The 115,343-nt window shown below is 58.3% G+C and carries 85 protein-coding genes and 1 pseudogene (2 of these 86 only partly in view); 18 read left to right on the forward strand and 68 right to left on the reverse strand.

Annotated elements, in window-relative coordinates; all coding sequences use genetic code 11:
* On the reverse strand, nucleotides 1–434 hold the start of the coding sequence (locus DHV10_RS02590) for an alpha-L-fucosidase (protein ID WP_109484744.1). It extends 976 nt beyond the left edge of the window; 434 of the gene's 1,410 nt are visible here — the first part of the coding sequence; the start codon lies at nucleotides 432–434; its stop codon lies beyond the left edge, outside the window.
* 188 nt (nucleotides 435–622) lie between these two features.
* On the opposite strand from DHV10_RS02590, the gene DHV10_RS02595 reads away from it, so the two are divergent.
* Nucleotides 623–1,027, forward strand: coding sequence for a hypothetical protein (locus DHV10_RS02595; RefSeq protein ID WP_204101300.1), 405 nt, complete (start codon nucleotides 623–625; stop codon nucleotides 1,025–1,027).
* 71 nt (nucleotides 1,028–1,098) lie between these two features.
* Nucleotides 1,099–1,752: an MOSC domain-containing protein gene (locus DHV10_RS02600; protein ID WP_109484745.1), complete on the forward strand. Its 654-nt coding sequence runs from the start codon at nucleotides 1,099–1,101 to the stop codon at nucleotides 1,750–1,752.
* A gap of 67 nt (nucleotides 1,753–1,819) precedes the next feature.
* Here the strand turns inward: DHV10_RS02600 and DHV10_RS02605 are convergent, their stop codons facing one another.
* The 3 genes from DHV10_RS02605 to DHV10_RS02615 all read right to left on the reverse strand — a co-directional run bounded on the left by DHV10_RS02605 (nucleotide 1,820) and on the right by DHV10_RS02615 (nucleotide 7,894).
* Nucleotides 1,820–2,836, reverse strand: coding sequence for a dihydroorotate dehydrogenase-like protein (locus DHV10_RS02605; protein ID WP_109484746.1), 1,017 nt, complete (start codon nucleotides 2,834–2,836; stop codon nucleotides 1,820–1,822).
* A complete protein-coding gene (nifJ, locus tag DHV10_RS02610; protein WP_109484747.1) occupies nucleotides 2,833–6,459 on the reverse strand; it encodes a pyruvate:ferredoxin (flavodoxin) oxidoreductase in 3,627 nt (1,208 codons plus the stop codon). The genes DHV10_RS02605 and nifJ overlap by 4 nt, the downstream gene beginning before the upstream one ends.
* A 550-nt stretch (nucleotides 6,460–7,009) precedes the next feature.
* The gene (locus DHV10_RS02615; protein WP_109484748.1) at nucleotides 7,010–7,894 is read right to left on the reverse strand and encodes a 5'-3' exonuclease; all 885 of its coding nucleotides are present in this window, start codon (nucleotides 7,892–7,894) and stop codon (nucleotides 7,010–7,012) included.
* Nucleotides 7,895–8,010: 116 nt separating this feature from the next.
* On the opposite strand from DHV10_RS02615, the gene DHV10_RS02620 reads away from it, so the two are divergent.
* Entirely contained in the window at nucleotides 8,011–8,985 is a 975-nt protein-coding gene (locus DHV10_RS02620; RefSeq protein ID WP_109484749.1) for an oxygenase MpaB family protein, read from the forward strand.
* Between the two features lie 14 nt (nucleotides 8,986–8,999).
* On the opposite strand, the gene DHV10_RS02625 is transcribed toward DHV10_RS02620, so the two are convergent.
* From DHV10_RS02625 to DHV10_RS02655, 7 genes are all read right to left on the reverse strand, one after another.
* Entirely contained in the window at nucleotides 9,000–9,680 is a 681-nt protein-coding gene (locus tag DHV10_RS02625) for a class I SAM-dependent methyltransferase (RefSeq protein ID WP_109484750.1), read from the reverse strand.
* 20 nt (nucleotides 9,681–9,700) lie between these two features.
* Entirely contained in the window at nucleotides 9,701–10,687 is a 987-nt protein-coding gene (gene nadE / locus DHV10_RS02630; RefSeq protein WP_109484751.1) for an NAD(+) synthase, read from the reverse strand.
* A complete protein-coding gene (locus DHV10_RS02635; protein WP_109484752.1) occupies nucleotides 10,688–12,286 on the reverse strand; it encodes an AMP-binding protein in 1,599 nt (532 codons plus the stop codon).
* Between the two features lie 8 nt (nucleotides 12,287–12,294).
* A complete protein-coding gene (locus tag DHV10_RS02640; protein ID WP_109484753.1) occupies nucleotides 12,295–12,549 on the reverse strand; it encodes an acyl carrier protein in 255 nt (84 codons plus the stop codon).
* Nucleotides 12,504–14,474, reverse strand: coding sequence for an asparagine synthase (glutamine-hydrolyzing) (gene asnB, locus DHV10_RS02645; protein WP_109484754.1), 1,971 nt, complete (start codon nucleotides 14,472–14,474; stop codon nucleotides 12,504–12,506). The genes DHV10_RS02640 and asnB (DHV10_RS02645) overlap by 46 nt, the downstream gene beginning before the upstream one ends.
* Nucleotides 14,475–14,552: 78 nt before the next feature.
* A complete protein-coding gene (locus DHV10_RS02650) occupies nucleotides 14,553–15,077 on the reverse strand; it encodes an acyltransferase (protein ID WP_109484755.1) in 525 nt (174 codons plus the stop codon).
* A 176-nt stretch (nucleotides 15,078–15,253) separates the two neighbouring features.
* Nucleotides 15,254–15,736 carry a DUF2127 domain-containing protein gene (locus DHV10_RS02655; RefSeq protein ID WP_109485673.1) on the reverse strand — a complete coding sequence of 161 codons (483 nt, stop codon included), beginning with the start codon at nucleotides 15,734–15,736 and terminating at the stop codon, nucleotides 15,254–15,256.
* A gap of 118 nt (nucleotides 15,737–15,854) precedes the next feature.
* Between DHV10_RS02655 and DHV10_RS02660 the strand changes: the two genes are divergently transcribed.
* Together DHV10_RS02660 and DHV10_RS02665 are read left to right on the forward strand one after the other, a co-directional pair.
* Entirely contained in the window at nucleotides 15,855–18,302 is a 2,448-nt protein-coding gene (locus DHV10_RS02660) for a TonB-dependent receptor (RefSeq protein ID WP_109484756.1), read from the forward strand.
* 172 nt (nucleotides 18,303–18,474) lie between these two features.
* Nucleotides 18,475–21,324, forward strand: coding sequence for an ABC transporter permease (locus DHV10_RS02665; RefSeq protein WP_109484757.1), 2,850 nt, complete (start codon nucleotides 18,475–18,477; stop codon nucleotides 21,322–21,324).
* A 428-nt stretch (nucleotides 21,325–21,752) separates the two neighbouring features.
* On the opposite strand, the gene uvrA is transcribed toward DHV10_RS02665, so the two are convergent.
* From uvrA to DHV10_RS02680, 3 genes are all read right to left on the reverse strand, one after another.
* Entirely contained in the window at nucleotides 21,753–24,674 is a 2,922-nt protein-coding gene (gene uvrA / locus DHV10_RS02670) for an excinuclease ABC subunit UvrA (protein ID WP_109484758.1), read from the reverse strand.
* A gap of 275 nt (nucleotides 24,675–24,949) precedes the next feature.
* Nucleotides 24,950–25,222 carry a hypothetical protein gene (locus DHV10_RS02675; RefSeq protein WP_162601136.1) on the reverse strand — a complete coding sequence of 91 codons (273 nt, stop codon included), beginning with the start codon at nucleotides 25,220–25,222 and terminating at the stop codon, nucleotides 24,950–24,952.
* A gap of 317 nt (nucleotides 25,223–25,539) precedes the next feature.
* Complete coding sequence (locus DHV10_RS02680; protein ID WP_109484760.1) at nucleotides 25,540–25,725, reverse strand: hypothetical protein; 186 nt, start codon at nucleotides 25,723–25,725, stop codon at nucleotides 25,540–25,542.
* Nucleotides 25,726–26,246: 521 nt separating this feature from the next.
* Between DHV10_RS02680 and DHV10_RS02685 the strand changes: the two genes are divergently transcribed.
* From DHV10_RS02685 to DHV10_RS27660, 5 genes and pseudogenes are all read left to right on the forward strand, one after another.
* The gene (locus DHV10_RS02685; RefSeq protein ID WP_109484761.1) at nucleotides 26,247–27,191 is read left to right on the forward strand and encodes a choice-of-anchor D domain-containing protein; all 945 of its coding nucleotides are present in this window, start codon (nucleotides 26,247–26,249) and stop codon (nucleotides 27,189–27,191) included.
* Nucleotides 27,192–27,364: 173 nt separating this feature from the next.
* Nucleotides 27,365–28,402 carry a glycosyltransferase family 2 protein gene (locus tag DHV10_RS02690; protein WP_109485674.1) on the forward strand — a complete coding sequence of 346 codons (1,038 nt, stop codon included), beginning with the start codon at nucleotides 27,365–27,367 and terminating at the stop codon, nucleotides 28,400–28,402.
* Nucleotides 28,362–30,542 carry a tetratricopeptide repeat protein gene (locus DHV10_RS02695; RefSeq protein WP_162601137.1) on the forward strand — a complete coding sequence of 727 codons (2,181 nt, stop codon included), beginning with the start codon at nucleotides 28,362–28,364 and terminating at the stop codon, nucleotides 30,540–30,542. The genes DHV10_RS02690 and DHV10_RS02695 overlap by 41 nt, the downstream gene beginning before the upstream one ends.
* A 532-nt stretch (nucleotides 30,543–31,074) precedes the next feature.
* Nucleotides 31,075–32,733: pseudogene (locus DHV10_RS28145) on the forward strand (beta strand repeat-containing protein); the annotation flags it as partial.
* A 36-nt stretch (nucleotides 32,734–32,769) separates the two neighbouring features.
* Nucleotides 32,770–33,045: a fibronectin type III domain-containing protein gene (locus DHV10_RS27660; protein ID WP_239461262.1), complete on the forward strand. Its 276-nt coding sequence runs from the start codon at nucleotides 32,770–32,772 to the stop codon at nucleotides 33,043–33,045.
* A gap of 42 nt (nucleotides 33,046–33,087) precedes the next feature.
* Here DHV10_RS27660 and DHV10_RS02705 read toward each other — a convergent pair whose 3' ends face one another.
* Nucleotides 33,088–33,885 carry a hypothetical protein gene (locus tag DHV10_RS02705; protein WP_109484764.1) on the reverse strand — a complete coding sequence of 266 codons (798 nt, stop codon included), beginning with the start codon at nucleotides 33,883–33,885 and terminating at the stop codon, nucleotides 33,088–33,090.
* Between the two features lie 184 nt (nucleotides 33,886–34,069).
* A complete protein-coding gene (locus DHV10_RS02710) occupies nucleotides 34,070–34,513 on the reverse strand; it encodes a PqqD family peptide modification chaperone (protein ID WP_109484765.1) in 444 nt (147 codons plus the stop codon).
* A gap of 270 nt (nucleotides 34,514–34,783) precedes the next feature.
* Between DHV10_RS02710 and DHV10_RS02715 the strand changes: the two genes are divergently transcribed.
* Both DHV10_RS02715 and DHV10_RS02720 read left to right on the forward strand, forming a co-directional pair.
* On the forward strand, nucleotides 34,784–35,929 hold the full coding sequence (locus DHV10_RS02715; protein ID WP_109484766.1) for a nucleotidyltransferase domain-containing protein: 1,146 nt from the start codon (nucleotides 34,784–34,786) through the stop codon (nucleotides 35,927–35,929).
* Nucleotides 35,930–36,951: 1,022 nt separating this feature from the next.
* Nucleotides 36,952–38,010: a fibronectin type III domain-containing protein gene (locus DHV10_RS02720; RefSeq protein ID WP_109484767.1), complete on the forward strand. Its 1,059-nt coding sequence runs from the start codon at nucleotides 36,952–36,954 to the stop codon at nucleotides 38,008–38,010.
* A gap of 42 nt (nucleotides 38,011–38,052) precedes the next feature.
* Here the strand turns inward: DHV10_RS02720 and lhgO are convergent, their stop codons facing one another.
* The 26 genes from lhgO to DHV10_RS02850 form a co-directional block, all read right to left on the reverse strand.
* Nucleotides 38,053–39,246, reverse strand: a complete 1,194-nt coding sequence (gene lhgO / locus DHV10_RS02725) for an L-2-hydroxyglutarate oxidase (protein ID WP_109484768.1) — start codon at nucleotides 39,244–39,246, stop codon at nucleotides 38,053–38,055.
* Nucleotides 39,243–40,250, reverse strand: coding sequence for a glycosyltransferase (locus tag DHV10_RS02730; protein ID WP_109484769.1), 1,008 nt, complete (start codon nucleotides 40,248–40,250; stop codon nucleotides 39,243–39,245). The genes lhgO and DHV10_RS02730 overlap by 4 nt, the downstream gene beginning before the upstream one ends.
* A 1-nt stretch (nucleotide 40,251) precedes the next feature.
* On the reverse strand, nucleotides 40,252–41,244 hold the full coding sequence (locus DHV10_RS02735) for a glycosyltransferase family 2 protein (protein WP_109484770.1): 993 nt from the start codon (nucleotides 41,242–41,244) through the stop codon (nucleotides 40,252–40,254).
* Nucleotides 41,245–41,265: 21 nt separating this feature from the next.
* The gene (locus DHV10_RS02740) at nucleotides 41,266–42,882 is read right to left on the reverse strand and encodes a glycosyltransferase family 39 protein (RefSeq protein WP_109484771.1); all 1,617 of its coding nucleotides are present in this window, start codon (nucleotides 42,880–42,882) and stop codon (nucleotides 41,266–41,268) included.
* Entirely contained in the window at nucleotides 42,879–44,663 is a 1,785-nt protein-coding gene (locus tag DHV10_RS02745) for a hypothetical protein (RefSeq protein WP_109484772.1), read from the reverse strand. The genes DHV10_RS02740 and DHV10_RS02745 overlap by 4 nt, the downstream gene beginning before the upstream one ends.
* A 59-nt stretch (nucleotides 44,664–44,722) precedes the next feature.
* Complete coding sequence (locus DHV10_RS02750; protein ID WP_109484773.1) at nucleotides 44,723–46,039, reverse strand: polysaccharide pyruvyl transferase family protein; 1,317 nt, start codon at nucleotides 46,037–46,039, stop codon at nucleotides 44,723–44,725.
* Nucleotides 46,040–46,054: 15 nt separating this feature from the next.
* Entirely contained in the window at nucleotides 46,055–48,172 is a 2,118-nt protein-coding gene (locus DHV10_RS02755; protein WP_109484774.1) for a DUF4910 domain-containing protein, read from the reverse strand.
* A gap of 59 nt (nucleotides 48,173–48,231) precedes the next feature.
* On the reverse strand, nucleotides 48,232–49,440 hold the full coding sequence (locus tag DHV10_RS02760; RefSeq protein WP_109484775.1) for a LegC family aminotransferase: 1,209 nt from the start codon (nucleotides 49,438–49,440) through the stop codon (nucleotides 48,232–48,234).
* Nucleotides 49,441–49,458: 18 nt separating this feature from the next.
* Entirely contained in the window at nucleotides 49,459–50,427 is a 969-nt protein-coding gene (locus DHV10_RS02765) for an NAD-dependent epimerase/dehydratase family protein (protein ID WP_204101301.1), read from the reverse strand.
* Nucleotides 50,427–51,884 (reverse strand): nucleotidyltransferase family protein, encoded by a 1,458-nt coding sequence (locus DHV10_RS02770; protein WP_204101302.1) that lies wholly within the window; start codon nucleotides 51,882–51,884, stop codon nucleotides 50,427–50,429. The genes DHV10_RS02765 and DHV10_RS02770 overlap by 1 nt, the downstream gene beginning before the upstream one ends.
* Nucleotides 51,881–53,284 carry a Rho GTPase-activating protein gene (locus tag DHV10_RS02775; protein ID WP_204101303.1) on the reverse strand — a complete coding sequence of 468 codons (1,404 nt, stop codon included), beginning with the start codon at nucleotides 53,282–53,284 and terminating at the stop codon, nucleotides 51,881–51,883. The genes DHV10_RS02770 and DHV10_RS02775 overlap by 4 nt, the downstream gene beginning before the upstream one ends.
* 10 nt (nucleotides 53,285–53,294) lie before the next feature.
* The gene (locus DHV10_RS02780; RefSeq protein WP_109485676.1) at nucleotides 53,295–53,942 is read right to left on the reverse strand and encodes an acetyltransferase; all 648 of its coding nucleotides are present in this window, start codon (nucleotides 53,940–53,942) and stop codon (nucleotides 53,295–53,297) included.
* A 5-nt stretch (nucleotides 53,943–53,947) separates the two neighbouring features.
* Nucleotides 53,948–55,000 carry an N-acetylneuraminate synthase family protein gene (locus tag DHV10_RS02785; RefSeq protein ID WP_109484777.1) on the reverse strand — a complete coding sequence of 351 codons (1,053 nt, stop codon included), beginning with the start codon at nucleotides 54,998–55,000 and terminating at the stop codon, nucleotides 53,948–53,950.
* Entirely contained in the window at nucleotides 54,988–55,926 is a 939-nt protein-coding gene (locus tag DHV10_RS02790) for a glycosyltransferase family protein (RefSeq protein WP_109484778.1), read from the reverse strand. The genes DHV10_RS02785 and DHV10_RS02790 overlap by 13 nt, the downstream gene beginning before the upstream one ends.
* Before the next feature lie 12 nt (nucleotides 55,927–55,938).
* Nucleotides 55,939–56,652 (reverse strand): acylneuraminate cytidylyltransferase family protein, encoded by a 714-nt coding sequence (locus DHV10_RS02795; protein ID WP_109484779.1) that lies wholly within the window; start codon nucleotides 56,650–56,652, stop codon nucleotides 55,939–55,941.
* Nucleotides 56,649–57,977, reverse strand: coding sequence for an ABC transporter ATP-binding protein (locus tag DHV10_RS02800; protein ID WP_109484780.1), 1,329 nt, complete (start codon nucleotides 57,975–57,977; stop codon nucleotides 56,649–56,651). The genes DHV10_RS02795 and DHV10_RS02800 overlap by 4 nt, the downstream gene beginning before the upstream one ends.
* A 26-nt stretch (nucleotides 57,978–58,003) precedes the next feature.
* Nucleotides 58,004–58,819 carry an ABC transporter permease gene (locus DHV10_RS02805; protein ID WP_109484781.1) on the reverse strand — a complete coding sequence of 272 codons (816 nt, stop codon included), beginning with the start codon at nucleotides 58,817–58,819 and terminating at the stop codon, nucleotides 58,004–58,006.
* Nucleotides 58,820–58,842: 23 nt separating this feature from the next.
* Complete coding sequence (locus DHV10_RS02810; RefSeq protein WP_109484782.1) at nucleotides 58,843–60,075, reverse strand: carboxylate--amine ligase; 1,233 nt, start codon at nucleotides 60,073–60,075, stop codon at nucleotides 58,843–58,845.
* Between the two features lie 15 nt (nucleotides 60,076–60,090).
* Entirely contained in the window at nucleotides 60,091–61,458 is a 1,368-nt protein-coding gene (locus tag DHV10_RS02815) for a polysaccharide deacetylase family protein (protein ID WP_109484783.1), read from the reverse strand.
* A gap of 158 nt (nucleotides 61,459–61,616) precedes the next feature.
* Nucleotides 61,617–62,849 carry a glycosyltransferase family 4 protein gene (locus DHV10_RS02820; RefSeq protein WP_109484784.1) on the reverse strand — a complete coding sequence of 411 codons (1,233 nt, stop codon included), beginning with the start codon at nucleotides 62,847–62,849 and terminating at the stop codon, nucleotides 61,617–61,619.
* A gap of 74 nt (nucleotides 62,850–62,923) precedes the next feature.
* Nucleotides 62,924–64,243 carry a nucleotide sugar dehydrogenase gene (locus DHV10_RS02825; RefSeq protein ID WP_109484785.1) on the reverse strand — a complete coding sequence of 440 codons (1,320 nt, stop codon included), beginning with the start codon at nucleotides 64,241–64,243 and terminating at the stop codon, nucleotides 62,924–62,926.
* Nucleotides 64,244–64,283: 40 nt separating this feature from the next.
* Nucleotides 64,284–66,170 (reverse strand): asparagine synthase (glutamine-hydrolyzing), encoded by a 1,887-nt coding sequence (asnB, locus tag DHV10_RS02830; protein WP_109484786.1) that lies wholly within the window; start codon nucleotides 66,168–66,170, stop codon nucleotides 64,284–64,286.
* A 15-nt stretch (nucleotides 66,171–66,185) separates the two neighbouring features.
* Nucleotides 66,186–67,460: an AGE family epimerase/isomerase gene (locus tag DHV10_RS02835; RefSeq protein WP_109484787.1), complete on the reverse strand. Its 1,275-nt coding sequence runs from the start codon at nucleotides 67,458–67,460 to the stop codon at nucleotides 66,186–66,188.
* 37 nt (nucleotides 67,461–67,497) lie between these two features.
* Nucleotides 67,498–68,472 carry a glycosyltransferase family 2 protein gene (locus DHV10_RS02840; protein WP_109484788.1) on the reverse strand — a complete coding sequence of 325 codons (975 nt, stop codon included), beginning with the start codon at nucleotides 68,470–68,472 and terminating at the stop codon, nucleotides 67,498–67,500.
* A gap of 16 nt (nucleotides 68,473–68,488) precedes the next feature.
* A complete protein-coding gene (locus DHV10_RS02845; RefSeq protein ID WP_109484789.1) occupies nucleotides 68,489–70,294 on the reverse strand; it encodes an asparagine synthase-related protein in 1,806 nt (601 codons plus the stop codon).
* Between the two features lie 78 nt (nucleotides 70,295–70,372).
* Nucleotides 70,373–71,590 carry a glycosyltransferase family 4 protein gene (locus DHV10_RS02850; RefSeq protein ID WP_109484790.1) on the reverse strand — a complete coding sequence of 406 codons (1,218 nt, stop codon included), beginning with the start codon at nucleotides 71,588–71,590 and terminating at the stop codon, nucleotides 70,373–70,375.
* A 480-nt stretch (nucleotides 71,591–72,070) separates the two neighbouring features.
* Here DHV10_RS02850 and DHV10_RS02855 point away from each other — a divergent pair, with 480 nt between their 5' ends.
* The gene (locus DHV10_RS02855) at nucleotides 72,071–73,759 is read left to right on the forward strand and encodes a hypothetical protein (RefSeq protein WP_109484791.1); all 1,689 of its coding nucleotides are present in this window, start codon (nucleotides 72,071–72,073) and stop codon (nucleotides 73,757–73,759) included.
* Between the two features lie 12 nt (nucleotides 73,760–73,771).
* Here DHV10_RS02855 and DHV10_RS02860 read toward each other — a convergent pair whose 3' ends face one another.
* From DHV10_RS02860 to DHV10_RS02960, 21 genes are all read right to left on the reverse strand, one after another.
* On the reverse strand, nucleotides 73,772–74,851 hold the full coding sequence (locus DHV10_RS02860; RefSeq protein ID WP_109484792.1) for a glycosyltransferase family 2 protein: 1,080 nt from the start codon (nucleotides 74,849–74,851) through the stop codon (nucleotides 73,772–73,774).
* A 180-nt stretch (nucleotides 74,852–75,031) separates the two neighbouring features.
* Entirely contained in the window at nucleotides 75,032–76,339 is a 1,308-nt protein-coding gene (locus DHV10_RS02865) for a glycosyltransferase family 4 protein (RefSeq protein WP_162601139.1), read from the reverse strand.
* Nucleotides 76,336–77,211 carry an FkbM family methyltransferase gene (locus tag DHV10_RS02870; protein ID WP_109484794.1) on the reverse strand — a complete coding sequence of 292 codons (876 nt, stop codon included), beginning with the start codon at nucleotides 77,209–77,211 and terminating at the stop codon, nucleotides 76,336–76,338. The genes DHV10_RS02865 and DHV10_RS02870 overlap by 4 nt, the downstream gene beginning before the upstream one ends.
* Before the next feature lie 91 nt (nucleotides 77,212–77,302).
* Nucleotides 77,303–78,883 (reverse strand): lipopolysaccharide biosynthesis protein, encoded by a 1,581-nt coding sequence (locus DHV10_RS02875; protein ID WP_109484795.1) that lies wholly within the window; start codon nucleotides 78,881–78,883, stop codon nucleotides 77,303–77,305.
* 19 nt (nucleotides 78,884–78,902) lie between these two features.
* Nucleotides 78,903–80,858: an acyltransferase family protein gene (locus DHV10_RS02880; protein ID WP_109484796.1), complete on the reverse strand. Its 1,956-nt coding sequence runs from the start codon at nucleotides 80,856–80,858 to the stop codon at nucleotides 78,903–78,905.
* Nucleotides 80,859–80,925: 67 nt separating this feature from the next.
* Nucleotides 80,926–82,371, reverse strand: coding sequence for an O-antigen ligase family protein (locus tag DHV10_RS02885; RefSeq protein WP_109484797.1), 1,446 nt, complete (start codon nucleotides 82,369–82,371; stop codon nucleotides 80,926–80,928).
* Between the two features lie 61 nt (nucleotides 82,372–82,432).
* Nucleotides 82,433–83,452 (reverse strand): acyltransferase family protein, encoded by a 1,020-nt coding sequence (locus DHV10_RS02890; protein ID WP_109484798.1) that lies wholly within the window; start codon nucleotides 83,450–83,452, stop codon nucleotides 82,433–82,435.
* A 54-nt stretch (nucleotides 83,453–83,506) separates the two neighbouring features.
* Nucleotides 83,507–84,412 (reverse strand): hypothetical protein, encoded by a 906-nt coding sequence (locus DHV10_RS02895; RefSeq protein ID WP_162601141.1) that lies wholly within the window; start codon nucleotides 84,410–84,412, stop codon nucleotides 83,507–83,509.
* A 33-nt stretch (nucleotides 84,413–84,445) separates the two neighbouring features.
* Nucleotides 84,446–85,693: a DegT/DnrJ/EryC1/StrS family aminotransferase gene (locus tag DHV10_RS02900; protein WP_109484800.1), complete on the reverse strand. Its 1,248-nt coding sequence runs from the start codon at nucleotides 85,691–85,693 to the stop codon at nucleotides 84,446–84,448.
* A gap of 96 nt (nucleotides 85,694–85,789) precedes the next feature.
* Nucleotides 85,790–86,299, reverse strand: a complete 510-nt coding sequence (locus DHV10_RS02905; RefSeq protein WP_109484801.1) for an acyltransferase — start codon at nucleotides 86,297–86,299, stop codon at nucleotides 85,790–85,792.
* Entirely contained in the window at nucleotides 86,296–87,294 is a 999-nt protein-coding gene (locus DHV10_RS02910) for a Gfo/Idh/MocA family protein (protein WP_204101304.1), read from the reverse strand. The genes DHV10_RS02905 and DHV10_RS02910 overlap by 4 nt, the downstream gene beginning before the upstream one ends.
* Before the next feature lie 121 nt (nucleotides 87,295–87,415).
* On the reverse strand, nucleotides 87,416–88,552 hold the full coding sequence (locus tag DHV10_RS02915) for a sugar transferase (protein ID WP_162601142.1): 1,137 nt from the start codon (nucleotides 88,550–88,552) through the stop codon (nucleotides 87,416–87,418).
* A gap of 174 nt (nucleotides 88,553–88,726) precedes the next feature.
* Complete coding sequence (locus DHV10_RS02920) at nucleotides 88,727–89,713, reverse strand: tyrosine-protein kinase family protein (RefSeq protein ID WP_162601143.1); 987 nt, start codon at nucleotides 89,711–89,713, stop codon at nucleotides 88,727–88,729.
* The gene (locus DHV10_RS02925; RefSeq protein WP_109484805.1) at nucleotides 89,697–90,692 is read right to left on the reverse strand and encodes an ExeA family protein; all 996 of its coding nucleotides are present in this window, start codon (nucleotides 90,690–90,692) and stop codon (nucleotides 89,697–89,699) included. The genes DHV10_RS02920 and DHV10_RS02925 overlap by 17 nt, the downstream gene beginning before the upstream one ends.
* Nucleotides 90,693–90,705: 13 nt before the next feature.
* Nucleotides 90,706–92,283 carry an XrtA system polysaccharide chain length determinant gene (locus tag DHV10_RS02930; protein ID WP_109484806.1) on the reverse strand — a complete coding sequence of 526 codons (1,578 nt, stop codon included), beginning with the start codon at nucleotides 92,281–92,283 and terminating at the stop codon, nucleotides 90,706–90,708.
* 2 nt (nucleotides 92,284–92,285) lie between these two features.
* Nucleotides 92,286–93,611, reverse strand: a complete 1,326-nt coding sequence (locus tag DHV10_RS02935) for a porin family protein (RefSeq protein WP_109484807.1) — start codon at nucleotides 93,609–93,611, stop codon at nucleotides 92,286–92,288.
* Nucleotides 93,612–93,625: 14 nt separating this feature from the next.
* Nucleotides 93,626–94,261, reverse strand: coding sequence for a polysaccharide biosynthesis/export family protein (locus DHV10_RS02940; RefSeq protein ID WP_109484808.1), 636 nt, complete (start codon nucleotides 94,259–94,261; stop codon nucleotides 93,626–93,628).
* Nucleotides 94,262–94,332: 71 nt separating this feature from the next.
* Entirely contained in the window at nucleotides 94,333–94,938 is a 606-nt protein-coding gene (locus DHV10_RS02945; RefSeq protein WP_109484809.1) for a UpxY family transcription antiterminator, read from the reverse strand.
* Nucleotides 94,939–95,322: 384 nt separating this feature from the next.
* Nucleotides 95,323–96,171, reverse strand: a complete 849-nt coding sequence (locus DHV10_RS02950) for a sigma 54-interacting transcriptional regulator (RefSeq protein WP_109484810.1) — start codon at nucleotides 96,169–96,171, stop codon at nucleotides 95,323–95,325.
* Between the two features lie 315 nt (nucleotides 96,172–96,486).
* On the reverse strand, nucleotides 96,487–97,932 hold the full coding sequence (locus tag DHV10_RS02955) for a sigma-54 interaction domain-containing protein (RefSeq protein ID WP_109484811.1): 1,446 nt from the start codon (nucleotides 97,930–97,932) through the stop codon (nucleotides 96,487–96,489).
* Between the two features lie 466 nt (nucleotides 97,933–98,398).
* A complete protein-coding gene (locus DHV10_RS02960; RefSeq protein ID WP_162601144.1) occupies nucleotides 98,399–99,307 on the reverse strand; it encodes a D-hexose-6-phosphate mutarotase in 909 nt (302 codons plus the stop codon).
* A gap of 103 nt (nucleotides 99,308–99,410) precedes the next feature.
* Here DHV10_RS02960 and DHV10_RS02965 point away from each other — a divergent pair, with 103 nt between their 5' ends.
* A complete protein-coding gene (locus tag DHV10_RS02965; RefSeq protein WP_109485677.1) occupies nucleotides 99,411–100,496 on the forward strand; it encodes an ATP-dependent DNA ligase in 1,086 nt (361 codons plus the stop codon).
* A gap of 40 nt (nucleotides 100,497–100,536) precedes the next feature.
* On the opposite strand, the gene DHV10_RS02970 is transcribed toward DHV10_RS02965, so the two are convergent.
* The 4 genes from DHV10_RS02970 to DHV10_RS02985 all read right to left on the reverse strand — a co-directional run bounded on the left by DHV10_RS02970 (nucleotide 100,537) and on the right by DHV10_RS02985 (nucleotide 105,017).
* Nucleotides 100,537–100,758 carry a carboxypeptidase-like regulatory domain-containing protein gene (locus DHV10_RS02970; RefSeq protein ID WP_109484813.1) on the reverse strand — a complete coding sequence of 74 codons (222 nt, stop codon included), beginning with the start codon at nucleotides 100,756–100,758 and terminating at the stop codon, nucleotides 100,537–100,539.
* A 199-nt stretch (nucleotides 100,759–100,957) separates the two neighbouring features.
* Nucleotides 100,958–101,446 carry a hypothetical protein gene (locus DHV10_RS02975; RefSeq protein ID WP_162601145.1) on the reverse strand — a complete coding sequence of 163 codons (489 nt, stop codon included), beginning with the start codon at nucleotides 101,444–101,446 and terminating at the stop codon, nucleotides 100,958–100,960.
* Between the two features lie 159 nt (nucleotides 101,447–101,605).
* Nucleotides 101,606–103,816, reverse strand: coding sequence for a glycoside hydrolase family 3 C-terminal domain-containing protein (locus tag DHV10_RS02980; RefSeq protein WP_109484815.1), 2,211 nt, complete (start codon nucleotides 103,814–103,816; stop codon nucleotides 101,606–101,608).
* Nucleotides 103,817–104,012: 196 nt separating this feature from the next.
* Nucleotides 104,013–105,017: an energy transducer TonB gene (locus DHV10_RS02985; protein WP_162601146.1), complete on the reverse strand. Its 1,005-nt coding sequence runs from the start codon at nucleotides 105,015–105,017 to the stop codon at nucleotides 104,013–104,015.
* A 401-nt stretch (nucleotides 105,018–105,418) separates the two neighbouring features.
* Here DHV10_RS02985 and DHV10_RS02990 point away from each other — a divergent pair, with 401 nt between their 5' ends.
* The 4 genes from DHV10_RS02990 (at nucleotide 105,419) to DHV10_RS03005 (ending at nucleotide 113,724) form a co-directional block, all read left to right on the forward strand.
* The gene (locus tag DHV10_RS02990; protein WP_109484817.1) at nucleotides 105,419–108,544 is read left to right on the forward strand and encodes an isoleucine--tRNA ligase; all 3,126 of its coding nucleotides are present in this window, start codon (nucleotides 105,419–105,421) and stop codon (nucleotides 108,542–108,544) included.
* Nucleotides 108,541–109,062: a signal peptidase II gene (gene lspA / locus DHV10_RS02995; protein WP_109484818.1), complete on the forward strand. Its 522-nt coding sequence runs from the start codon at nucleotides 108,541–108,543 to the stop codon at nucleotides 109,060–109,062. Before DHV10_RS02990 ends, lspA begins: the two co-directional genes overlap by 4 nt.
* A 453-nt stretch (nucleotides 109,063–109,515) precedes the next feature.
* The gene (locus tag DHV10_RS03000) at nucleotides 109,516–112,149 is read left to right on the forward strand and encodes a M1 family metallopeptidase (protein ID WP_239461263.1); all 2,634 of its coding nucleotides are present in this window, start codon (nucleotides 109,516–109,518) and stop codon (nucleotides 112,147–112,149) included.
* 243 nt (nucleotides 112,150–112,392) lie between these two features.
* Nucleotides 112,393–113,724: a metal-dependent hydrolase family protein gene (locus DHV10_RS03005; protein ID WP_109484820.1), complete on the forward strand. Its 1,332-nt coding sequence runs from the start codon at nucleotides 112,393–112,395 to the stop codon at nucleotides 113,722–113,724.
* A gap of 352 nt (nucleotides 113,725–114,076) precedes the next feature.
* Here DHV10_RS03005 and hutH read toward each other — a convergent pair whose 3' ends face one another.
* Nucleotides 114,077–115,343, reverse strand: the 3' portion of a protein-coding gene (gene hutH / locus DHV10_RS03010; protein ID WP_109484821.1) for a histidine ammonia-lyase. It continues 251 nt past the right edge of the window; the window shows 1,267 of its 1,518 coding nt (coding positions 252–1,518); the start codon falls outside the window, past its right edge; the stop codon is at nucleotides 114,077–114,079.

Consider the following 115,343-nt stretch of genomic DNA (forward strand, 5'->3'; position numbering starts at 1 on the left):
AGAACCACATACCGCGCACCGGCCTCCTTGAACACCGCCGCCATCTTGTCCGCATTCCACTTCTTCGACTCGCGATTGAATGCCGGCGCGAAGTCGTAATAGCCCGCGTCTCCGAAGTGCTCCTTGTGGTACTGCGCCGTCGGCGACCCCGGAATCCGCAGCACGTTCAGATACCACTCCGCATACGGGTTGTACTTGATGTAGTCGGCAGACGAGAAATCATGATCCGGGTGGTTCACCGGCGCCCACCCCGGCACGGAGTAGAGCCCCCAGTGGATGAATATCCCCAGCTTCGCCCCGGCATACCACTGCGGCAGCGGATGGTGATCGAGCGATTCAAGCGTGGGCTCGTAGTGCGTTGGTGCCTGCGAGGGAGAAACAGTGCCCACGGTAAGGGCGGCAGCAAAGAGTGCAGCAATCGATTTCAGTCTCATTCGTAGCCTCAGTTGAGAGTCATACGAATCATACGGCAGCCATCCGCCCCCGCAGCTGGCGCCCCATTCATCCGCAGTCTCACCGCGGATCAGTGGGCAGAGGGTCGATAAATCCCAATCCAGCATCTAAAACCGATGTCAGCGGCGGCAGCTGCGAAACCCCGCCGTCAGAACCGGAGTCCGTCCACTTGCACCCAGAGATCCTTGACCAGCCACTCTCCCATCAATTCAGCACTCTCCTGCTGCTTGGTTTTGCCATTGCGTGTGTCTCATGGACCATCACGCACGAAGAGATCTTTCGCGAGCCCCGCGAATTCTGCAAAGATCGCAGCCAGAACTGCAGGCGACTCTACCAGCGAAAGTTCTTTTATCTGTTCACTTGCGAGTACTGCTTCAGCCATTACGTGACTGCGCTCTTTCTGCTCCTCACTCAGTTCCAGATGCTCTACACCGGATGGCGCGGATTCGTGATCTCGGAATTCGCCCTCGTCTGGGTCGCCAACATCTACATGAGTGCCTACAATCGCCTGCGCCTCGAGATCAAAGCCGAAAACCTCACCATCGCCGAGCAAACCAAGTCCGCTGGCCGCTAACGCGCTTCCTTCCCTGAAACGCCGTGTCGACACACCCGGCTCCTCGGCTACCATCGCTGTGAGGGCGCTCCATGAAGCTGATCTCCGTAAACTGCGGACTGCCACGCGAAGTCGACTGGCACGGACGTCCCGTCACGACCTCCATCTACAAGGAGCCAGTGGAAGGCCGAGTCGCACTCCGCAAACTGAACCTCGACGGCGACCGGCAATCGGACCTGACCGTACACGGCGGCGCATACAAAGCCGTCTACTGCTATCCCATCGCGCACTACGATCACTGGCGAGCGGAGCTGCCTGGCCACTCCTTGCCAACCGCGATCTTCGGAGAAAACTTCACGCTCGAAGGCCTCGACGAGTCCATACACATCGGAGATCGATTTGCCATCGGCTCCGCTGAGGTCGTCGTCACCCAGCCGCGCCTTCCCTGCTACAAACTCGGCATCCGGGTTGGAATGGACGACATGGTCAAGCGATTCCTTGCCAGCGGTCGCACCGGCTTTTACCTGGCAGTCACGCGCGAAGGCGAAGTCGGTGCCGGCGACGAAATCTTACCGCTCGGCCGCCAGCCTGACTCCATTCCCATTTCAGCCATCACCCGGCTCTACATCGCAAAGAGCTACGACGACGATGATCTCGCCTTGGTCAGCCTCGCGCTAAAGTTGGACGCACTTCCCGATAGCTGGAAGCAGTGGCTCGCTGAGAAGGCCCAGCGCGGCCACTCATGATCCAGAAACACCGAAGGCAACTGCAGAAATCAGCAGTCGCCCTCGGCTACCCAGGAAACTTTTCAGATCAGAACGCGGCCACCGTCTGGCGAAGGCTGTAGGAACTCAGCGTCTTGATATAGTTGCCGCGATCGAACGGCGAAACATCGGGCACCGACCGGCGGCTCAGGCACCCGCGGGTCTGTGCGAGTCCCGAGAACTCACGCTTCTCCAGCCAGTACTGCAGATCCGAGAGAACGCGGCCGATGTGATCGATGCCGTGGATGTGCAGAGCCGAGCACATCATCGCAACGCATCCGCCCGCCATAACACTCTTGATCACGTCTTCGGCTGAATGAACGCCGCCTGTGATCGCGATATCTGCATTCAGGTGCCCGAAGAGAATCGCCGCCCAGTGCAGTCGAGGCAACAATTCTGAGGGCGTGGAGAAGTGCAGAGTCGGCCGCACTTCCAGCCCTTCAATGTCGAAGTCCGGCTGGTAGAAGCGATTGAACAGTACAAGCCCGGCCGCTCCCGCATCTTCAAGCTTTGCAGCTAGATGCGGCAAACTCGTGAAGTTTTGCGACAACTTCACAGATACAGGTATGTCTACGGCGTCGCATACGCTCGTCACCAGTTCCAGAAGCTGCGACTCCAGTTCGACCGAAGTCTGGCTGCGATCGGTCGCCAGCGCGAAGGTATTGAGCTCAATCGCATCTGCGCCCGCCTGTTCCGACTCCTGCGCGAACCGGACCCATCCACCGGTTGTGACCCCATTCAGGCTCGCAAGGATCGGAATGTTGACGGCCTCTTTGCACCGCCGGACGTGGTCGAGATAGATCTCGTGCGACATCCGGTAGTCGTTCAGATCGGGCAGATACCCAAGCGATTCCGCGAACGACTCGGTGCCGCGCGAAAGGTCCTCGTCCAACGCGCGCGACTCGAGCGCGAGCTGTTCTTCAAACAGCGAGGTCAGCACGATCGCCGATGCGCCGGCATCTTCCATCCGGCGCACGTTCTCAATCGACTCCGACAGCGGAGTAGAAGAAACAACTATGGGTCCATTGAGTTTCAGTCCCAGGTACTTCGTCGATACATCGATCATTTCGATCCTCCGGCAGGCGGTGCTGCCAGTTTCTCCTCAGGCTTCTCTTCAGGCGCAATGTGGGGCGTCTCGCCGCGACCCGGCATCCCGGCACGCGCTGAGTAGACGCGCCACTGGCGCTCAACATCGTCCTGCGCTTCTTTCAAAAGTTGTGCCGCCAGCTCCGGATTGCTGCGCGCGAGCATCGTATACCGCGCTTCGCGATATGTGTAGTCCTTCAGCCGAATCGACGGCGCACGCGAATCAAGTTGGAACGGATTCTTGCCCTCATTCCGGAGCGCCGGGTTATAGCGCATCAGCGGCCAGTAGCCCGACTGCACCGCGAGCTTCTGCTGCTCTAGACCGTGGACGAGATCGTAGCCATGGGCGATGCAGCTTGCGTACGCGATGATGATCGACGGGCCCTCATGCGCTTCAGCCTCCTGGAAGGCCTTGATCACATGGCTGTCGTTGCCGCCCAGCGCAACCTGCGCCACGTAGACATAGCCGTAGCTCACCGCTTCCATGGCGAGGTCTTTCCGGCTCACCATCTTTCCGCTTGCTGCAAACTTCGCCACAGCACCGCGCGGAGTAGCCTTCGAAGACTGCCCGCCGGTGTTCGAATAGACCTCGGTATCCAGCACCAGCACGTTGACGTTCTTGCCCGAGCCGAGCACGTGGTCCAGTCCGCCGAAGCCGATGTCGAACGCCCATCCATCCCCGCCCAGGATCCACACACTCTTGCGGACCAAAGTATCGGCAATGGCCAGAAGGTTGCGCGCGTCCGACGAGTCGATCCCGGCAAGTTTCGCCTTCAGTACCCTCACGCGCTCCCGCTGCGCATCGATCTCGGGTTCTGTCTTCTGCTCGGCATGGACGATCTCCGCCGCAAACTCGGGCCCAATCGCCGAGGCCAGCCGTGTCACCAGCGTCTCCGCAAAATCCTTCTGCTGATCCAGCGCCGTTCGCATGCCAAAGCCAAACTCCGCGTTGTCCTCGAACAGCGAGTTCGCCCACGTCGGCCCGCGTCCCGCGCCATTCTGGCTATAGGGCGTCGTCGGCAGATTGCCGCCATAGATCGACGAGCAGCCTGTGGCATTGGCGACGTAGAGCCGGTCCCCGAAGAGCTGCGTGAGCAGCTTGATGTACGGGGTCTCACCGCAGCCCGCGCACGCACCAGAGAACTCAAACAGCGGCTGCAGCAGTTGCAGATCCTTTACCTGCGAGTGCGACAGCCTGGTGCGATCGACCTCGGGCAGATTCAGGAAATACTCCCAGTTCTCGCGCTCGGCCTCGCGAATCGGAGGCTGCGCCACCATATTGATAGCTTTGTGGCTGGCATCGCTCTTGCTCTTCACCGGGCACACATCCACGCATACAGCGCAGCCGGTGCAGTCTTCAGGAGCAACCTGCAGCGTATACCGCTCGTTCTCCATCCCCTTCCACTTCGGCTTCGCCCACTTGAAGGTCGCAGGAGCCTTGTCGCCGAGCTCAGGCGAGTACACCTTTGCACGAATCACCGCGTGAGGGCACACCATCACGCACTTGCCGCACTGGATGCATAGGTCCTTATCCCACTCCGGAACGAACTGCGCAATGTTCCGCTTCTCCCACTGCGCCGTGCCCGTCGGGAAGGTCCCGCCTGCCGGAATCGCGCTGACCGGAAGCTGATCGCCGCGCCCCGCTGCGATCTCGCCCAGCACGTTGCGCACAAACTCCGGTGCCGCGGGCGAAATCGACGGAATCAGATCGAATTCGGACGACGGTGCCCCCGGAAGCTCGATCTTGTGCAAATGCGCAAGTGCCGCATCCACCGCCGCGAAGTTCTTGTTGACCACCGCCTCACCGCGCTTGCCGTACGTCTTCTTGATCGCTTTCTTGATCTGCTCGATCGCTTCTTCGCGCGGAAGCACGCCGCTAATCGCGAAGAAGCAGGTCTGCATGATCGTGTTGATCCGCGTCCCCATCCCGGCCTCGCGCGCAACCGTGTAGCCGTCGATCACGTAGAACTCGATCTTCTTGCGAATCATCTCCTGCTGCGTCGACTTCGGCAGCTTGGCCCAAACCTCATCGGCCGAGTAAGGCGAGTTAAGCAGGAAGACCGCGCCTGGCATCGCAGCCTCAAGAACGTTCATCTTCTCGAGAAAGCTGAAGTTGTGGCATGCGATAAAGCTGGCCCGCGTAATCAGGTAGGTCGACCGGATCGGATTCGGCCCAAACCGCAGATGCGATGTCGTCATTGAACCCGACTTTTTCGAGTCATAGACGAAGTAGCCCTGCGCGTAGTTGTCCGTTTGATCTCCAATGATCTTGATGGAGTTCTTGTTCGCGCCGACCGTACCATCTGAACCCAGCCCATAGAAGAGCGCGCGAACGGTGTGCGGATCTTCGGTCGAGAAGTTCGGATCGTACGTGAGGCTCGTGTGCGAGATGTCGTCTTCAATACCGATCGTGAAGTGATTCTTTGGTGCCGTCTTCGTCAGTTCGTCGAAGATGCCCTTCACCATCGCCGGCGTGAATTCCTTCGACGACAACCCATACCGCCCGCCGATCACGGTCGGCATCGCCGCAAACGGGAGTTTGTCCGCATGCTCGGCCAGAACAGTCACGACATCCTGATACAGCGGCTCGCCTGCGGCACCCGGTTCCTTGCAGCGATCCAGCACCGCAATCGACTTCACCGTCGCCGGCAGCGCCGCGATAAATGCCGAAGCATCGAACGGCCGATACAGCCGAACCTTCAGCAATCCAATCTTTTCGCCCTGCTTTGTAAGCAGCTCAACCGCCTCTTCAGCAGCCTCCGCGCCCGAGCCCATCATGATGATCACGCGCTCGGCATCAGCAGCGCCGTAGTAGTCGAAGAGGTGATATGTGCGCCCAGTCTCGGCCGCAAAGCGGTTCATCACTGCCTGCACAATCCCCGGAACGGCAGCGTGGAAGGGGCTGCACGCCTCGCGTGCCTGGAAGAACACGTCGGGATTCTGCGCCGAACCGCGCAGCACCGGCCGATCCGGGCTCAGCGCGTTCTGACGGAACTGAATGATGTACTTGTCATCGAGCAGCGCCCGAATCGTCTCGTCGCCAATCGGATAGATCTTATCGACTTCATGCGAAGTCCGGAACCCGTCAAAGAAATGAATGAAAGGAATGCGGGATTCAAGCGTTGCGATCTGCGCCACTAGAGCCAGATCGTGCGCTTCCTGCACGGAGTTCGACGAGAGCATCGCCCACCCCGTCGACCGGCAGGCCATTACATCTGAGTGATCGCCAAAAATGGAGAGCGCATGAGTCGCAAGCGTCCGCGCCGTAACATGCATCGTCGCAGGCGTAAGCTCGCCCGCGATCTTGTACATGTTCGGGATCATCAACAGCAGGCCCTGCGAAGCAGTAAACGTCGTGCTGAATGCGCCCGCCTGCAGCGCTCCATGCAGCGCGCCTGCCGCACCGCCCTCGCTCTGCAGCTCTTCAACGATAGGCAGCGCGCCCCATATGTTCTTCTTCCCTTCCGACCGCCACTGATCGGCCCACTCCGCCATCGGCGACGAGGGAGTAATCGGGTAGATCGCGACAACTTCGGAGAGACGATAGGCAACGGAGGCCGCAGCCTCGTTCCCATCCAGGATGATCATCTGCTTATCACTCATTCGCTATGCCTCTTGCGTCGGAACCGCATTGGTTGTGCTCCGCGCGATTGTGAAAAGACTCGCCAATCCGCAGGCGTCCCAAGGGCATAAGAACTAGTTCATGGCTAACCACTTAGGTGGCGTCGCGAGGGAGCGATCCGCGGAAGAATAACCGCTATGAGGAGTCTCCGCTCTGGCCCGTTTAGGGGCTGTGATGCGAGACACAATGAGCCGCGTCGATACCATATTGTGAAAACAATTTCCGTTACGCGCGATGATCTGTCGACCGTGCTGTTCGCCAATGGCTCACCGAATCGACTGTGTCAAATCGGTACTCCCCAGCAACAACCCTCGGGTGCCCCATGTCTCCCGCCTCTGGAGACATGGGAAGCCAGGAAACCCACCGAAGAGAAGCTGTGCCTCGTTCATCACACAGTTTGCGATGAGCGGGCGTTTCCCTCACCCTTCGGGTGCCCCCGGGCCGGCCCAGAGCTTGTCGAAGGGTCCCTCGCACTTGCAGACCGGGGAGTAATCTCTTGACCCGATGTGCCCCACAACGGGATCGTTCAACTCAACCTCGCCGTCGCGCCTTCGACTTGTCCGAAGGCTTCTTCTCGATCTTCGCCTCATCCAGCAACCGCCCCACCGCATCGAATTCCGGCGTCGGACCCTTCCACTCAAGCTCATCCACCTTCTTGAACAGCGGAATGTCCGCCTTGAGCGTCGCCAGCGTCCTGAATAGCAGCGCCCTCTCGCGCTCCCGCTCCAGCGTATCGGCCAGCGTTGCCGCATTCGCCACATTCACATGCCAGTCGCCACAAGACGCCGGAATCCGCTCAATGTGCTCGAACTTCGCCAGCACCGTAGCACTCGACTTCGCGCCCCACCCCGGCAGCCCCGGATACCCATCAGCCGCATCGCCCATCAGCGCCAGGTAATCCGGAATCGACGCCGGCGGCACTCCAAACTTCGCAGTCACTCCAGCCTCATCCAGAATCGCGCCAGTCCGCCGGTTCAACTGCACCACGCGGCTTCCAGTCACCGCTTGCCCCAGATCCTTATCCGGCGTGCAGATCACCACCTGCTCCACACGCTTGTCCCTGGCCGCAAGCGCAGCTCCCGACGCCAGCGCATCGTCCGCTTCGTACTCCACCATCGGCCACACCACCAGCCCCGCAGCAGCAAGCACTTCCTCCAGAATCGGAAACTGCTCCAGCAGATCCGGCTCAACGCCCTCGCCGGTCTTGTACCCCGCCCAGAGATCGTTCCGGAACGACTCGACCACGTGATCCGTAGCCACCGCGATATGCGTCACCCCGTCACGCATCATCGCCAGCATTGACGCCAGCACTCCGCGCACCGCGCCGACTTCCCTGCCCTTGGCGTCCCGCGCCTTCGGCATGGCGAAATAGTGCCGGAACAACTCGTACGTGCCATCCACCAGATAGACTTTCAAGCAGACCTCTCCACGTCTGAACGTTATCGGAGCCGTCGCACCGCGATCAACACTGGAAACAGCTTGTCGCCTGTGCCGCGCATCTGCCGAAGTGAAGAGAGGGCTCGCAACTTCCGATGGAACAGCCCCACAGAGTCAACGCCGCCACCGAAGCGACCAGACCTGATCTGGAACGCCACATCGCCTCCGTTGCTGCCCTCGTGCAACGACCCATCGAAGGCATCTTCGGCTCCGACTCAGTCAGTTGGCGCATCAACCGCGAATCCGCCCTCTTCCTCGGTGCCGGACGTGCCGCGCTCCTGCAACTCGCTCATCCGTGGGTCGCCGCCGCGCTCGATCAGCACGCCTCCCTGCTCGCCAAGCCCATCGCGCGATTTCACAACACCTTCCGCGTCGTCTTCACGATGATCTTTGGCACTGCCGACCAGGCCTTCTCCTCCGCACGATCGCTCTATCAGATGCACACCCGGATCACAGGCGAGATACCCGACGCTGTTGCCGGTTACGAAAAGGGCTCCCGCTACGAGGCCCTCCACATCCCTGCGCTCAAATGGGTCTACGCCACTCTGATCGAAAGCGCCGTCATCGCCTACGAATGCGTGCTGCCGCCTCTGACCCCCGACGAGCTCGCACACTACTACGGCGAGTCGAAGATCCTCGCCGGCCTCTTCGGCCTCCCCCCGGCCGCCCTTCCCGAAACCTGGACCGACTTCAAAGCCTACATCGCCGACATGTTCGCCTCCGAGGCCCTCGGCGTCAGCGATCGCTCTCGCTACATGGCTAACCGCATCATGACGGGCTCCGGCTCGTGGATCCACATCCCGCTCTGGTATCAGTCCCTCACCGCCGAGTGGCTCCCACCGCGTTTCCGCGATGAGTTCCAACTACGCTTCGGACCCCACGAGCGGTCCTCGGCAACACGCGCGCACAGCTGGCTTCCGCGAGTCTATTCGAGACTTCCTGACGCTCTCCGCTATGTCGGCCCTTACCAGGAAGCGCACGACCGCCTCCGCGGGCGCGCCGCCAACTTCCTTGCACGTCGCAGCAACACCTTCTGGATCGGACAGCCGACGATGCCCTCCGCGAGATAAGTGCCCGTCCATTGCTACTGCGCTTCCCGCGTGATCTTGAGCAGAAGATTATGGCTCAGATTCAGCCGCCTCGGATAACCGAATCCGTGCAGGTGTCCCACACTTCGCGCCCGCATTCCATGCACCCGCGCCACCCCATCGACAGACTCAGGCGTGTGATCAGCAGCATTCAGTCCCCTGCCCATCAGAAAGCTGCGGTCGCTCTTCGGTCCAAGAATGTCCCCCGCCAGCACGCCTCCCGGCCTCAACCTCCGGCTGGCCATCTCGAATAGACGATGCAGCGTGTCATGATCGAAGTAGTAGAGAATCTGCGACAGCCACATAAAGTCAAACTGCTCGTCCCCAAGCTCCTCGTCCCCAAAGGATCGTGAATAGAACAGCCGCGGCTGCTTGCGCCACAGTCCCTGCCGCGATAGCTCGTCACACCCCGCTCGCAGCGCCGCTGGTTTCTGATCAACGCCGTAGTAGCTCGACGGAGGCAAATATCTGATAAACGCCACCCCGCCCTGCAGAGGACCGCACCCAATATCCAGCAGCGTGTCCGAAGGCTGCAGCCCCAGCTCCGTCACTGCGCGAAACTGATACTTCTGGAGTTCGTCCCAGCAACCCAGTGGGCCCACCAGCGCCTCCAGTCGATGCCGGTGCCGCATCCCCGGTATGTACGTGCGCAATCCGTAAAGCTGCCGCCGCAGCATCCTGAGTCTCCGCGCGGGCGTCAAGACGAGGTCTCCCCAAAGCACACGGGCGACCTATGCAGATAGCGCGCATGAGCACGCTTGCGATCGATCATCGAGTACGCTCGCTGCACCTGGTCGGCAGTCAGCTCAACCATCGGCGCAAGCTCCGAAGCCGCAGTCCCGTGATCCCGCCCATACAGACAGACGTCCATCTTGCTCAGCGGCATTGAAAAGTAAAACTCCTCCTGCGACTGCTCCAGCGGATACGTATCCGTTGTCGGCGGGCGCTCTTGAATCTCCTTCGGGATCTCCAGATACTCCGCGAGCTGATAAACCTGCGTCTTGTACAGGTGCGCAATCGGCTTGAAATCCGCTGCCCCGTCTCCGCACTTCACAAAGAATCCAAGCTCGTACTCCAGCCGGTTCGGGGTTCCCGCTACTGCAAAGTTCAGCCGATCCGCGTGGTAGTACTCCACCATCTTGCGCGTACGCTGCTTCATGTTGCTCGCCGCAACCATCCCCAGATAAGCCTCGAGCGTCAGCCGCACTTTTCTTCTCTCTCCGGCAGGCGACTGCACCACGACGGAAAACAAAGCAATCTGATCCGCTGCAATTAGGTCGGGAAGCGTGATCTTGCACTTCCAGCCCGCGCCGTACTCGGGAACCACCAGTCGAATCGCATCGTCCCGCCGCCGATAACACCGTGACGCATCGAGCATCGGCGTGATGTCCACCATCTCCGATCGAATCCCCAGCGATTCAGCGAGCTGCCGCCCCAGCACAACACTGTCCGGGGACGATTCTCCCTCCGGCATCAGCAGCCCTAGCACACGATCCGGGCCCAGAGCCCGTGCGCACAGCGCCGCAACCACGCTGCTGTCGATGCCGCCCGAAACTCCCACCACCGCACCCTTTCGTTTGAACTGGTAAAACACGACCTGCCGAATCGCCTCCACGATTCGCTCCGTCTCGCGCTCGGCATCGATCGCGAGAACGTCCCGGGCTTCCCTCACATGTGTTCCCATCTACATCACCCTCGCTGTAGAGTTGAAAAGCGACTCCGTCCTCATTTCACTTTCCTCCTCCGCAAGCATCCGCCTGTTCACTTTTCCCGACTCGGTCCGCGGCAGCGATGCCCGCACCTCCACAACCTTCGGGACCATGAAATCCTCGAGCTTCGTAGCGCAGTGCCGCAGCACCTGTTGCGCCGTAACGCTGGTTCCCGGCTTTGCTACGACGAGAGCCTTGATCGCACTCCCGAGAATCGGGTCCGGGATCGCAATCACCGCCGCTTCGGCGATCGAATCCAGGGAGTAGATCGCATCCTCAATCTCCCGCGGGCTCACCTTCTCCCCCCGAGTCTTGATGATGTCGTCGCGCCGTCCAACGAAGTACAGATACCCGTCCTGGTCCGCGTAAAACAGGTCCCCGCTGTGCAGCACCCGCTCTCCCGGCAGCGGCCCCGGCCGCAGGCACCTCTCCGTCTCCTCGGGAAGCTCCCAATATCCCTTCATCACGTTCGAACCGCGAATCACAAGCTCTCCCACCGCGCCCGGTCCGACCCGATTCCCCTCAGGGTCGACGATGTACACCTCCTCATTCGGCATTCCGCGTCCCACCGAGCCAGGCCGTACATCAATCTCTTCCGGAGGCAGATACGACACCCGCTTGCATTCCGTCAGCCCGTACATCGAGTAGATCTTTACCTGCGGAAACAACGCCCGCAGCTTGCGAATGTGTTCAATCGGCAGTGCCGCCGCCGTGTTCGTGATGTAGCGCAGCTTCGGAAATGCATAGCGCGAGAGGTTCATCTGCAGCAGCGTGGCAGAGATCGTCGGCACAATCGGAAACCCGGTCACGCCCTCCTCCGCAATCCGCTGCAGCACCGGATGCGCATAGGCGAACGAATTCAGCAGCACCAGCGTTCCGCCTACCTTGAACATCATCAGCAGCTGGTACAGCCCGTAGTCGAACGAGAGTGGCAGCACGTTGAGTACAACGTCATCAGCGCGATTCTCGAGATACGTCGTGATCGAATTCGCCGCTGAAACGATGTTCAGGTGCGTCATCATCACACCCTTCGGCCTGCCCGTCGATCCCGAGGTATAGATCAGCGCTGCCAGATCGATGTCGATGCTCCGGCGCTCCGCACGAGCACCACCTGTCCACCGAAGACTTTCAAGCGAGCCGTAGCGTTTCCCTGCCCTGCAAATTGCCTCCGAAGCTTCTTTATCCCCGCCGCGCACGAACACCGACCTGAGATACGGAGTTTCGCCTAGCCATTGCGGCTCCGTCTCAAACTTCGCCGAGTCCACAACGATCGCGGTCGCCCTGCAATTGTTCAGAACGTACGCCAGCTTCTCGCTCTTCATTGTTGCGTGCAGCACCACAAACACTGCATCGGCCTTCAGCGCTGCAAAGATCGCCACCACCGCCTCCACCGAGTTCGGCAGCACAATCACCACTCGATCGCCGCGGCTCACCCCCGCCGCAGCCATCGCATCAGCCAGCGCGCTCGCCCGCTCCTCGATTTCTCTGTAGGTGAAGCGCTCGCGCTCCGTGATTAGCGCCGTTTTCTCCGGGAACCGCCTCGCGCTCTCTTCCAGGAACTCCGCGACCAGCATGGTTGCGCTTACCTCCCGATCTTCCGGCCCACAAACTCCACTAGGTTCCGTATCGAATCGAGATTGGCCGGCACAATCTCATCGTCCTCAACCCGCATTTCGAATCGCTCCTGCAGATAGCTGACCAGTTCCAGAACTCCGGTCGAGTCGATGACGCCGTTGTCCAGCAGCGACTCCTCGTCGCTCAGGTCATCGCCTTTTCCAAACAGAAAATTCGTCACGACGAAGTCGCGAATCTCAGTTCCGATCCCCACTGTGTGCATGAGTCGAGCTGTCTCCCTGCAAATTGGTTGAGTAACAGTTGCGTTGAGAGCACTCCCACGAGCGCCATATTGTCTCTCGTGCTGACCTGCCGCCCTGATTGGAACTTGGCTTTCAGCACGCCCACGGCATTCGCATCGAAGACGCCTCCATCTCGAACCGCACGATGCGACAGGCACTGTTCCACGTACTCCGGCGCATCCGCACCGAAGAAGCACTTCCCATCCGGCGCGCGGTAAGGCTGCTTGGTGCGCTTCAGAATCGACGCGGGAACATCTTCCGCGCAGGCACGTTTGAGCAGATACTTCTCCCTGAGCCCCTTCATCTTCAAATTGGGTGGCAGTTTTGCTGCAAAATCCACCACGCGGTGGTCAAGGAACGGGAACCGCCCCTCAACGCCGTGCGCCATCGCCATTCGATCGCCCTGCGACGAAAGGATGTATCCCGGCAGCAGGCCGGTCGCTTCCAGATACTCCGCCTGATGGAACGGGTGCCAGGTCCAGTACTCGGACGGCAACGCCGCCTTCATCTCCTCGAATGCGTCGTAGTCGCGCAATTCGTTCCGCACATCTTCAGACAGCAAAAGCTTCAGCCGTGCCGTCAGTTCCCAGCGTGGCAGATGCGAGAAGAACGGGCTCCCAAGATCGCCCTCGCTCACTCGGAAGAAATGCCGCAGATACGCCGGCGACTGCCGCTGTAGTCCATCCATATACGGGTAGAGTCGCTTCAGCAGCAGCGGCCTCCAGCGCGACGACACATCGCGTGCCCAAAACCTCCGTATTTTCGCCTCTTTAAAAATGTCGTAACCGCCTAAAACCTCGTCCGCGCCCTCTCCCGTCAGCACCACCTTAAATCCGCTCTCCCGCACCAGACGCGAAAGCAGCAACATCGGAGCCGGCGCCGTCCGCAACACCGGCTGCTCCGCATGCCGCACCACCTCCGGGAATATCTCCGCAATATCTGCGGCCGAGCAGCAGAAGCTGCTGTGGTCCGTCTTGAGGAACTCGCTGGCCTCCTGCTGAAACCGCCTTTCGTCGTACTCGGCATCGGCAAACGCAATCGAAAAGCTCCGCAGCCGGTCTCCCGCGACATGTGCAGCCAGAGCCGTCGTGACCGTCGAATCGATTCCGCCGCTCAGGTAACACCCGACCGGCACATCCGCTCTCAGGCGGATCCTCGTCGCATCCAGCAGAAGCTCTCGAAGCTCGCAAGCAAGCTCCCGCTCCTCCTCGACCGTGCGGTGCTTCTCTTCGGGAAAGGAAAGCGACCAGTACCGCTCCACCCGAACACCGCGCTCATCCACCACCGCCGAGCACCCCGGTGGAAGCTGCCATATGCCCTTGAATGCCGTGCGCGGCGCAATCGTCGTCCAGAAAGTAAAAACCTGATCCAGCGCCCGCAAATCGAATTCAGCCCGCACCGACGGCTGCGCGAGCAGCGCCTTCATCTCCGACGCGAAAAGAAATCCGCGGCGCGTCTGAGTGTAGTAGAGCGGCCTGATCCCCATGCGATCGCGCGAGAGAAACAGTCGCCGCATCCGCCGATCCCAGATCGCAAACGCCCACTGCCCGTTGAACCGACGCACGCACTGCTCGCCATCCTCTTCGTATTGATGGAGGATCACCTCCGTGTCCGACGAAGTGGCAAATCGATGTCCGCGCTTCTCCAGTTCCTCTCTCAGCTCGATGTAGTTGAAGATCTCCCCGTTGAACGTAATCGCAAGATCTCCATCAGAGCTCCGCATCGGCTGGTGTCCGCCTGCAACGTCAATGATGCTCAGCCGCGCGTGCCCCAGCCCGACATTCCCTTCCGTGTACACTCCGCAATCATCCGGACCGCGGTGCCGGATCGCGGCAACCATCTTCCCAAGCATCCCGGCATCGGCAGGGCTCAAGTCGGTATTCAAAACACCGCAGATCCCGCACATGCCGTACCGTTCCTTTCAACTGCCCCAATCCTGCAACTCAGCGCGCGATCACCGCCCGCAATCCGCTCGATCTCCGGCTCAATGACGATGCGTTACGAACTCGTGCGCAGGTGTGTGTGTTCCGTTCAGCGGCCTCATCCCCTGCACAAATTCTTCGTAGGAGTGCTCTGCAGTCAGAGGCACAGTCGCCGTCCCGATCACCTCCGGCGCGGGCGGCCCCCACAAAGCGTGCGGCGGAACATTCCGGCTCACCACCGTTCCCGCCTTGATCACCGCTCCTTCACCAATCCGCACATTCGGCAGAATCACGCAGTGAGGCCCGATGAACACATCCTTCTCGATCACTACCGTGCCTTTGTGCTGTGTCCGCACCGGCCCCCAGTAGAGGTGCGCAAAAATCGTAGTGCGCAAGCCGATCGTGCAGTTGTCTCCAATAAAAATCCGATCGGGATGGCAGTCATCCATGTACACGAAATGCGACAGCCACACATGCCTGCCGATCTGCACGCCGCGCAGCCGATGCAGCCACGGACGCAGGCTCGATCCACCGGGTCCGATAAACGCGAGTATGTGAAGGAAACGGCCTAACAAATTTCGAATCATCGCTCGAAATCCATGCGCCGCAAGCAGCTTGCAGACGATGATTCATCTAAGCGCAACTCGACTTCCTACATGCGTGACAACCATCACTGACTGCCTTTTCTGCCGCTTATCTTTGGTAATCGGGAGCGTGTGCCGAAGGTTGTAGGCACCTTCGTGCTGATTCGCACACTCACCGCTCAGCTGCTCGGCTCGCGCTTGATGCGCACAATCAGGTAGATCACCACCGCGATGTTCATCAGCAGCACCAACCCCTTCAAAGCCGTCGGCCGATGGATCGTCTCGTAAATCTCCACCGGCACCAGCGACCCCGTAATGATGATCGTGAGCCACTCGCCCCAGCGCTTCTGCAGCCACAGCCCCGTCCCCTCAGCCAGAAACAGCCCTGCATAAATGAAGCTCACAATCCCCAGCTCGCGAATCCGATGAGGCGAGAGATTCGTCACCTTCTGGATCGCATGATTCACTAGCCGTCCACCCGGATCCAGGTTGAGCATCGCCACCCAGTGCTGTACCAGCGTGCCCAGGTCCGCATGAACCAGCTTTAGCGCTCCAATCCCTGTCGCGATCAGCGTCGCGGCCTTTAGAAACTTGAATACAGCAATAAGTCGCAGCACCCCATCGTGCGAGCTTCTCTTTCGGGTTCGACTTCTGATCGCCATTGCGGTATCCGTCACCATCACAACCTACTGAGATGCAGACCGTGCACCCCCTGAGTGGCTGGCCGACAGATCGTGTCCTCCTCGCATCTACAATGAGGTGAATTTTAAATGCTGCGAAATGCGCCACCTGCGTCTACTTGCGATCGCGATATGTCTGGCGGCCTTCTTCCCAGCCGCGCAGCCGCAGCAGCCGGGGCGGGCAACATCCATCTCCGTCGTCGATGAGGTTGGCGCACCCGTTGCCGCAGCCCAGATCACCATCCGCCCTCCCGGCTCCCAGCCGCTCTCGGCAGTCACTGACTTCGCCGGCAAGGGCAGCTACATCCTACCCTCAGATGCTCCCTACCAGCTCCAGGTGACCAAGCCCGGCTTCTACCAGCAGCTCGTCGATCAGCAGAACCCTGAGGTCCGCGACATCCGCATCATTCTCAACCACGAACAGGTAGTCTCGACCAACGTCAGCGTCTCCACCTCTGTCCCCGGCATCAACCCCGAACAGGTCTCCGACAACCGGACCATGAATGTTCCGGAGATCACCAACGTCCCCTACCCCACCTCGCGCGACATCCGCAACCTGTTGCCCTTCTACCCCGGTATCGTGCAGGACGGCACAGGCCAGGTTCACGTCGTCGGCTCGGAAGCCTGGGCCACCCTCTACCTCCTCGACGGTTTCGACATCCGCTCCCCCGTAAGCGGGAATCTCGCCCTCCGCGTCAGCGCCGACGCTATTCGATCTATCGACCAGCAATCGACGCGCTATCCCGTCGAGTTCGGTCGCAATACCGGCGGTGTCATCGCCCTCTACACCGGAATGGGCGACAATCAATTCCGCTTCAACACCACCAATTTCGTTCCGTCCCTCCAGCAGAAGAACGGCATCCGCTTCGACAAGTTCGTGCCCCGCTTCACTTTCTCCGGCCCGCTCGTGCGCGATCGCGCCTGGTTCTTCGACGCGCTCGATCTCGAATACGACAACATCTACATACCCGAGCTTCCTTCCAACGCCGACACCAACCACGTGCTGCGCGGAAGCAACCTGCTCAAACTCCAGGCCAACGTCACACCATCCAGCATCGTCTCCGCAGGCCTGCTGACCAACGCCTACCACTCCCTCTACGACGGCCTCTCGTCGCTCAACCCGCGGCAGAGCACAACGAAGCGCAACACGATCGCCTGGATGCCCTACCTTCGCGACCAGTGGAGCTTTAAAAGCGGCGCGCTTTTCGATGCCGGCATCGCCTTCCTCAGCATCCGCGACGGCTTTGTCCCTCACCCCGATGGCCCCTTCAGAATCACTCCCGAGATTTATCTCGGCAGCTACTTCCAGGCCCTCACCGGACGCTCCCAGCGCGTTCAGGGCAACGCGGCCCTCTATCTGCCGCCCCAGCACTGGCAGGGACAGCACAACATCAAACTCGGCATCGACATCGATCGCGTCGTCTACAGCGAGCACCAGTTCCTCGCTCCTATCAACTATCTCCGTGAAGACGGAACCTTACTGCGCCAGAGCACCTTCCCTTCAACAACTCCTTCCGTGCTCCACAATGTCGAAACCGGCATCTACCTTCAGGACCACTGGACCCTTCCCAGCAAACTCATCATCGCGCCCGGCCTGCGTTTCGACTGGGACCAGCTCGTGCGCCGTCCCGTCCTCTCCCCGCGTATCGCCGCAACCTGGTCGCCTGCTGCGCTCTCCTCGAACACCAAGCTGAGCGCCGGCATCGGCCTCTACTACGACCACACGCAGCTCGAATATCTCACTCGCCCATTCACCGGCGCGCGCATCGATCAAACCTTCGCACCCGGTGGCCTCACGCCCGACGGTCCGCCTCTCACCACTCAATTCCTCGCAGACTCCCACTCCCTGCGCCAACCGCGCGCTCTCAACTGGAGCGTGGGCCTCGAGCAGAAACTGCCCACCGCGATCTATCTGCGTGCTGAGTTCCTGCGCAAACGAATCAAAGATCAATTCGCCTATGTCAACGAAACCGCGCCCGGCGCCTACCGCCTCACCTCCACCCGGCAGGATCACGACAATCTCTTCGAAGTCGACGCCCGTCGCACCTTCGCGCACGGCTATACGCTCTTCGGTGCCTACACGCATTCGACCGCCCACACCAACGCCGCGATCGACTACGCACCCACGATCTCCGACTTCGGACCGCAGCAGAGCGGCCCACTGCCCTGGGACGTACCCAATCGCATCCTCTCCTGGGGATGGCTTCCGTTCGATGTCCCCTGGTTCCGCAAAAGCTGGGACTTCGTCTACACCGCCGACTGGCACACCGGCGTTCCCTACACCGCCATCAACGCCAACCAGCAGGTCGTCGGCGTAGCAGGCCAGCGTCGCTTCCCCAACTTCACATCCATCAGCCCCGGCCTTGAGTGGCGCTTCCACTTCCGCGGCTCCTACTTCGGCCTGCGCGGAGTGCTCGAGAACGCCACCAGCAGCCGCAATCCCTCCGTCGTCAACCGCGTCATCGACTCCCCGCAGTTCGGCGCCTTCAGCGAGTTCGACGGCCGCACCTTCACCGCCCGCATCCGCCTCATCAACTCCGGCAAATAGTGTTTACTCCAAATAACCTCACGAGCGCGTCAGCGGACTGGGAACTGGACACTGGAGACTGAAGACTGTCCGTCCTTCCGTCACTCTCCTCTTGACAATCTAGATGTCATCGCTATCCTCTAGTTTATCTAGAGGAATGGCCATCATTCCCCTTCAACCGTGAAAGGATTTCATGGGCTTTGTAGCGAATCTGGTTGACGGCCTGCGATCGCTCCTCCGCAAAAAGCAGACAGAACGCGAGCTGGACGAAGAGCTGAGCGAATTTTTTGACGCTTCAGTGGCGGACAAAATCAAGTCCGGCATGACCGCACCCGATGCCCGCCGCGCCGCCGTCCATGACCTGGGCGGCACCCGCAACTCCGTCAAACATCAGGTCTGGAGTTCGCGCTGGGAGTCGATCCTCGAAGGTCTCTTTCAGGACATCCGGATGGGGTTTCGCTCCCTTCTAAAAAGCCCCGGATACACCGCCATCGCCCTGCTCTCGCTCGCTCTCGGCATCGGCGGCAACACAGCCATCTTCACGCTCATCGATCAGGTGCTTCTCCGCAATCTCCCTGTCCGCGATCCGCAACAACTCGTCGCATTCGGCGACTCCGTCTTTGGAGGCGTAGCCGGCGGAATCGATCTCGGAGACTTCGGCGGCTACTTCCCCTGGGACTTCTCGAAACAGCTGGAAGCGAACCCCGGCCCCTTTCAAGGCATTGCATCCTACGGCAGCTTCTCCAGCAAGGTCAGCATCCGTCTCCCCGGCGCGGGCTCCGCCTCAGCGGCCGTCCACCTCGCCCCGGCAACGCTGGTCTCCGGCAACTACTTCCATGTTCTTGACGCGCAACCACTCGTCGGCCGAACAATCCTGCCCTCCGACGATGCAGCAACGGGTTCAGGAGCGGTGGTCGTCCTCAGCCACCGTTTCTGGCGTCAGTCCTTATCTGAGGATCCCGCAATCATCGGCAAAACGATCAGCATCAACACAACTCCGTTTGAAGTGGTCGGCGTCATGCCTGAAGCGTTCCACGGCTTCAAACAGGAACTTGAGCCGACGGATCTCTGGGTGCCGCTCAGCATGCAACGCGTCATCCTGCAACAGCCCTCCATGCTCACACCGCATTCAGGCCTCTTCTTCCTGCACGTCCTCGGCCGCCTCAGCCCTGAAGCCGTCTCCAGCAAGTCGGCATTTGCCGCAGCACAGAACTGGCTCAATCAGCAGGTCCGCTCGGCCTCGCTCGCCAACGAGGGCAGCAAAATCAAGCCCGATCGCCGCGCAGAGATCAACCGCCTCACCGTTCCTCTCGTACGCGCTTCCAACGGCGTCTCACTCGTCCGCTCGCAGTACGGCGACTCGCTCAAGATACTCATGGCCGTTGTCGGCCTGGTCCTGCTCATCGCCTGCGCCAATCTCGCAAACTTCCTTCTCGCACGTTCAACTGCGCGCAAGCACGAGATCGCTACGCGCCTTGCTCTAGGCTCCTCCCGCGCCCGCATCGTCAGGCAGAGCTTCACAGAGACGCTCTTGTTGTCGCTCACTGGCGGCGCTCTCGGCCTTGGAGTTGCATTCATCGCCACCCGCGCACTGATTGCCTCTGTCGGCGAGCGCAATGGCGACCTCACCATGAGCGCAACTCCAAATGCGTCCGTCATCATCTTCACGCTCGGCGTCTCAATCGCAACCGCGATTCTGTTCGGATTCGCCCCCGCAGTCATCGCCTCCCAAATCGGCAATCGCGGAGCACTCAATACAAGCTCTCGAACCCAGCAGGCTGCGGGTGGCAGAAGTTCGCGCCTCTGGCCAAAAGCGCTCATTGTCGTTCAGGTGACGCTCTCGCTTGTTCTTCTTGTCGGAGCGGGCCTGCTCCTGCGCACGTTGCGTAACCTTCAGAATCAGGACTACGGCTTCGAGCGCACTCACCTGCTGCTGGCCGACTTCGGTGAGAAACTCGCCGGCTATCAACCGCACCAGCTGCCCGCACTTCACCAGCAACTGCTCGAGCGCCTCTCCGCCATCCCGGGTGTCCGCTCCGCCGCGCTCGCCGAGACACCTCCCGTCAGCAACGGCGCATGGAGCTCGAACATCACGCTCGAGGGCTACACTCCGGCGCCGAAGGAAAACATGGTTTCGATTCTCAACCGGATCTCCGGAAACTACTTCGAAACCGCCGGCATTTCCATCGTCGCCGGCCGGCCCATCATACCCGCCGATACCGCCGGCAGTCTCAGAGTCGCAGTGGTCAATGAAACTCTCGCCAGGAAGTTCTTCCCGCGTGATAACGCCATCGGCAGCAAGCTGACCATCGGCATCGATTCCGTCGCGGGCCCCTGGGTGATTGTCGGCGTCGCTCGCGACACGCGATCGCAGAATCCCCGCCACACCGATCCGATTCGCATGACCTATATCCCTCTCGCGCAGATTGATCCATACATGCCTGTTCAGCCCTCCTCATCAGGCACTCCCAGGCCGGCGGTCCGCGAAGAAAATCTCAACCGGTACGCCAGCGTCATCCTGTTGCGGACCACAGGCGATCCGGAAAAAGTCTCAGCCGATCTGCGCTCCGCCGTCGCCTCTGTGGACCCCAATTTGCCTCTGACCAAAATCACCACTATTCGCGAACAGGTTTCAAATCTCATCTCCAACGACGAATTGATCTCCACACTGACGAGCATCTTCTCAGCGCTCGCCCTGCTTCTCGCCGCCATAGGCCTGTATGGAGTCATGAGCTACAACGTCGCGCAGCGCACACCCGAGATCGGCGTTCGCCTGGCTCTCGGAGCCCGCGTCGAGAGCGTCCGCTGGATGGTTCTCCGCGAGTCTCTGCTGCTGCTCGCCATAGGCGTCGCGCTCGGCCTGCCGCTCACCATCGCCGGCGCTCGCGGCATCCAGAGCCAGTTGTTTGGCTTGAGCGCCTCCGATCCGCTGACATACGCCATCGCCATGGCCGCCATCGCCGCGATGACTATCCTGGCCTCCTGGCTTCCCGCCCTGCGAGCCTCCCGAGTCGATCCCCTCGTCGCCCTTCGCTACGAATAGATCGCCCCGTAGGGCTGTTTCACGTCAGGTCAAGCATAGCCCGAACGCAAAGTTAAGCTAACCTGCTGATTCAAAACGTAAAAAACATCCTCGCCGTTTTGCAGTCTAATTCGCCGATTTCGTCATAATTGAGGTATGGAAACGCAAGCAAGAAGACCCGCCGTGGACACTCGGAACTTGAAGGGCTGCATGTCACCTCTTGCCGGACAGGAGGCGCTAAGTTCTTTGTTTACATACACCTTGTATATAAGTTCAATGGCTTGACACACTTACGGCGAAGCGCACGCCGTAACTCGAACAAACAAAGCAACTTGCTTACAAGGTGTGTGAGGGGGAGGGGCCCCCCTCAGGATCAGTACTCAGCCGTACTCACCACGAACCACTGAACACATTGCTGACAACTGACGACAGATAACTGAAAACTGTCTTTAAAGCGCTTTCGCCAGCCAATGCCCCGTATGCGAATGCAGATTCTGCGCGATCGCCTCCGGCGTGCCCTCGGCGACGATCTTGCCGCCGCCCTCGCCGCCCTCCGGCCCGAGATCGATCACCCAGTCCGCCGACTTGATCACGTCAAGGTTGTGCTCGATGACAATCAATGACCCGCCGCCGTCGATCAGCTTCCTGAACGCCGTCAGCAGCTTCGACACATCATCGAAGTGCAACCCGGTCGTCGGCTCATCAAGGATGTAGAGCACACGGCTGGCCTGCGACGGCTTTGCATTCGCATTCGCCGATCGCACCTGCGCCAGGTGCGCCGCAAGCTTCACGCGCTGCGCCTCGCCGCCCGAAAGCGTTGTCGCCGACTGACCGAGCCGTAGATACCCCAGCCCAACCTCGTCCAGCACGGCCAGCTTTTCCAGCAATCGCGTCTGCCCTGTAAAGAACCGCAGCGCTTCTTTGACAGTCATCTGCAGCACTTCGTGGATGTTCTTGCCCTTGTACTGCACCTCGAGCACGCGCGCTTGGTAGCGAGTCCCATTGCAGTCTTCGCACGGCAACTCCACATCGGCCAGGAACTGCATCTCCACGGTTACCGTGCCGTCACCTTCGCATGTGTTGCATCGCCCGCCTGGCACATTGAACGAAAAGTGCCCCGGCGTCAGGCTCAGCTTCTTCGCGTCCGGCTGCGCCGCAAACAGCTCGCGGATCAGATCGAATCCTTTGATGTACGTAATCGGATTAGACCTCGGCGTTCTGCCGATCGGCGTCTGATCCACGAGCACCACGTCGTTCAACCGCTCCGCTCCCGTCAGCGAACGAAACACGCCCGAGGGATCGCCTCCGTCCGATTGTCCCAGCGCCCGCGCCACTGCGCGATAGAGAACCTGATGCACCAGCGTCGATTTGCCCGAACCCGAAACGCCCGTGATCGCCACCAGCATCCCGAGAGGAATCTGCACATCGAGCCCATGCAGATTGTTCGCCTCTGCGCCCTTCAGTACCAGCTTCTCGCGCCCCGGCTCGCGCCTGCGCGTCGGCACCGGGATCGTAATCTTTCCGGACAGATACTTCCCTGTCAGCGAATTCGGATTCGCCTCAACCTCAGCCAGCACACCATCTGCCAGAATCTTGCCGCCAAACTCGCCTGCCCCCGGGCCCAGGTCCAGCAGATGATCTGCCGCTCGCAGCACATCCGAGTCATGCTCCACCACGACGATCGTGTTCCCCAGATCCCGAAGCTCTTTCAAAATCCGAATCAGCCGATCCGTGTCGCGCGTGTGCAGCCCGATCGAAGGCTCATCGAGCACGTACAGCGCACCCACCAGATGCGATCCCAGCGACGTCGCAAGCTGAATCCGCTGCGCCTCTCCGCCCGACAACGTCGACGCCAATCGATCGAGAGTCAGATATTCCAGCCCTACCGCATCCAGAAAGCTCAGCCGCTGTCGAACCTCTTCGAGAATCGGCCCTGCAATCTCATCCTGCATCGGAGTCAGCTTCACATTCGCAAAGAAGTCCTTCGCCTTCGCAATCGTCAACGCCGCAGCCTGGCAGATGTTCAGGCCGTTGATCCTGACAGCCCTCGCTTCGGCACGCAGTCTCTGTCCCCTGCACTCCGGACACTCCGCGTACCCGCGATACTTACTCAGCATCACTCTCACGTGCAGCTTGTACTTCTTCCGCTCCATCGCCGCGAAGAATCCATGCACGCCTTCAAAGGAACCTTTGCCGCGCAGCACCGTCTCCCGCGCCGCCTCGCTCATCTCGCGCCACGGCACATCCATCGGAATCCCAAGCGTGCCGGCCTGCTTCTTCATATCCGTGAACCACGACCGGTACTTCGGCCGGTTCCACGGATCGATCGCGCCATCCGTCAGGCTCAAGCCCTTATCCGGAATGACCAGATTCAAATCGTAATCAACCGTATTGCCGAACCCCTGGCACCGCGGACACGCCCCAAACGGGTTGTTGAAACTGAACAGCCTCGGCTCCGGTTCCTTCCCCGGCCTGTGGCAATTCGTGCACTCGTACTCCCCCGAGAACCTGCGCCGAATCCGCTCCGCGCTCTCTTCCCGCGGCACCGTCTCGAAGATCACCTCGCCTGCCTCTCGATACGCGATCTCCGCGGCATCCACGATGCGAGCCCTGTTCTCCGCATTCACCACGATGCGATCGAGCAGCACGTACACCGGCTTCGCGAAATCCACGTCGATCAGCGACTCCGGTGTCGAGAACTCGTAGATCTGCCCGTTCTGGTAGAGCCGGTTGAATCCCGATCCGCGCAGTTCCAGCAACCGCGCCTTCATCCCCTCGCTCAGCGGCTCCGCAACAGCCACGGCACTTGTAGACTTGCCTGCGCTCTTCGCCGCTGCCTTCGTACGCTTTGCCGGCTTCGGCGCAACCGTCTCCTTCGGTTCATGCTCCTGGTGCTTCACGGGGAACAGCGCATGCAGCCGCGTGCCCTCACCCAGCGCCTGCACCGACTCGGCGACTTCATCGATCGAATCGCGCTTCACGATTCCGTCGCAATAGATGCAGTGCACCTCGCCGCAGCGCGCATAGAGCAGTCGCAGGTAGTCGTAGATCTCGGTCGCCGTCGCGACCGTCGACCTCGGATTGCGCGTGGTATTTTTCTGCTTGATCGCAATCGCCGGAGCCAGCCCGTCGATCTCGTCGACATCCGGCTTCTCGATCCGCTCCAGAAACTGCCGCGCATACGCCGAAAGCGACTCCACATACCGCCGCTGCCCCTCAGCGTAGATCGTGTCGAACGCGAGCGAGCTCTTGCCCGATCCCGACACTCCGCTGACCACCGTCAGCTTGCCGTGCGGGATTTCGCAGGAAATATTCTTCAGGTTGTGGGTCCGCGCGCCGCGGATGACGATCGCGTCGTTCGATGAACTCAAAGGGAAGACACCGGGATGAATGAAGTGTTACAGCAGCATCACAGAGCCCACAGAGAGGCTCAGAACGCAGCCGTCCATCCTTCATTATAGAGCGCACAGCTACCCGGCCTCGCAAAGGTCCACCCTGCGAGATCAAGATCCCGGTTGAATTTTGGAGTGCCCATCAAAAAAGGAGAAAGTTGTCGCGCGCCGCTCGCCGATCCAAGTTTCGTTCAGCATTCCCGGCTTTCACATATCCCGGGTGGGCGCGCACACACTTGAGAACCACAAAGAAACTAGGCAGCCAAAGCCGAACCCGAGCGAACAGTCGTCGCCGCGAGTGCCGGTAAAGAGACATACGAATCAACCATCACGTTGTCCTCGCGATTCAGAATCGCCGACAGGCTCATCAGCACTTCCGAAGCACACGCGGGACAGTGATTGGCGTTGTTCCCAATCGCATTGCAATCCTGGCATAGGTACGCGCTGGCGAGGGGAAAGTGTTGGAGCATCAGGTACGAATCAACATCGCCCGATCTTCTTGAAGCGGTGGAAAGCATCTTTGTCACCTGGTGTTCTTGGGGATTTGCAGGGCCAAAACGCACCCGGCATGTACTGATAAAAGGATGCCCTAGGATCAGCCAAAGATGCTCCCCACTTAAGTGAATAGAGGCTCACGAAAGGGGCAAATTCGGGGTTACTTCGCCTGTCTCATCAGTTACTTGAGGGCTAGTGACTCGCCGCACAAAGTCCATTACGAAAGTCGTAATACCTCTCCCAACTCTAAGTAGATGCCACGCTTACAAACCAAATAATTGACAACAAGTACGTGCGGCGACCGCGACCCAGGTAACCATCTCCGCCTGGGACACGGCCCGCCCTGAATCTACTTCGTAAACGGCTTTTGCATACTGTCGAACTCATGTTCGCGCTCGACACCCTTATGAGCCAGCCGGTCGGCTTCGCGCTCCGCCCGCTCCTTCGCATCAGGAACCGGGTTGATCCGCTGATCCGTATGGGTTGGCTCCGGACGATCTGGCAAATTCATGTTCTGAGGATTCGTATCTGCCATGCATTTCCTCCCAGCCGTTTTCGATGCAGACTCGCGAATCCCAAGATGCACCGCTTTGTCAAAGAATCAAGCGCATCCGCAACGATCAACGGTCAGGTAGCGACCCGAGCCCGGCTCCGACGTCGTATCAATGCAAACTCGCCGTCTCGTACCAGTCTGCGGCGTGCGCGGACCGTGCGACCGTCATCGTTCCATGTCTCGGTACTATCGATTCACATTGCCCTGCCATTGCGGCGTTCTGAGGTTGGCAATAACTTGCCACTTTGATCTAATAAGCTCAGCTTTTGACGAATTGATTGTTATTTACACCCGCGCTCTTCGCGGAGCGCCTATATGCAGTACTGTTCCCTTCTGCCTTCCTAACCTCAACCGATCGATTCTTGCGGTGATCTGTCATCGCCGCGCGATGAGTGTGCCCGTGTAAGCCCGGGCCCAAACACCCAACTTGGCGTTCACCCAATGCCCGAACTCAGTTCGTCAGGCATACGGGAAACCTGCGCCTGTATCTGAAGGGACCGGAAGTGACCGATTTCAAACGCATTCTTTCCAATCGCAATATTCTGCTGGCTTCATTCGCAAAGATTCTCATCTTCATCGCGGCAATTGGAGCCGCGGCCTCCGCTCAGAGCCTCGACCGCATATCCTGCGTCACGAAGAGCTACTCGTCCGCCGGCACCGACACCTGCCGTGCCTTCCTTACCTCAACCACGAGCACGCACGTCTATATCGCGCTGTCGAGCAACAACCCTGCGGTTCAAGTACCCAGCACCATCATGGTGAGCTACTACGCGGCCAGCAAGGGCTTCTACCCCACGATCGGCAGCGTCACCAAGCCGCAGACCGCCATCATCACAGCGAAGCTGAACGGCATCTCGAAGTCCTTCAGCATCTCACTTTCGCCGGCATCCGCCAGCGTTCCTGCCATGAGCGTCAACGCAACGTCGATCGGATTCGGGAGCGTTGGGATCAACTCGCCGCAGGAACAGTCGATCACAATCTCTTCGACAGGCACTGCCCCGCTTACAGTCAGCTCCGCCGCAGTCAGCGGGACAGGCTTCACCCTCGCCGGCGCAGCGTTCCCAGCCACACTCAATCCGGGCCAGTCGATGACACTGCAGGTGCAATTCGACCCCACCAAGGCCGGCTCATTCACCGGTCAACTTTCAATCGCCAGTAACGCCTCATCCGCCTCGATTCCGCTCAGCGGGACCGCCGCCTCGCACCAGGTCGAGTTGAGTTGGACTGAGCCATCGTGCTCTGCCAACACTATCGTAGGCTTCAACGTCTACCGCGCGGCCTCAGGCGGTTCGTCTTTCGCGCGCGTCAACGCGAGCCCGGATCAATCCCCCGTCTTCACCGACAACAACGTGCAAAGCGGCACGACCTATGCTTACAAGGTCACCAGCCTTGATTCGGCCGGACGCGAAAGTGCCCCGTCCAGCCCGATCAGCATCTCCGTGCCCTGAACCTGCATGTAGTCTTCGATCAGCAGTGGGGCAAGTACTGCCCCACTGTCGCCTCCCGCTTTCGTACCCAGCCATCTGTAACGAGCGGGTGAAAAGGGGCCGACAACTCGCCACGGATGAATACTTTTCGGGTAGAATTCATCCAGCTTTCCGGGAAATTAAACCGCATTCTGATGGCAGACTACCCGACCAATTTGTTGCAAGAGCGGCCGTATCCATTGCGTATTTCGCTGGTCTTTCCGCTCTACAACGAAGAGGCATCTGCCCCGTATCTCTGCTCCGCGGTCAAGCAGTTCATGTCCGAACTGTCCTGCGACACAGAAGTGATCCTGGTCAATGACGGAAGCACCGATGCAACTCTGCGCATCATTTCCCAGTGGGCAGCATCTGACGCTCGCGTCAAGGTCCTCACGCTCTCCCGTTCTTTCGGGCATCAGGCTGCACTCACAGCAGGCCTGGACTACGCCACCGGAGATGCGATCGTCACATTGGACGCCGACCTCCAGCATCCGCTGCATGTGATCCACACCATGATCGAGCGCTACTGCGAGGGATATGACGTCATTTACGGACAGCGTCAGGTAAGCCCCGGCGAAACCTGGTTCAAGCGTTCAACATCCTGGCTCTTCTACCGGTTCATGCGCACCTTCGTTTACCGCACTCTGCCGGTCGACTCGGGGGATTTCCGCATGCTCTCGCGCTCATGTCTGGAAGGCCTTCGCGAGATGCGCGAGACTCATCGCTTTTTGCGGGGCATGGTTGCCTGGGTCGGGTTTCCGCAGATTGGCGTCCGGTATGAGCAGATGGAGCGAGTTGCCGGTTCGTCCAAGTACACCACCCGCAAGATGATCCGGCTGGCCTGGACCGCCGCAACCTCCTTCTCGGCGCTGCCGCTGAAGATCAGCACCACGCTGGGGATTCTGGTTACGCTCGGCGGACTGGCAGAAGGGTGCCACGCCCTGCTTGCGGTCTTCTTGCACTGGTATGTTGTACCGGGATGGACCTCTCTGATTGTTCTCGTAAGCGTCATCGGCGGCTCAACGCTAGTGAGCATCGGAGTGCTCGGCGAATACGTCGGCAAAGTTTACGAACAGTCGAAAAGCCGGCCGCTCTATCTGGTTTCGCGCACCGTTAACGTGCATTCGAGGGTTTCGGGGAATGAGAACAGCAATGTCAGACAGCAAACCATCTCAGACGCTGTCTCGAGGTAACGACTTCCGTAGCACACAATCGAATCCACGTCGCGCGCATATCGCCGCCATCCTCTCCCTGTGCGCCATTGCAGGGATGGTCTACGGCATCTTCGTCCGCTCTGTCGGTTTCTATTGGGATGACTGGCCGGTAGTCTGGGTTTATAACTCCCTTGGCTCCCAGGGCATCACCCGGTACTTCGCCGGAAACCGTCCCTTCTCTGGATGGATCTACGCAAAACTTGCCCCGCTTTTCGGAATCTCTCCCGTCGGTTGGCAAGCTGCTAACGTTGGAGTGCGCTGTCTCGCTTCCATCGTGGTGTACTTCCTGTTTTGTGAACTTTGGCCCAGGCGCAAAGATCTTGCATGGATCATAGCCGCGCTGGTTTTGCTGTATCCCGGATTCACCCAGCAGGCCATCGCGCTAACCTACCTTTCTCAGTTCTCCAGTTTTCTGCTCTTTGTCACCTCTTTGCTTCTCACCGTTCTGGCTTTGCGTAGTCCGCGGTACAAGTGGCCGCTCCTGCTGCTGTCGTTGGTGCTCGGCATCTGGTCGTACCTGATAACCGAATACTTCGTTGGCTTGGAATTCCTGCGGCCCGTGATCATCTACCTTTCGATCGCTGGGCAGGTTGGTTTCGATCGTAAGCGCCTTCGCGATTCCGTTCTAAGTTGGAATCCCTACGCTGCTGCATGGGCCGGCTACGTCTACTGGCGCAGTTTCATCTTCCACGAGATCCACTACCACCCCATCGCTGACAAGAACGTCTCGTACCTCCTGTCGAGGGCGCAGCACAATCCAATCAAAGTCCTTGGTGGCCTGCTTATCAATGCAGTGCACAACGTCTCGATGGGGATGGTTGGTGCCTTCATGCGTCCATGGACGCCTGACGCAATCAGCCCCGGTGGCGGTACCGGAAAGATCGCCTGGCTAATTGGAATTATCACAGTCGGAATCTCTCTGCTCACAGTGCGACTGCTATCGACCTCTGACCACTCCTCGCCAACGACGGATTGCCGCTCGCAGCCTACTCGGACCTACTTGTGGGGCGGTTTCGCTATCGCCGTTGCTGGTGCTTGCTTCGGCGGATTGCCCTTCATCTCCGGTCAAAGCGCATTCTTTGCGTCGGTTCTCTCCTTCGGTGATCGGTTCACATATCCCTTCATGCTGCCTGCCTGTGTCGGTCTCGCATGTCTTCTTGCGTTCGTTCTGACCAGGAAAAGTCTTGCGAGAGTCGTCCTGGGCCTGATCTTTTTCGCGTTCAGTGTGTATCAGGTTCAATGCATGAACACGTACCGGCACGATTGGCTGGGCCAGAAAGCACTGTTCTGGCAGATAGCTTGGCGCTTCCCAAGCATGGAACCCGGATCCACCATCTTCGTCGATGGTCTGTCGGAGTCGGTCGGCTCGGGTGAAACTCCCGGCCTCCTCGATTTGCTCTATAAGCGAGATGATCGCGCCGGCAATCTGGATTACATGATGTTCGACCTGCAGCGCTTCCCCGAGGGCAGGCCGAGCTACAAGCCCTCAAGCCCGATCGTCCGGCATCTCCGTTCCTTCTCATTCTCGGGGAACACATCGAAGAGTGTGGTCTCCTGCCTGGCTCCGGACGGGATCCTGCGAGTCGTCACTCCAGCAACCGCCGGAGAGCTTGTTCAGGGGCCATCCTTGTGCGCAAACATAGCCCAAATTTCCAACCCCGAAGCTGTGACCAAAGCTTCAGACGGTATACCCCAGGGCCCTCTCCTGCGCCTCTTCGGCTCGGAACCCAAGCATGACTGGCAGTTCTATTTCCAGAAAGCTGACTTGGAGCGGCAGCAGCAACATTGGGATAACGTTGTCCAATTGGGCGACGAGGCTATGCAAAAAGGCTACGGCCCGACCGACGCTTCGGAGTGGTTTCCGTTCATCGATGGCTATGCGCATGCCCATCGTTACCAGAAAGCAGAAGAGCTAAGCGAGCGATTGCTCGCAGACTCACCTGAATCGATCGCCGCGCTCTCGTCTTTATGGCTGCGATGCAGTCACGAGTGCGGACCGGACTCCCCAGAATTGAGCGATACGTTGAAACGTCTCGGAAGCAAGCTGATTCTGAGCGCGCCACACTCGGATCCAGCGGACGAGTCCAAAGGAGCCAGTGAGGTCGATCCGAAACGCTGAAACTGGCCATCTTCCGGGATGGAGATCTGTCGGCAGTCGGCTCGCGACGTCCAAAGGGCTGAACTGACCCCTACCGACAGACCCTGACCCTGGGCTGCAAAAGTCTCGCTTACTGGCCCTCTTCGCCAGAGAGAAACCGTGCCTGTCTCGGCCCTGCGATAAACGATGACCCACCCCACCCCCTGCCCCGGAAACCCTTCACAAGCCTTCTTTCTTCAGTAACCTGCATCATTCCCCATCAGTAACCATCATTCTCCAAGACCTGGGCTACACCCCGCATGTTTCACGTAACACGTTCGTGGAATCCGACCGTCTCAAATTCATATCCTGCAATATCTTGCGGCGATGGTACAAAGGTACTCGGTACATACCACATTCGTGACTATCGTCACCTGTACCTCAGACCTTCCCAGGGTCGATTCTGCATTCAGCCAATCGATGCAGCTCCTATAAATTCCCCCGCGGCAGGCTCAGCGGGTCTTCTGCATCGGCTGACCGAAGCAACAGAATGCCTTCGCTTAGGTGATGTTTAATGATTAAAGTCCGCAATTCTTCTTCCTGCCCGATTCAAGATAAGACGTCAGTTCTCACTGCAAGCTCGCAGTCGATCAAGCACAAGCATGGCGTTATCGCATTCCTAGCTACCTCTGTGCTCGTCGTCAGCGCTCTGACCGGGTGTGGATCGAATTCCAGGACCTTCTCCCCCAGTTCCGCGAACGCACTCGTCACAACTCCGTCTTCAGTCGACTTCGGCGACGTGAAGGTCGGAAGCGGGGCCACTCAGACCATCTCCATCAAGAACCCTGGCTCGTCTGCAATCGAAATTACGGGGCTGACCAGCTCCAGCACTGCCTTCACCGTCGCGTCCAACCCGCTGCCGACGACGCTCTCTGCCGGCCAGAGCCTCGATGTCAAGGTTAGCTTCAACGCCAAATCGACCACCGACTCGAGCGGAACGCTGAACGTCACCACGACAAGTCCCACCACAATGGCCAGCCAGTCCTTCTCCACGACCAAGCTGCACGGAAAAGGCTCGAACTCAGGTACGCCTTCGCTCTCCGGCTTAAGCTGCTCTAGTTCCTCCATGATTGGTGCCGGCACCGATAACTGCTTCGTCAGCTTGAGCGGAGCTGCACCGAGCACAGGACTCGCCGTTACCTTGGCCAGCAGTAGCGCTGCCGTTTCTGTTCCTGCGTCCCTGACAGTGTCGCCGGGCGCCACGAGTGCGACCTTCCCTGCTACTGTCGCGGCTGTTACAGCTTCACAAACCGTCACTCTGACGGCCACCCAAGGTTCCACGTCTAGGTCCGCCTCGATACAGCTCAGCGGATCCAGCTCCGCCGTCGGAACCCCTTCGCTGAGCCTCAGCGTCACCTCGCTGGCATTTGGCACCGTCTCCGTCGGTACCGCTGTCACCAAATCTGTCACTCTGACTTCCAATGGCAGCGCCGCTGTTTCCCTTACCAGCGACTCAATCTCCGGAAGCGGATTCTCCGTCACCGGCGGAAGCTTTCCTGCCACGCTGAACCCGGGCCAGTCGCTCGTACTCTCGATTCAGTTCGATCCCGCCGCTGCTGGGGCAGTAACTGGCAAGCTAGCAATCTCCGGCAATGTCACTGCACCCGCAGTGAGCTTGAGCGGCACGGGCTCCACCGTCGCTCCCACCCTGAATGGCCTGACCTGCGGTAGCACCTCCATCACTGGCGCACTCGCCGACACCTGCACGGTATCTCTTTCCGCCTCTGCACCCTCCGGCGGAGTCACCGTCGCCCTCGCCAGCAGCAGTGGCTCTGTAGCCGTTCCTGGTTCGATATCCATTCCGGCAACCGCAAGCTCTGCGACCTTCTCTGCGAGCGTCGCAGCTGTCAGCACGACGACCGCGGCCACCGTGACAGCCTCAACTGGCGGAACATCGAAATCAGTATCGCTGCAGTTGAACGCAGCCTCCGGGGCGCTGACCGTGAATGCCAGCAGCATCGCCTTCGGTGCGATCGTGGTTGGCCACTCGACTACGCAGACCGTAACTCTCAGCTCAACCGGAACAGCGGCAGTCACCGTGAACTCCGTCTCGGTGACAGGGTCCGGCTTCTCCGCTTCATCCGTAAGCTTGCCCGCCACTCTCAACCCGGGCCAGTCACTGAATGTAACCCTCACCTTCAGCCCAACGACGGTCGGTACCGCTTCAGGCCAGCTGGCGATTTCAAGCACATCTGCGACAAACGGAACCGTGAGCATCGGGCTTAGCGGAACCGCCAATCCTCACCAGGTAGACCTGGCATGGAGCGCTCCCAATTCCTCAAGCACATCGATCACGGGTTACAAGGTATATCGCGCGATCAGCGGCTCGGGAGCATTCGCAGCTCTGAGCTCAGGGACCTCTCAGACATCGTTTGCCGACAGTGGCGTTCAGAGTGCCACTGCCTACGACTACTACGTCACGAGCATCGACTCCGCCGGTATCGAAAGCTCGCCCTCGAACACGACCACTGTTTCCATCCCTTAGCTGCCTTTGCCAGTCCGATGGCGCCGTTCGAAATGAGCGGCGCTATTTGCTGTCGCCTACGAGTTCAAGAATCCGGTCTGCCGCTTCAACCACATCGCCGCGTGTTCCCGCATAGCAGTCAGCCCCAGCCACACACCTCGTGAAGAAATCAATCATTTCTGGCGCCTCTCCCATCTCATGGGGAGTATTCCGCAACAGAAGCATGACCGCCTCTCCATGCGATATCCGTTCAATTTTCCACGATCCTTCCGGGGCGTACTCAACCGCCACAATCGTTCCCACTGGTGCTGCTTCAGAAGCATAGGAAGCCTTGAGTTCGGCCGGCAGCACCAGCGTCTGCTTCGGGCTGCCATTCCTCAGCAGCAGCGGCCGAGGGTACGCGTGCACGCGCCCGTCCTGATCGACGAGAGCGTATTCGTCCGACAAATGTGCCGCACCGCGGCTTAGGAGCTCAGCCACGAGCGACGACTTTCCCGCGCGTGAAGACCCCGGCACCAGTAGCGCCTTCCTATGAAGAACCACTGCGCCCGCATGCACCGGACGCAGTCTTTTCAGCTTGCGCACAATTGCTTCATCCAGCGCCTTGACTGCGCCAAGGGCCGCATCCTGAAGGGTATTGGCAAACGATACCTGCACCCCATCCACAAAGATTGCAAGCTTCTCTTTTTCACTCAGTACGGAAATCGCGATCTCCGCCGGCTCGCGAGAGACTGCGCTGCGCGGCAGCGCCGGCAGCAGGAACTGGTTGAGACACTCCAGCGTCGCCTCGCTGTCTGAACGCACACTAACCTTGCAATCGAACGCGTCGATGACGAACTCGATGCTACTCCTTGCTTTCATGAGAACCAGCCTACCTGAAGCACACATGAAGATGGCGGCCGTTGTTCGGCCGCCATCTTCGACATCGCTTGCCTAAGCCCGCTCCATAACCCAGGAATGGAACGAAGTTTGGCTGATCCAGGGCAAAGACATCAAAAGTAAATCGACTTGCACCCACCCGGTAAATCTGAGATCAAAGTCGTTCCTAGAAAGGACGCTTTTGATTCTTGGGAACGTTCGCGCGCGGCCGATCAAAGTCTTCCTTCAACGAGCTCGCATGTTCTGCGTGTGCCTTCTGCTCGCCCACGGTGAGGGACACGACCAGCGGAAGCGCAACGGCGCCGAGCCCCGCGAGAATCTGCCTGCGCGTGGCCTTGAAACCTGAACCGCTGATGGAGACCAGCTTCTTGTCCTGGAGTTCCAGAAGCGATGCTTCTGCTAATTCTTCTGTCACGGCAGGATTCAGAGAACGCCTCATCGTCTCTGCCACTTCCTCAACGGTGTTCGCTCCGGCGCATGCTTCCCACGCAGCAGCTGCTGTCGGGTTCAAGGCCAGAACGGTGTTGTCATCGGAGTTTCGAATGATTTGAGAACCATCGGGCATTGTGTTAATGGCAAGATTGCCGCAATTCACGCGCTCAACCTTCATGGAGACTTCTCCTCTTCAGCAATTGCTACGTGTCTCTGGTGCAGCGACTACCCCAGAAGAATAGCTCACAACAAAAGAAGAGCAACAGCACGATGTTGCGAAACCTACAGGTCTCAAGTAATTCAAAGAGAGTGATGGTAACCTCCTGCCTGAGGTACTTTCCGGGCATCGCCTAACCACCTTGGATTGCCTGCTTTATGGCTGACATCTCCATCCAGAGGCAATCTGCGAAACAATGGGCTTACATCACTCAATCGGCGAAAGGCAGGTATGCAGCAAATCGATCGGAACACCTTGGATCTGTTGCGCGCCGTAGCCACGCCAGAGTCGCAAGCCACCTCCGCGGCGATCGCCGAACGTGCCAAAGAAATAACACATTGGGACCTCGTCATAGAACATGCCCGCCGCCACGGTCTCCTGCCGATCCTCTACCGTCGAGTTGAGTTTGCTGACTTTGTTCCGCCTGAAGCACTACAGCAGATGAAGACCGAGTTTGAGCGCAACGCATTCCACTGCATGACCAATGCAGAGGAGTTGCTCGGGGTGCTCGACGCTTTCCAGCAGGCGGGCATCGCGGCAATCCCGTTCAAGGGTGTTGTCCTGGCCGCTTCAGCTTACGGCGACATGACGCTGCGCTCAGCCGGCGATCTCGACTTGCTCATTCGCTTCGACGACCTCAACCGCGCAAGCCAGATTCTGCAGCAACGGCAGTACGTCTTGAAGACGTCGACCCTCGAAGATGGCTCTCCCGAAGCTGAGAACTACTTCGAATATCACTTCGAGCGTCCTGCCGATGGCATGATTCTGGAGCTGCGCTGGCGGCTCGAATTGACCCAGCCGCGATACCGCCACAACCTTGGTCTCGATTGGGCTTGGCCTCGAAGGAAGTCGATCACCGTTGCCGGTGCCGATGTGACAAGTCTCGATCCGGTCTGCTCCCTTCTCGTCCTGTGCATGCACGGAAGCAAACACGCCTGGTCGCGATGGATCTGGGTCTGTGATGTAGCCATGCTCATTGAAAGCGAGCCTGCTCTCGACTGGGAGTTCGCCCGGCGAGAGGCCAGGCGCGTGGGCCTGGAAAGATGCCTCGCACTCGGTGTACTGCTGGCCAACCTGGCCGGCGCAAACGTGCCGCTGCCCGCTCTCACCTCGTTCGAAGCCGATGAGGACGCGAAGAATATGGCAACGTTCTTTGTATCGCATATCTTCCAAAGCCCCGGAGCGGTGCCCGGCGGCCCAGTTCCCTACTTCCTGCGCATTCTCGGATTCCGTGACAGGATGCGTTGCCTGTTCTCGCCCGCGATTCTCAAGCCCAATGAAAGGGACCGCGCCGCGATCAAACTGCCGAAGGCGCTTGAGCCCCTCTACTACGTGATACGACCGTTCCGCATCTTGCGCGACCGGTCAGGAAAATGAACGTCTTGCAAAAGAAAGGGGCGGATCGACGATCCGCCCCTTTCAAACTTTACGAGTTTCACCTCAATTCGAGACCCTTACTCCCAAACCAAGGGCGGTACGTTCAGCGGGTGCTTCAGCCTCAACGTAGCGACGGACACGTGTGGCCAAGTCAAGGACGGAAATTCAGCATCACCGTCGCAGAGTACTGAATCTGCGTCGACCGCAGCGTGATGACGATCTCCTTCGTGATCGGCCTCGTCGGCGGAGGAAGCGGAGAACGTTCAAGGAGTAGAAGCCGGTTCCGGCTTACGCCGCTACGTTCTCTCCGCAATGAAGGGCTTTGCCATCTAGTGATCAGAATCACAAGAACGTTTCAGCCCGCAGCAGTCATCGAGCAAGAACTGCAGAAGAGGACGAGCGGCAACCGATATGAACCGCTGTCTCATTTACTTTGTAGATAATACTCAGCACGGAAACATTTACACGGCTCTGCTCACTCGCTCCGTTGAGCGAGTTGTGGAAATCCAGGCTGAATTCAAGGGAAAGTGAAGACTTTAGGGGCGTACCACTAAAGTAACTTCATCATCAACTTTGGTCATTCTCTTGCTTCTACTTAGCTAGACTTTCAACTCTAAGGGCTCGCTCATCTGTTCAGTCAGGATTTCCCTGCTGATGCGGCATCTGTGCGAGATCCCCAGAGGGGCTGTTTCCACACGATCGCCTGCTGGAATTGTCCCGCGATCCAGAAGAACACCAGCCAGATCTAGTTCAGTCTCGACACCTTGCTGCGTCGCTCGCACGAGCGAGACGGCACGGGACAGGTGATGTGTGTCCGGGCTGCAAAGTACATCGGGAAGAGAGGAGAGCTAGCGCCAAAAATGCACGTCTGAAGCGCGAGCGCTTCAGTTTATCCAAGCACGATTTCCGGCTGCCGCCGTTCTCTGAGTGGTTCTGCCATCTTTCATTCTCATCTCAGCGAACGTCTTTGAAGCACGCCGGGCCCAACCAGAGGCGCGCAGGCGCCTGCTGAGGAGAAATCGATGTACCAGTCTCAGGTTCGGCCAGCAATCAACGCCCGCAAACTTGTTGCCCAGCAAACAACCCGTCCGCATTCAAACTCATTCAGTTCAGTTCTAGCGGCTCTTCACAATCTCCATCGATCAAACAGCTATTCGAAGCTCGCTGGCCTCTTGATTCTCGTCGCCGGCGTCGCGTTCGTAACAGGATGCGGCAGCTTGAATTACAAGGGTGTGGGTTCAGCCGCTTCGCAGGCGCTTAGCGCCGTATCTTGCGGCACGCAGTCGCTGACCGGCCCGCAGTCCAGACCGTGCTCGATATCCCTGAACGCCCCGGCACTCACCCTCATCACCATCAAGCTCTCCAGCGACAACGCCGCACTTCAGGTTCCCGCGCAGGTCCAGATCACCGTCGGCCAGAGTTCAGCAACATTCAATGCGGTCACGCCCGGCGTACAGAAAACAGCGACCGCCACGATCACGGCTCAATCCCGCGGAGTAGCGAAAACAGCTGCAATTACGCTGTATCCCGCTCTTGCAACTTTGGCCGGCATCTCTTGCTCCGCCCAGACGCTCACTGGTCCAACGTCAGCAACGTGTTCGGTCCAGCTCGGCAACCCTGCGCCGAGCGCCGTCGCAGTTACGTTGAGCAGTTCGAGTCCCGACATCCAGGTCCCGGCTTCGATCACGGTCGGCTCAGGGTCTACAACCGCTCAGTTTACGGCCATTGCATCAGCTGTTCCGGCCGCGGAAAACGTCACGTTGACCGCCGCATCCGGTGGCGCCACCCAGACCTTTGCAGTCAGCTTGCAAGCGTCCGGCATTCAATCACCCATCCAGCACAGGGTTCAGCTTAGCTGGCTCGCGCCTACGAACTCCGGGCAAGCAATAGTCGGGTACAACATCTATCGCGCCATCGCAAATGTTTCAGGCTTCGCTGCGCTGGTGACGGCGGATCCGCAGACCAGCTACACCGACACTGCAGTTCAAAGCGGCTCAACGTACGACTACGTTGTAAAGAGTGTCGATGCCAATGGCGTGGAGAGCGGTCCATCCAACCCCACCGAGGTTACGATTCCGTAGCCTCAGCAAAGCTGATGCCCAGCGCTCGCAGCCCTCATTCCCTCAGGCTTCGAGCGCTTCGCTCATCTGATCCACAACAGAGTCGGCGATCGCCAGCGCAGCAGTGGCTGCGGGGCTGGGCGCATTTAGAACATGCAGGGCTTGGCGCTGCCGCACAAAGTAGAAGTCCTGGAGTAGCTCTCCGGCAGGAGATAGAGCTTGTGCGCGAACGCCCGCACCGCCTTGCGTCAGGTCGGAGATCTGCAGTTCCGGCACCAGCCGCTGTAACGACCGGCAAAAGAGCTCCTTGCTGAACGACCTTCGAAATTCGTCCCAGCACATCGATGGGTATCGAAGCAGAAATCGCCAGAATCCCGGATATGTGAACGTGGCCAGCATATCGCGCACGCGCACATCGGTGTGACGGTACCCCTCGCGTGCAAATGCCAGCACAGCGTTCGGACCCGCTTCAATGCCTCCATGAATCAGGCGGGTAAAGTGAACGCCGAGGAATGGAAATTTAGGATCGGGAACCGGATAGACCAGATTGCGCACAAGGTGCTGGCTCTCGGGCTTCAGTTTGTAGTACTCGCCGCGAAACGGCACGATACGTGTGTCGTCGCGATCGCCCGCCATCCTGCCAATGCGATCGCAATGGAGCCCGCCGCAATTGATGATGAAATCAGCCTCGAAATCTCCAGCCGTCGTAGAGATGCGCCAACCAGTCGACTCTGTCAGCCCCTTCACCTCGGCCGAGTAACGGACCTCTCCGTCGTGCGCTGCAATCTCGTTAGCCATTGCCTGGCTCGCGGCCTTGAAGTCTACGATTCCTTCCTGAGGCACTCGGATCGCAGCCAGACCCGCGGCATGAGGCTCATATTCTCGGATCTGCTCGGGCGCCAGCAACTGGAGGCCTTCTAAGCCATTCGCTGTGCCCCGCTCCAGCAGTGCGTGCAGCCGCGGAATCTCTTCTGCCTCCGTAGCCACCACAAGCTTTCCACAAATTTCGTGCGGAATCGCATGGCGCTGGCAGAACTCCACCATCCGTCGGATGCCCTGCACCGCAAGCTTCGCCTTCTGCGAACCGGGCTTGTAGTAAAGCCCGCAGTGCAAAACCCCGCTGTTGTTTCCCGTCTGATGCCGGGCAGGACCACTCTCCTTTTCGAGCACGAGGACCTTGACCCGCGGATAACGGCAAACAATCTGGTGTGCCGTCGCCAGCCCAACGATTCCCGCCCCAATCACCGCGACCTTCATTGTTGTTGCCCTGTCGCAACACCCGCCGCGGGCGAGTCTGCGCCGATGCGAGATCTAGCCAGACTACGGTATTCAGTCATCGCTCCACAGTGCTGCCACACACGCAGTCTTGCGGTAAAGCGCGGAGCAGATTGAAACGTCAACATCCAGCGCGCTGTCCACACCAGAACCCGACGAAACAGAGAAAGAGGCACGTTCGCAACAACCCAGCGGGTACCATGACGCGACCCATTCTCACGTACTTCACTTCGCCCCTTATCGAACCACCATTTCAGGAAGTACGCAGGCTTCAGACGCTTCTGCGGAATCTCGTGGTGCACGACAGCCGCGGGTTCGTACCACAGCCGTCCCCCTCCCTGCAGCACTCGCATTCCAAACTCCGTGTCTTCACCGCGGATCTCCGAATCCGGATGCGGACCGAGATCGCAGCGAAACACTCCAAATCGGCGGAACACCTCGCGCCTGAACGCCATGTTTGTGCCGAATGGAGGCTCTCGAAGTTCTCCGGATTTCGGACCGAGATCGAACATCGCAAGCGGTGCAAGGGAATAACGGTAAGACGTGTCCAGCCACTTCGGCTGCTTGAAATTCGTCTCCGGCAAAATGACGCCGCCGGAGCCGACATACTTCTCGTCTTCGAAAATCTTTGTGAGATTCCAGAGCCAATCGGGATCGACAATTACATCGTCATCCATGAAGGCCAGAACCTCTGCGTTCGTGTCCGCGATGCCCCGATTCAGGGCATTCGACTTTCCGGGCTTTGATTCGAAGATGTACCGAAACCTTCCCGGATGCTTCGCTTCAAATTCGCGCACCACCGACGGAGTCGCGTCCGAAGAGTTATTGTCGACAACGACAATTTTCCAGACCGCGTTCTCCGGCATCCTGGACGCGGCTACACTCTCCAGGGCCCGCCTCAAACTCTGGCATCGATTGTAGGTACACAAAATCACCGAAATGGACATGTTCTCAGCGGAGCGGTTCATAGTATTGTTCGCTGCCATTCTAGGAATCACGTGAAAGGGTCTCGCTCTTCAACTTCGGGGCGCTCTCAAAGGCTGTTCCGCGCCCCGCGCCCGAGTGCCGCCATTCCGATATCTCTCCGGCGAGCATCCAGAGCCAGCCCTTCCGATAGAATCGCGTCCTGGCGTCCCGCGTTGACAGCCACTTCACAGCGGAGATCGGCATCTCCCAGCAGGCTGCCTTTACGATGCTGAGATATCGGCCAGGTATCCCCAGAACTGAGCGCTTTGCTCCGCACTCCCGAACCATGGCTCGCCCATGGTCGAACCAGAATCGGAGAAAGTACTCCGGCCTGCGGCGTCGTTCGGGAACCGCGTGGTAGACGATCGCTTCCGGTTCGTACTGAAGCACCTCTCCCCCATTCATCAATCGCCTGCAGAACTCCACATCTTCATTCCTGATCTCGCTCCCCGGCGCCGGACCCATATCGGTGCGAAACAATCCGTACTTCTCAAACATAGAGCGGTTAAATGCCATGTTCGTCCCGAAAGGCGGTCGGTCGAGCAAGCGGCGCTCGTCGCCCAGATTGAAAACTGCGAGCATTCCCCCGAGAGACTGCGGACCATCAACCGAAAGCCACGACGGAGCTTCAAATGCCGGATCGAGCAGAATCTTTCCGCCCGCGCCCGCAGCCTTGCCGCTGACAATGTCTGCAGTCAGGCGCTGCAGCCACGAGGCATTGGCTACAACGTCATCATCGATGAAGGCCAGAACCCTGCCTTTCGCCGCCTGAATCCCGGCATTCAAAGCGAAGGACTTCCCCTGTGAGGGCTCGAAGATGCGATGAATACGCTCTGGATCACGCTTGCGGAAGTCATCAATGACATCTGCAGTACTGTCTTTGGAGTTGTTGTCAACCACGAGAATCTCCCATCTCGTGGTCGACTGCACGTTCATGGCAACCAGACTTTCCAGCGCCCGCGCCAGGCTCTCGCACCGGTTATAAGTACACAGGATCACCGAAATATCGATCATCGAAAAGGCCTTCGGGCACCCTCAGTGCTGCGACAGCATGCAGCGTGTCACGCGGATTCCGCCAAAATCAATCACTGACATCGATGAACAATGCGTCTCCATGAACTTCGGCATCGCGAGTAGTCCTGGCGTAAGCCTGTACATCTGAAGTGCGACATCGATTTCTGCATATCGATGCGAGTCAATTTCCTCGCCTAGCGTGCCCAACGGATCGGCATTTGCAAGCACCGGAATATGCGGCTTCGGATCTGCCTCGTCCTCAAGGCCCGCCTTTGTCATGAGCCCACTTAGTTCGACACTCTCCACTGGATTCGGCAAACGATTCGCGTAGTAGTCCATCAGCATCTGGCAAAACGGCTGAAAAGCAAATACCTCCCTGTGTGGCACAGGAAGGTTCAAGGCATACTCGGTGACCCCGCGCCAATCATCCCGTTTCTCATGCCTCACTGCGCAGGACAACCCTGCAATCATCAGAACCACAACCACAGGTGTCAGGCGCAACGACAAGTTGCGAGCCGCTGAGAACGCCACCGGGAAGCAAAATACGAGCGGAAGGAAAACTCCCGCTCCCATGAAAACACGGTCGATGAAGATCGGCGTAAGCACCCGGCTATCCACAAATGCGAGCACGATCGGCAGCACCGAGATCGCCGCCATCGCAAGCGCTTTCCGGCGGACATCATTCTTCTGATGACTCAGCCCCTGATACAGGCCGAACCCGAGCGCAAGCATCACGATCGGCACCCACGTCATAAAGCCAAACAACTTTGTTCCTGGCAAGTGTGTGCGAAATGCCACTTGCAGATCGTGCGTCGCAACCCCGCAGTACGAGCAGACTACATCCAGAAGAGTGGTCAGGCCCGGTCTTACCGCCCAGAAGTCTGAGTGAACGCCCCGGATCTGCTGCCGAAGGATGCTGATCCACGGGGCATAGATCAGAAGCATAATACCGCTTGCCGCCGCTCCGTAATTCAGTCTCTGGCGTTTGGACAACGCCGACGGATAAATCATCCAGAAGATCACAAAACCCGGAATGTAAAACAGCGTCATCGTATGCGTGTAGAGCACCGCGGCGCCGAATAGACTGACAAGCAACAATCGGATCGGAGCCATCTTCTCCAGCGCAAAAATCATGGAGAGTACACAAACACTCGATTCGAACTCAAGCAGCGCGTATCCGCGAACTTCCTGTGCATACCAGATCGGGAGAAAGGAGATCGACGCAAACGCAAGCGCAATGAGAGCACAAAGCCAGCTCTGAAAGATCTTCCTGCCGAGCACGTAAATAACCGGTAGGCACAATACACTAGCGATCACCGAAAGGCCCCGCATGGCGAACACGCTGCTGCCAAACACACTCCGCCACACATGAAGGAGAAAGTAGTAAAGCGGAGGATGATTGTCGTTCGGCAGCACGCTGAGAATCGCGGCAAAGCGGTACTTCGTCAGCCACGTGGTGTAGCCCTCATCGGCCCACATGCTTTGCGCATCGACATGAGCCGCACGAAGCCAGATGCCCGCTCCGGCGAGCACAATCACAGCAAGGACATACGCCACTTGCACCGGCCCGACGGCCACGGATTCCGATTCTCCCTGGCGCGACTCCGCTGCCGATGATAGCCCGACAGAACTGCTCATTTGTTCGCAGTCACTTTCCCCACCTCGACTGACTTAAGCATGGAGTGCCATCCGGGCCGGCTCACCCTCAAGACCCGTTCACCCAATCCAAACGGGAGCCGAATCAGGACTCCTTTCACGGCTCGCCCCATCGACCGAAGCCTAATCCAACGCTCGAGCCGTTCTTCCCTGAACGAATGCGGCAAACTTGCGAGTTCATCCAGAAAGACATCCTCCTCAGCCGTTGTCCGGGCACGATCGGCCGCGGATGGCTGCTCGAACAGAGGACCGTCTTCCACGAGAAATCTGCATATCCGGTCCAGAGACGGATCATTCCCCGGCTCCAGTTCCTCGAGGCTCTGGAGAGTCTCGCGCGCGTGGTAGAGCGATTCAACCTTGACCAGAGGAAACGGCATATCGCACACGCACATCGCGTAGTAAGCGATTCGGAAGGCCTGCCTTTGAATTTCGCGCGTTTCCCGAGTCTCCATTAGACTCTTCAGCAACATGGGCAGTTCTTGCCGGGAACGAACCGTCAGGATCGCCGAAGCGTGCTCGTAGATCGCGCGAGATGCAAGCAGGACAGGCTTGCCGATCAACGCCATTTCGAGACCGACGATCGATCCGAAGGTCAGCCCGAAATCCGCTTCGTCCGTGAGCGTATATGCGCTCACGTTGTCTTCGGGCATTACCATGTGCACATTCTTCGGCAGGTCCGGGCGAATGCGCTGATAGAAATTCAGCTCATTAGTCGCTGCCCCGATATAGGTGTTCCCCGCCAGGTTCGGGTGAACCTTGATGACGAGATGAATACTCGGGTTTTTGCTGACCCACTCGATCACATCCCGTACCCAATCCTCCTGCGACGCATACGGACCCTGCATCAGAGGATCGCCCGCAACCTCATCCGTAGAGGATGTGAAAAGTGCGATCAGGCGGTTGGTTTTCGGTATATCAAGCCGGCTTCGTACCGAGTCCCCGCCAACCGTCTTGCTGAATTGAATCCACGCAGGGTTAGCACCATACCGCCGTTCAACAAGCCACATGCGTGCGGCCGCGAGAGCTTCACGAGTAAGAGGAACTTTCCCCCACTCTCTCCAGAATAAGGCAAACGGAAGCGGACTCATGCAGTGAGCATTTGCCCGCACATTCACGTGCTCTCGCTGGTATTCGCCGCGCTCGTGCGTAAGTACCCTCACTCCGCGCGCGACACATATCTCCATCGCTACCCGCGTGATCGACTGGCGGCCATTGAAGACGATCGCCGAATCCACTTCGTTCCGGTCCAGATAGTTGGAAAGTGCAATTCCAACCGTACCCGCACTCACCAGGAAATTGCGGAACACTTTCACTACCGCTTCTGACGCAAGATCAGGCGGGAACTGCCTGAAATAGGAGTTCATTGACGAAATGACCCACTCACCCAGAGGCCAATCGCGAAACGACACCGAACGGAAAGCCTCCGGCTCAAGCCCCGCCGCCCAGGTCGTTACGTCCTCCCGCTCCTTGCGGGAAACATATTGGCTTAACCACTCACTCGCGAATCCAGTCGGACCAACATTGCCTCGGGACGCAGCCTGACAGCGCTGGCAAATGTCATCAGGTCTGGGTCCGCCTGCCTTGGAGAACCAGTGTTGATCGCATTCCGGCAGTCCATCGCAGAGCAGGTAGCGTACGTCCGCCCCGCGTGCACGGCAGGCCTTTGCAATCGTCCCCTCGTAAACAGAATGGAACGTCCAGAGCGCATAGGGCGAAAACACCAATACTCGCTTCGGCCTTGCGCGCTCTGAGATGTTTTTCATGATGCTGATAGCTTAACGGAAAGCCGACCGCCCTCATGCGCCAAATTAGGGAATTGACATCACGCAGGCTCACTTTGGCTCGCCGTCTCGCCTGTCTCGAGCGAGTCGTGCAAGCGCCGGTAGGCATCTCGGCTCGCCTCCACCTGGCCCCTGGCCTTGGCTCTAAGCTCGACGCGCAACTCCGTTGACCCATCCCAGAACTGTTCAAGAAGAATTTGTATCTTCTTCATCGAATCCGCCTCATGCAAGTCGATCACCGCACATCCCTCTCCGAATAGTGCCTGCAGGCCTTCAAACTTCGCCTTATAATACTCGGCTCCGTAGAGACAGATCGTCGGGATTCCCTGTCCGAGCGCGAAGACCGCGGCGTGATACGCTCCCGCGACAACAACGCGGCATTTTGCTACCTCTTGATAGATGGCCTCTGGAGAATCGAGGCGTGCCATGGTATCCGCAGTCAAACCGTCGCCCAGGATCTTGGCAATGCTGTCGCGATCGTCGGCCGTCTGGTGCACCGCAATCGGTAGCGGAACGAGATCAGCCCCCTGCTGTGTCGCGAACTGGCGCAGGCACCGGCTCAACAAATCCGAATGCGAGTCGGTTATCCCTGAGTACGGAGCAATCCGAAGATTAATCCCAACGCCGTGCCCGACATCTTCGGATCCTTGCCTTGCGGCAGGCTCAACAGCGTCATCCCCGGTTGTCACAAAGATGTCGTGAGAGACGCCAATCTGAGCAGCCAGCACCTCGGCCCCTTGCGTTCCCCGCGAAGCGAGCAGCCGCACTTGCGGCAGAACCTCTCCCATGCGGTTGAGCGTCTCCTCGTCCGAGATCGGACCAAGCCCCTGGCTGAAAAGCGCCACCGGCTTCCTGCGAGTTAGCACTGCCTCGATGAGATTTAACGCGAAGACGTTCCACTCCCGGCAACTGTCGGCAAACCCTCCGCAACCCGCAATCACCAGCAGATCGCAGCGCTCCAGCTCACGAGCAAACGCCTCTGTCTTGGGCCCTCTTCCCTCGCCGTCGTGCAGGCGGAACCGGTTGCGAAGCAAAAAGCTGATCCACCCCGGCGCACGCCTTCGAATGCACCTCTTCGTCCCTCTGATCAAAGCCGTAATCCAATCGGGAGTGTGGAGGTGCAGCGGGCCCGTGATCACCCCGTCGCTCAGCCACGTCACCGCGCCCACACGGCAACACGCCTTCGCCTTAGGGCAGAAACGCGCAAGATTATCCTCTGAGTCGGTTAGAACTAGAATGTCGCTGTCAGGCCAGAGTTCCGCCAGCCGCGAAACCGCAACCTGCAACATGGCTACATCGCCGAAATTCTTGTATTCAGCTTCGCCCTGATTCAGTCCAGTGCCGACCAGAATGCGCATCGGTTTCAGGCCTTCCTACAGAGGCGCATACGCGATGAGCCCCCGCTTGCTCAGCTCATCCAGAACCGAACGGACCGATTCGGCGGAAATCCCACACATCCTTGCGATCTCGTTAACTGACCGAGTTCCGTCAACGAGGAAAAGCACGTCAAAGAGTGCTCGATTCCCCTCCGGGTTTGAGTACGCATCGATGTGAATACCGTAGCGAGAGCAGAAGACCTCACCCCGAAACAAGTTCACCGGCACTTCATTCGTCTCAATCGCGTCTACCATTCGAAGCACAAGCTCGCATGATTCATGCAGCCTGGCCTCCGATGCAAGTTCCGGCGTGTCACGGCTCGAGTGGTACTCCGGGTAGTATGGCCAGCCATTGGATCTCTCTCGAAGTACCCGCGACAACGAGAGCATCGGCACCCGCACCCCGGGCCCGTTAAATTGCCTCTCGTCATTCCCCACAACCGTCCTGAACGCGCCAATCCATCCTGTCTCACCCGACTCTGATAGCACTCGCGACAGGCAGCGGTCCATCTCCGTATTTCCGTCGAACGAAAGCTGCAGCGCATGCGGATTGTCGAGCCCGAGCATCTCGAGGAATAGCCCGCCGACCATATTTGGAATGAGCTGCTCGTTATGGCTGAGATATGCCACCGACCCAATCGTCTCAGGCAAGATCACGAACCGATAGGTATAGCGCGGGTCCGTCCGCTTCAGCAGCTCCTGCATCACCTTGATGCCCACCACCACACCCGATAGATCGTCGTTCACCATTCCCGGGTGGCACAAATGAGCGCAGAAGACAAAAGTCTTCTCGCTTTTGCCGCGAGCGATGCATTCGCCCACTTTCAAAGTGCCAAAGCTAAACTCCGAGTCGATAACGACCCGGTATTCCCCATCTGTCAAACTGTCCTTGAGATTCTTGCTGCAGCAGAGTCCCCAGTCGCGCTCGTAATACTTGAAGATGAACGGAATTGCATCCTCAAGCCTCGGGTGCGTGTGCAGATGATTGAACAGCTCATCGCTCTTCACAACGCCATCAAACGGCAGCGAGTACGACACGCAGTGCAGTGGATTCTCGCGATACGAAAACAAAACTCGACCGTCGAGTGTCTCAAGACGCGCGTCGCGGCACGTCCACTTCTCCGGCACGAGCCAAGTCCAGCATTCTGTCCCCGTCGGGTACTCATGAATCTCCAGCGGAACCTGCGTCGCCAGCGCACGCATCGCCGTGTCATAGCCGTCAGAAACGATGTCCCTCGGCAAGCGCCACAGCGCAGAGATCATCTCGCTCATTGAAGCCGATGGTGGCAGCTGCACATCCCGCCGTTCACCCGCTTCCCTGCCGCTCGAGCGCAACTCTCCGGCTGCCATCGACACTTCAGAGCTAAGCAACTCACAGAGATTCGTCATCTCCGCCACAGCAATCTCGCCCGTTCCAAATGGCCGAATCTGAAGGCATCTCCGGCTCTCGGACGCAATACGCTTCCGGATCTCCGCAGCCGTTCCAGCCAACGCTTCGTTCTGAACGGAAGCGATCCAGCCCTGTCGCTGCATCCTCCCGTCGCGCACCACTTGCCCTGTAAAGAGCTTCTTATATCTCCAAGGAACCGCAGCTGACCCCTCTACGAAATCGAAGAGGACAGGGTCTTCCAGAGCCGCGCCGATCAGGCAGACCTTTGCATTCGCCTTCAGAATGCGTTCGAACGCACTATCCGGACCAAAGCTGGTATTCGGCAAGCCGCAAAGCAGCTTCTCTGACAGCAGACCGACTCCGGCCACAGAATAGATCGGATCCTCCGACCGGATTGCACCTGGATACCTGCGCAGAACCTCCGCAAATTCTGCCTGACCGTCCTCATGCCCCGCCAGAGCAGGAGTGTTCTCTTTGTCGAATGCCCTGTACCGATCGAACGAATGAGTGAATGCCGGCGTGAGAAGTGTCCCTTCGCTTCCAATCACCTCGAGCAGGCATTCGAGCAGCAGCCGGCAGCTCTCCTCCACTGAACTCGCGCCCTCCACTTGCCCGATCGCCGGCAACGAAGCCTGCACAAACACGACATCGCCCGTACGCAGCCCACAACCTGCCAGCCCCTGCTTCAGATCGCTCTTACTGGACACAAATTCCTTGACTACCATCGTTAGTGGTCTCTAAAGCTATACCCGTTGCTCATCTCGATCCGCGTCGAAACGTGAGGTCAATGACTTCCTGAATTAGCCGCGGCAGCAATCGCCGCAATCACTCGATCCTGTGCCGACTCCGAGAGACTGATGGAGCACGGCAGGCTGAGCGCGTGATCAGCCAGGTGCTCCGCCACAGGCAACGATAGTTGCTGTGCCCCCTTGTGGGCGGGCGAAAGGTGAATGGGCTGCCAAAGCGGCCGCGTCTGAATCTTCTGCGACTCCAGCGCCTTGAGAAGCTTCCGTGAGCTCATCCCGAATGCGCCCGGCTCCACAAGCACCGTGTACATCCAATACGTGCTCTCTGCCCAGGCTGCTTCTCTCATCAGCGTCAGCCCCGACACGTCAGCCAGACCTCGCGCGTACCGAGCAGCAATCGAGCGCTTCTTCGCGACGTAGCTCTCAAGCAGTTCCATCTGCGCGCATCCAATCGCGGCCAGCACATTCACCAGGCGGTAGTTGTAACCGACCTCGCCATGAATGTACTCGATCGGATCGTCCTTCGCCTGGGTGGTCAGGTATTTTGCTTTCTTTGCCCAGTCCTCGCGATCTGTAACGATCATTCCACCGCCGCCAGTGGTGATGATCTTGTTCCCGTTGAAGCTGAATGTGCCGATATCTCCCCACGAGCCGGGGCTCTTACCCCGATACGCCGCGCCAAGAGCTTCGGTCGAATCTTCAATCACCTTCAGTCCATACTTGCGCGCGACTGCAATGATCGGTTCCACATCGGCCGGATGCCCGAGGCCGTGAACCGGGATGATCGCGGAAACACGTCGTCCAGTCTTCCGATTCCGGAGTTCGCCGTTTCCCCACTTGCACTCCTGCTCCAGAAAATGCGCTACCCGCTCCGGGTCCATCTGCCAGTAGTTCGGCTCCGCGTCAATAAACACCGGCCATGCGCCCGCGTACCGGATCGCATTTACCGGTGCGATAAAGGTAAGCGTTGAGACAAGCACCTCATCCTCTGGCTGAACTCCCGCAACGAGCAGCGAAATGTGAAGCGCCGAAGTTCCATTCACCGTCGCCACCGCATACTTCGTTCCAGCCTGGGACGCAACCATCTGCTCGAACCGTTCTACGTAGGAGCCGACGGACGATACCCATCCCGTGTCGAGGCACTCCTTTACATACTCCCACTCGTTCCCTTTGATCTCGGGAACGGATAGCGGAACGAACTCCAACCCCGGCTCTGCTGCCTTCGGCTCTGCTTCCACCGTTTTCATATTCAAAACCGCGTACCTCTAGTTTCTGTACCGGCTGTCCGCCAGGTTTGAGATCGCTCCCGTACGAACCATCTTCGCGACCTCCAAGATTCCATCTACCACAGATCGCGTTGTCCTATATCCAAGCTCATTCAGGATGCGGTCGAATGAAACCCGGTAATCACGCGGATCCTCGGCCTTATGCACAAATTCGATCTTAGCGTCCGGAACCAGCGGTTTGATCAACTCCACAATCTGCTGCTTCTGCAGGTTCTGGTCCGTGGAGCCAACATTGAATACGCGTCCACCCACCTTTTCGCCGGGAGAACTCAGCACCAGCGCAATTCCGCGCGCGGCATCAAAAACATGCACATACGGCCGCCAGAACTGCTCTCCAAAAACCACAAGGTGCTTCTTTGTAATCATCTCCATCGTAAATTCATTGACGGTAAGATCGAAGCGCATGCGCGGAGATGCGCCGAATACCGTGGCAAACCGCAGCGGTGTCGGAATCCACTTGTCGTCAGTTCCGCCTTCCAGGAGGGTCTTCTCAACCGCCACCTTGGTCTCGGCATACAGCGAAACCGGACGCAACTCCGACTCCTCGTTGACGAAACTCGTCGGGTCCGACATCTTTCCATAGTTGCTGCACGTCGACGCGAAAACGAACCGCTGCACTCCCGCTCGGCGGCTCTCCTCAATCAAGGCGAGCGACGCCTCCAGATTCACGGCCTTTGCCAGTTCCGGTTCGCGAGCGCACGCTGGATCCCCCACCACGGCCGCCAGGTGGACGACCGCGTCACAATCCGCGACAGCCTCTTTCCGTTTCCCGGCTTCGCGCACATCGCCGTGCACAAACTCGAAATTCGGATTCGCCCAAACACCAAGAAGAGATTCTCCGCCATAAACAAGACGGTCCAAAACCCTGACCTTATGACCCGCTCCGAGCAAAAGTGGAGCCAGGCCAGACCCGATGTAGCCTGCTCCGCCCGTAATAAGAACCCGCACTATAGCGCTCCTTTCGAAACAAGTTCCTGCGCCTTCACGTAATCCTCGTGCCGCCCGACATCGATCCAGTACTCCATGATCGGGAAGCCAACGACCGTCTCTCCCGCCTCCAGAAGCGCGCTGATCAGATCCGTCATATCGAACCTTCTGTCCTCCGGGATACGGTCCCAGGCAGCTGGTTCAAGCATATAAGTGCCCGCATTCACAAAGTAGCTGTGACACGGCTTCTCCTCGATCTTTGTAATTCGCACATCATCACAGTCGACCACGCCAAACGGCACCTGAAGGTCGTACTTGCGCACTCCAACAGTTAGCATCGCGCCATGAGCGCGGTGGTATTGCAGCATCTGCTGAAACGGTACACCCGTGAGGATGTCGCCGTTAATCACCAGAAAGGGGCCTTGCGGGCGCGGCATCAGCCGCAAACCGCCGGCAGTGCCCAGCGGGCTTTCCTCACGCGAATAATTTAGCCGCACGCCAAAGTGCTCGCCGTTCCCAAAGTGCCCCGAAATGGACTCCGGCAGGTAGTGCGTCGTCAGGTTCACGTCGTGAATCCCGGCTTTCCGTAGCTGCTGAATGATCAATTCAAGCAGGGGCCGCTCCCCAACCGGCAGCATCGGCTTGGGCACCTTCTCCGTCAACGGCAGCAGCCTCTTCCCGTAGCCGCCGGCCATCACCACAGCTTGCATGTCTGGCAGCGTCTGAGGCAGCAAATCTTTTCTCAACAAGAAATCCACGATCCGGCCTTCGCCATCGACCAGCGGCAGCTGGTGAATGTCATGCTCATTCATCATGTGCAGAGCGTCAGAGGGTGAGATTGGCTCCGACGCAAACACAGGCTTCTGCGTTGCGATGCTTTCGCAAGGAGCGCTCAACGGTATCCGCCGGATCACTGCTCTTCGAATATCGCCGTCCGCAATTAATCCCCGAAGCTTATTCTCAGAGTCGCACACAACCAGGGCGCCCGTTCCGGCCTCGTTCAGCTGAGCCATCGCATCAGCGATGCTCGCCTGCGCCGAAATGCAAACTCTGCGGAGCCGATCCCGTGACTCCACCTCAAGCTGATACTCCTCAACGACATCTTTCCGGAGCAGGAAGTCGACCAGCACTCCGCCTTCGTCCACGACCGGGAGCTGGTGAATATCGAACTGATTCATCACCTGCAGTGCGTACGCCGCTGTTGCAGGACTGCTCGCGATCACCGGCCTCGTGCACGCAATCGCAATGCACGCGTCCTCCAGCGAGTGCCCGTTCAGAACGGCCCGCCGCAGATCGCCGTCAGACAGCATCCCAACCAGCTTGCCATCGTCGTGGCAGAGTGCCAGCGCGCCTGTGCCCGCCCCATCCAGCGCCTTCGCTGCATCGCGGATGGGTGCCGACGGCGAGAACATCACGCTTTTCAGATCGATCTTGAGGTCGTTCATCTTTGGACCCGTGTGCTCAGCCTTGCGCGTCACCGTTGCAGGCTGGCTTCCAGCGGCTTCTCGCTCGAGCTTTTCCAGAGCTTCTTCACGCTCGTGCGTGAAGACGAGTCGATTTTGACTACTGTCGTTGTGCCGTATGCATTGTTCGCCGCTATCCCGACTGCGCTCAAGGCTGAAAGCGAAAATGTCTCTTGATCGAATACGTATTGCCACTGATGGAACGGAACATCGATATCGAAATTATCGAAGTGGTACTTGCCGTCCGCCGTTTTCAGTGCCAGCCACGGTTGAGGCCCAAAGGTGGGCGTCTCAGATCTCACCTTCAGCACAGCTGCCGACTCGTCGATAGTTTCAATCGTGCATTCGAGCTCACATGCAGGCTGAGGTCTCAGATCGAGCGCCAACCTCATCGCATCCAACGCCTCGGCATAAATGAACGGCACCTGTGGGAATTCGCGTGCAACCGTCTTGAGCAATCCGCAAAAGCCCTCGACGTCCGGCCCCATATCGCGGAAATCATGGTTTGTAATCGCCAGCACCACCGGCTTCCCTGCTGATGCCTCTTCAAACGCCTGCCGAACATCATCTTCGCGAATCACGCGATACCGCGTGCCGACATTGAGGCACCGTGCGATCCATCGCCTGCATGAGCCGTTGGCCTGGTAGTCATCCGCCGCAGGATGGTAAGGTTCCCACGTTGCCGGGGCCCGGCGCCAGTCACCAAAGCGGCCGCCGGCCACGCCGAACTGCTGTGCGTCAGTCCCGCTCCCTGCCATAGCCTGGTTTGAGAAATCGAACGGGATGTACTGTTCGAGGAACCAATGGCTGTCCGGTCGTATGACATGGAACCCTGGCCGGTGCGCAGCCGGAAACCACATGTGGTCGATTACCCGGCGCGAAAGCACTTGGAACAGGCTGTCGGAGTTCGCCCACCAGTGCGTCGCCGACCGATGTGCTTCCTTGCCGAACGGATGCGGGTGGTAGTGGAAATGCAATCCGTCGCGGCACCCGGCGCTCTGCTTCAGCAACCAGCTGTAGTGCTCGAACACATTGTGGTACCCCATGTCCCTGCGACGCGGATTCGCATCGTAGTCCACGTGGTCGACGCAGAACCAGTTGTAGACCCAGCCCTCTCCGGCAGAATCGGGTAACTGCTTTCGGAATCCGTCTGACATGATCCGCTTGAGCATGGCATCCACTTTGTCCCACGTATCGTTGTAGGCAAGCAGATGTGGATCAACCACCCTCTGAACTGCGGCTTCCATCCCATTCAGATTGAGCGCGCCCGCCTGAAGTTTCCGCAGCGTCGCCTCGCTCGGGTCCAAATCAAGATGGAAGATGTCGTGCAGACGGCCGAACGTCGCCGCAAGAGACTCGTGCAGCGGTCCCTCGGTATCAATGCAGTGAACAATGTAAACAGGTCGCGCTGTCATCCTGATGCTCTTATGCCTTTATGGTCAACGGCCGGGCTGGTACACCAACTACGGTCGCGGCAGAGGGCACATCTTCCAGAACGACCGCTCCGGCTCCCACCACGGCGTCTTCTCCAATCCGCACTCCCTGAATCACCACGGCGCCCGTCCCAATATGAGCCCGCCTTCCCACCTCTACAGCGCCGCTCAGCACTACTCCCGGAGCAAGATGCGCGTGCTGTCGAATGATGCAATCATGATCCACACGCGCACCTGTGTTGATGATGCAATTCTCCTCGACAACGCACCCCGTCTGAAGAATGGCTCCCGCCATGATCTGAGCTCCGTCCTTTAATTCTCCCTCGGGAGCAATGATCGCAGATGGGTGAATGACCGACGCAAATGCGTATCCTCTGGTACGGAAGTACTCATAAACTCTCAGCCGATTCGTGACATCGCCGACAGACCCCACTCCATTTACAAGCAAGACCTCCCCGGAGTCATGCGCCACCACGGATTCGTCCCCGCCAAGGCGCGGTACTCCCAGCAGTTCTGCAGGCGCAGCACCCGGATCTGCGAAGCCGACGACGCGAGCTCCTCGCTGTAGCAGCGTGCTGAGAAGCACACGCGCGTGTCCTCCGGCTCCCAGCAGAATGACCGGCTTCTCGAGCGCGAGCATCTCGCTCACAGCAGATTGCTCCACCGCAGCACCTGATCTTCTGTCATGTCTTCGGCGAGAGTACGGCCGACGACATACTGCACCTGATCCGGCGACACCCCAAGCCCAGGTCGTTTAGCGTCGAAGTCGCTTTCGCTCACCACGTGGCCCTTCTTCAGCGCCCGGCGCGCAACCAGGCTTCGCCGGAACTTCTTCCGCTTCTCCATCTCCGCCGCACTCACGGTGCGCCGGCTGCTGCCTAGCGCTGCAAAGATGTTTCTGCCTTCCCGCACAATCGTCCGCATCTGCTCCGGATTCGCGGATATCGCATGATCCCACCCCGCCATCTCCTGGTCTAGGGTGAAATGCTTCTCAATAATGCATGCCCCAATTGCGATCGCAGCCAGCGGAATCGCCGTCCCCAGCGAGTGATCGCTGAAGCCCACCGGGCATTCAAAAGCTCTCTGCAGGGTCTCCATGTTGCGCAGGTGGATCGCGTCGTACTCCGGAGGATAGATCGAGATGCAGTGGAGCAGAACAATCTGGTCGTTCCCTTCCGCCCGTACCGTATCCACCGCCTGCTCGATCTCGCCCATTGTTGCCATACCGGTCGATATAATCACGGGCCGCTTCTTCCGAGCCACATACTTCAGCAGCGACAGGTGAACCACGTCCATCGAAGCGATCTTGAAAAACGGCACATCCAGGGACTCAAGCAAGTCCACTTCTTCCGGAGAAAACGGAGTTGAACAAAACGCAATCCCCTTCTCCACACAGCGCGCATGAGCCTGCGAGTGCTGCTCAGAGGTAAGTTGATAAGCCGTCACCATCTCGCGCAGCGAACCAAAATGCTTCTTCTTATCGGAATACGTTGTATTCCGCTGGTACTCCTCTTCAGCGATAAGAGACTTATCCGTCCACGACTGAAACTTCACGGCGTGCGCGCCCGTCTCCGCGGCCGCATCGATCAGATCGCGGCAGAGATCCATGTCTCCGTTATGATTCGACCCCACCTCGGCGATGATGTACGGCGGATGGCCGGGACCGACTTCCACGTTGCCCAACTTCACTGTCTGCATAAGCTCTTTTCCTGTTTCCACATGTGCGCCAGCGGCGAGTAAGCCACCGACGTCCACCAGATCGGCTGCTTGACCGCCCTGTTCAACGAGTCAACATACGCATTGAGATTCGCGGTGCTTTGGCTAATATACCCTTCGAACTGCTCGATATCCCGAGCCACTCGAAGCAGCTCCGTCCACCTTCCTGGTAGGAACTGGCTCTGCGGCCCGGACGCCATGACCAGTTGAAAGTGCTTCCGCACTAGTAGCGAATCCGACACGATCTGGTCAGGCCAGAACGGAACACGCACGCGCGCCGTGTTGGCGCCATACTGCCGGTACTTCATGCGAACGCTGTGGTCAAACGACAACTCTGCCCCGAACAGCCAGGCACGCGTAGCGATATACCAGTCCACCAGCACCGTATCCGGCGGTATAGGGAGACAGCGCTCCAGCAACTCACACCGCAATGCAGAGTTCGAAAACCCGAACACGTTGTTCCGCGGCAACACCTGCGCCGGTTTGACGCTCGGATCGAGGTTGAACTTCGAACCGAGTGAAGCACCGCTTTCGTCGACGATTTCAAGCGCGCACCCCGCAAGGTCGCTTTCTCTCAGTGCCTGCCGCGCGGCAGCCACCCTTGTCGGATGAAGCACGTCGTCGCTGTCCACCAGAACCACATCGAAATTCGCTCCCGTCATCTGCCTCAGGGCGCGGTCCCGTATCAGTGCCGGAGTTGCATTGCCCTCCGCTTCCACCCAGTGCGCATCAATCCCGCCGCCGAGCCGAGCCTCGACGTCATCCTGCTTCAGTGCGTCCAGCCCGATCCAAAGTTCAAACTCAGTATCCGTCTGCTTCCGGACAGACTCATACCACTCCGGCAGGTACTTCAGCACCGCCGGATAGATGGTCGTGTAGACCCCGAGTTTGTTGCCGCGAGCGTGCATGTTGTTTGTCGCTTAAGCTTGGTTGCGAATCAGACCGAGCAGCACTTCAGCGAACGTCATATCTTCCGGTGTGTCGATATCCACTCCGTGCCGCCAATCGATCTCCCACCCCGTTCGGTTCGCGATGTGAAAGGTTCTCAGCTCGCGAATGACCCTCGTCTTGCCCCACCAGATCGCGCCAGTCGGACAGAACAGCTCCGGCAGATCCTGGCTGCGTGCGCTCATCTCGCGCGGAAACAGCGGATCGAGCATGAAGCTGCTTTCATCGCGCCTCATCGCCCACCAGGGGTTCTGCCATCCGTAGCGAACGATCGAAATCTGTGAATCCGCTCCGCTCTTCACAAACTGTTCGAAACTCGAGACCAGATCCCCAGCCGTCCTCAGCGGACAGTTGGCCATGAGTTGCGCGACAAAGTCGTACTGACTTCCGTCCGGATCAAGTCTCTCCAGGGCGTCAGCAGTTGCCGCAGAAACAGGGGTCACATCGTCAGAAATCTCTCGAGCCCGCAGAAACGGCGTCTCCGCCCCATACTTCGCTGCCACCGCTGCGATCTCTTCGGAATCGGTACTCACCACAACGCGTTCGAATAGTCCGCTGCTCGCGGCCGCCTCGATCGTGTAGCCGATCAGCTCTTTGCCGCCGAGAGGCCTGATGTTCTTGCCCGGAACGCGTTTCGATCCTCCTCTAGCCGGGATGATCGCAATTGCAGTTCGATCTGAACTCATCGGCTTAACACTGAATCGATCTGCTTGTTCTGCACACGCTCCCCGCTCAGCGAGACAGGAGCGACCGTCCCGTCGGGCAGATGCCACTCATACGGTACGATCACTGGCGTGGAACTCGACGCGCGAGACACAAACTCACCCGCAAATCCATACTCCGCAAGATCGCCGACGACGTTGAAAAACGCTACGTCCGAGTAGTCGAGCACCCGGTCGTTTCCGTTCTTTGTCCTGATCGACATCTTTACGGAATAACTCTGCGGAAGCAGCGGCACTGCCTTGAAGCGACAGGCCATTTTGCCCGTCCCCTGCAACACAGTCGGACGATTTCCATCCAGAAGCATGTTCGCCGTAAAACAGGTTCCATTCACTCCGTTGATCGCCAGAATGATGTAGGGCTGCTCGAGCGGCTTAGCGGCCGAATACTCTAGCTCTACGATCATGTCCGCCCCGGGCGTGAACTGAGCCGACTCAGCGCCCGTTGCGTCTCTCAGCACCACGCGTCGCACAGCAAATCCGTACTCATCGCTTTGCGAGGAGAACTGCGACGAAGCCGACATCGCATTGAAGAAGTTCTCGACAACCTGATCGACGGCGCCATCCTCGCGCACACTGCCGTTCTCCAGCCACACCGCCCGTCCGCACAGATTTCTGACCGCTTCCAGGTTATGGCTCACAAACAAAACCGTCCGTCCGCTTTGCGCGAAACTGCTCATTTTTCCTAGGCACTTCCGCTGAAACGCGGCATCGCCCACCGCCAGCACTTCATCTACAATCAGAATTTCCGGGTCCAGGTGCGCAGCCACGGCAAACGCAAGCCGCACATACATGCCGGAAGAGTACCGCTTCACCGGCGTATCCAGAAACTCGCCGACCTCCGAGAATTCCACGATCTCATCGAACTTGCGGATGATCTCCGAACGCTTCATGCCAAGGATCGCGCCATTCAGGAAGATATTCTCGCGTCCGGTCAATTCCTGATGGAACCCTGTGCCCACCTCCAGCAGGCTTGCCACCCGCCCGTTGATCCGGATACTCCCTTCGGTGGGAACAGTGATCCTGCTCAGCAGCTTAAGCATGGTGCTCTTGCCGGCGCCATTCCGCCCGATAACTCCGACCACCTCGCCTCGCCTCACCTGCAGCGACACATTGCGAAGCGCCCAGAACTCCCGCGTCCGCTTCGTGTAAACCTTCTTACGCATCGTGGCGAGAGGCGCACGCAGGGCGCGCTCAATCACGTGCCGCAGTCCTTCGTCCTGAGCCTTGAGCTTATCCACCTCATACTTCTTGCCCAGGCCTTCAATGGAGATCGCAATGTCTGGATGCATGTCCTGATCGGGTCCGTATCGACGGGTCAAATGATGTCGGCAAATGTGCGTTCTGTCTTCCTGAAATACCAGACCCCGCTTGCGAGCAGGAGGCCTACCTCAACAGTGGCGATTCCAATAGACGGCAGGTAAGCCTGCGGCAGACCAAGAATGCACCAGCGAAAACCGTCAATGATGCCGACCATCGGATTCAGTGCATACAGCAGCCGGAATCGCTCCGGCACCACGCTGCTCTGGAAACCCACCGGCGAGATGTACAGCCCAAACTGAACGACAAAAGGAACGATGAATCGAAAATCTCGATACTTCACCATCAGAGCTGCAACCCACAGGCTCACTCCAAGAGAGGCGCCAAACATAAGCACGACAAAGAATGGCACAAGGAACACCGCGACCGGCGGCAAGAACCTGAACCAGATCATCAGCGCGATCAGGAACACGCACGAGATCATGAAATCAACCAGGCACGTACTTACGCTGCTCGCCGTGATGGTCATTCGCGGAAAGTACACCTTCGACACCATGTTTGCATTCGACACTAGGCTGTTTCCGGCTTCGGTGAGAGCCGTCGAAAAGAAGAGCCATGGCAGCATCCCACAGAACACAAGCAGCGGATACGGCACTCCTCCCGCAGGCATCTTTCCCAATTTCCCGAACACAATGGTCAAAACCGCAAGGGTCAAAAAAGGCCTGATCAGCGACCAACTCACGCCGACCGCCGTCTGCTTATAACGCACGAGCAGGTCACGCCAAACGAAAAAGAGAAACAGCTCGCGATACCGCCACAAGTCGCGCCAGTACTGACGCTCAATCCGTCCGGATTCGATTACGAGCTCTGACATGACCCTTCTAAATTCCCGCCCTTTTACTTCTGAAACTTCAGATACTTCTTCGCTGCCAAATACGGCAGCATCACCAGTTCAGCCAACGATGGCAGAGGATCGCCGGCGTTGAATACGGACTCGACCCTTGTAGCCCGCAGCGACTTCACATACGTCGAAATACCCAGACTTCCGTGGAACATATCCGAAATAGCAGTCGGGATATCGCTGACCATTCGAAGCCATCCCACTCCAGCCCTGCCGCGGGATGGTTCGACCGGCAGCCCCATCTGGTCCGCGTAGATCATGTACGGAAAATCCACTCCCGCCGCTGAACCGATTGCATGAAAACCCCACGGCCGCGCATTCACATCGAGAAGTTTGTATTCACCCGACCTTGGGTCCCGCTTGTACTCGATCTCCACCAACCCATGAAATTCGATCGCCTTCAGGAATCGCTCCGACAAGTCTTCGATCTCCGGCGCGTCAATCGTCTCCACGTAAGTAGCGGCCCGCCCGAACTCCCGGGGATGCTGGCGGGCGCGGCGCGCCGTCAAGACCGACACCGGTCTCCCGTTCCGCACGAAGGCGCAGTAGGAGTATTGTGTCGTGCCGTCTCCGGGCACGATCTCCTGGATCAGAATCTCCTCCGGCCTGATTTGCGCGATCGCTTTCTCATAAAGCGACTGCAACTCCTCCGGCGTGTTTGCGCGCCATGCCTTCGCACCCGTTGCGTAGAAAAAGTTCTCTTTCACAGCCGGCTTCACCGCTAGCGGCAGGCGCGGGAAGAGAGCCGGGATCTCGTCAAGCGACATCGGGTTAAACGTCATCGGGCACGGAATCCCCAGCTTTTCTGCAAGCTCGTAGGTCTTCTTTTTGTCCCACGCCCATTCAACGCTCTTCCAGTCTCCCGTCGTCACGCGGAAGAACGGCGTGAGCTCGTCGCGATACCGTGAAAAGGCCGCCACGTTTTCGTCTCTCGTTGGAAACAGAACCCAGTCCCGCAGATTGTACCGACGCCCCACCTCAAGAACGGCGTCTACGGTCTTGCGCTCGTCCAGGATGCTCTCTACGCGAATGACCTTAGCCGCATACTTTGAGAAAGACGAGATGCAGTACTGATCGTCAATGATGTACACCGGGATGCCGCGCCGCCCCAGGCTTCGCGCGATCGCAAGGCCGGGGTGGTCCCCGCCTACGACGAGCGCGCCGATTTTCTGACTGCCGGCTGCCGCTCTACTCTCGATTGCACGGGGCTCCTGGGGAATGGTTGCCATATCTCTCGCGATCACTTAGTTGCCGTAGCGGCTCACTTGAGTGCTGCCCGCCCTGGTCTGCACTAGGTGCTCCATAACGTCCTTTCGGCCTGATAACGCCGGCTGCTCGACCTCATACACCAGCCGATCGCCTTCAAGGTGCGCATAAGCGACCCGCGCGCGAGAGTCTCCACCCTCGATTGTCCAGCCGTTCGCTCCCTGAACGAGTTTCATCTCCGCACGCTTCCGCCACCACTCGTTCACCTTACCCGGAGTTGCGATCCACACGGCTTTCTGCTCGCTCAAGTCCACAATGTGGTGCAGCAGTTCCTCGTAGACCACGCGTTCGTGATCCCTGATCACATAGTCCGGGTGAACGATGAAGCTCATCAATCCAGACTTCTCGCAGATCATGCTCGTCTGCTGTCTCCAGATCTTCGTCGAGTAGTCGCCAAGAATATTGAATAGCGTGTAGTCCTGGATTGTCGTCACCGGGATCTCGAGAATGCCTCCAATAAAATACGGCATGATCGTGCAGCAGCCCCCGCGCTGCGGATCCAGATGCGCTACATTCGGCACCGACATGTCATACGCAAAATCCAGCTGGTCGTACCAGACCTGCTTCCGGTAGAGCACCCCTGCCCGGAATCCCCGCGTCTTGTACTTCCTGCCGTACTCGTTGATCTTCGCAGCCCTCTCAACGAACTGCTCCTTACTCTTGTAGAGGTGGCCGTCATGATTCAGATCGTGAACCGCGACTTCGTGCCCTCGCTGCCGAATCTCCTCGAGAAACTCAGGACTTACGACATATCGCTCTTCAGGAATCACCTGAAACGACGCCTTCACCCCAAAGGAGTCGTCGATGTCCATCAGCGTCTTGCAGAAAGCTCGCCCCGCTTCTGTCTCCACATCATGCGTCATAAGCGCGCAGCCCTTGTGCCCATCCGGCCAGAACCAGATGAACGGGATCTCCTTCGCACCGGTGGCCCGCAATGACAGAACCAGAATCTGCTCGAGCAGGTTATCGACGGAGCAGTCCACCGGCCATCGCGGAAAAGCGAGTTTGTCCCACCCGCGCAGATAGATCTTCTGCAGGTGTCGGCGAGCCGCGACCGGGAGCATCGGGCGAACCAGATAGTAGGGTATCGAGAGAAACGACATCGCGCCTTTGCGCCACTGCTCCGCGTACGCCTCTCGAAAGGAGTTTTCCAGAACCTCCGACAAGTCGAACGGCAGTCTGACCTTGCCCTCCTCCAGGACTACTTCTAACGCGGCGTTGGGCATCGACGATGTAACCATCTCTGCCGCAGATCGTCCCGACTTGCGCCCAAACAACGTCGTGTCACAGCCAAAATTGAAGTATCCGCTCTCGAGCGAAAGAGCACTGTCGGATACGATCCGCACGGCGTCCTCAGGACACCTGAAGTAAGTTGACAGATAACTTCCCATACCTTCGTCTGCTCGCTCTGGCGGACATCTCGAATCCGTGTCCGATACCGCCCCGTTATTCTTATCTCGTCTCCGGTTGCACCGCTCCGATGTCAGTTTGAGTCCAGCACCTCCTAGGCCGCATTCTGCGCAGTTGCTGAGGCATTCGGCTTTCCGCCTGCCCTCTTCTCAAATGCCCGATCATAAGCTGCCAGTAATCCTGCCTCAGAGTACTTCCACGCCAGTTTCTCCTGCACCCGCGCCTGACCGATCTCACCCATGCGCGCCCGCTCCTCCGGATGATCCAGCAGCCAAAGCAGCTTCGCAGCAAAGTCCGGCACCTGATTCTGGCTATCCGCATAGAGCGACGCTTCACCCGCCGTATACCGCCCCTCTTTCAGGTCGAACTGCACGATCGGCTTGCCAAGCGCCATATACTCAGCGATCTTGATCATGGTCGAAATATCATTCATTTCGCATGGCTTGTCAGGATTCACGCAAACGTCGGCCGAGGAGAGAATCTCGAGCAGCTCTTCATCTGACACGCGTCCGGTGAAGGTGAAGTAGGCTTCCATCTTTTTCGTAGCGATCAACTCACGCAGAGACGCCAGGCCAGGTCCCCCGCCAACGCAAGTGAACTGAATATCAGTCCTGCCGTTCTTATGGATATATTCCGCAACATCTACCAGGATCTCCAGCCCCTCCTGCGCGCTGATAGTGCCCACATATCCCACCATCCACTTCTTGCCTTGCTTCCTCTCTTCGCGTGCTGGGACAGGCCTGAACTTTTCGAGATCAGGGCCATTTCTTACAACAAAAACATCCTCGGCTCTGCGCTCGCCCCTGCTCACTGCAAGCGCTCGGTAGCTCTCGTTCGTCGACATCACAACGTCACTGTTGAGAAACGTCCTCTTCTCCAGCCAGACCTGAATTTTGTAGAGCACATCCTCTCGCTCGTATTTCGATATGTAAAGTTCCGGACTTGCGTCGTGATGATCGAAGATGTACCGCACACCAAACAGCTTGAACGGAAGCGCAACCAGAAAGATGTTGTCCGGCGGATTGCACCCTTGAATCACGTGGAAACCGCGGGCCAGGAACACCCAAACCGCGAAGATGAACTCCCACACGAGCGCCCAGCCGTACTCCCAGATGTAGCCAAAAGCCGAGTTCCCTTCCTGCGGAACTGGATGCCGATAAATGTGCACGCCTTCCAGCACTTCATGGGTACGCGGATATTTCTTGCTTCGCGGACAGATCACCGATACCTGGTATCCCGCCTGCTGCAGCGTACAGGCTTCTTTCCAGACCCGCGTGTCAAACGGCACCGGTAGATTTTCAACAATGATGAGTATTTTCTTTTTCACGGAACTTTCTCTTGAGACACTGAATCATGTGCGAACAAGGACAACGGGCTTACCCACATTACTGGCAGACCTGATCATCTCGCAGTCACAATTTCATTTTGAATCGAAACCTGCTCTTTCCTTTTCATGATCCTCACAAAATCTACAAGCTGCTGATCGCCTTTCATCAGTTCTGTAGCTTTACGAAACTCCGGATCGTTGGTGCCGATCACGACTGTACCCGCATGCTCGAGCACTGCCTGCTGGCTCGCAACCATGAGCTTCGAGATATGCGGAATGCGATTCAAGATGAAATCGCGATTCGCCCCGACAAGCCGCGCGATGTTCACGTTCTTGTCATAGATACGCAGATCGTATCCCTTGCCAATCAGCCGCTCGATCACTTCGATCACCGGGCTCTCCCGAAGGTCATCTGTGCCCGCCTTGAAGCTGAAGCCCAGGATGCCCACCTTCGTGTTTCCCTTCTCGATAATCGCCTGAAGTCCGCGCGCAATCTGAATTTCGTTGCTTGGCAGAATCGAGGTCAAAATCGGGAGCTGCAGATCGTGCGCCTTTGCTTGATAGGTCAACGCTCTAAGATCCTTCGGCAAGCATGATCCGCCGAACGCAAACCCCGGCTTCAGGTATGCCGGCGAAATGTTCAGCTTAGTGTCTCTGCAGAAGATGCCCATCACCTCTTCTGCATTCGTCCCGAACGCATCGCACAGCGTCCCAATCTCGTTCGCGAATCCGATCTTCAGAGCATGCCAACTGTTATCGACATACTTGATCATCTCCGCGTTACTCAGGTCCGTTCGTACCAGAGGCGCATCGAGCTTTTCATAGATCGACGCCAGCATGTCGCCGCTCGCCTCATCGAGTTCTCCGATCACCGTCTTCGGCGGGAAGCGGAAATCCTTCACGGCCGTCCCTTCGCGCAGAAATTCAGGGTTGTAGCAAATCCCGAAATCGCTCCCCGCGCGCTTCCCCGAACTCTCCTCGAGAGTTGGAATGGCAACCTTCCGCATGGTCCCCGGCAGAATCGTGCTCCGAATGACGATCGTGTGTCGACCGGCCTTCGAACGCAGCGCTTCGCCAATCTGCTCGCAGATCCTGCGGATATACCGCAGGTCAAGGTTGCCGTTGGTCTGGCTGGGGGTACCCACGCAGACGATCGACAGGTCTGTCTCGCGCACCGCCTCCTCCGGATCCAGCGTCGCCCGCAGTAGTCCGCCATCAACCGTGCTGCTGATAATCTCGCCGATCTCGGCCTCGACGATCGGAGACATGCCCTGGTTGATGAGCTCGACCTTGTCCCTGACCGGATCGACTCCAAGGACCTCGTGCCCTTCCGCGGCAAGGCATGCCGCTGAAACAGTTCCGACATAACCCAAACCGAAGATACTGATCTTCAAAATGTGCTCCCTCTACTCGATTTCGGCACTCTGCTCACGTCTACGCCACGGCAGGCGCATTCACGCGCATTCCCCGCAGCCACTCTTCCAGAACCACCAGGCTGAACAGAATCTTGTGGTGATCATGGCGCCCTGCCAGATGATCGCTATACAAACGCTTCACCGGAGAAGGGTCTAACATGTCGAAAATGGCAGAACCCGAATCCTCAAACGTTCCCGCCATTCCACCTGCCATCGAACCCCTGAACCAGTCATCCACCACGTTCATCGCAAACCCGCGCTTCTTGCGCCTGACAATCGCTTCAGGCAGGAACTTGCGCGAGACTTGCTTATGCATCCACTTGCCCACCCCGTTCCGTACTTTCAGATTCGCATTCAGCCTCTCAGCGAACTCAACGACATCCTTATCCAGGTACGGCACCCGGAGTTCCAGGCTATGCGCCATCGAAAGCTTGTCCGCGTACATCAACAGCTCATCGGGCAGGGTAGACCGGACTTCCAGAAATTGCAGCCTGCCCAGATCGTCTTGAGGAGCCAGCCTCTCCAGATCTGCCCAGCACGTTTGCAATTGATCCTCTGACGAGTTCCTCAGCGCTCCGTCCCGGAACAGCGATCCGATTTGATCCGCGGGCAAGAGCGACAGAATTCGCTCGATGCGGTTTCCATTCCTGCCGCTCGACAGCGCATACAGTCCCCGCTTGAGCGTCTCGTTTCGCGGAAGCGCTCCCAACGCGTGCTCTAACGAGCCACGCGCCCATCCCGGCAATGCAGCATAGGTCGTCCCATAACGAGCACCCAGGTGACGCTTGTAGCCCCCGAACAACTCATCAGGTCCCTGCCCCACGAGCCCGACCTTCACATCCTTGCGCGCCCGCTTGCACACAAAGTACATCGGAACTACCGATGAGGTCGCAATCGGCTCCTCGAGCGAACTCACGATATTGTTCAGTTCCCTTTCGAAGTCCTCACGGCTGATGCGCACGCCGGTGTGTTTCGACTTCAGGATGCGCGCCGTATCGGCCGCGTCCTCCAACTCATCATCCGCGAAGCTCTCGCCATACCCAACGGTGTAGCTGTGCCAGTCGTTGCCGTTCTCGTTCATCAGCGCAAGCAGCAGCGCCGAATCGATTCCCCCACTCAACAGCAGCCCCAGCGGCACATCACTCATCAGCTGCCTTCGCACTGCCTGCCGGTACAGTTCCAGCAGTTCCTCGCCTGCTTCGCTCGCCCTCTTCGCCGGCGTAAAGGGCTTCGGCGAGAAGCTATACCACCGGCTAGTCTCAACCTTGCCATTCTCTGCTACAAGCTTGGTGCCCGGTGCCAGCTTGTGCACACCTTTCAAAGCCGTATACGGCGACGGCGTAAAACGATACTGCAGAAACAAGCTGATCGCGTCCGGATCGGGCTCCGGCTTTTCAGCCATCGTCGCAATCACCGGGCGTATCTCAGATCCGAACCACAACGATCCTTCGTTCGCCCGGTAGTACACCAGCTTGATCCCGAAGGCGTCGCGAGCAACCAGCAGCCTGCGGCGGCGCGCGTCCCACACCGCCAGCCCAAACATTCCGTTCAGGCGGTTCAGTACCTCATCCCCCCACTGCTTATATCCGTGAACAATCACCTCGGTATCAGAGCGAGTCCGGAACACATGCCCGTGACCTTCAAGCTCTTTGCGCAGTTCAAGGAAGTTATAGATCTCGCCGTTGAACACAACCCAGACGGTCTCGTCCTGATCAGACATCGGCTGATGTCCGCCGGAGAGGTCGATGATTGACAGCCGGCGGAACCCCAGACCGACCGGACCGTCCAGATGGTAGCCCTCATCATCCGGACCGCGATGACGAATCGTTCCTGCCATCGCCTCAATCTCTCGACGGTTCACCGGCTCCTGCCGGCCGAAATTGAATCTTCCGCAAATTCCGCACATGCCCGTCTGTGCTCCTTAAGCTCTTGAAGCTTGCCCCTGTGCCTCTCGCGAGAGCACCAGGCAAAGGCTGCGAAACAGTTGCGCTGATGCCCAGCGATGCATAGGCGTGTTATCCCAGCCGAGATACAACTGCCGGCTCCGGAAAGACCCTTCTCTGGTCTGCCATCTGTTCAGAATGTCATTGACCGTCGCTTCCAGATTCCTGTCCAATGCCGGGAACCGCCCGCGAAGCAGCATGGCCAAATTGATGCACTCTGCATAGTCATACAGCTCCCGCTTGTACACCGTGAGCCGGGGCGCCTTTGAGAATGGCTTCGGAATCCCCTGCTCATCGAACAGATTCTGCGTGTAGTAGGCGACGCCTCTCTCAATGGCGCTGGTGCAGTCTCGGTTTCCCGTCAACGCCTCGATCTTTGCGAGGGCCTTCATCACAAAGCAGGTGTGGAAATGATCCACAAACGACCGCTTCCCATCCCGCGCATAGAACCAGGAGCCATCCGCATTCTGCGCTTCTAGTACAAAGTTCAGATTTCTTTCCGCAATGGGCTCGTAGCTCTGGTCTGAGAACTCGTGCGCCGCGCTCGTCAGAAGCCACGCGCGGTACGCATTGGCATTGACCACCAGCAACGAATGCTCCGGAAACGGCGTGTATGAGCATGTCGAAGCGGTATTCGAGAACGGCACATCTTTGTAGTCCGAAACCGCATGACGAGCGATCGATTGAAGAATCCGGTACCATTCCGGGTTCCCATCCATCCGGTAAACCTGCTGGAAGGCTTCGAAAACGTAAGGGACCGTCGTGATCAGTGGAGTCCCGGACGGTATCGTCCCGTTGATCGTCTCCCAATGGAATGGGTACCCCCAGCAATACTCGTCATATCCTTCACAGCGCGTCTGCTTCAGCACTTCCAGAAAATGGACTGCTCGGCTGTAAAAAGGCTCGCTCCCAAGCGCCTCCGCCAGGTAGGCGAAACCCATCGCATAATGCGCGTCGCCGATCGGGACTCTCTGCGGCTTCCAGAAGAGCTTCCTCGCTGACGGTACAAATGCCTCTGAAAACACAATCGGCAACACAGCGAGCGTTCCCAGCTTCTTGTTTGTGTAATAGAGCTGCTTTGCCCGCCTGCCTAGGGGACCGGAGTAGTAGGTCTGGAAGTCATACGACTCCTCGCCATAATGGTCCAGCCACCCGACAAAACGAAGCACCGCATCCTGAATCCTGCTCACAGGCAGCTGCGAGACAGCTTTCGCGGATGAAGGAACAACCTCGGCTTCAGTACTGATGCTCATGCAAAATCCCGCTAGAATTCTTTCTTCCCATGAAGGCTTAAGACTGGACGTGATCAGCCGTCCCCTGCTGCGCCCGCTGAGGCTGTGAAACCGGAAGCAGCCCGAAGCTGTCGATTTTCTTGAACCGCACTAGAGACGACAAAATCGCCTTGAGCTTCATCATCTGCTCGCGTCGGTGGAAGCGCATCAAGTTCTCCGGTACCACCCGCTTCTCGCCCGTGAGGAGCGCAGTGAAGTATCCCGCGAACAGCATCACTCCCCCGATCACGAATGGCCGCTTGCGAAGCTGATAGGTGCAGCGGAAGATTTCCCACAGGGGATGCCCGCCCATGTAGTAGTCTTTCTTGCCGTACGTGAAGCTCTTCCCGATCTTGTTGTGATTGGCCGTGCCTAACACCCGGTGATGATAGAAGCAGCGCTCCCGAAACGATCTGGTCTTCCATCCCATCATGCGCGCCGTCGTTACTGCGATCCAGTCAATGCCGCCGGGCTTGCTTGGCGTGTAGCCGCCGATCATCTCGAAGCATTCACGCCTGAAAATCTGGCACTGGCCCGAGACATAGTTTTGCCCCTCGAAGCTGTCCGTCTCAGAGCAATACCCGGGCTCGCGGAAAATCGTTCCGGCTACGCCCAGATCGGGATCCTCCTGGAACTTGCTCATCAGGTATTCAAAGTGGTCCTTCTCGAGCGTCACGTCCGCATCCAGATTTCCGATCACTTTGTAATCGATACCCGCGAGCCGTTCCTGACCCGCCTTGAACGCATATACCTTCGCAGCAAAATTCCTTTCCTGCCGCACTGGAAGATTGACAACCTCGATCCAGTCAATTCCCTTGGCCGCCTCCAACGCCGCTTCGCCGGTATCGTCCGTTGAGCCATCGTTCACGATGACCCACTTCTCCGGCCGCAGAGTCTGCGCCGCCACTGACTCGATAGTGCCCCGGATGAATTTGCCTTCATTACGCGCCGGCGTAATCAGGACGTACGGCATGGAGGACCGAGTTACCTGCATTCTGTGCCTCCCTCCTTCAGTCCACAAATAGCCGGTGCGTCAGCTCCAGAGTGAGCAGCCGGTTCAATTCGATCGTATAGTTCCCGTTCCCTTTAAGGTGCGCGTCTACAATGCGTTTCACCATCCCCGGATCGAGGTATGGACGCGCCAGGGAACGCGAATCCAGCAGCATCTCCCGCACATAAGCACCCAGGTAATCCCGGTACCAGGGCCGGAAATGGAAGATCTTGTGACGGCCGACCCAAATCCGCTCGAAATGTACAAACCGGAAGGCATGGTCCAGCTTCGCCAGCCATTGCGGCATTCCGTAGTCATACGCATACTCGGCCTTGAACGAGAACTCCAGCGCTGCCCGGGTGATGTACCAGTTCAGCCCCTGGGTGCCTCGATCTGTCCGAAGCGCTGCCAGAGCCGGATTCCCTGCCAGCAGCAGTCGTAGCCGGCTGTCCTGGTTGATGTTTTCCACCTTCGGCGCCCGGTAAACCGTCCTGACAAGGTCGTTATCCAGATACGGGGTGCGCACCGCCACCTGCGTCTGTTCCAGCGATAGAACTCCGAAGTGGTGCCAAGGCGACTGCCGGAACGCTACGAAGGTTGATTGGTTGCCTTCAAGACAGCGCTGGTAGCTCTGACCAGCCTTCACCAGCCAGGTCGACAAATCGCTGTGGTAGAGTCCCGGCCGCGGCTGCACGGCCTTGAACATGACATCCTGGAGCAGAATCTCACTGCCGTATGTGCCCACCATGCGAACGGGCGCGATCTCCCGCGCCTTCTCATTCACGTACAGATCCGGCGACCGGCCCATGTCTACGCATGCATCCGTCATATATACAGTGCGTTCGGCATACCGGGGAAAATTCTTGAGGAACTCTTCTCCTGTCGTGATCACCTCGTGCCGCTGGTGACAGATCTGTGCCACCTTGCGTGCCAGTTTCACGTCTTCGTTATCCCGGTACATGCTTCCGAACGTGTAGCAAGGCAGCGAGCCGGGCTCAGCGTCGTGCCACGCCATAATAATCCGGGTATCCAGGCCGCCGGTCAGCGAAACGCCGATGCGCTCTGAGCCTCCGAAATACCGGGATAGGTTCGTGGTGAAAGCGCCCCGCAGAGCATCGAAATATTCGCCTGCGGGCAGGGGTTCCTGGTTTTCCCACTCTGAAGGCTCGAAGTAGGGCTCCTTCCTTTCAAGCGCTCCGTTCCGGAACGAGTACGCTGAGCCCGGCGGCAGCACACTGATACCGGGGAAGAGGGTGCGGTTGTCCAACACGCATCCGCATACGATGAACTCGCCAAGCCCCTGCTGGTCTATCCTCCGCAGTTTCGGACAAACCTTCAGGATGGCCTTGGCTTCGGCAGCGAAGTAGAACGCGTCTTCGCCCTCGTAGCAGTACAGCCGATGCAAGCCATACCGATCATTGAACAGCAGTGCCTGACCCTGCGATCGATCTGCAACCAGGCCGTGAAAGCGCCCGTTCAGCTGCTTCGGAAAATCCTTCTCTTCCTCGTACCGATGCACAAGGTACGAAGGTCCATCGCTCGACACTTTGTGTCCACGATCCTGCAGTGTCTTGTAGACTCCCGGATCCGGAAACTCTTCCCCGGAAAACAGCAGCGTCGTATCGCCGCTCTCATTCCGGATAGGCATCTCTTCCGCGAAAGAGCCGCGTCGCGCTACCCAGGCCGCATAGACCCCGACCGAATCATCGCTCCACACTCCCGATGTGTAAAACGGCTCGTGCAACATGGTTTTCATCATGTTGCAGACCGTCTCCTCGGCCCACATCTTCGGCCGTTTAGTGATGATCCCGACTAGTCCTGGCATTGAAAGAGCTTTCCTTGAAATGTAGATTTCGTTCGTTACGTGAACGCGATGCGAGTGCTTGGTTCATCCTGAATTGTGCTACGTGCTGTATTCCAGTTCCTTCGACCGCGTCAGCCGTTCATACACCTGGACTGTCAGAAGGGCTGCCTTGTCCCACGAATGGCTCGCCTGGACAAAGCTCCTGATCTTGCCTCGTCGTTCGTCGAGGTTCCTGTACAACTCGCTGGAGAAATACAGCTCGATCGAACGCGCAAGGTCTTCCGCGTCTGCCGGCCTGCAGATAAAACCCGTCTCTCCCTCCACAATGTCATCGGAGAAAGATCCAACGTTCGTAGCAATCACCGGCAATCCAAAGCTGTAGGACATGAACAGAACGCCGCTTTGGAAAATCTGGGTATACGGGAGCACCAGCACGTCCGCAGCTTTGAGATAGACTTCGATCTCATTGTCCTCGATGAATTTTGCATGTTGAACAACGCGGTCTTTGACGTCGCTGCTTTCGATCACCGACTGGATCGCGCGCCACTGCGTCTCCGCGTCCTTCATCGGCTCGCCAGCGATAATAAGCCGATACCTCGCATCATTGCGGCTGACCCGTTGAAAGGCATCCACAAGCAGATCGACTCCCTTGTAGGGCGCGATTCTCCCAAAAAATAGAATCGCCTTCTCTTCAGGTTTGAGTCCGAGACTTCGCTTGGCTTCCCTGGAACTCAGCGCCGTTGCAGGAACAACGTCATAGGTGCCGAAAGGGATAACGCAGACGTTCCGCTCCCGCACTCCAAAACTCTCGATCAGTTGCCGCTTCATCAGTTCCGTGTGAACAAAGATCTGATCGACATTCCGGTACTGAAATCTAAGCGAGAGCCGATTCAGAAACGAGTCGGACCCATCTCTTTCAGCCGCATTGATGTTGTGTGCGGTGAACACCACCCGCTTGCCGAGCAGTTTGTAGTACAGCAACAGAATCGTCCTGTCGAAAAGCGGAATACGGTAATTCCATAGGATATGAAACACCTTTGCCGGCGTCGTCGCCGCATACATCATCAACCGCCAGTAGACCTGCAGGAACGTCAGTAGCTTGGCAATCTTGCCCCGCCCTGCCTTCGGGCTTGCATAGAGCGTCAGAAAATCGAGATTAGATTGAACACTCGCTCCATTGTCCTTCATCTCGGCGTTGCAGATGACGTCCACCTGAACGCCCATGCCGGCCAGACTTCCCCAGAGACCGCTCGCATAATGCCGATCGATTCCACCGGTGAACAGCGCTACTTTCTTCAGTGGAACCTCTTCCTGCACGATTTTTCCTCAGTTATGGCTGGGCCGCAAAATAAGCTGGCATTCACGCTTGTTGGTTTGTTTGCCCAGTATGGGCGTGCTATCCTCAGGTCAGTTCCCGGGTCAACAAATTGAATACTTAACCCTAAAGAAGTCTGGGAACTTCGGCCGTGCACCTGATTTCAGACCTGGCCTACTGGGAAACCCGAATTCCCGTTTTGAAACACCTAGAGCAAGCCTTGGCCGCTGAATCCGGAGCAATTGTTTGATTCCGCTGCATTTATCCAGATCCGTTTCCGCCTTGCGGATCTTAAACCTGACTCCCTGCTCGTAACTCAAGTAACCTCCGGGCGGTTCGTGGGTGCAGCAGTTTCATCACTTGCGTACTATCCTCGAAACAACCGTCAATGCCGGTTTTAAACGCAATCCAAGGCGGATTGGCAATCCCCCAAAGGTGGCGTCGTATAGGCACCTCGGTGCCAATAAAGGAGTTGCTCGATCGTGAAGAAGCGCTTTGCCATTTTTCTTCTCTTCGCAAGCCCACTGATCTTTTCTCTTACAGCTACATCGCAGTCCTGCACCAGCGCTGTCTGCAATGCAGCAAGCCCCGGTGAGTCCGACGTCCTCGCCGCACTCCCTTCCAGCAACAACAGCAACAGCACCGTCGTGGTCAACATCCCTTCGGGTACCGCCGCCTGGAACACCGGCTTCAAATACTCGATTCCGGCAGCGGTCACTAACCTGACAATCCAGGGCGCTACCAATGTGAACTGCTCTGGAACAGCCGGCACCTCAAGCTACAGTTGCTCTGCAAGCGATGCCACCGTCATTCAGGATTCTTACCAATCCAATACGTCTCTCATGACGTTCGTGACGGGAGGCTCCAGCTCCTACTTTCGAATCACCGGGCTCACTCTCGCTGGCGGCAGCATCGGTGGCTCCTACCCGAAATACAACGGCATTGTGCAGATCCTGAGCGGAACAACGCAGAACTTCCGGATCGACCACAACCACTTCAACGATGCGACATACTCCCCTGCGAACCAGCCCGTCTGGTTCAGAACCTTTGCTCCAATCGCAGGCGTCGCGGACCATAACCGGATCGATCAGACGTCCACTGCCTATCCGTTCACCTTCGCGATCGACGGAGCCATCGGCGACAACATCGGCAACGCTGACGGAACCTGGGCCAAACCAACCGCCTGGGGTTCTCCCACTTCCTTCTACATCGAGAGCAACTACATGACCGGCGGAGTCATAAACGACTGCGGTGAAGGAGGCGCGTTCGTCGCCCGTTACAACACCTTCGTCAACGCCACCGTGGCTATCCAGACTCACGCCACTAAATCGACTGCTGGTCCCGCACGTGGCTGCCGTATGTACGAGGCTTACCACAACTACATCGTCGGTCCCACCGGCGCAGGTGCCCTCGATGCAGCGGTGGGTTCCAAGAACGGCTCCGCTCTTATCTGGGGCAACACAATGGCATCCGGATACTATCGCTTCTTCCACGGATGCACCGACAGAAACTGTGAGACAAACAACGAGGTCGCCACACCGTCAGGTTGGGGTTATTGCGGAACAACCCCATTTTCAAACGGTATCGGTTCTCCCTGGGACGGCAACACCGACCTTGCTAGTGGGTATCCATGCCTCGACGGTCTGGGAAGAGGACAGACTACGCAGTCTCTGAACGGCAGTGATTTTCCTGGACGACTCAACGCGGCAACAGGCACGATCTCGTGGCCACAGCAATATCTCGAACCCATTTACCTGTTCATGAACAACCTGAGCGGACCGCAGTACGGGCAGGAGATGCTCATCAGCGATACGTCTTCGCAGAACAATCGTGACTACTACTTCGATTGCGGTGCGTTGAACTCGACGTGCACTGGTGGTTTCACCGGTTCCGCAGGCACGGGTTTTGGACCCCTATCTGCAAGGCCCGCAACCTGCAAAGCTGGTGCCGGTGGAACATACCAGAAAAGTCCTACTGGATCCTACGGAGTGGCGTACTTTGCTACCGACGCAAACGGCGGCAACGGCGAACTGTACGTCTGCTCTTCCACGAATACCTGGACGGGGATCTACCAGCCCTACACCTTCCCTCACCCTCTCGTGAGTGGGACGGTCGCCCAGACCCCCAGCGCGCCTCCCGCCCCAACCGGACTTGTCGGATCTGTCCTCTGACTTCCGCCAGCTTCACTTCCGGGGTGCCAGGATATTTTCTGGCACCCCTTTCAATTTAGCCGGATTCTCCGACTTTTCCTCCGCTCTGAAATTCTCGACTTGGTAGAGCGCCTTGTCTAGGCTCTGCCGGCAGTTGTATTTGACTTTCGTAAGGAATACTTGCGCACCCTTCGCCCGCTTCTCTCCAAACACCGAAGCGAAGATCGAGTGCTTCCAGGAGGGATTAATTTTGAGTCCCCCTCCCAGACTATGGGCCATATCAGCTGCCTTGTTCACGAGGTCGGGTCGGTCGGGATGGAAGAAGTGCACCCAGTTCTGCAGGTAGTTCACGCACGCTGCCCGGACTCGATCGCTATCCTCCAACGACCGAATGTAGCGAATGTGAAGCTCCATCGATAGCCACTGGGCCACCATCTTTTCATCCGATTGACCAATGTAGCTGAGCCTTCCTGGGCCCGCTTCTCGGTAGTAGACTCTCGCCTCAGGCACGAATCGCACCTCTTGGCTGGCTAGCAACACGCGGCAGAAGTACTCGCCATCATCATCCCCAAGCAGCCTCGTATCCCATGGTCCGGCCGCTTCTGCCAGTTCGCGGCTCACAAGCCACGTCCCCGTCTGCATAAACAAATTGAACTGCATCTTCCGCACCAACCACTCCAGCGGGCTTAGATCGCACCATAGAGCAGTCGGAGTGAATGTTGTTCTGTAATAGCGATAAAGAAACTTCCCGAAGCTGCCCGAAACTAGAATCCGCTTGTCGGGCGAGCTACCCAACGCCCTCATTTGCATCTCGATCTTGTCTGGAGCCAAAACATCATCCGCATCGAGATACTGGATATAGTCACCCCGGCTCATCTGTAATGCCTTGTTGCGGCTCGCAGCAGCACCCAGGTGCTCATTCGCGATCACGCGCACTTGCGCTGACTCGAATTCGCGCGCGATCTCAAGGGTACCGTCGCTCGAGCCATCGTCAACCACGATGATCTCCTTCGGCTCCCATGTCTGGGCCATCGCTGAACGCAGAGCGTCCCGCAGCCAGAGCTTTGCGTTGTAAGCGGGTATGAGAATTGATACTAAGGGTCGTCGTGCCATCTGATCCCTTCAAAATCCAGTCGACGTCGTACCTTGTGTTCGCCTATCCCTTGGAACAGTCCACGCGATCTCCTAACGACTAACCGTGAGACTTGGCGCAATCAGTTTGAACTTCTGAGTGAGGCGTTTGAGGAGTGTTGTGTGCCCGGGTGCTCTAGATCGCTCGATTCAAAGACGGATTCAGCTCAGGTATTCGAGATGAAGCATCTTGGGCGGAAGGAACATAGGCTTCGGCGCCTTCCTCAAAACCCAATGCAGAACCTGCGTGGTTGCCACCGCCTTTGCTTCCCAGGTGAGGCGCTCTCGTGCGTAGGCCATTCCCTGGCTTCGTAGCTTCCGCAAATGGGCGCGATTGCCAACGAGATCCCCAAGGATCGCCGACATCTTCGTCACCATCTCGGCCTCATTGGTCAGCGCAACCTTATAACCAACTTCCGGAATTACGATGTCCCCTGGGCCGCCGAAGTCAGCCACCACCGGCACCGCGCCGCTAGCCAGAGCCTCAAAAACCACTCCAGCACCGTTATCGCGCACAGAAGGGAACAAGAAGATGTCGGCAGATCTCAGACCCGCCAATACCTTTGAGTGATCGAGCCACCCGCAGAGATCCACCTTATCTTCCACCCCAAGGCTGCGAACAAGCCCCTCGATCTTCGCTCGCTCGGGACCATCGCCAATGACTGTGAATCGTGCTACGTCGGCCCGCAGAACCTCCGCTGCAGCTTTCAGCGCCAGATCGCAAGCCTTCCGCGGATACAGGCCTCCGACAAAAATGATCTGCAGCTTTCCATTCGCACTCGGATCGCGCCTGTCCGGCTCGCACAGCGAGTCGGCAATGCCTGGCTCTGGGACAAAAAACAGCTTGTCGGCATACTCTGCAAATTCAGAGTATGTCTGTGAAGATGCCGCGATAATGGCAGCCGCATGACGATAGGTAGATCGGGCAAACGGCAGCATACGATAGACACCCCGCAGGCCGGAAATCCACTCTTTCTGATTCTCAAGCTGGCTAAATCCACGAGGCCACGGAAGGCCCCCGTTCAACGGGCCGATGACAAATGGGATTGGCCCCTTCCGCAGGAAGTATGCGAAAGGACTCGGTAATGACGGAGTCATCGGCATCACTCTCAGAACGATGTCGAATTCACCTCCGTAGATCCGCGACTTCAATTGGCTCCACGCACGCTGCTCGAACGCTACAGAGAATGGATACCCAAAGGCCGTCAGCACCTGCGTGTCATAGTTGTGCTTGAAAATTCTCCTGATGGCCCACGCGTGTATCCGCTCCAGCGTCGGCATCTTCACGACCTCGATCGACCGAAATGGCGCGTTCGCGCGGCGCACCGGTCCTTCGCTCGGAGTTCCCGTTACCAGCGAGACGTCGTGGAGATGCGCCAGCGCTGCGGCATGAGAGTACGTGACGTACGGCATGCTGATCGTATCGGGATTGACATCCGGTGCTAAAAGCAGAATCCGCAGCCGACTCATGCCCCCTCCTTTGCTGAAACCATGTCTTCCCTCGTCCGCTTCGTATTCATGTCCCGATCGCAGTTGCTTTTCCAAAACACCTCGACGGTCTCGTCCTTGCACGTCTCGAGCACTGAACAAAATTGGTCGCACCCGAGCCATGCGTTCAGAGAAAGACCTGCGCAGGTATCTGGTGTGTAGTTGAATTCACCGTGAGGTACTAGGTTATTGAGTTGCTGCACGCACGATATCCCCTCGTTCCTCAGCACGCGCAGATTGACTTCATATGACAGGAACGGAACAGGACTGCTCATACCGTGCAGAACTTTCAGCTCGTAGCCTTCAACATCGATCTTGATGAAGAAAGGACGACCATACATCTTCATCAGGTCGTCGACAGTCGTTGTCTCCACCGATTTGCTCGTGCTGAAGCTCAAGCCGTAGTGCTGATGCTTGAAGTCCCCGCTGTGAGTAGTGAGGTGATCGGCCCACGCCCGATTCAGCGTGTTCACCGCGGATCCCGGCCCATCGATCCACATCTTTTCTACCGCGACCTGGTCGCTGACCGCTTTCCCGACGAGGGTGACCGGGCACTTCTTCAGTCGATATTGGAGGAAGCGCTCTTTCAACGTGGCTAGGTTGGTGTCGTCCGGCTCTACGGCAATCACCCGCCCGCCGAGCCTCAGGAAGATATCTGTCTTGGCGCCGCCGTTGGCGCCAATGTCGAAAATGAGGTCGTTGCGCGAGAAACCGGCGAGCAGCTCCTTGTAGAACCTCTCCTCGTCTCTGCTGGCGACAAGAGCCTCCCTGTTCGCGATGGCCCAGTACATCTGGCGCACCGCGGATGACCGTAGTCTGTTGCGAACCGAGACTGCAAGCCTGTTTGCGGACATGTACTCCTAGTTCTCCTTCGAACGAGAGCCGGGTTGATCCGGTTGAAATACGCGGGAACTTGATGACGCCAGATCGCGGAAATAACGCGGGCTAATCGAGAGTTGAAACCGCCGTGTCGACTTGTTGAACAGGCGTATTCAAGATAGCCTGCGACCGACTCGGAACTAGATACTTCAGCATGGCGATCGTTTCCGCAATGGGTTTTGTACCCCGGTGAAGAACTACAACCGCGAGAAGATACAACACGAGAAACACGGCTGTGGTTACAACCAGCCTGAGCGCCGCAGCAGGCCCTCCCTCAAGCGCCACCGGAGTGTGGAAATTCCTTACAACGGCAAACGTCAACAATGCAGCCCCGCTCGACGCGGCGAAATACTTCCAGACCAGAGAGACCATCCGCCAAACGTTCAGCTCGATGGGCTTTCCCGCATACCACAGACCAGGGAGCATAAGAATGAAAAATGATGCCGTCCATGCGAACGCGATTCCCGAGGGACCCCAGTGCAACATCATAAGGAATAGGCTTCCTGTGCAGGCAAACTCAATCAGTCCCCAGCGAAACCATCGCTCCGGCCGGCCAATTGCAAGGTGAATCCACCCGTGCGTGTTGTACAGCAGCATCACTCCAATACCTGGGCCGAAAAGCGTGAAAATCTTTCCTGCTTCATCCCACTGCGGGCCGAGCAACACGCGAATGAAATCTCTCCCGATCAGGCAGAAATCCGCCCCCACTCCCATTCCTACAAAAGCCAGTAGGGAAAGTGCTCGAAGAAAGTAGCGCTCAAACTGTTCGCGATCCGAGCTTACCCGGCTCAGCACGCCGACCGCTACCGAAGACAGCGGCGACAGCAGCTGCGTAGCCGCAAGCACAAACAAATCGTAAGCCCGTTTGTAGAACCCGAGCACCTGGGCGCCGAATTTGTAGCCGACGAGTAGGTTATCGGTATTGCGCGTTAGATAGTTGAATCCGAAATGCAGATAGACATTGAACGCAAACATGACCCCGGCTGAGGTATCCGACTTCCGGCTCGGCAGCCTGGGCACCCATTGGCACATCGACCAGGAAAGTATGGCGATCAGCAGATACTGTGCAACGCACCCCCAGACCAACGCCCAGTAGTGCAAGCCTGCCAGGGCGAAGAGAATGCAGAAAAGCACATAAGCCGCTGCTCCGATGAAGTTGATAAGCGCGACTGTCCGGAAGTGCATGGCGCGCTGCAGCAGAGCCAGATGAATATACGCCAGGCATCCAAGGAAAATCGTCAGCGACATTCCAGCTGCAACAGGGGTCACAGCTGAGTTGTTGAAAAACAGGGCCATCAATCTGCCCGATGCGGCAAAAACAACCGTCAGCAGAGTCCCGATGCCTAGATTCACCCAGAACAGGTTGCTAGCAAGGCTCTCCGAGAGTTCTTCCCGCTGCATGATCAGTTCGGTGAATCCATTCAATCCCCAGCTGCGAAACAAGAGATTGAAAGTCGTCACCATGGTGACGATCCCGAAATCAGTTGGCGTAAGCAGACGCGCCAGCACAATGACAGAAGCCATTTGGACGACGAATCCAGCGGCTTGGCCGATGACTGAAGCAGCTGCTCCTCTGATTGCTGATCGGCGAAGTTCCTCCCCGGACTCTATCGCTCGGAATGCGCCATTCGGCTGAAACGGTCTCAAATGCCCTCTTTAGCGGTGGCTAGTTCAATCGCAGCTCGCCCGATGCGACGAGGTGCTTCACAAGGAGCGCGGCGCCTTCCTTGCTCAAGTGATCACCGTCTCGCATCAGAGGTATAGCCTCCCCCGGATCAGCGTATTCGGCGCAGCCCCGCTCATCGCAGGTGGCTCGGTAAAGCGAAACATAGGGAACATTCCAGGTTGTCATTCCAAGCGCCTGCATGCGTTCATCCATGGCCCGCGACGACTCTGCGAGATGCTGCTGTGGTAGATCAGGTTTATTCCAGGCGATCGAGTACGCGAGCAGTCGTGGCAGCGGCGAATCGTATTCCGCAACCGGTCCGAACAGCACCGTCTTCACGTTGTGATCCCTTGTCCATTGCAGAATCTCAACCAGCCCCTCCAGGCTCGCGGGATACCACTGCGCTTCCAGCAATAGTTCGCTGCCTGGGTGATTCTGCAGATAGTGATCCAGAACAAAATGAATCGCTTCATCGCAAGCAGGAGATCCCGTGGAGTGGATTGAAATACGGCAGCCCCACACCGAAGCTAGCTGTACGTTCTTGCCCCCTGTATTCATCGTCAGACCAGGCCACAATGAGGCCGCGTGGCTGTCCCCAAGAAGAAGATATCCGGCTTTTCCCTCGCCGATCTCATCGCACGATGAATTTGTGAATACAGTCTTGCGATTCGATTCTGTAATCCTGCAGGTACCCCACTGACCCAACGTCGGATCTCCTCCTCCTTCGGAGAAGAGCAGTGAAGCAATGCGCACCGCTCGTGGAGGGAAACGACTCTCAAATCCACCGGAGGAAATCATGAGAACGCACACTGAGATAACCGCCGCTGCCACGGACCCCGACACATAAAACAGCGGCTTTCTTTCCACACGTCTCGGATGAGCTCGAAACGGCCGTTCAACATATCGCCATGAGAACGTCGCCGCGACAAACGAGAACAGAATGACGAACACCTTGTTCATGGTCTGCGAAGACAGCAGATAAGCCCATCCGTGCGGGACGATTGTCTTCAGATTGAACAGCAGGCCGTACTGGCTCAGAACGATGAGCGGCCAGTGCCATAGGTACAACGAATAGGATATAAGCCCGATGAACACGATCGGACGGCATGCCAGGCATCGCGACACAAGCGAGGCGCCGTTCTCTCCCGCCCCGATGATCAGTGCCGTCCCGATACAGGGCAAAAGTGCTGCCGGACCAGGAAACTTCGTGTGTGACGTATACTTCAGAACCGACCACCCGATCATGCCGATTCCGATCAATGTAGCGGCATTCCTCTTTGCCGCTGTCCTCATCTTCGGCCACAGCCCAAGAGAAAGAACCGTTCCAAGCAGAAGTTCCCACGCCCTCGTGTAGGGCATGTAGAACGCGCTCTTCTCGTCGTGCATCACCACATACGCACTCAGCCCCAGCGAGATGAAAAACAGCCCGAGGATCAGTTCTCTTAATCTGCGGGGGAACAGTCGCTGCGCAATCAGCAACAGCACCGGAAACGTCAGATAGAACTGTTCCTCAACGGCCAGCGACCACGTGTGCAATAGTGGCCTGGACAGCGGGGAGTCGAAATAGCCCGAGTGCAGCCAGAAGTAGAAATTCGATACCGAAAGCGTCGCGGCAACTGCCGATTTAGCAAAAGCCACCAACTCGGCCGGCAGGAACAAGAACCACGCCACAACGCACATCGCGCCCAGCATCGCGAAGAGCGCGGGAAAGATGCGCCTGATCCGTCGATCGTAGAACGACACGATCGAGAATGTCCCTGCATTAATCTCCGACACGATGATCGAACTGATGAGGTATCCGGAGATGACGAAGAATACATCGACCCCGACGAAGCCTCCCGAAATTCTCCCCGGCGACAAGTGAAACGCAAGTACACTCAGCACTGCTACGCAGCGAAGACCGTCGATATCCGGCCGATACTTCGGCTTCTGCGCCGTGGAGATTGCATTGCTCATGATTGACTTGAGGGCTCCGATGACTGGAAACTTGGAAGACTCTAGATCTGCTTGTGTGTTGCGGACATCAGAAACCGCGCGCTAGGGGCACATCGCTGTTCGCGGCGAAAGCCTCGCCGTAGCCTGCTTGCCGGCTTACACTCATGCTCTTCGCCTTCGACCTCGTTCGTCGAACAGCCCACAGGCCCGAGCTCGCTCCGGTTGCGCACACAATTGAAGTCAGGAGCATGATCCACATTGAGGTCATGGTTCTGAAGCCGGCTTCCGTGATTCCGTAGAAGGCACCCCCCACCACGAACGCGAGCAGCAGCCCGCCAACTGACCGGTCATACCGGAATGCCGCCACTGCACGGCGATATCCATTGAGCAGGACAATACCGATGAGAACCACACCCACCCAGCCAAGATTCAGGTAGACCTCGATATAGCCGTTGTGTGCTTCGTTGATCTGCTCCGCGTGGTACCAGTTCAGGAGGTTGCGGTGGAATATCTTCGCATCCGGGCTCGTCCAGAAGCTGTCGAACCCAGCGCCGAACAGAGGATTCGATGCAGCCGGCAGCAGCGCAGCCCAGATCAGTGTCCTGCCTGACAACGTCGACTGCCTGCCCAGCGCGCCGGCCACCGTACCCATGCCTCCAATCAGCAGAACGATTGCACCCACAATTACGATGGCTGCACAAAGCGCGTGCACTCGGGCGGGCTTTCCGCTGATTGCGCGCGTATTCGTCGCAACAATTAGTCCGCCACCCAGCAGGAAGCATGCAATCGAAGTAGACGAATGCGCCATCCACAGCAGAACGATTCCGAAGCCCATCAAAGTGAACTGTGCGAAGAGCCTCCTTTTGCGGTGCGGCGCATTTCGGTCCGCCAGCAAGCGGCGAATGGTCCACAACGTACCCAGCGCGACGATGTAGACGATCAGTCCGAGGGTGTTCTTATTCGTGTTCACGCCCACATTCATCGGCCCGCCTTCAGGATCGAACACGCGCCCGGTCGCCGTATACCGGATCATGAAAACGGAAAAAGGCAGAAGTACAAAACCGATTCTCGAGAAGAAGTCCTGCAGGGCTTCGATCGGGTTTGCGTCTGTGGCAACAATCAGCGCCATCATCACATCGCCAACATCCTTCGCCCAACGTTTGAACGCCGGCCCTGTGTAGGGCGCCCACGTCACGCTGATCAGGCAATACACCGAGTACAAAACGATCGGCGACATCCGAACCAGGTATTGAGCTGTCTTCTTCCTCCTCTGGATCAGAACGACGAGAGCCAGAAACATAAGGCCCGCGTAGAAGGCAGCGTCGACAGAACTGCCCTCGAGCGTCGACGCCAGATCGTCAGAGGACAGGTCCCGCACTCCCAGCCACATCGAAAGCGGCCTTGACCCTATGATCATGAGCCAGATCACCGGCAGCCACAGAGCCTTCGAACTCTTTGCGCTACCATCCCGATTCAGGTAGAAGAGCCCGATGACCCCGGCGGCACAGATTGTGAATGCAACTAAAGTGCTCATGATTTTGTTTGAAGCCCTGCTTCTCTACTCCTTAGCGAACGCCCGGACACTTCGCATGTCCTTAGTTGAAGACCAGCTTGTAGGCGCGGTCTATGCCGGCTGCCGCGTGTCTGGCGCGATCCAGCACTTCCACGCCTGCGATCGTGAGGACGAATGCTCCAAAAAAGGTCCCGGCCAGAACATACGCATCCGGCCCTCGGTGTCTGAAGAGCGCGGCCAGGAGTTGCAGAATCACAATCTGGAAGATATATCCAAAGAGCGAATACTTCCCCAGCAGGTCGATAGTTCCGCGGACTCTGCTCTTCTCAGAACTAAACAGACCAATTGCGTAGAGCACAATCAGCGTCAGGAAAGTTCCCGCAATCTGCAGAAGGAACGGTACGCCATATCTCGTGATGGCCACCGTATACAACGCATAAGCGATTCCGATCGCAAACCAGTGTGAAACGGCCTTGTTGATCTTCTCCATCGGAATCGCTCCCATGACTACGCCCATCATCCCGATGCTAAGTATCTCGAGATTCATGCTCGGCAACTCCATGAGTTCAAGCCCTGATGCAGCAAGGAAAAACAGCGCAAACACGACATACGACGTCCATCGAAATCGCCGGAAGAGCGGGATCAGCAACCCGGAGAAGACCAGCAGATACCCGATCGGCACAAGAATCGAAAACGACACAATCTTCGTCGTGAAGTTTCCAGTGAGAAATGCTGCTACGATGCTCTGTTCATCAACCTGGCGAAATGCCGAGGAGCCCGGAGACAAGACTGGCAGCGCCAGAATGCGCCCCACATTGAGTAGAACAAAGATGAGGAGGATCTTCAGGCCCCTGGTCACAAGCCGCTTTGTGATGTCGAAACTCTCCACCCTCTGTCTTGACAGATACACGCTTGAAACCATGAAGCCCGTGATGAAGATAAAAGACGGGCTAAGAAAGCGCAGATACGGATAGTAGGGCCACTCCAATCCAATGAAATAGTTGACCCAGTGATAGAGAACCATGAAAAGCACCAGCGCGCCCTTGGTGAAATCCAGAGCTGCAATCCGGTTCTGTTTCACAGGGCTTGAGGTGGCCAGCATTTCAATTCCTCATGCGGAGCAATCATGTTGTGCTGCGCGGCGAACCGGATCCGTTCAGGATTCCGCCGAGACACGATAGCGCCGTTCATACCACGCCCTGCGTAAATTGCGAAACTTCTCGGCCACTGGTTCCGGAATTCGATCGGCCGCCCGATGATGAAGCCCATAACGAAGCGCAAGCCTGCCGGTCGCGGTCAGCGGCACGTAGTACCGCGGAATGTCTACGCGCTCGAAGCCGTTCACTTCCTTGAAGTGCGTCAGGCTGTCGGCTTTTCCCCCGTAGTTGAAATTCTCATAGATGAGATAGGACACTCCCTGCCTCGCGCAGGCGCGCACAGCTTCGGCGATCAGTGCATTCGTTGGAGCTTTGTCCTTGTGCTGAACCATCGATAGGATGTGCACCAGACAGGCCTGTGTGCGGCTCTGATCCATCGACAGCTTGGTGAAACCGATCATCACCTCTCCCACAAATGCCCCGACATAGATGCTGCGGTCCAGAAACGTGCCAGCGTACTTGCGTGCCCCCTCCATCGTCATCCCGTAGTGAGGAAACTTCTTGCCCTGCCGAACCGGCGTCTCGTTGTAAATTCCGCAAATGCCGCGCAGCAGTTCATCGCCAAACGGAACCTCACGAAGAACGACCCCCTTCTTTTCAGCTTGCCTCGCTCGATTCCGCGGATACGATCGAATCTGGTTGTTCCACCAGTTCTCGAACGTGGAAACCGGCAGCACTGCAAGGTTATCCATTTCGACGGGATAAGAATGTCTGACAGACGTATCGGGCAGCCTCTGAAGAAATGTGAAGACATCGGCGCCCGATCCACTTGCCTTCAATATCTCTACAGCAGCTTTCGGATCGTCAGGAAAGGTGTACTTTTCCCCATCCATGCGCGCGATGCGCACGACCCGGCCCTGAATCACTACGTCATTATCGAACAGCTTTACTCTAGAGGGTTTCATAGCTCCCGCTATCACCGACACTCATTTGAAGGTTCACGATGCCGAACGGCCGACAGAGATCAAGGACTCCGCCCCGGCCGGACTCTCTTCGGTGCGCGACGTCGCAAACGCAATTACTTCTGCTGCCACCTTCTCCTGTTGTTCCCGCGTGAGTTGCGGATACATGGGCAGCGAGACAATCTCCGCTGCAGCGCTCTCGGTAACCGGGAAATCTCCGGCGCTGTAGTTTAGCGAGACGTACGCCCGCTGCAGATGCAACGGCACCGGATAATGAATGCCCGTGCCGATTCCCGCTTCTTTCAGATGCTGCATCAGTCCTTCACGGTCATTGGTTCGAATCACGTACAGGTGATAGACGCCCCGAGACCAGTTCGGCTCCCACGGAAAACTGACCGCATCGCATTTCGATAGCAGGCGGTTGTACTCGGCCGCCCTCTCCCGCCGTGCCTCGTTCCAAGCCTTCAGGTGTCCAAGCTTCACGTGCAGAATGCCGGCCTGCAGTGCATCAAGCCGTCCGTTGTAGCCTTCGATCGCGTGATAGTACTTCCGGCTCTGGCCGTGATCGCGAAGCATCTTCGTCTTCTCCGCCATCGCCGCATCGTTCGTCGTGATCGCTCCGGCTTCCCCGCATGCACCCAGATTCTTCCCTGGATAGAAGCTGAACGCAGCCGCCTTCCCCATCGATCCCGCTTTGAACCAGCGGTTGTGTTTCTTCGAAAAGTATTCGGCTCCGTGCGCCTGGCACGCGTCCTCGATAACGATGAGCCCGTACTCTTCTGCCAGTTCGAGGATCCTGTCCATATCGGCGACCTGCCCGTACAGATGCACGGGAACGATCGCGGTCACGGGTCTGCCGCTGCGAAGGCTTACAAGCTTTCCGGCCTTGTCGCGAACGCACTTCTTCTCCAGATAGCGCTGCAGCATGACCGTGGACATGTTGTACGTCTGCTCGTCTACGTCCACGAACTCCGGGATGGCGCGCGCCTGCGAGATCGCCTCCGTTGTCGCGATGAACGTATGCGGAACCGTCAGCACGACATCTCCAGCCTGAACGCCGCTGGCCATGATCGCGAACCGGAGTGCATCCGTACCGCTGTTCACCGCGATCGAGTGGCGAACGTCGCAGAACTCCGCAAACGCTGCTTCGAAGTTCTCGACCATTGGACCACCGATGAAACCCGCCGTGTGCAACACGCGGCGAAACAAGGCAGTAAGTTCCTCCTCGAGCTCTACATGAGGGGTAACCAAGTCGAGAAACGGGATTGCTACATCAGTATTCATGGCCTCTCCTGACTGATGCTCTTTTTGAAGTCGCACAAACGGTGCGGTCTGCTTCGAGCTGATTTTGAGACTTTGGCTGCCGGATCCGGACTAGCGTCAACCCGCGGCAAGAGATTTGTTTTTGTCCGATGTGTTCAGGGCTCGCAACACCTTCGCCGGATTGCCTGCCACCACTGTGTTCGCTGGAACATCGCGGGTGATCACGCTGCCCGCGCCGACAATCGCATTTTCTCCGATCGTCACGTTCGGCAGGATCGTTGCGCCCGTTCCCACCGACGCACCCCGCTTCACCAGCGTCTTCTCGACCTTCCAGTCCGCCTCGGTCTGCAGGTTGCCGTCGGCGGCGGTGGCGCGCGGATAGATGTCGTTCGTGAACATCACACCGTGCCCGATAAATACGTTGTCCTCGATCGTCACGCCCTCACAGATGAACGAGTGGCTCGAAATCTTGCAGCGACGGCCAACTTTCGCGTTCTTCTGGATCTCTACGAAGGCGCCGATCTTCGTCTCGTCGCCAATCTCGCAGCCGTAAAGGTTGATGAACTTCGAAAGGCGAACGTCCGCGCCCAGCTTCACGTCGTCAGCAATGCTGTTGAAGGTGTTCACAGGTAGACAAGCGCTCCCTTTTTCTTCAGAGACTCATCTGCCGTCTCGAGCATTCGCACCACTCGCAAACCGGCACATCCGTCGTTGAACGGTTTTTGACCGCTCGAGACGCACTCCACGAAGTAAGCCATCTCCTGCTTCAGCGCCTCGCCTTGCTCCAGTTGCGGAGACCACATGTCACCCGAGCGGTAGCTGACCAGCAGTTCGTACACGCCTTCTCTGCTGCCGATCTGGACGCCCTTGTCGTAGATCTTCAGCTTCTCATCGGCCTCAAGGTCGTTCCACACCAGCATCCGCTTCTCGCCGCCGATAAGCGTCGTTCTCACCTTGACCGGTGAAAGCCAATTCACGTTAACGTGGGCAATCACCTTCTCGGGAAAGTAAAGTGTCATATACGCCACGTCTTCATGTCCGTTCAGATGTCCCTGCCCCGTTGCAACCACAGCCTGCGGATCGCCCTTCAGCAGGTAGTCCATGATCGACAGGTCGTGCGGAGCAAGGTCCCAAAGCACGTTGCAGTCATGTTGAAACAGGCCCAGGTTCACGCGCGTGGAATCGTAGTAGTAGAGCGGCCCCAGTGCGCCGTCATCTACGAGTTGCTTGATTTTCTTCACCGCCCCTGTAAACAGGAACGTGTGGTCCACCATCAAGGTCAGGTTCTTCTGCGCGGCAAGATTGATCAGTTCCTCGCCCTGCGCCGAAGTGCTCGTGAACGGCTTTTCCACGAAAACATGCTTGCCATTCTGCAGTGCCGCCTTGGCAAGCTCGTAGTGTGTCCACACCGGCGACACCACTGCAATCGCGTCGATCTCCGTCGACGTGATCACTTCGTTTGAATTAGGAACGACCTTGATGCCCGGATGGGCTTTCTGAGCACGAATACGGGCCTGAGGGCTGATCTCGGCAATGGCCACCACTTGAGAACCCTCCAGATTCGAGAGGTTTCTCACGATATTCGGGCCCCAGTAGCCGTAACCAATTACGCCAAACTTCATGATTCGCCGACTTTCCGCTGAATCGCTGATTTGTTGGGGGATGACGTACGAGGGGTTGGGAGACCGGGACGAGCCTTCATCCCGGCAATCGAAAAGAGAGTTGATTGTATTAGGAGTGCGCTTAGTACGCGCCGGACCCGCGGATCACAGCAAGTGGCGTCCGAAGAAGAATTTTGAAGTCAAGCCACGGCGTCCACGACGTCGCATACTTCAGGTCCAGGCGGACCATCGAATCGAAGTCCACCGTGCTGCGGCCTGTAACCTGCCACAGACCGGTAATGCCCGGCTTCACTTCCAGCAGTCTCCGCCGATGCCACGTCTGGTAAGCCGCCAGTTCGTATGGAATCGGAGGCCGCGGTCCGACAAGCGACATGTCGCCCTTCAGAACATTGATGAACTGTGGCAGTTCATCAAGGCTTGTCTTGCGGAGAAAACGTCCGAGGGGCGTAATGCGCTTATCGCCGGTCAGCTTGTACACGTTGCCTTGATTCGCCTCGGCAACCTCGCCTTTGTTGATCAGCTTCGTTACATAGTCCCGGTGTACGCTGTTATCGTTCCCCACGTACATCGACCGGAACTTAAGAAACTGAAACTGCCTTCCGTGGTGCCCTACACGCATTTGCCGGAACAGGATCGGCCCCTTCGACGTTGCCTTGATCGCGATCGCAATCGCTACGCAGAAAGGCATGAAGATCGCCAGCAGTATCAGGCTCCCCACAATGTCAATCGTCCGCTTCAGAATGAGATGCGGCTGCTTTGTGCTCGCCTGCTTCGAGAGATCTGGGTACAGCGCAGGATTGCTCGGCCGTCCTGGTCCGTTTTCGTCCCAGTCGTCAGGATAGAAGTGCAGCGAGATGCTGATCAGATTGAACTGCTCGAAGCTCAACTCTTCCCGCAGTGTGCTCGTCGCTCGGGTCAGGATCGTCATCAGAATCGCGCTCTTCTCGCCCGATACCAACCCCGTATAAAGCGCGCCGATCGTCGTCTTGCCTTTGTACCAGCCCACCACGTCCGTGTCACGGCTCGATGCCAGCAGTGACGTCATCACCGTCTCAAGCGCCGGCGCAGACTTGGCAGTGTTCTGATTCGCGATTTCCACCAGCATCAGAACGAACGGCGCCTTGGAGCGCTCCGTCCGCTTGCGCTCTACAGCGATGACCCTTCTGAAGCTCTCTTCGTCGAGTGCCCTGCGCTCCGCGGCTGGTTCGCTGAGGGGATCAATTAGATTGACTGGCCGACCCTGCCTACCGGTGTTCACTGGCCCTCCCAAGGCATTCCGTTCCATGCTTTGCAAAAACAACAATTTCTTGTAATGCTCGCGTTACTGTGTCGCTGCTAGAGCACCGGATCAAATGCGTCTTCAAAAGATCCGAACCGTGGACCGCGCTGATCTTAAGAGAGTACCGAGGCTCTACTAGATTAGTGACAAATCTCAGCCTTCCGCATCGTCGGTTGGTAACCGATTATCGGGGCGATAGTAATAATCTGCGTGCGAGATTCCCTTAGCACTGTTCAAAACTGCCCCGATCACCCTCTGGTTCCCAAGCGCTTCCAGTCCGCGCTTCAGCTGGCGCTTCTGGGTTGTGCCCTGCCGTGCCACCAGCAGGATCCCGTCCGCCAGATTCGTCCAGACGCTTGTATCGGCCAGAGGCAGAATCGGCGGCGAATCGATGACCACCCAGTCAAACCAGTCCGTCAGCTGCTCCATCAGCGGAATTGCTCGCCCCGACTGCAGCAGGTCAAGGGATTCGCCGGTTGCCTGTCCCGCAGGCAGAATCCATATTCCCGGGCCGTCGAGCTTGTACATGCTCTTGACGATCGCCCGTTCTCCGTTGAGCCATTCGCAGATGCCCGGCTTGTTCGGCAGCCCGAAGATCTTCGACTGCGTCGGTCTGCGTACATCTCCCTCAAGTAGCAGTACCTTTTGCTGCGTCCGGAGCGCCAGCGTACACGCCAGGTTCGCCGCCGTCAGGCTCTTGCCTTCCTGCGGAATCGAACTCGTGATCAACACCTTCTTCAAAGGCCGTTGCCGGCGCATGTGCCGCAGCCGAACGCCTAAAAGGTGAAAGGCTTCTCCGGCAGGGCTTTCTGAATCGAGCACGGAGACCAGGTGGCTGCCCACAGGAGGCCGCACGCTCAGAACTTCGCACTGCGACGGACCGTCGACCCGCTCAGCCGGTGCTGCCGTCCTCAGAACCGTCGATACAGCAACAGGTTCCCTGTTGGGCTCCGCCACCGCCACCGCCGAGTCGTTTGCCAGTGGCGTCGTCCAGGCATCGGCCGGCAACGTGCTCGACCGGCCCGTAAACGTATCGCGTTCGGCACGCTGCAACACCTCGGTGGCGCGCAGCTCCGTACCGCCGTCTTTACCGCTTCGCTCAGATTCAGAACGCTGCAAAGCGTCAAATATTTGACTCATGATCCCCCGCTTCAACCGCGATTGGATTACCCGAATTCGAAACCGGCCCGCGACTCTTTTGGCTTGCGGCATACAGATCGAGGAAGAAGTTTTTGGCTCTCTCCAGATCGTCTTCCGCACCACCACCATTGCTGGCATTGGCGATCTTTGAACCGTTGGTATTGAGGTGGAAGTCCCGTGCCACCCCCAGCACAACGTCCTTGTTGATTGTCGTCATCTGCCGCGCATAGCCCGTAATCAGCGAGTTCTCGCAGATTGTATTGATCAATCGGGGAAAGCCCTTCGAATACTGATGAATCGTCTTGACAGCATCTGGAGCAAAAATCGGCTCCTGCCGTGTGCTTCCCCCGGCAATCGTCAACCGCTCCTGGATGTAGCGATCGGTGTCTTGCTCATCCAGCGGAGTCAGGTGTGCCCGCAGCGCAATTCTCTGCTTCAATGGCCGCAGTTCGAACGAATCGAGTTTCAGATCGAGTTCCGGCTGACCCACCAGCACAATCTGCAATAACTTATCGTCGTTGGTCTCAAGGTTCGAGAGCAGCCGGATCTCCTCCAGCAATTCCATCGACAGGTTATGCGCCTCGTCCACCACCAGTACCGTCGTGAGCCCCTGCAGCCCTCGCGACGTCACAAATCGGCTCAACTCCAGAAGCAGCGCGCTCTTGCTCTGCTGGCCATCCACCTTCAGGCCGAAATCTGAAGCGGTGTAATGCAGAAACTCCATCGCCGACAACCGGCAGTTGAACAGATATGCATAGGCAATTTCGCTGCTCTCCTTGAAGAGCTGCAGCAGGCAGCGAAGCATCAGCGTCTTGCCCGTTCCAACTTCTCCCGTTACCACGACCACGCCTTTGTGACGCCTTATGCCGTAATAGAGTGCAGCCAGCGCTTCGTTGTGGCGTACCGTTGGCACAAAACACGTGGGATCCGGCGTGAGGTCGAACGGGTTGCGGGTCAGATTGTAGAAGCTTTTGTACATGAGAACTCTCGAACTATCCTCTCAGGAAGCTGAACGTAGACCCTGCAGCGATACAGATCCCCACAAAAGCGGTGAACGCCCACCCCAGCACGAGCCGCCGTTTTGCAGCATCTTTGTCCGCCTCTGACTGAACTTCAGGAACCTCCGCCAGAACATTCATCGCAAGCAATGCTCTGATATCGCTCTCCGAGTGCATCCGATCGTCGAGAAACTCGAGAAGAAATACAATCAGACCGCCCAGTACCAGTCCCGCAGCCAATCCAAACCCGCAGAACTTCAGGTGATTCGGGAAGTCCGGCTTCACCGGAAGGCTTGGTGGGTCGAGCATAATGAAGCGCTCGCCGCGCTGCAGTTGCTCCATGCTCGTCGCCATTGCAGATTGAGTCTTCTTCTTCAGTAAATCGTCGTAGATCGACTTCGTCTGCTCGTAACCGCGTGTCAGCTCCAGAAGCTGCTGCTCCGTGCCCGGCTGCGCATTCAACCTTCCCTGGTACTCGTTGATCCGCGCCTCGAGCGAAGAGATCGCCTTCTCGCGACTCTGAATCTCAATCTGATTTGACTGGAGCTGCCCTTGCAATTGCAGGAGCGGCCCCGATTCAACCTCTCCCGCTTGCTGCTTCGCTCCGGGAGTAGTCGGTGTTGCCATCAACTCCCGCTTCTGCTGCTCAACCTGCGCAATCTGCGCCTTGAGCTTCAGAACATCGGGATAGGAATCCGTGTAGCGGGAGCGCAGATCTGTGAGCTCTCCCCGCAGATGCTCGAGTTGCTGATTGATGGCCGTCAACTCAGTCGGACCGCCGTCAACAGAACGCCCGGAAGCATGCAGGCTTTTGTACTGCTCAATCAGCGTCTGATAGTACACACGCTGTTGCTTCGCGGTGTTCAGCGCATCCTGCTGATTCTGCAATTGTCCCTGGAGGCCTGAAAGGATTTGCAGGTTGCTGGATTGCTGAGTCGGCAGCGCACCCTCGTGAATCGCCTCGAACTGCTTGACCTTCGCTTCCTGTGCTGCCAGCGCCACGCGGGCATCTTCCAGCTGCTGCTCCATGAAGTGCGTCGTGGCCTGCGACTGCTCCTCACGCACCTTCGTGTTTTCGTCAATAAACAGCTGCGTCAGCTCGCTCGTAACCTTCTGAGCCATGCGCGGATCAGAAGCCGTGAAGCTGATCGTGAACGATGTGATCTGGTTGTTGCGTCCATCTTTGGCGGTCTCAACATTGATGTTCTTCCGCAGCGCCGCAACCTTGTCGTCGTCGTTCTTCGGTGCGTCCGCACCGTTATACAGATTCAGCTTCTGAATGATCGTCAGAAGGCGCGTCCGGCTCAGAATCTGCTGCGTGATCGTCTGCAGCCTGTCCTGCAGGTTGTCGGTCACGTTCGACGGAACATAGCTCTCCGGCATCGTCGGCTGCTGTACCTCGACGAGCGTGCTCGACTTGTAGCTCGACGGCAGAACCCAGCTCGCGCCCCACACCACCAGCCATCCCACCAGCAACGGCACCAGGAAGTACAGGTGACGTCTCCGCACGATGTCCAGGTACTGCTCGTAGTCGAATTGTGGTGTTTCCTGCTCTTCCAGTAGCTCAGGCATGCTCAGCGTCCTAACGGTTTGTGAAATTGGCAACTGATCCCGACAATGAATTGGTTCGTATCCTGCATCACTTCATTTGTCACGTTTCCATAGTTCTGATGGAAATGGGCGTACTCTGCGTCCAGCGCCAGCCATTCGCGCAACGATCGTTGCGCCTGAATACCACCGGCGATCGTAGTTCCGCCTGGGAAGTACTGGAACAGCTGAGGTGCGGTCGTCAGGTTCTTGTATCGTGAGTAATCAACGTGCGCACCGGCACTCCACTTCGGAGTCACCATCATGTGGACGCTCCCACCCCCGGTATCGGAATGGAACGTCCCAACTAGGCCTCCAGCTCCCGAAACAATATGCACGACATTGGCCGCGAGACTCGCCCGCTTGACCTGCCATCCCACACTCCCCTGCGCTGCCGGTGTCCAGGCCCCTGACTTTCCGTTGTTCTGCGACCACGAGGTGTAATGCTCGGGTCCACCAAGAACCGAAACGGAAACCGTCCGGGTGAAGTAGTGGGTGAAGAATCCGAATACCGTGTTCGAAACCGTATAGCTGGGGAACGGATGCGTGATGTACTTCGAGAACTGATAGGTCAGTCCCCCATACGACTTCCCAAACCGCCTGCTGTAGAACGCATTTCCCCCGGCCGTATCCTGATCGCTCAACGCGGGCAAAAGCGAGTCCGCCGAGAAATGAAGGAACGAATACATTCCGCTCGCTCCAATCATGGCGTTTTTCGAAAACTGGTATTCAAGTCCCGCGCTCGTCGCATTATTGAGCCGATTGGCATACGGCTCGATGAACGCCTGGTTTGTTGACCCCGGGGCTCCTGAAACTCCACCGCTGCCGAGAAAATTTCCCCCGCCGTACGAGTTCGAGTTTTGCGTAACCGTGTCGGTGATGATCAGAGCGGTGTAGGGCGTAAAGCGGTACGTGAACTCAGCCGATCCATCCTGATCGATGGCATTGAAATCAGTCGTATTTTGATAGAACCTGAAACCAGCGCCGTAGTGGACCGACTCTGAGTGCCTTGGCGTCCTGCGATCGAGGCTGATGGTCGGAACAACGTTGTAGTAGTAATCAGCAACTTTCTTCGTCCCGACGAGCATCAGGTTGTCCGTATACGATCCCGATGCCGAAACACCCCCGGAGATGAAGTTCGACCTCTCTTCCGAAGAAGACAACGAAGGATAGGCTCCCTTGCTCACCGGTGGCGGCGTCTGCATGTGTTCGCTATCCAGATCGTAGCTGCCACCGTAGGCGCTCGGTTCAACCTGCGACCACGCCGGAGCCGCAATGCCGATAACCAGACAGAAACACGCAATCCTGAACATGGTGGCCAACTCTCTTACGGGATGATGATGGTGTCGTTCGGCTCAATGCGGACGTTTTGATCCGAATTCTTGCCCTTGATGAATGACTTGTAGTTGAAGTTGATCCGGCTTTCCTTCCCATCCGGTCCCTTGCGCAGAATGTAGACCCCGGTCTTCTTCGCGAAATCTCTGAAGCCTCCCGCGATAGCAATCGCGTCCATGATGGTGGTGCTGGCCGTTAGCGGATAGGAGCCGGGCTTCGAAACCTCTCCCATTACGTTGAACTTGCGGCTGTTCACCTGCTGCACTATCACGTTCACTTCAGGAGCCGTGATGAAGCTCTTCAGCTTCTCCGTGATATCGTTTTCCAGTTGCAGCGGCGTCTTCCCTGTTGCCTGCAACTCGCCGACGAGCGGCAGCGATATCTTTCCGTCAGAGCGAACAGGGATCGACTTCGTCAGATCCGGCTCTTTCCACACGCTGATCCCAAGCACGTCATCATTTCCGATGACGTACTTCTCGTCGTGCGCCTTGTCGCTGGCGCCCATCGATTGCGCGGTCGGCGCGGACGCTCCACTCTGGCCGGCTGCCTCCTGTGACTCGCCTCTAAAAATGCCGGCGCCCAGAAGCGCGGCTCCCAAAAACAACGCATGCAGTACGTTCAGCTTCATCCTTGCTCCAGTCGACTTCGAATCCGCGCCTTCCTCACAATCAGACGCGCGCTCTACAACTGATCCCACATTCAATCGCCCACCGCGCAGACCTGCTGCGGAACAACGCCTCGTCCCTGGGCACTCGGGCTCAGCTGAGCAACATTCCGCCCCACCGCAGGCACCACATCCATGGCGTCAATCTCCACCGCCACAGATTGCGCCAGCATCTCCACCGAGATCACAAGCCGGAAAAGATTCTTCTTCCGCGTCAGCACTCCCTCGACACCGTTAAGAGATCCGCGCACCACCCTGACCCGCTCTCCGCACCGAAGAAACGGGTGCGGCTCAACCTTGAAGTGACCATCTACCGCGCGCCGGATCGCCTCGATCTCCGCATCAGGAACGGTAGCGACCTTCTCGCCGTGGCTGATGATCATATGCACGCCCGGGGTCGTAAGCACCGGAAGTCGTCTCTCAATCGCTCCCCGCACGAACACGTAGCACGGGAAGAGCGGCAGCGAAAGCACCTTGCGCCTGTCCTTCCATCTCCGGGTCGACTCGTACAACGGCAGGAAAACTTCGAATCCTTTGGCTTCCAGCGTCTCGCTCACTGTCTTCTCGTGCTGATGGCGTGTGTAGATCGCACACCATGGGTTTCCGAGAACCTGCGAAACCGAACTCTTCAGATTCAACAACTTGCACCCCTGAGATTCAGCAGCAGGACAAAGCTTCGCCCTGTGAGCTACATGCTCATCGTTTTTTTAAGACCCCGAAACCCAAACTCATCGAGTCGCACGCACCAAACCGCGTGCAAAACATCAGAGCGTACAAGGATTCTTGCTCAATAGTCGGTGACCTTGCCGCCTTCCACAATGCCCCCTTTGGTTCGCCGAGTTACCGCTACGGTAACCTATGCAAATTACTCGAGGTAACCACCCTCGGCTTACTCGTGCCCTCCACTAACATAGTGATTTCAAACCTGATAACGTTTCATGAATGTCTGCTAAACCCACAACCATGCGAGCCGATCGCTGGTTACTTCTTGGTGAGTAGGTCACCACCCGGGCCATAAAAGGCCATCAGCCCCGCCTTCTCGCGCCTCGTTCCCGGCTGAGATTCACCCGTAGTGAATGACGTCTCATTACGTCCAGGCCTCCGCCGGTGCCCATATGGCGCTTGAATTCCATCCTCACCGCTTCCTCCGTTCCGAAGACCACGATCCTCGCGATCCAGTTCTCCAGTTCACGTACGTTCCCGGGCCACTTCCGACGTTCGAATTCCTCCAGGACTGCGGCGCTCAGTTGCGGGATAGGCCGCCCGAAATTGCGCGCGCAGTTTTCAAGGAGGTATCCGCAAAGCGCCGGCAGGTCGGCCTTCCTTTCACGCAATGGAAGCAGACGCACGCGATGCTTGAAGTCGCTTGCCCATGCGCTCATGTCCCGCCCCCCTGCCCTCTCCCGGACCCTCTCGCGATCCGCAACGACACTCGACGCACACACAATCCGTGCGTCGAACCTCCGCCCTGGTTCCCCGGGCTTGCCCGGCTTCAGCGCCGGGATCATCCTTTGCCGCAGCGCAAAATCCATCTCCGCAATCCCGTCCAGAAAAACCGTTCCTCGCGTCGCATCCGCCTGCGGATCGCCAGACCATCCCTTCATCAGCGCCTCCGGCTCCATCAGTCGCGCCGGGATAGCTCCACAGTTCACCCGCACAAACGGACCAACGGCCCGATCCGACCGAAGATGAAGATAACGAGCGACCAGTTCCTTGCCGGTCCCGCTTTCGCCTTCAATCAGCACTGGCAGGTCATCCTGGAGCGCTGCCTCCAGCCTCTCGCGCGCTTCCTGCATCCCCGGAGTCGACCCGAAAATGAATTCGGCAATCGGTAGCTGGCTCGGCGTTGGATGCGGTGCGGTCTCTGCAAACATCGGTTTCCGTTTGTTGCCTGCTTCCGTTCATGCAAGCCGGCAGCCAAACCGTTGCGAAGTCCATGTCCGCGAATCCCCGGTCAGAACTGGCCTGAAAACCCAGATTCTCAACGCCGAACCGCAAAAGTATGCAAAACTTTGCACACTTTTACTCAATTGGTATGCAAATACCTGCGCTTGTTGAACGATCAAAATCTTGCTGCATGAAGGCCCGCTGTTCCCTGAGCACGCCATTCTGACCGTCATCGAAGCGCAAACATTGGCCCACGTGCCCTCATCCAGGCATGCAGGACTTCGCTCTTCTGTGTGAATGTTCTAGGGTCGCGCGGCGGGACGCGCCATTGCCGCCGCTCTGGGATTCAACTGGTGCTGTTGAATCTTGTAGAGCAGCCCGCGGTAGCTGATATTCAACGATCGAGCTGCATGCCGCCGATTCCAGCCGTTCGCGTCGAGTGCGTCCTTGATCATCTGGGCCTCGGTGCGGTCCTTCAGCTCCCGCACCACCGATCGCATTCCGTTCTTCTCCATAACTATGGATGGAGTGAGGACTTCCTGCTCCTCGCACTCGATCCCCTGCCCGGCCGCAATCTTGCTTTCCAGTTCCTCGATTGCCTGTCCCATGTCGCGCATCGTCATCGTACGAGTCACGAAGTTCCGCAACTCGCGGATATTTCCGCGCCACGAATACAGCAGGACTGCATCCATCAGCCTCGACGAGAATTGAACGTCGCTCCCCGCCTTCAGCTCCTCCGGCGATCTGCGAATGATCTCCTCAATCAGGTAGGGAATCTCCTCGCGCCGCTCCCGCAGTGGCGGAACGTTGATCGTGAACACGTTCAGCCTGTAGTAGAGGTCCTCGCGGAAGGTCCTGCCCAACAGCGCGCTTTCGATCGGCACATTGGTGGCAGCCAGAACCCGCACGTCTACCCTGTTGCTCTCACGCGCGCCCAGCCTGCTCATCTGCCCGTCCTGCAGCACGTGCAGCAGCTTCGCCTGCATCTGCGCGCTCATCTCGCCGATTTCATCCAGCAGCAGCGTGCCCCGATGCGCCAGTTCGAATTTCCCGGGCTTGTCTTTGATCGCACCGGTAAATGCGCCCTGTTGATACCCGAACAACTCGCTCTCCAGCAAATCCGCCGGCAGCGCCGCGCAATTAACATTGACAAAACGGTGATGCGATCGCCTCGAGTGCTTGTGGATCAGGTGCGCAATCACTTCCTTGCCCGTGCCGCTCTCGCCCAGAATCAGCACCGGTGCATCCACGTCCGCCAGCAGTTGGACCTGCCGGAAGATCTTCAGCATCGACGCAGATGCCGCCAGAAAATACCTTCCGTCCCCCAACTCCTCCACAATCGCCGTACCCGGCAGCGACTGGACCTCTCCGCTCTCTTCATTGGGCGAACTTTGTGGCCCCGCGACTCCCTTTTCCCCAGCCAGCACAACGGAGAGAACGGCCTCGACTTCCTCGCGAACGAGCGGACAGTCAAGAAAGTACCCCACTCCGAGCTGCGCGGACGCCTCCCGCAACCTCTGCTCTTCAGTCCCGGAGATCACGCACGTTGCGCAAGCGGACGCAGCTCGAAACAGCTCCCGCAACTCATAGGAACTTCCCGAACTCGGAGCCTCAAATACGAGGAGGTCGGGCTCGACACCGTTGTTCAGAAGAATCCGTGCCTGCTCAGAACTCGATGTCTGCACCAGCTTGTGGCCGGCGCTCTCAATTGCGCTGCTGAGGATGGAACGCGTGTCGGCAGACCGCAAAACACCTAAAACTAGAAGCGTTGATCTCACAAGGCACCCGGGGGAGATTTCCTGCAAGCAATCGGGGCTTCATGTCATCTTGCGCAATCGCAAACACTCGTGACACGAGCATCGGTTGGAAGTGTCCGCGGAAGATTCAGTAGAGGGAGAGACCTCGGATCAACTGAACCAACGAGGAGACGGGCCTGCCGAAACCTCAAAGCCTACATAGTCCAGACACTCAACCCATCCGGACCACAAACGAGCAACACGGACTATCGAAGAATTGATCCTTTTGCTCCAGCGTCGCGCGTTCCACAAGCTGCTGGAGTCCCTAACTTAGGTGAGGCGCTCGTCCTAGTCAACAAAACTTTGGTAACGCTATAACGTCTAAGTTTATGAAATATCGGACGTTGTCAACCATTTAACGTACAGAATTCGCCACAAATTCACGCGGCCTTGTCACAAAGGCGCATCCTGTGAGCAACTATACCGAGGTGCAGCTCAGCACACTTCTCATCCTGTGCTCCCCGCCTCTGGGCAAAACCACGGCCTGCCCGAGCACATTTCCACCTTCCACGCAGAGCATTCCCCGCCACTCGTCGGCGCCAAAGTCCGCCAGTTTTGCCGCCCCGTCACTCCACGGATTCCACACGATCGTCGACACTGATCCACTCTTCTCCGTCACCAGTCTCCGTCCAGCGCTCGAATCCACGATCGCCACCGTGCCCGTTGCATCCAGGTACGCGTTGTCCGTGAACTTCGACAGCACCAGATCGCCCCGCTGCACCTTCTCCTTGTTATTGTCGCGATTATCCAGGTAGTGCACTCCGTCCAGCCCGACCACGCGGCACTTCTCCACGTCTCCGACTTTGAAATACGTATGCAGGGCCTCCTGGAAGCGCAACTCCTCGCTCGCTCGGTTCTCCATCTTCAATTCGAGCTCGAGCCGCTTCCCCACCTTGATGGAGTATTCCAGCCGGAACTCATGCGGCCACCAGCGCCGGCTCTCCGCGTCGCTCTCCGTGGACAGCAGCAGGCTGACTGAGTCATCCGCCTGATGGCTCGTTGACTCAACCTTCCACTCCTTCGTACGCACAAATCCATGCATCGGCGCGTTCGCATCATCCGGCTTTGCACGGAACCACGGAAAACACACCGGAATCCCCCCACGAATCGCCTTGCCCCTCTCCCAGTGCGACTTCGCGCTGACGAAGATCACCTCGTCAAACCCCGCAGGCTTCCACGAGGTCACCTGGGCGCCGTACACATAAACCTCAGCCTTGCCCAGCTTGGTTTCGATGGAAATCTTTGGCAGACCGCCATTGCCGGCCTCAACCCGCGCTGCTCCGTAAACACCGTGCTCGTCATTCATTTCGGCAAGTCTCGCGTCCACATACATCCGGATTCTAGTCAATCACTCCCGACGGCCTCGTGCAACAACCAGTACGATGCTGCGCATCCACACCTGTATGACCTCGCATGGCGCCACCACACCTATGAACCTCGCTGTCAATCCCCCTCTCCTCCCAATGCTCGCCAAGCGAGTCGACTCCATCCCCTCCGAAGGCAACTGGATCTACGAGCCCAAGTGGGATGGCTTCCGTGTTCTCGTCTTCCGCGACGGCGACGAAGTTCTCCTCCAGAGCCGCGATGAAAAATCGCTCAACCGCTACTTCCCCGAAATGCTTGCCCCCCTGCGCGAGCAGCTTCCCGACCAGTGCGTCCTCGACGGCGAACTCGTCATCGCCAACGCAGGCCATCTCGACTTCGACGCCCTTCAGCTGCGCATCCACCCCGCCGCATCCCGCGTCAAACTCCTCGCCCAGCAGACGCCCGCCTCCTGCGTCTTCTTCGATCTCCTCTGCAATGGCAAGCACGACCTGCGCACCTCACCCTTCAGCAAACGACGCGCCGAGCTCGAATCGCTACTGAAGTTTGCGAAAGCCCCCATCCACATCACACCGGCAACCAAAGATCGAAGCGTCGCTACCGATTGGTTCAAGCGTTTCGAAGGCGCCGGTCTCGACGGAGTCGTCGCAAAACCGATCGATCTCCCCTACCAACCCGACAAGCGCGTCATGCTCAAAATCAAGCACGAACGCGACTGCGATTGCGTAGTCGCCGGTTTCCGCTGGTACAAAGAAGCCGCCGGCAAGGAGATCGGCTCTCTCCTCCTCGGTCTCTACAACGACGGGGAAGTTCTCCAGCACGTCGGCGTCTGCGCCAGCTTCACCGCGCCCATGCGCCGCGAACTGCTCCAGTTCCTCGCGCCCTATCGGGAAGACGCCCTGCGCAATCATCCCTGGAAAGACTGGGAGAGCCCCGAAGATTCCTCATCCTTCGGCGACCACCGCATGCCCGGCGGCAAGAGCCGATGGAGTCGCGGCAAAGATCTAGAGTGGGAACCGATTCGCCCCGAACTCGTCATCGAAGTCGCCTACGAACACATGCAGAGCGGCCGCTTCCGTCACATGGCCCACTTCCGCCGCTGGCGCACCGACCGCAAACCCAAATCCTGCACCTTTGCCCAGCTGGAAGTCGTCGCCCCCGAAGAACTGAAATCCATCTTTAAACACGGCTGATAGCACAGTGATTCGATCAAGTAGCTTCGGTTCGGCAGACTTAATCTAGCTCTTTTGAAGTAACCGGGCTCACTTTGAGCACGACATCGTGTCTCTTTGTTGCTTTGCCCTTTATCCGGATCTTCTCGCAGTGAGGAGAAAAGGCAGTTGCTGTCGCGATGACGTCGTAGAAACCAGGTGGCAGTTCAAGTGAATACTCGCCCTTCTTATCCGTGGTCGCGAATCTGTCTTCTGCCGTTCCGATATTGTCGTTCGTGGGCATTGGGTATCGTTGCACCCACCGTGTCGCGTACCGTACCGGAAAGAGTCGCAGCTAGAGCGGGGGCTGCCGCCCAAACAAACGCGCCAACAAAGACCAGAACCGTTTTCATGACTGCGGAATTCGTTTCGCTCATCGCGTCGATAGACAACCGCGCTGATACTCTTAGCCGGTCTCAGTCGATCGTCAGATTCCGAGCGAGCTAGAGCGGATTAGCCCCGGCCCGCGAAGCTTCTTGCATTCCAGCCCGCGCCCGCATCTTCTCCTGCATCTTCTTCGCCGCCAGGCGCTGCACAGCGCGATCTCTTCCGATCGCAACCATCATCTCCGGATCCATATCGATCACTCGCCCCACAGGCGCCAATCCCTTGATCTCTTCCGCGCTCGGAACGAAATGATCCAGTTGTACTCCTGCAACTGAAACCGCAAACAGAAATTCCTCCCGCTTGCGCCCATTCTCAAAACAGAAAGCGAGCACAATCGATTGTTCATCCCTGCTGGCGCTTGATACCGTGCCGTGAAGAAATCCATGCTTGAGCAGCGGTTCAAGCACAACGCGTTCTGGCTGCAGAGAAAGACGGTAGGCGGCCCACTCAAACCTCTGCAGAGCAAGACTGGCGATCAGTTCACCCAAATCCCGTTTGCCGACGCTACCGGCCCGGGTCGTGGATCGATGGGAGGAGGTGTGCATGCGCGGATTATAGTGGCCGAGCGTTAACCTACGCACTCGAAAATCATGCGGGTGCCCCCGAGCCTATCGAAGGTTCCCTCCCACCCGGGGGACATGGGAACAACGAACCTCAATCTGCGAAGGATCGGTTATCGAACAATCGGGTTCCGAACATCGCCATCACGGCCTGAACTCCTTCGCATCGATCACATCCACCGTCGTCTGCACCGGCAGCTTGTCACTCGAACCACCCGCCAGAATCCGCACCTTCTCCTTCTCCACCCTCCAGGCATGCGCCGCCGTATCCCAGTACGCCAGATCGCGTGCATTCAACTGCAGGGCAACATCTTTCTCCGCGCCGGACTCAATGCGAACCCGCCTGAATCCCTTCAATTCAAGCTGCGGCCGCGTCACAGCCGATCCCAGATGCTGCACATACATCTGCACCACCTCATCGCTCGGCCTCTTGCCCGTGTTCTTCACCTTGATGTGCACCTTCACGCTGCCGTCCGGCTCCATGCGCGCCGCGCTCGCACCCACGCTCCTGTATTCGAAGGTCGTGTAACTCAACCCATACCCGAACGCATACAGCGGCTTCTCCTTGCTGTAAAGGTACGTCTCGCCATCCAGCAGGTTGTAGTCCAGAATCGGCTTCAGCTGCGCGTCGCCTGTCGGCCACGTTTGCGTCAGCCGTCCGGCCGGCGAATAATCGCCAAACAGCACATCCGCGAGTCCGTGCCCTTCCTCCTGGCTGTTGTGCACCATGTGCACAATTGCCGGAACATTCCCCTGGCTCCACACAATCGAATACGGAAAGCTCGATCGCAGCACCTCAACCGTCTTCGGATTCGCCGCGAAGATCTTCTTAACTAGCTCTTCTTGCTCCAGCACAATCGTCTTGCGATCAACGTCCTCTTTCCCGTTTGATGGCGTCGCGCACTGATCCCAGCCGGCATTGCACACTGGGTGATTCCCCACCACCACAATCGCCACATCCGCCCTCTTCGCCAGCGCCGCGGCCTCGTTCTCGTCCGACCCATCCGCGAACAGCACGAGTACATTGCTGCTCGCCTTCTCGCGCACGCCATCGAGAATGCTCACGGCATACGGAAACGTCCCGCTATACCAGTCCTGCAGCACCGTATCGATCCACGGCCCGATCAGCGCAATTGTTTTCAGATTCTTCCTGTCCAGCGGCAGCGTATTGTTCTCGTTCTTCAGCAGCACGATGGACTCGTCCGTCGTTTGCCGCACCAGGCTCATGCTCGACTCGCGCTCCCACGGGGGCACCTCACCTCCTGTTTCGCGCCCCACCTTGCCGTACGGATCAGCACCCGCCGGATCAAACTCACCTAACCGCAGATACACCCTCAGCAGATTCCTCAGCGATGCATCCATGTCCGCTTCCGTCAGCAGTCCATCCTTCAGCGCCTTTGTCAGATCGGGAATATAAGTATCCAGAAAATGATTGATTCCCGCCTTCACCGCCGCGGCCGATCCATGCTCCTTGTCCGGAAACGCCTTGTGCGCAGTCGTAAGCAGCGTCAGCGCACCGCCATCTGTGCAGATCAGGCCATCATTACCCCACTCCTTGACCATCACGTTCTTCAGCACCGGATTCACCGTCATCGGCGTGCCGTTCCACGCGTTGTACGACGCCATCACCGCGCGCGATCCGCCCTGTTCGAACCCCATGCGAAACGGAACCGAGTAGTACTCGCGGAACAGCCTCTCATCGAAATCAGACGAAGTGTGCGTACGCCCGTTCTCGTTTTCGTTCGCCATGAAATGCTTCATCAACGACGCCGCCTGCCAGTGCTTCGGATCGGGCCCCTGCAATCCCTGCGCGAACGCTACCGTGAGCGTGCCCACCAGATATGGGTCTTCTCCGTACGACTCTTCTGTCCTGCCCCAACGCGGGTCACGGCTCAAATCCGCATTTGGTGCGCGCACAACGACGCCTCCCCGATCCCACACCGGGTTCTGGTAGAAGTAGCGCGCCTCTTCGCCCTCAAGCGCCGCAACCTTCTTCAGCAACTCCGGATCCCACGTCGCGCCAAGCCCCTTCTCCTGCGGAAAGGTCGTCGTTCCTGCCGGCTGACGTCCCCGTGCCGCCCAGTTCGCGGGGCCTCCCAAAGCGAGCCCGTGCAGCCCCTCCACCTGCCCCGAGAACACGATCCCCAGCCGCGGAATCTTCGGATGATCCGACATCAGCAGTACCTTCTCATCGAGGGTCACCCGCTTCAGCAGATCGTCAATGCGCGCGTCATCTGAAAGCGACGTGTCGCGGAATGGATAGTCAGCCTGCGCCACCGCGCGCCCCGCAAAGCCAGCCGCCGCTAACCCAATACCGACAACTCCGAACACACACCCGCGCAGCACAGAACGCATCGCAATCCTCCGCATCCGAACACGGAAGATTACCACGGCCTCCATGACTCAACTTGTGAACTAAATCGATTGACAACTGACCCCAACAAGTCCACAGAGTCTTAGCTACTCACTACTCCCTACGCACCCCAAACAAAAAGAGCAAAGCGCCATCGCGCTCCGCTCCCGATCTTTACGTCCCTTAGTCCCTAGCTCCCTAGTACAGCCTGAAGTTCACCTCAATACTCATCATCACCGGCACAGGTTTACCTTCCTTCATCGCCGGCTTGAACTTGTACTTCCGCACCGCTTCAAGCGCCTTCTCATCCAGCCCCATGCCCAAAGGGCGAACCACACGCGGATTCTGCGGATTTCCCTGCGCATCCACAATCAGCGAGATCAACACCACGCCCTGGTACTTCGCGCGACGCGCCTCATCGCTGAACTCAGCCTCAGGCGTGAAGATCGGGATCGGTGCAGAAACACCGCCGCCAATCCGGTAGACCCCGCCGCCGGTATTGCCGCCGCTCCCCGGCCCAAATCCATTTCCATTGCCCGAGCCAAGGCCGCCGCCGTAGCCGCTGCCCATTCCGCCTCCGCCACCCGAGCCATTCGAAGCCAGGCTAACGTTCGCGGAGTTCTTCACGCCAAAGTTCACCATCTCCGGGTTATCCGGCAGGGTAATGTCCTTCTGCACGTTGATCGCAGGCGTAAAGGCGAGCTTCGGCTTCTCCAACACCGGCACCATTGGAGGCGTGATCGGATCCTTCATCCGCGGAGGCAACTTGCCCTTCATCGGATCCACAATGTCATGCGATCCGCCGCCGCCACCGCCGCCTGCGGGAGCCGTCATCTTCGGCGCCTTCAGAATGTCGCTAACATCCACGTTAGTCAGGTCGACCTTCGGCTTCACCACCGGATGAATGATCGTCAGCCCCAGCCAGATCGCCACCGCCAGAATCGCAAGATTCACCGCACCCGACGTGCCCACTGCCCATGGATTGGTCTTCACCGCCATGCGGTCTACGACCGGGATCGGCTTCGACGTCAGAACAAGGGGGGGAAGCTTCGGGGGGAAGAAGACATCGTGAATCTGATCGTAGAGCTCTTTCCAGATCGGCTTCTCTTCAAAAGGCTTCCCGAAGAACGAGTCAAACTCGTGTCCTTCGGCCGAGGGCAAGTCGTCCTTGAGCTCAGTCTGTGTAAGTACGTCGTTTGCCATAGATGCCGATGCTGGTCCTCTCTGCTGCGACCGCCCCGTCGGGCTATCGCTCACGTCCAGGTCCACCTCTCCATTATGCTCGACACTGCCCGCGCTTGTCTTTAGATGAGCTTTGGCAGTATCCAGGATTGCTGACTTCTCCAGAGAACCATAGCTCTCCGAAGTGAGAGTTCCCATAAACGATAGACGGGCGGGGTAAGCAGTTGTTACCGCAAAATTCTCGCCCACCTCGATACTTCAATTCAATGAACCGAAAGTGCCAATGGTGTTAACTAAAACCAAATCATTCCGCCTCTGACCCGACCGACCCGCGCCCTCCAACCGGCACCCGTTGCGTCCCTCGACCCGCCATTTGATCTAAACTAAACATTCAAGATTCTCTTTCGCTTACGGGAGTTCCAATGTCTTCTGCGCCTGAACTAAAGGCGACCCTTTCTCTGCCGCAAACTGCCTTCCCCATGAAGGCAAATCTGCCTCAGAATGAGCCCCTGCGCCTCAAAAAGTGGGCCGAACAGCGCCTTTACCAGAAGCTCCGCGAAGCCAGCGCCGGCCGTCCCGCCTACCTGCTTCACGACGGACCTCCCTACGCCAACGGCCCCATCCATCTCGGTCACGCCCTCAACAAGGGACTCAAAGACTTTGTCGTGAAGTCAAAAACTATGGCCGGCTTCGACTCGCCCTACGTCCCCGGCTTCGACTGCCATGGCCTGCCCATCGAGATCAAGGTCGACGAACAACTCGGCCGTAAAAAGCTGGAGATGCCCGCACCGGCAGTGCTGGATGCCTGCCGCGCCTACGCCCAGAAATACATTGACCTGCAAACGCAGCAATTCGAGCGCATCGGTGTCTTCGGGCGTTGGCAAAAGCCCTACATGACCATGGCCCGCGACTACGAGGCCCGCACTCTAGAGGCCTTCTACGGCTTCCTCGAGAAGGGCTTCGTCTACCGCGGACTCAAACCCGTCTACTGGTGCATCCACGACCGCACCGCCCTCGCCGAAGCCGAAGTCGAATACGAGAGCCACACCAGCCCATCCATCTACGTCCGCTATCGCATGACCTCCGCGCCCGAGGCCCTTACGCCTGCCCTCGCCGGACGCGAAGTCTACACCATCATCTGGACGACCACTCCATGGACCATACCCGCCTCCATGGCCGTCACCTTCCATCCCGACTTCGAATACGTCGCCCTCTCCACATCGGACTCTCCACAAGGGGTGCCCCAGGTCCCTCGCACTTGGGGACCTGGGAGTGGTGCCCAAACCGGCGACTCCTCCCCTGCGGGTAGCAGTGTGGGAAGCGGGAAAGCCGGCCCCGTCTACATCGTCGCCGCCGAACTCGCCCCCGCCGTCATCGCCGCCTGCAAGCTCGGCAACACCACTGAACTCGCCCGTTTCAAAGGCAGCCAGCTCGAGCACACCACCTACAAACACCCCTTCCTCGAGCGCAGCATCCTCGGCGTCCTTGGAACCTACGTCACCGCCGACCAGGGTACCGGCGCAGTTCACACCGCTCCCTCCCACGGCGCCGACGACTTCTACACCGGCCAGCGCTATTCATTGGATCAGACGTGCCGCGTCGACTCCGCCGGCCGCCTCCACGCCGATCCCGACGCCTGGAAGCTCGCCTCTCCGCCTCCTTTCGAAGACAAGACCGTCTGGCAGGCCAACCCCATCGTCATCGCCATGCTCGAGGAACACCGCGCTCTTCTTGCCGTTAGCGACCTCCAGCACTCCTACCCCCACTGCTGGCGCTGCCACAACCCCGTGATCTTCCGCGCCACAGAGCAGTGGTTCATCTCGCTTGAAACGCCGATGAAGCGCGCCGACGGCGCCGATACCACTTTCCGTCAACTCACCATCGAAGAAATCGACAAGGTCGTCTGGGATCCCTCCTGGGGCAAAGAGCGCATCACCAACATGATCGCCACCCGCCCCGACTGGTGCATCAGCCGCCAGCGCATCTGGGGCGTGCCCATCGCCGTCTTCATGTGCGAGGGCTGCAACGACCCCATCATCGATCCCGCGCTCGACAAGAAGATCGTCGATCTCTTCGAACGCGAAGGCGCCGAAGCCTGGCACACTACCGCCATCTCCGACATCCTTCCCGCCGGAACCAGATGCGCCAGGTGCGGCGGCACCACGTTCCGCAAAGAGACCGACATCCTCGACGTCTGGTTCGACTCCGGCACTAGCTGGTTCGCCGTCTGCGAATCCGACCCCGACCTCAGACCGGCTTACACAGCCTTCCAACGCGCAGAAACCTATCAGGACACGACTGCCGGTACGGGTTCCAACAATTTGGGAGGCGAGGAGCGTCAGGGCACGACTTCAGTCGTGCCGAAGGTCGCTTCAAAACAAGCCGGGGCTTTAACCCCTGTCCGCCCCGAGGTCCTTTACCTTGAAGGTGGCGACCAGCATCGCGGCTGGTTCCACTCCTCCCTCCTCACCTCCGTCGCCCTCCGCGGCCGCGCGCCCTACTCGCACGTCGCCACCGCCGGCTGGACCCTCGATGAACAGGGCCGCGCCATGTCCAAATCTCTCGGCAACGGCGTCGACCCCGTCGACATCGCCGAACGCATGGGCGGCGAAATCGTCCGCCTTTGGGTCGCCTCCATCGACTTCCGCGAAGACATGGCCGCCAGCGAAAACCTTATGGCCCGCTGCGCCGAGCTATATCGCAAGCTGCGCAACACCTTCCGCTTCCTCCTCGGCAACCTCAACGGCTTCGATCCCACGCGGGATCGCGTCGCGGAGTGCGAACTCCTGCCACTCGATCGCTACATGCTCGCCCGCACCCGCGAACTTACCGAAAAGATCCTCGCCTTCTACGAGGCCTTTGAATTCCACCGCGTCTATCACGCCGTCAACGAGTTCGCCATCGTCGACCTCAGCTCCTTCTACCTCGACGTGTTGAAAGACCGCATGTACACCTTTGCGCCGACGAGCAAAGAGCGCCGCTCCGCACAGACCGTCCTCTGGCAGATCACCGAAGCCCTCGTCCGCCTCGTCGCCCCCATCCTGAGCTTCACCGCCGACGAAGTCTGGGAATACCTCCCCAAAATCGCCGGCCGCGAAGAGAGCGTCCATCTCGCTCTCTTCCCCAAACGCGAAGCCATCTTCTCCTCCGACCCCGCTCTCGTCCTCCAAGAGTGGAAGCAGATCTTCGCCATCCGCGACGAAGCTCTCCGCGTTCTCGAAGAAGCCCGCCAAGCCAAGCGCATCGGAAAGGGCCTCGAAGCCGACGTCGAGATCGCCGCTTCCGGCGAAGACCTCGCGCTCCTCCAGCGCCACGCCGCCGGATTGAAGGAAATCATCAACGTCTCCAATGTCCGCGTTCTCTCCAGCAGCGCCGACGTGCCGCTCGCGATCACTGCCCTTCCCGCCAGTGGCCACAAATGCGCCCGCTGCTGGAACTTCATGCCCGAAGTCTCCAGCTACGGCATCTGGCAAAACGTCTGCACCCGCTGCCACCACGCCCTCCACGAGATGGGCATTCCCGAACCCGAGCCGGAGGCAGCTAAGTGAGCTTTCCCCCGCCGCGCAAACTTCCCTGGCTCCTCCTCTTCTCAGCGCTCATCATCGTCGCCGATCGCTTCACCAAGGCGCTCGTCTCCACCCACATCGCTCTGGGCGAAGCCATCACCGTCATTCCCGGCTTCCTCCGCATCACCCACTGGCTCAACGAAGGCGCAGCCTTCTCGCTCTTCGCCGACTCCGCTTCGCCCAACGCCGTTCGCTGGGGACTCATCGCCTTCTCCGCCCTCGCCGGACTCGCCGTCCTCATCGCGCTCATCCGGCTCGGCAGTCGCATCAGCCTCACCACCATTGCGCTGGCCCTCGTCCTCGGCGGCGCCATCGGCAATCTTCACGACCGCATTCGCTACGGCTCTGTCGTCGATTTCATCGAGGTCCACATCTTCGGCTACCACTGGCCCGACTTCAACGTCGCCGACAGCTGCATCGTCATCGGTGCCTGCCTGCTCCTCCTCGACTCCCTCCTCACACGCAAGCAACCCGAAGCGTCTGTCGTCGAAACTCACTAGTTCCGCTCCACAGCCCACCCGCTAACTTGCTAACTCGCTAACGCCGCGTAGCGGCGCTAACTCGCTGCCCTTGTCCTAAAAACAATCTCCAACACCGACTGCAAAGAAATATCCTCATCACCTCACCCAGCGATCATCCGCGCCGCAGGCGCAACGTACGTAGCCCCGCGCTTCAGCGCCGGGCACTCGGAAGTAAACGAACGAGTCCCGTAGGGACGATGATTCTGCACGCGACCTAATCCCGCCTTCCGCCTCATCCCGCTGGAACTTCATTCCGTCACATCCCGTACCTACCTTCTGACGGCCTTGTACCCTAAAATGACAAAGGCCAGCGCACTGCAGGTCCTGTCGGTATCAGGCATTTCCTTAGTGCGACTTAGCCGCATTTCGAGCCGCTCGAAGTAAAAGGTGGAACCCCGAGTTTCATCGGTACATAAGGTTCACGAGGATTGAATGAATACGAGTCTCCCCCGGCGCTCCATGCGCCTTGCTCTGTCCTGTAGTCTCATCGCCTGCATCAGCTGGATCTCACCCGCCCAAGCCCAACGCCTCCCCACCACCGTCCTTCCCCAGCACTACGCACTCACTCTCACCCCCGATCTCAAAGCCGCCACCTTCACCGGCTCCGAAACCATTGATGTCACGCTCGCGGAGCCCACCAGCAGCATCGCACTCAACGCCAACGACCTGACATTCGATTCAGTCAGAATCTCCGCCTCAGGCAAGGACCAAACCGCCACCGTCTCCATCGACAAAGAAAAGGAACAGGTCACCTTCACCGTTCCCGATCAGCTCCCCGCCGGCAAAGCCACCCTGCACATCGAGTACAGCGGCATCCTCAACGGCCAGTTGCGCGGCTTCTATCTCTCCAAAACAGCCAGGCGCAACTACGCCGTCACGCAATTCGAATCCACCGATGCGCGCCGAGCCTTCCCCTCCTTCGACGAGCCTGCCTTCAAGGCCACTTACGATGTCACCCTCATCGTTGACAAGGGCGACACCGCCATCTCCAACGGCCCTGTCCTCAGCGACAAGCCCGGCCCGGCCGCCGACAAGCACACCATCAAGTTCCTCACTACGCCGAAGATGTCCACCTACCTCGTCGCCTTCCTCGTAGGCGATTTCAAGTGCTCATCCGGTTCCCAAGATGGCGTCGCCATTCGCACCTGCTCCACACCCGACAAGGTCGCCCTCACCCCCTACGGTGTAGACGTTGCTAAGTACGTGCTTCACTACTACAACAACTACTTCGGCATTCCCTACCCCCTCAAGAAACTCGACCTCATCGGCCTGCCCGACTTCGAAGCCGGCGCAATGGAGAACTTCGGCGCCATCACGTACCGCGAAACCGCACTTCTCATCGATCCCAAAACTGCCTCTGAGAACGCGAAGCGCGAGGTCGCCCTCGTCATCGCACACGAAATGGCGCACCAGTGGTTCGGCGATCTCGTCACCATGCAATGGTGGGACAACGTCTGGCTCAACGAAGGCTTCGCCACCTGGATGGAAAACAAGCCTGTCGCCGCCATGCACCCCGAGTGGAACATCGATCAGATGGTCATCTCCGGCCTTGACGGCACGCTCAACCTTGACGCGCAGCCCACCACGCGCGCCATACGAGCCCGCGCCGACACGCGTGACGAAATCGAACAGATGTTCGACGGCATCTCCTACGGCAAAGCCAGCGACGTTCTGCTCAGCGTCGAAAACTACGTCGGTCCTGAAGTCTTTCGGCAGGGCGTGCACAGCTACCTCTCCGCGCATCTCTACGGCAATGCGACCGCTGAAGATTTCTGGAACGCGCAGACCGCCACCAGCCACAAGCCCGTGGACAAAATCATGGACGGACTCATTGGCCAGCCCGGCGTACCGCTCCTCACCTTCGGCCAGCCCTCCGGCGGAAAGGTCTCCGTCTCGCAGCGGCGCTTCTTCCTGAGCCCCAGCATCCAGCCCGATCCCGCACAGAAGTGGACGCTCCCTGTCTGCTTCAAAACCGCCGGTAACAAGCAGGATTGCCAGCTCCTCACTCCTGAGACCACTTCACTCAACGTCCCCGACAATCAACCCTTCTTCGCCAACGCCGGCGGCAAAGGCTACTACCGCACGGCCTACACTCCCGGCGACTACTCCGCAATCACCGCGCATCTCGAAATCACACTCACGCCTCCCGAGCGCATCAGCCTCATCGGCGATGAGTGGGCTCAGGTCCGCGCAGATAAAGCCACCGTCGGCGACTATCTCAAACTGGTCTCCGCGATCAAGGACGACTCCAACGCAGACGTCGTCTCCACCGCTCTCGACGGGCTTGCCGCGATTCGCGAACGCGTTGCCGCAACACCGCAGGAGAAGGACGCTCTCGAAAGCTGGTTCCGCCAGAACTTCGAGGCGGAGTACACTAGGCTCGGTCCGCCCTCCGCCTCCGACACGCCCAACAAGAAGCAGCTTCGCGCTCTTCTCTTCGCCGCTCTTGGCGAAGCCAACGATCCGCAAATCCTCGCACAGGCCCGTGAGATGAGCCAGAAATATCTTGCCAACCCCGCATCGGTCGAACCCAACCTCGCTCAGACCGCGCTCCAAATCACCGCTCGCAACGGCGACGCCGCTCTCTTCGATCAGCTGCAGAAGATCGCCGAGACTTCAACCAATCCCGAAATCCAGACCGGCGCACTTCACCTGCTCGCGCTTTTCGAAAACCCCGACTTGGCAAAACGCGCCCTCGAGTACGCAGTCTCTGACAAGGTCCGTAATCAGGACGCTGCCATCCAACTCGCCATCGCACTCGATACGGACAAGACCCGCGACCTCGCCTGGAGCTTCATCCAGAACCACTGGGACGAGGTGAAGAAAGAATTCACCCCCGAGCTCGGCTCAGCAGTCGTCGGCGCCACCAGCTCCTTCTGCTCTGCAGATGCCCGCGACGACGTCTCGCAGTTCTTCTCAACCCACAAAGTTCCCGCCGCTGACCAAACGCTCAAGCACGCCATCGAGCGCATTAACGGCTGCATCGAACTTCGCAAACTACAGGAACCCAACCTCCGCAGTTGGCTGCAAACGCAATCGCACAGCACCAGCGACTCCGCCCACTAGCGACTCACCACGCCATCATCGGGTGCCCCGGTCCCTCGTTTTCGGGACCGGGGTTTTCATTTGCTCTTAGGAAAACCGGGTGCACCAGGTCTTCCGCCTTTGAAGACCAGCGAACCGAAGATACTGAGAGCCGTGGACTAGGAACTAGGAACTATGAACTACGAACTGTGAACTAAGAACTCACCACCAACTGACAACTGACAACTAAAAACTGTCTCTCGAAGTGTTACCTTCAAACCCAAGATGACACGTTCAACTTCCCTGATCCTTGCCGCGGTTGTCTTCCTCTGCATATCCATCACGTCGGCCCAGCAAGACTCCAAACCCGCTACCACGCAGGCAGTCCTCGCCGGCAAACTCATCGACGTCCGCACCGGCAATGTCCGCCAGCATGCCTACATCCTCATCGCCGGCGACCGTATTCAATCCATCGCCGACTCCGCACCCTCCGGCATCCCCGTCACCGATCTCTCCAGCTACACCGTCCTCCCCGGCCTCATCGACGCCCACGCCCACACGCTCTCCAATCCCACATCGCAAAGCATTGCCGTCGAACTGCGCACCTCCATTCCGCAACACACCCTCTGGGGCGTCTATAACCTCCGCCTCTGGCTCGACCACGGCTTCACCTCGCTCCGCGACGCCTGTGAAGGCCCCGCCGACTACCCACAATTCGCCTTGCGCGACTCCGTCAAGCGCGGCATCATCCTTGGCCCCCGCATCACCGCCGCAGGCAGCTGCGTCTCCCTCACCGGCGGACACGGCGACGGCACTCCCTTCTCCGCCGACATGGACCTGCCCCGCCGTCCGAACGTCGCCGACACCGTCGACGACATCGCCCACGTCGTCCGCCGCGACATTAAATACGGCGCCGACTGGATCAAGCTCATGGCTACCGGCGGTGTTATGGACCCCATCTCCGACTTCCACGTCCAGGAACTCAGCGAAGCGCAGATGGCCGCAGCAGTTGAAATCGCCCACCGGGCCGGCAAGAAAGTCATGGCCCACGCCGAAGGCGCAGCCGGAATCAAAGCCGCGGTCCGCGCCGGCGTCGACTCCATCGAACACGGCACCATGCTCGACGAAGAAGGCGCCCAGCTCATGGAGCAGCATCACACCTGGCTCGTCCCTACTCTCTATTGCTTCCAGCACGACATGGAGACCGGCCTCAGCAAAGGCCGCGACCCCGACTCCTTCGCCAAGGGCAAAGAGATCATGGCTGCGCAGGGCCCCGCTTTCAAGCTCGCCCTCGCTCACCACATCCGCGTCGCCTATGGTGTCGACGACGATGACGTCGACGAATCAGTCTCCAAAGAATTTGGCGCACTCGTCCGCGGCGGCATGACCACCCTCGGAGCCCTTCAAGCCGCCACCATCAACGCTGCCACCATGCTCGAAAAAGACAAAGACGTCGGCACCATCGAGCCCGGCCGCTATGCCGACATCGTCGCCGTGCAAGGCGATCCCCTCGCCGACATCACCGTCATGGAACACGTAGCCTTCGTCATGCAAGGCGGCCGCATCATCAAAGACCCAGCCCACCCCGACCGCAACCCCGTCACCCACCTGAAGTAAAAGTCCTTCACGCGCTCCACCTAATCACTTGATCATGTGGGTGCCCCCGGTCCCTCGCTTTTGGGGACCGGGGATAAGTCTCAATGGCGCCAACTGAAAACCTAACTACAACGACTGTCATGCTGAGCGAACGGGGCCCCAAACGTTTTCTTCAGTTCGGTGGTGGTGAGTCGAACCATCTGCAGTCGCTTTTCTTACTCACCGCCAACATCTGCTGACGAAGGTTCGTCTCAAGTTGTCGGCACGCGACAACCGTTGTTTTCCGAGAGTAAAGATCCGCTGACCCGCTGACCCGCTTGGCGCGAAGCGCCGCTGACCCGCTAAGAGAAGAACACGGAACGCGGAGCCAACTCTATCCCCTCCATCCATCCAATACCCCACTCCGCACCGCTAAGGCCATCGCCTCGATATCCCCCGCCAGCACCCGATCCCGCTCCAGCCGCGGCACCACTCCGCGAATCGCAGCATGCGCCTCCTCAATCCGAGTACTCGACTTCAACGGTCTCCGAAACTCCAGCGCCTGCGCCGCGCACATCAGCTCAATTCCCAGCACCCGCTCCACATGCTCCACAATCTGCCGCAGCTTGATCGCTCCCGTCATCCCCATCGACACGTGATCCTCTTTGCCTCCATCCGTCGGAATACTCCCCGTCGACGAAGGATGCGCCAGCACCTGGCACTCGTTGATCAGCGCCGCCGCCACAATCTGCGCGATCATGAACCCCGACGACAACCCCGGATCGACCGCCAGAAACGCCGGCAGTCCCTCATTAATATCCGGATTCAGCAGCCGATCGATTCTCCGTTCCGTAATCCCCGCTAAATCCGTCATCGCAATCGCCGCATAGTCAAACGCGTACGACAACGGCGCTCCGTGAAAATTTCCACCCGAAATCACCGCCGCATTCGTCCCTGCAAACACCAGCGGATTATCCGTGGCCGAGCCCGCCTCAACCTCCAGCACGCCCGCCACATGCTCCAGCACCCCGCGCACGGCCCCGTGCACCTGCGGCATGCACCGCAAACAATACGCATCCTGCACGCGCGTATCGTGCTCCCGGTGCGACTCGCGAATCTGCGAGCCCTCCAGCAGCTTCATCAAATGCTCTGCCGCCGCAATCTGTCCCGCATGAGGCCGAGCCTTCTGGATCCGCGCATCGAACGCCGCCGGAGTTCCCTTCAACGCGTCGAGCGCCATCGCTCCTGACGCGTCGCACAACTCCACTACGCGCCGCGCCCGCGCCACCGCCAGCGCACCCACCGCCGTCATCGCCTGCGTCCCGTTCAGCAGCGCCAGCCCTTCCTTCGCCGTCAACTCCACAGGCCTCAGCCCCGCCCTCCGCAGCGCCTCGCCGCCCTCAATCCGCTCTCCGCGATAGAACGCCTCTCCCTCGCCAACCACCACGAGCGCTAGATGCGCCAGCGGCGCCAGATCCCCGCTCGCCCCGACTGACCCCTTCTCCGGAATCACCGGATTCACGCCCGCATTCACCATCGCCACCAATAGCTCCAGCAGCTCCGGCCGCACTCCGCTGAATCCCTTCGCCAGCACATTCGCCCGCAGCAGCACCATCGCGCGTGCTTCCGCCTCGCTCAGCGGCTGCCCCACGCCTCCCGCA

The organism is Occallatibacter savannae, from assembly GCF_003131205.1.
Lineage (GTDB): Bacteria > Acidobacteriota > Terriglobia > Terriglobales > Acidobacteriaceae > Telmatobacter > Telmatobacter savannae.

Excerpts from the sequence above, each read along its gene's own strand:
- DHV10_RS02600 (WP_109484745.1), top strand. The coding sequence starts at position 1,099 with ATGAAGCTGATCTCCGTAAACTGCGGACTGCCACGCGAAGTCGACTGG.
- DHV10_RS02605 (WP_109484746.1), bottom strand. The coding sequence starts at position 2,836 with ATGATCGATGTATCGACGAAGTACCTGGGACTGAAACTCAATGGACCC.
- nifJ (WP_109484747.1), bottom strand. The coding sequence starts at position 6,459 with ATGAGTGATAAGCAGATGATCATCCTGGATGGGAACGAGGCTGCGGCC.
- DHV10_RS02620 (WP_109484749.1), top strand. The coding sequence starts at position 8,011 with ATGGAACAGCCCCACAGAGTCAACGCCGCCACCGAAGCGACCAGACCT.
- DHV10_RS02625 (WP_109484750.1), bottom strand. The coding sequence starts at position 9,680 with ATGCTGCGGCGGCAGCTTTACGGATTGCGCACGTACATACCGGGGATG.
- nadE (WP_109484751.1), bottom strand. The coding sequence starts at position 10,687 with ATGGGAACACATGTGAGGGAAGCCCGGGACGTTCTCGCGATCGATGCC.
- DHV10_RS02635 (WP_109484752.1), bottom strand. The coding sequence starts at position 12,286 with ATGCTGGTCGCGGAGTTCCTGGAAGAGAGCGCGAGGCGGTTCCCGGAG.
- DHV10_RS02640 (WP_109484753.1), bottom strand. The coding sequence starts at position 12,549 with ATGCACACAGTGGGGATCGGAACTGAGATTCGCGACTTCGTCGTGACG.
- asnB (WP_109484754.1), bottom strand. The coding sequence starts at position 14,474 with ATGTGCGGGATCTGCGGTGTTTTGAATACCGACTTGAGCCCTGCCGAT.
- DHV10_RS02650 (WP_109484755.1), bottom strand. The coding sequence starts at position 15,077 with ATGATTCGAAATTTGTTAGGCCGTTTCCTTCACATACTCGCGTTTATC.
- DHV10_RS02655 (WP_109485673.1), bottom strand. The coding sequence starts at position 15,736 with ATGGCGATCAGAAGTCGAACCCGAAAGAGAAGCTCGCACGATGGGGTG.
- DHV10_RS02660 (WP_109484756.1), top strand. The coding sequence starts at position 15,855 with ATGCGCCACCTGCGTCTACTTGCGATCGCGATATGTCTGGCGGCCTTC.
- DHV10_RS02665 (WP_109484757.1), top strand. The coding sequence starts at position 18,475 with ATGGGCTTTGTAGCGAATCTGGTTGACGGCCTGCGATCGCTCCTCCGC.
- DHV10_RS02680 (WP_109484760.1), bottom strand. The coding sequence starts at position 25,725 with ATGGCAGATACGAATCCTCAGAACATGAATTTGCCAGATCGTCCGGAG.
- DHV10_RS02690 (WP_109485674.1), top strand. The coding sequence starts at position 27,365 with ATGGCAGACTACCCGACCAATTTGTTGCAAGAGCGGCCGTATCCATTG.
- DHV10_RS02695 (WP_162601137.1), top strand. The coding sequence starts at position 28,362 with ATGTCAGACAGCAAACCATCTCAGACGCTGTCTCGAGGTAACGACTTC.
- DHV10_RS02705 (WP_109484764.1), bottom strand. The coding sequence starts at position 33,885 with ATGAAAGCAAGGAGTAGCATCGAGTTCGTCATCGACGCGTTCGATTGC.
- DHV10_RS02710 (WP_109484765.1), bottom strand. The coding sequence starts at position 34,513 with ATGAAGGTTGAGCGCGTGAATTGCGGCAATCTTGCCATTAACACAATG.
- DHV10_RS02715 (WP_109484766.1), top strand. The coding sequence starts at position 34,784 with ATGCAGCAAATCGATCGGAACACCTTGGATCTGTTGCGCGCCGTAGCC.
- DHV10_RS02720 (WP_109484767.1), top strand. The coding sequence starts at position 36,952 with ATGTACCAGTCTCAGGTTCGGCCAGCAATCAACGCCCGCAAACTTGTT.
- lhgO (WP_109484768.1), bottom strand. The coding sequence starts at position 39,246 with ATGAAGGTCGCGGTGATTGGGGCGGGAATCGTTGGGCTGGCGACGGCA.
- DHV10_RS02730 (WP_109484769.1), bottom strand. The coding sequence starts at position 40,250 with ATGGCAGCGAACAATACTATGAACCGCTCCGCTGAGAACATGTCCATT.
- DHV10_RS02735 (WP_109484770.1), bottom strand. The coding sequence starts at position 41,244 with ATGATCGATATTTCGGTGATCCTGTGTACTTATAACCGGTGCGAGAGC.
- DHV10_RS02740 (WP_109484771.1), bottom strand. The coding sequence starts at position 42,882 with ATGAGCAGTTCTGTCGGGCTATCATCGGCAGCGGAGTCGCGCCAGGGA.
- DHV10_RS02745 (WP_109484772.1), bottom strand. The coding sequence starts at position 44,663 with ATGAAAAACATCTCAGAGCGCGCAAGGCCGAAGCGAGTATTGGTGTTT.
- DHV10_RS02750 (WP_109484773.1), bottom strand. The coding sequence starts at position 46,039 with ATGCGCATTCTGGTCGGCACTGGACTGAATCAGGGCGAAGCTGAATAC.
- DHV10_RS02755 (WP_109484774.1), bottom strand. The coding sequence starts at position 48,172 with ATGGTAGTCAAGGAATTTGTGTCCAGTAAGAGCGATCTGAAGCAGGGG.
- DHV10_RS02760 (WP_109484775.1), bottom strand. The coding sequence starts at position 49,440 with ATGAAAACGGTGGAAGCAGAGCCGAAGGCAGCAGAGCCGGGGTTGGAG.
- DHV10_RS02775 (WP_204101303.1), bottom strand. The coding sequence starts at position 53,284 with ATGACAGCGCGACCTGTTTACATTGTTCACTGCATTGATACCGAGGGA.
- DHV10_RS02780 (WP_109485676.1), bottom strand. The coding sequence starts at position 53,942 with ATGCTCGCGCTCGAGAAGCCGGTCATTCTGCTGGGAGCCGGAGGACAC.
- DHV10_RS02785 (WP_109484777.1), bottom strand. The coding sequence starts at position 55,000 with ATGCAGACAGTGAAGTTGGGCAACGTGGAAGTCGGTCCCGGCCATCCG.
- DHV10_RS02790 (WP_109484778.1), bottom strand. The coding sequence starts at position 55,926 with ATGCACGCTCGCGGCAACAAACTCGGGGTCTACACGACCATCTATCCG.
- DHV10_RS02795 (WP_109484779.1), bottom strand. The coding sequence starts at position 56,652 with ATGAGTTCAGATCGAACTGCAATTGCGATCATCCCGGCTAGAGGAGGA.
- DHV10_RS02800 (WP_109484780.1), bottom strand. The coding sequence starts at position 57,977 with ATGCATCCAGACATTGCGATCTCCATTGAAGGCCTGGGCAAGAAGTAT.
- DHV10_RS02805 (WP_109484781.1), bottom strand. The coding sequence starts at position 58,819 with ATGTCAGAGCTCGTAATCGAATCCGGACGGATTGAGCGTCAGTACTGG.
- DHV10_RS02810 (WP_109484782.1), bottom strand. The coding sequence starts at position 60,075 with ATGGCAACCATTCCCCAGGAGCCCCGTGCAATCGAGAGTAGAGCGGCA.
- asnB (WP_109484786.1), bottom strand. The coding sequence starts at position 66,170 with ATGTGCGGAATTTGCGGAAGATTCAATTTCGGCCGGCAGGAGCCGGTG.
- DHV10_RS02835 (WP_109484787.1), bottom strand. The coding sequence starts at position 67,460 with ATGAGCATCAGTACTGAAGCCGAGGTTGTTCCTTCATCCGCGAAAGCT.
- DHV10_RS02840 (WP_109484788.1), bottom strand. The coding sequence starts at position 68,472 with ATGCAGGTAACTCGGTCCTCCATGCCGTACGTCCTGATTACGCCGGCG.
- DHV10_RS02845 (WP_109484789.1), bottom strand. The coding sequence starts at position 70,294 with ATGCCAGGACTAGTCGGGATCATCACTAAACGGCCGAAGATGTGGGCC.
- DHV10_RS02860 (WP_109484792.1), bottom strand. The coding sequence starts at position 74,851 with ATGGCACGACGACCCTTAGTATCAATTCTCATACCCGCTTACAACGCA.
- DHV10_RS02865 (WP_162601139.1), bottom strand. The coding sequence starts at position 76,339 with ATGAGTCGGCTGCGGATTCTGCTTTTAGCACCGGATGTCAATCCCGAT.
- DHV10_RS02870 (WP_109484794.1), bottom strand. The coding sequence starts at position 77,211 with ATGTCCGCAAACAGGCTTGCAGTCTCGGTTCGCAACAGACTACGGTCA.
- DHV10_RS02880 (WP_109484796.1), bottom strand. The coding sequence starts at position 80,858 with ATGAGCAATGCAATCTCCACGGCGCAGAAGCCGAAGTATCGGCCGGAT.
- DHV10_RS02885 (WP_109484797.1), bottom strand. The coding sequence starts at position 82,371 with ATGAGCACTTTAGTTGCATTCACAATCTGTGCCGCCGGGGTCATCGGG.
- DHV10_RS02890 (WP_109484798.1), bottom strand. The coding sequence starts at position 83,452 with ATGCTGGCCACCTCAAGCCCTGTGAAACAGAACCGGATTGCAGCTCTG.
- DHV10_RS02895 (WP_162601141.1), bottom strand. The coding sequence starts at position 84,412 with ATGAAACCCTCTAGAGTAAAGCTGTTCGATAATGACGTAGTGATTCAG.
- DHV10_RS02900 (WP_109484800.1), bottom strand. The coding sequence starts at position 85,693 with ATGAATACTGATGTAGCAATCCCGTTTCTCGACTTGGTTACCCCTCAT.
- DHV10_RS02910 (WP_204101304.1), bottom strand. The coding sequence starts at position 87,294 with ATGAAGTTTGGCGTAATTGGTTACGGCTACTGGGGCCCGAATATCGTG.
- DHV10_RS02920 (WP_162601143.1), bottom strand. The coding sequence starts at position 89,713 with ATGAGTCAAATATTTGACGCTTTGCAGCGTTCTGAATCTGAGCGAAGC.
- DHV10_RS02925 (WP_109484805.1), bottom strand. The coding sequence starts at position 90,692 with ATGTACAAAAGCTTCTACAATCTGACCCGCAACCCGTTCGACCTCACG.
- DHV10_RS02930 (WP_109484806.1), bottom strand. The coding sequence starts at position 92,283 with ATGCCTGAGCTACTGGAAGAGCAGGAAACACCACAATTCGACTACGAG.
- DHV10_RS02935 (WP_109484807.1), bottom strand. The coding sequence starts at position 93,611 with ATGTTCAGGATTGCGTGTTTCTGTCTGGTTATCGGCATTGCGGCTCCG.
- DHV10_RS02940 (WP_109484808.1), bottom strand. The coding sequence starts at position 94,261 with ATGAAGCTGAACGTACTGCATGCGTTGTTTTTGGGAGCCGCGCTTCTG.
- DHV10_RS02950 (WP_109484810.1), bottom strand. The coding sequence starts at position 96,171 with ATGTTTGCAGAGACCGCACCGCATCCAACGCCGAGCCAGCTACCGATT.
- DHV10_RS02965 (WP_109485677.1), top strand. The coding sequence starts at position 99,411 with ATGAACCTCGCTGTCAATCCCCCTCTCCTCCCAATGCTCGCCAAGCGA.
- DHV10_RS02970 (WP_109484813.1), bottom strand. The coding sequence starts at position 100,758 with ATGCCCACGAACGACAATATCGGAACGGCAGAAGACAGATTCGCGACC.
- DHV10_RS02975 (WP_162601145.1), bottom strand. The coding sequence starts at position 101,446 with ATGCACACCTCCTCCCATCGATCCACGACCCGGGCCGGTAGCGTCGGC.
- DHV10_RS02980 (WP_109484815.1), bottom strand. The coding sequence starts at position 103,816 with ATGCGTTCTGTGCTGCGCGGGTGTGTGTTCGGAGTTGTCGGTATTGGG.
- DHV10_RS02985 (WP_162601146.1), bottom strand. The coding sequence starts at position 105,017 with ATGGCAAACGACGTACTTACACAGACTGAGCTCAAGGACGACTTGCCC.
- DHV10_RS02990 (WP_109484817.1), top strand. The coding sequence starts at position 105,419 with ATGTCTTCTGCGCCTGAACTAAAGGCGACCCTTTCTCTGCCGCAAACT.
- DHV10_RS03000 (WP_239461263.1), top strand. The coding sequence starts at position 109,516 with ATGAATACGAGTCTCCCCCGGCGCTCCATGCGCCTTGCTCTGTCCTGT.
- DHV10_RS03005 (WP_109484820.1), top strand. The coding sequence starts at position 112,393 with ATGACACGTTCAACTTCCCTGATCCTTGCCGCGGTTGTCTTCCTCTGC.